This is a genomic window from Variovorax sp. F042 (genome assembly GCF_057814215.1).
This window is the reverse complement of the sequence record NZ_JBVASX010000007.1, coordinates 108,185-218,495: the sequence shown is the minus strand read 5'-3', so window position 1 is coordinate 218,495 and position 110,311 is coordinate 108,185. Positions and strand designations below refer to the sequence as shown.

Below are 110,311 nucleotides of genomic sequence, written 5' to 3'. Positions count from 1 at the left end.
CAATACCCGAGCCCGCGCCGGTCACGATGACGGTGTTCATGCCACGGCCGGCGCTTCAGGCCGAGAACGCGATGCGTTGCTTCTCGACGATCTTCCAGTCGATGTCGACACCGATGCCCGGGCCGCTCGGCACATGCACGTGCCCCGCTTCCGCTGGCGTCATGCGGACCAGGATGTCTTCCTGGAAAACATACTTCGGCATGTAGAACTCGCAGCCCAGAGAGACGTTGGCACTTGCCGCAATGAAGTGCGACGCCGCTGCCAGTGCAACGCCTCCCTCCCACAGCGTACCGCCATAGCAGGGGAGACCCGCCGCCTCGGCGATTGCGTTCACCTTCATGGCCTTGCCGATGCCGCCGGCCTTCATGAGCTTGATGCTGATGATGTCGGCGGCGCGCTCCTGCACCGTGCGCAAGGCCTCGGCCGGGGAGAACACGCTTTCGTCGGCCATGATGGGTGTGTCGAGTGCCGCTGCAATCTGCGCCATGGCCGCGATGGCATCGCGCGGCACCGGTTGTTCGATGAAGGTGGGCTTGAACTGCTCGACGTCACGCAACTGCTGCAGCGCGTTGTAGGGCTGCAGGCCCTGGTTGTAGTCGATGCGCAAATCGAACTCGAAGCCCAGGTGCTCCCTCAGCAGCGAGAGCCGGCGCATGTCTTCCGCATGCGAGGCAAAGCCCGTCTTCACCTTGAAGATGCGATGCCCGGCGCCGAGCATCTGCTTGGCGAGCTCGATGTCGGCGTCGATGTCGGGATTGGCGATGGAGAAAGAAAAGGGAATCCTGTCGCGCACCTTGCCGCCGATCAGCGAATACAGCGGCAGGTTGGCCGCCTTGCCGCACAGGTCGAACAGGGCCATCTCCACCGCGGCCTTGGCTTCGGGGCTGCCGACCAGCGCCCGGTCGCAATCGGCCATGCGCTGCGGAATGTCGCGCGGGTCTGTGCCCAGGAGCACGGGGCGCAGGTATTGCGCAATGCCATGGAACAGGTTCTCGTTGGTGCCCGAGAACACCTCCCAAGCCTGCCCCTCGCCGATGCCATCGATGCCCTGGTCGGTTCGCACGCGGACCACCACGCGCTTGATGGAGGCCTGGATGCTCCCCACGCCCTGCGACCGCTTCATCTTGATGGGCGATTCGAGCAGATGAACTTCGATGTTCTGGATCTTCATGATGATGGTGCCCGGGAGTGATCGTCAGACCTTGATTTGCGGCGGGATCTTGTCTTCGCTGACGCCCCCGACGGACTTGAGGTTCGAGATGAAGGTCTTGCGGATGTTTCCGCTTGCGCGTTCGCTGGCGAGCCATCCGTTGACGTGCTTGAGCCAGCGCGTGTCGGCTTCCTTGCGAACGCCGCCATTGGAGGTTGCGACTTCTTCGGGCGTCAGGATGACCACCTGGCCCACCGCGGGATTCTTGCTGGCCAGGCTCAGGGCCAGCGGCAGGACGAGGATCTGCGCGTCGGCGCGCCCGACCTGCAGCGCAAGCGTTGCATCGACGGCGCTGTCCAGCCGGGTGATCTCCGCGTTCTTGAGCAGGCGCGTGGCGAGCGTGTCGTGCGAAGAGCCCTTGTCGACCACGACGCGGATCGTGGGCTGGTCGAGCTCTGCCCAGGTCTTGGGCGCATAGCCCTTCTTGCAGACCGCGGCAAAGGCGATGTTCAAAACCGGGTCAGTGAAGTCGATCACCTGCAGGCGCGCGGGCGTCGGGTTCAGGCCGAAGAAGATGTCGATCTTTTGCGATTGCAACTCGAGCACGGAATTGCCCCAGCTGGTGGGCGTGATGTCGAGCTTTGCGTCCAGGCTCTTGGCCAGGCCGCGATAGAAATCGGCCATGCAGCCGAGCCACTCCCCGCTCACCATGTCCTTCTTGTAATAGGGCAGTCCGCCATCGACCGCGCCGACGCGCATGACCTTGGTGCGCGTTACGCGCTCCCATGTCGATTCGCTCGCCTGCGCCAACGCGGTCGCCCACGGAGCGGCACCCGCCGCCAACATTGAACCAGCAACAAAATCGCGACGCTTCATGATGAATACTCCGTTTTCAGGGCTCGGGGGGAAGGAAAAAACAAGGCATCGGCTTCGACTTGAAGCGATGACAGTCTTCGGTGGATGTGATCGTAGGTACGACAGGAGACCGAAGGTAGAGACCAGATCGTCGAAAGAACACTCGATCTCGTCGTTTCGACGACGGCGGATGCCGATATGCGATCCCTGGGGATGAGCAAGTCACAGGGGCGTCGAGCAAGAAGCTTGCCATTGCAACGATGGATTACTGGCTGGCTGGCAGTCAGGAAGCGCCGCCCCCGGGCCCTTACATTCACACGAACCACTGAAAGCTCCCCATGCCCCGCCCCGTTCTCGAAGAAGCCCGCATCCACCCCGCCATCCGCGCAAGGCTGGCCGACAGCCGCCAGACTTTCGTGCGCGAAGTCATGGCGGCAGTTGCCGAGCACGACGTGGTCGTGGTCGGCATGGGCATCAATCCGTTCCCGAAGAAAGCGCGCCAGGCCCTCGACCGGATCGGGCAGCCGTACAAGTACCTCGGGTACGGCAGCTACCTGAGCCGATGGCGCGACCGCAACGCGCTCAAGATGTGGACCGGGTGGCCGACCTTTCCGATGGTGTTCGTCAAGGGCATGCTGGTCGGCGGCGCCACGGATCTGCAGAAGCTCATCGACAGCGGCGAGCTCAAGACTCTTCTCGCCAGCCGATAGCCACCGGCTAGCCCGGTACTTCCCACGCAAAGCCGACGCCGTACACCGACCGTATCCAGTCGTGCTCGGGCGTGACCGAGCCGAGCTTGCGGCGCAGGTTCTTCACGTGGCTGTCGATGGCGCGTTCGGTCACGTCCACCGTGTCGTCGTAGGCCAGTTCGAGCAGGCGGGAGCGCGAGAAGATGCGCCCCGGGTGCCGCGACAGCACCTGCAGCAGCCCGAACTCGCGCCGTGTGAGGTTCAGCGGCGTGCCTTCGAGCGAGGCGCGCCAGTGCACGTCGTCGAGCACCAGCCCCGGCGCGTCGCTCTGCGAGGCCGAGCCCTGCGCCAGCCCCGGTGCGGTGCGACGCAGCACGGCGCGCACGCGCGCCACCAGCTCGCGCGGCGAGAAAGGCTTGCACACGTAGTCGTCGGCGCCCAGCTCCAGGCCCAGCAGCCGGTCGACTTCCTCGATGCGCGCGGTCAGCATGATGATCGGGTGCGCCGTGTGCTCGCGCGCGCGGCGCAGCACCTCGATGCCATCGAGCCGCGGCAGCATGATGTCGAGCAGTGTGAGGTCGGGTGGTGCGGCGACGATGCTTTCCAGCGCGCTTTGCCCGTCGGTGAAGTGCTCGGTTTCGTAGCCCGCGTGGCGCAGGTAGTCCTGCACCACCGAGGCGATGTCGGTTTCGTCTTCGACGATGACGATGCGTGTCATGAGGATGTCCCCAGTGGAAGGGTGATGGTCACGCGCAGCCCGCCCAGGGGCGAGGCTGACGCATCGATGGTGCCGCCGTGCGTCTCGATGGTCGCGCGGCAGATCGAAAGGCCGAGCCCGGAGCCACCGTGTTCGCGGCTGCGCGAGGCTTCGCCGCGGAACAGGCGGTCGAACAGGCGCGGCAGCTCGGCCTCGGGCACGCCCGGCGCGCTGTCGTCGAACAGCAGGGTGAGGCAGTTGCCGGTCCATGCGCCCTCGACCGTGACGTCGATGCGCAGTTGGCCACCCTGGTCGGTGTAGGCCAGCGTGTTCTCCAGCAGGTTCATGAAGACCTGGTGCAGCCGGTGCGCGTCGCCGTCGATGGTCGGCTGCGCGGCGGCGCCGATGAGGTCGATGGCGCGCCGGTCCACCGTGATGCCACGCGCGGCGAAGCGGTCGCGCGTGTGGTCGAGCGCTTCTTTCAGCAGCGACAGCGGAAACACCGTGGCCGTGAGCAGGTCGCTCTGCGGCTCGCGCATGCTGCTGCGCAGGTCGTCGACCAGCTGGCCGAGCCGTATCACCTGCCGGTGCAGCCGCAGCGCGGTGCGTTCGTCGAAAGTGCGTACGCCGTCCTGCAGCGCCTCGATTTCTGCGCGCATGGCGGCCAGTGGCGTGCGCAGCTCGTGCGCCGCATCGGCCAGCCAGGCGCGGCGCGAGGCCTCGACCGTGTCCAGGCGCTGTGCCATGTCGTTGAAGGTGCGCCCGAGCAGCGCAAGCTCGTCCGAGCCCTGCACCGCGACGCGGGTGGAGAGCCGGCCGCGCGCCAGGTCTTGCGCGGCCTGCGTGAGTTCGTCGATGGGCTTGAACCAGCGGCGTGCCAGCAGCCACGACAGCACCAGTGCGAAGCCTAGGCCGCACAGGCCCGTGAGCACGATCACGCCCGACTGCCGCGCCACGAAGGCGCGGTCGGCCTCGCTTTCGAGGCCCTGCAGCGGCGTGAGCGCCAGATAGCCGACGACCGTGCGGTCGCGCCGGATCGGCGTGCGCGCGGCGTTCGCCAGGTCGACGTCGGCGCCCACCACGCGCGCGCCGTGCGCGTCGAGCACGGCCAGCCGCTGGAAGATGGAGTCGGGCGATTCCCGTGGATCGCGAAAGAACCACGGCGGCGGCATGGTCGGCAGCCGGCGCGGCATCAGGTCGAGCTGTGGCGACGACAGCGTCGTCTCCGACGGCGGCGGGCTGCCGTCGGCACCGTTGTCGTGCTGTGGAGGGGCGGAAGGATTGCCGCCGCGCATGGCGCGGTAGTCGTACCAGGGCGGCAGCCGCCGCTCGTCGCCGGCGTTGCTGCCGTTGCTGGTGCTGTCGAGCAGGGCAGCCATCCGGCCCATCTGCAGGCGGCGCCAGGCGTCGTCGTTGTCGCGCAGGCTCTTCCAGTCGCCGTTGGCGACGTAGTGCTTCAGCAGAAGATCGGTGAGCCAGTCCATGCGCCGGATCTCGATCTCGGCCACGTAGGAGCCCAGGCCGCGTTGCAGCGCGATGATCGACAGGCCCGCGAAGCTGATCAACAGCACGATCAACAGGGCGGCCAGCGCCAGGAAGATCTTCCTGGAAAGTGTCAGGTGAGGCATGGACTGGGGGGAGGCATGGCCGCATTCTGCGGCATGCATGGCGGGCAGGCGAAGGGGTACTTCATGGGCAAGCGGCCGATCATTGCGGCCGAATGTGGAGGAAATTGGGAGGAAATTTCTCCACCATTTCTCCTGAATCGGCCCGCACGATGCAGGCCATGAACCCTCCTCACATGGGCCTGCCGCTGCAGCTGGCGATCACGGTTTTTTTCTGGCTGATCGCCCAGGCGTGGACGCTGTTCGTCTTCTGGGCGGAGGGATGCGCCACGCGGCCCGCCGCGTCCGGCACCGGACCGATCGACAAGGAAAAGACGCCATGACACCCCCCGATTCGCTGCTCCCCGGGCGCCGCGGACTGCTGGCCGCCTTCGGCGCTGCGGGCCTGTCGGCATCGGCACGCCTGGCACTGGCCGCGCCGCGCCGCCTGCCGCTGACTGCGCAGGCCACCGAAGGGCCGTACTACCTCGACCTCGCACTGGAGCGCCGCGACATCACCGAAGGGCTCGACGGCGTGCCGCTGGACGTGCGCTTCACTGTGTGCGACGCGGCCGGCCGGCCGGTGCCCAGGCTGCGCGTGGACCTGTGGCACTGCGACGCGCAGGGGCGCTACTCGGGCTTCGGCGAGCAGGGCGACGACCGCGCCCAGTCGTTCGAAGGCAAGACCTTCCTGCGCGGCCGCCAGCACACCGACAGCGAGGGCGCCGTGTCCTTCGGCACCTTGTACCCGGGCTGGTATGCGGGGCGCACCACGCACATCCATTTCAAGGTGATCAAGGGCGCGCACGCCGTGCTCACCTCGCAGTTCTTCCTGCCCGATGCGCTGAGCGAGTTTCTCTACACGCAGATGCCGCTCTATCAGCGCGCGCGGCTGCGCGACACGCTCAACAGCGTGGACGGCATCGCATTGAAGGCCGGCGCAACGGTGCTCGGCGCGGTGCGCGAGGAGCGGCAGCGCTACGTTGCCACGCTCGCGCTGGTGGTGGACCCGGCGGCGAACCCGGTGACTGACCGGCCGCCGCGGCCGGGTGCTGGCTTTGGGGGTGCTGGTGGCCCGCCGCCCGGCGGGATGCCGCCCCCCGGTGGCGGTGGCATGCGGCCGGTGCGGCCCCGCGCGCTGGAAGGCACGGCGCGCGCCCGCGCGTTGGTGCCGCCGCGCGCCGAAGGCTGACTCTCGCAAGCCACGCTTGCAGCGGGCGTGCGGGCTCAGGTCGGCCGCTCCGCGAAGCTGAAGCCCACACCGTAGACCGAGCGGATCCAGTCGTGCGAAGGCACGGCGGCCGCGAGCTTCTTGCGCAGGTTCTTGATGTGCCCGTCGACCGCGCGCTCGTTGACGTCGAACGCCTCCGGAAACGCGGCTTCGAGCAGCTTGGAGCGTGTGAACACCCGGCCGGGGTCGCGCGACAGCGCCCGCAACAACAGCAGCTCGCGGCGCGTCAGCCTCAGTGCGCGCCCCTCCAGGCAGGCATTGCCTCGCGGATCGTCGAAGCGCACCGCTGTCGAGGGCCGGGCGGCCGTATCGCGCCACTGCGCATGCCGGCGCAGCACCGTGTGGATGCGCGCCACCACCTCGCGCGGCGAAAAGGGCTTGCAGACATAGTCGTCGGCGCCCAGGTCGAGCGCCAGCAGCCGGTCGGCTTCCTGCGCGCGCGCCGTCAGCATGATGATCGGGTGGTTGCCGTACGAGCGCACCGTCTCCAGCACCTGGATGCCGTCGATGCGCGGCAGCACGATGTCGAGCAGGGTGAGCGCTGGCGGCATGCTCAGGATGCGCTCCAGCGCTGCCGAGCCGTCTTCGACCTGCTCGACCTCGTGGCCTGCGCCTTGCAGGTGGCCGAGCAGCAGCGGGGCGCTGCTGTCGCGTCCGTCTTCCACCAGCAGGATGCGAGCCATGGCCAGGGTACTCCGCTCAGAAGGAGGTTCCGATCTGGAACTGGAAGCGCTGCGTGCGGTCGGCCGAGATGCCGTTGGCCGTGTCTTCCTTCTGGTAGATCAGCGGCACCGCGTAGGCCAGCCGCAGCGGGCCGAGCGGCGAGATCCAGCTGATGCCGATGCCGGCAGATGCGCGAATGCGGTTCTGCGCCTTCCATTGCGCGTCCGTCATGCTGGCGGTGCGGTCGGCGAACACGTTGCCCGCGTCAAAGAAGGTGTACAGGCGCAGCGTCTTGTCGTTGCCTGCGCCGGGGAAGGGCGTGCTGAACTCCATGTTGAAGATCGCCTTGCGCGTGCCGCCGAGCGCACCGGCCGTGACCGAGTCGAGCGGGCCGAGCGAGTTCTGCTCGAAGCCGCGGATCGAGCCCAGGCCGCCGGCGTAGAAGTTCTTGAAGATCGGGTAGGTGCTGTCTCCCAGCGCCCGCGCATAGCCGAGCTGGCCGTTGATGGCCAGCGTGTACTGCTTGGACAGCGGGAAGTACTGCTGGTACTGGTAGTTGGTCTTCAGGTAGCGCAGTTCGCTGCCCACGCCGATTTCGAGGTTGGCGCTCTGCAGCCGGCCGCGCGTGGGCACCAGTGCGCTGTCGCGGTCGTCGCGCGACCAGCCCAGCGTGGCCGGGATGCCCACCACGCTCGACTTGGCGCAGGTCACGCTCGGCGCGGTGCCCGTGCACTTGAAATAGTCGAGGTAGGCCTGCGGCGTGGCTGTGTACACGTACGAGCCGTCGACCAGCGTGTAGGTGCCGTTGGTGCCGGGCGTGAACGACCAGCGCTCCAGGCCGATGCCGAGAAACACCGTGTCCTGCTCGCCCACCGGAAAGCCGAAGCGGATGGAGCCGCCTTCGCTCGCGAGCTTGTAGTTGCCGTCGGCCTCGTAGTACGGCCGCGTGGTGGTGTGAAACACGTTGATCGTGCGCGAGATGCCGTCCTTGGTGAAGTACGGGTCGGTCGCCGTGACCGAGATGGTGCGGTTGTACGAACTCGTGTTCACGTTCAGCCCCAGGTAGTTGCCGCTGCCGAACACGTTCTCCTGCGTGATGCCGAAGCTCAGCGAGACCTTGTCGGTGGACGAGTAGCCCGCGCCCAGCTGCAGCGAGCCGGTCGGCTTCTCGGCCACGTTCACCACCAGGTCGACCTGGTCGGGCGAGCCGGGCACGTCGACGGTGTCGACGTTCACTTCGGTGAAGAAGCCCAGGCGGTCGACCCGGTCGCGCGAGGCGCGAATCTTGTTGCCGTCGTACCAGGCGCCTTCGTACTGGCGGAACTCGCGGCGGATCACCTCGTCGCGCGTACGCGCATTGCCGCCGATGTTGATGCGCCGCACGTACGCACGGCGCGAGGACTCGGCCTTCAGCACCAGCGTGACGCGATTGTTCTCGCGGTCGATCTCGGGCTCGGCCTTCACGCGTGCGAAGGCATAGCCGAAGGTGCCGAAGTAGTCGGTGAAGGCCTTGGTGGTGGCGGCCACGTCTTCGCCGTTGTAGGGCGCGCCGGGGCGGATGGTCACCAGCGTCTTGAACTCGTCCTCGTGGCCCACGTAGTCGCCCGCGAGCTTCACGCCGGCCACCACGAACTTCTGGCCTTCGATGATGTTGATGGTGAGGGTCAGCGCCTGCCGGTCCGGCGAGATGGCGACCTGCGTCGACTCGATGCGGAACTCCAGGTAGCCGCGCGTGATGTAGTAGGAGCGCAGCGTCTCCAGGTCGCCGTTGAACTTGGTGCGCGAGTACTGGTTGGACTTGGTGTACCAGTCGAGCCAGCCGCCGGTGTCCTGGTCGAACAGGTCGAGCAGTGTGCTTTCGCTGAAGGCCTTGTTGCCGACCACGTGCACTTCCTTGATGCGCGCGGACTCGCCTTCGGTCACGGTGAAGGTCAGGTTCACGCGGTTGTTCTCCAGCGGCGTGACGGTGGTGATGACCTGCGCGTTGTAAAGACTGCGGCTGATGTACTGCCGCTTGAGCTCCTGCTCGGCTCGGTCGGCCAGTGCCTTGTCGTAGGCCTGCCCTTCTGCGATGCCCACCTCGCGCAGCGCCTTCTGCAGCGCGGCCTTGTCGAACTCCTTGGTGCCCACGAAGTCGACGTCGGCGATGGAGGGGCGCTCTTCCACCACCACCACCAGCACGTTGCCGTTCACGTCGATGCGCACGTCCTTGAAGAGGCCGAGCTTGAACAGCTCGCGGATGGCGGCGCTGCCGCGCTCGTCGCTGTAGGTGTCGCCGGCGCGAAGGCCCATGGTGGCGAAGACGGTGCCGGGCTCGACGCGCTGGAGGCCCTCCAGCTTGATGTCCCTGACGGTGAACGGTTCGACGGCCCAGGCGGGAAGAGCGACGAGAGGGGCGACGAGAGAGGCAAGCAGCGCGCTGGCCGCTGCGAGGGACTTGGGAAAGTGCATCGACGGATGGTCTTTGCCAATGTCGGAGAAATTTAGGACTTTTCTCCGGCTGCCCCGGGCCGCTCGGGGTCTTTACCTTGGTCTTTACATTACTGCAACCCCATGGCGTTTGAGACCGGCCATGCTGGCGCCGCCTGTTCGCCCGCGACGAACCCGGCTCTTTCGCGGCAGTTCTGCAGATGCTCTTCGAGCGACAGGGACCCCTGTATCTGCAGCAGGCGCTCCACCGTGCGGTCGACGGCCTCTTCGTCGAGCAGCCGGTAGGTGCGCGCGGTACGGCCGTTGTTGCGCACCAGGCGCGCGATGTAGGGCAGGTCCTGCTGGGTGATGACGGCCGCCGGCATCACGCCTTCGAGCTCGATGCCTTCGCACGGCAGCAGCACGAAGTACTGCAGCCGCAGGTCGTCGGGCAGCAGGCTGCGCAGCTGGGTGGTCTTGCGTCCGCCCTGCCATGCCGGGTCTTTCACCTCGCGCGCGCTCTTGCCGCCGTTCAGGCGCAGGAACCAACGCGGCGGGGACTGGTCCGACTTCTTGCGATAGACAAAGGCGTTGCGCCAGGCCTTGATCTCGAACAGGTAGAGGCCGGTTTCGCACACCACCACGGCGTCGATGCGCGCGGTGCGCACCGCATGCCCCTCGGGCATCGGAATGATGAGGTTGCGAAGAATGCGCAGGTAGGAAAAGGCGGGGCTGAATGCGCTGGTCAGCTGCTGCACACCCAGCGAGGTGGCGACGGTGCTTGGCATGGCAATGGTCATGGATGACTCCTTCGGTCGCCGAGCATTGCGCTGCTTTTGGGAGACTTCTTGTGTGAGGTGTTTCCTCCGGTTGTGCGGGGCTTCTCCCGGCGCAGTGCACGCAAACAACAGTTCACGCAAAGCAGAGGCATTCACAAGATTCCTCCGAATTTGAACGAGACGATGCGTGCCTGCTGCTCGATGGAGAGCCGCTGCAACTGGAGAACCCTGAATGAAGAAAACCCTCACGGCATTCGCTGCCCTGGCCGTCTGCGGCCTGGCTTCTGCCCAATCGTCCGTCACGTTGTTCGGCGTCGTGGACGCTGGCCTGACCTACCAGTCGAGCACCTCGCGCGACACGACCACCGGCGCGTCGGTCAAGCAAAGCAAGACGAGCCTGGGCAACTCGGCCTACAACTCCAGCCGCATCGGCTTCCGCGGCACCGAAGACCTCGGCGGCGGGCTGGCAGCGAGCTTCTGGCTCGAAGCGCCCATCACCAACGACGACGGCGCCACCGGCATCTCCACCTTCGCGCGCCGCTCCACCGTGAGCCTGTCGGGTGGCTTCGGCGAGCTGCGCCTGGGCCGCGACTACACCGCCACCTTCTGGAACGACACCGTGTTCGACCCGTTCGGCACCAACGGCTCGGGCACCAACGTCATCAGCACCGTCAGCGGCAACACCACCATCAACAATGCCAACTACGTGCGTGCCAGCAACTCGATCGGCTACTTCCTGCCGCCGAACCTGGGCGGCTTCTACGGCCAGGTGCAGTACAGCCTGCACGAGAACGCCAGCACCGACGCCACCAGCACCACGGCAGCTTCCAGCAGCACGGCTGGGCGCTACGTCGGTGGCCGCTTCGGCTATGCCAACGGTCCCCTGGACGTGGCACTGGCCGTGGGCCAGAGCACCGTCGTGGACACCACCGCGCTGGAGCGCAGGGTGCAGACCATCAACCTGGGCGCTTCGTACGACTTCGGTCCTGTGAAGCTGTTCGGCGAGCTGTCGAACGTGAAGAACAAGTTCGACTACGCGGCAGCGGCTGACACGCACGACACCTACAACGGCTACCTGATCGGCGCGACCGTGCCGGTGGGCGCAGGCCTGATCCGCGTGGCGTACTCGCAAGTGCGCTACAACGAAGGCACGGCCGGCATCACGGGCGAAGACCCGATGGCACGCAAGTTCGCAGTTGGCTACGTGCACAACCTGTCCAAGCGCACGGCGCTGTATGCGACGGTGGCGCGCGTGAACAACCGCAACGACGTGAACTACACGGGCAGCCTGGTGTCGGCCAGCACCACGGGCTACGGCAGCACGGGCACCAGCTACACGGGCCTGCCGCGCTCTTCCACCGGCTACGACTTCGGTATCCGCCACGCGTTCTGATGCAGGACGCGCGCCGCGCGGGAGAAAGGGGCCTCAGTGCTCTTTTTCTCCCGCGCGGCTTTTTCGTTTCTACCCAGCAGTGAGCTTCTTCCAATGAACCGAATTGCACTCCTCGCGGGCGTGCTGGCTGCCACCGGCCTGACCGGCTGCATCATGCTGCCCCCGCCGCCCATGCCCTACCGTCCGCCCCCGCCAGGCTTTCGCGGTGAAGGGCCGCCGCCGATGTTCTATGGCGCCCGCAGGCCGCCCCCTCCAGGATGGGACGCCTGCGATGGCGTACGGGACGGCTGCGCGCGCGGCATGCCGGGCGAACCCGGGATGCAACAAGCCCCGGGAGCACGCTGATGAGCGGGGGACAACTGCATTCCGGCAACCTGGGCGCCATCATCGCCGGCGTGATCCTTCTCGGCCTTGGTGGCGTGGTCTGCTTGATGGCCTCGCTGTTCATCGCCAACATGCGGAACGGCGCAAAGGCGCGCGAGCTCGCGGCACAGGCCCGCAGCGAGGCGCGGCAAAGAATGAGCGCGAGCCGCGTGCAAGACCTGCGACCGCTGCTCGATGCCGCCCCGGACTGCCAGGGCATCCGTCTCGACATCCAGCTGCCGGCTGAAGCCGTGCCCGTGCTGGCGATCGAGGCCGAGCTGCGCGAGCTGCTCGCCAAGGTGACGGACTACGCGGCCAGCGTGATGCGCGCGGGCGCCACGCTGCAGGTTCGCGCGCATGCGGAAGGCACGCAGGCCGTGATTCACTGGCGCGACCTCGATGCCGTCGACGTGCGCCCGCCGCTCGCGCGGTTTTTCGACACCGCGCAGGCCGCGATTGCGGGGGCCAGTGCCAAGGCCTGCGAACGCATTGCCGGCCATCATGGTGGACGCATCTATTCAGCCCCGGATGCCGGCGGCGTGCTGGGACTGACACTGCGCCTGCCATTGCTGGCCGACGAGCGCGCTCACTGATCGACGCAAGGCCGGCAGGGACGGGCCTCGTGGAACTCCGCGTCATACTCGCGGTCCCACGGTGCCGCCGCTTTTCCCCGATGCCAGACGTGCGATCTCTTGCCTCCCTGACGACTTTTCTCCGTGCGCTCGCTGCGAGCGCGACCCTTCTCGCCGCCGGTGCGTTGCATGCGCAGGCCCTGCCGCCGGGCGTGCGGCTGGGCATGACAGCCGAAGAGCTGCAGGCCGCATTGCCCGCAGCCGAACGCGTGCAGCGGCCGCAGCGCCTCGGCGGTGGCCTCGTCGGCAACTGGCGCGCGGCGCCCGTCGAGATCGCAGGACTGCTGTTCGAGCCGACCTTCTTCTTCGCCGCCTCGGAGCTGCGGCGCGTCGAATACGTCGCGGCGGCGCAGGCCACGCCCGACAACGGCGCCGCGGCCTTCGCGGCGCTGGTGCAATGGGGCCGCGGGGCGTTCGGCAACGAACTCGCATCGCGCGACCCGGGCAGCGCATACGCCGCCTGGGTGAGCAACGACACCGACGTCTACGTGCAGCAGGTCAGCGACCCGCGTCGTGCGAGCGTGCGGCTGGTCTACAAGGCGCGGCAGCTGCGGGACGGCAGCGAGCTCTGAACGGGGTGCCTCAGGCGGCGCCGCGCTGATCGAGCTTTTGCAGCGCCACCGCCAGTTCCTCTACATCGACCGGCTTCAGCAGGTGATGGTCGAAGCCGGCCTGCGCAATGCGCAGCCGGTCGTCGGGCTGGCCCCAGCCCGTGAGCGCGATCAGCCCGATGCCATGCAGCCGCGGATGCGTCCGCAGGCGGCGCGCCAGTTCGCAGCCGTCCATGCCGGGCATGCCGATGTCCAGGATGGCGACCGAAGGCTGGAAGTGCTCGGCCTTCGCCAGTGCATCCAGGCCGCTGAAAGCCACGGTCGCCTGCGCGCCGAGCAGGCCCAGCAGCGCCCCGAGTGACTCGGCCGCGTCGCGGTTGTCGTCCACCACCAGAATGCGGTGCTGCACCGCCATCGTGGCCTCCGAGGCTCCGGCCTTCGCGCCGGCCCGCAACCCGTGGTCGAGCAGCGGCAGGGACACGGTGAACTCGCTGCCCTGGTTCGCGCCGTCGCTCCTGGCGCTGACCGTGCCGCCGTGCAGCTCCACCATGCTCTTCACCAGCGTGAGGCCGATGCCCAGGCCGCCCTGCGCGGCGCGCGCGGTGCCGCTCACTTGCACGAACATGTCGAAGATCGCGCCCAGCATGGCGGATGGAATGCCCACGCCGCTGTCTTTCACGCGCACCACCGCATGGCCGTGGCCGTCGTGCTCGACGAACACGTCGATGCGTCCGCCCTCGGGCGTGTACTTGGCAGCGTTGTTCAGCAGGTTCGCGAACACCTGCGTGAGGCGCACGCCGTCGCCCTTCAAGGCCAGCGAGGCATCGGCGACGTGCACCCCGAGCGTGTGGCGGCCGGCGTCCATCAGCGGGCGGCTGAGCTCCACCGCGCCGCGGATCACCTGGTCGAGCGCGAGCTCGTCCAGTTGCAGCTCGATCTTGCCGCGCGTGATGCGCGAGACCTCCATCAGGTCGCTCACCAGCCGCACCATGTGGTCGAGCTGGCGGCCCATGAGGTCGTAGTAGGGCCGGGCGGCTTCCGACGTGAGCGGCTTGCGCTTGAGGATGGCCAGCGCGGTGCTCAGCGGCGCCATCGGGTTGCGCAGCTCGTGCGCCAGGGTGGCCAGGAATTCGGTCTTGCGCCGGTCGGCCTCGTTGAGGTCTTCCAGGATGCGGCGCAGCTCGTACTGCCGCCGCCGTGCGCGCAGCGCGCTGCGCAGTGCGCTCACCAGCGAGGCCACGCGGATCGGGCGCTCCAGCACGGTGACGTTGGCCATGCCTTCCATGGCGGTGGTGATGGCGCGCGAATCGGCGCCTTGCCGCGCGAGTATCAGCACCGGCAGGTCGGACCAGGGGGACTGGGTCGCCACGGCCGCGGCGAGTTCGGTGGCGCCGCTGCCCGTGAGCATTTCTTCGGACACCAGCAGCGCGCCGGCACCGCGTTCGGTTTCGCGCAGCAGTTCGGGGAGGTCGGCGCACACCTGTGTCTCGATGCCGGCGTGCAGGAGCACGGCGGAGGCCATCACGGCGTCCTTCGCGGTGGCCGTTCTCATCAGCACGCGCAGCTGCGGGTCTCGCAGCTGCGGCAACTGGATCGTGGGGCCGTCGGTCACTGCGGGGGCGTGGCAATGCCGTCGATCGGCACGGGCACGCCAGTCAGGATGCCTCTGAAATGGCGCAGCGGCTCTCCTACGTTCAGGCCCCGCCGGTCCATCGAGAACGCACGGATGGAGCGCTCGTGCGCGCCGCCGCGCTTCTTGAGCACCGAGATGGCCTGGCGCACTTCGCCTTCGGCTTCGTAGTAGCGCAGCAGCACCACGGCGTCGGCAAGGTAGCTGGCGTCCACAGGTGTCTGCATCTGCATGCCGATGAGCCCGTGCTGCGCGCCGACCAGCAGCGTGGCCACACCGGACTGCCCGAGGTAGGTGAGCAGCTCGTGCAGCTGCACGATGAGAAAGCGCTCGTCGGGCATCGCGTTGAGATAGCCGTTCAGGCTGTCGATGACGATCACCTTCGCGCCGTGCTGCGTCACGGCCTGGCGGATCTCGTGCACCAGCTCGCCGGGGGAGAGTTCCGCCGGGTCGACCTGCTTGATGCGGATGCGGCCCGATTGCAGGTGGGGATCCAGCGCCATGCCCAGGCCGGCGCTGCGCGTGCGCAGGGTGTTGACGCTCTCGTCGAAGACGAAGAGCGCGGCCGTCTCGCCGCGCTCGGCCGCCGCAATGGCGAATCGCACCGCCACGGACGACTTGCCCGTGCCCGGCGCGCCGACGAACAGGGTGCTGGTGCCCTTCTCGAGGCCGCCGCCCAGCAGCGCGTCGAGCGCCTCGATGCCGCTGGGCAGCTTGCTCAGCGCGGTGTCGTTGACGTGTTCGGCCGCCACCAGGCGCGGAAACACCTGCAGGCCGCCGCGGTGAATCTTGTAGTCGTGGTAGCCGCCCCGGAACGACTGGCCCCGGTATTTCACGACCAGCAGCCGGCGGCGCGCGGAGCCGTAGTCGGAGTTCGACTGCTCCAGCCTCACCACCGCGTGCGCGATGCTCTGCACCTGCAGGTCGTGCTCGGTGGCGGTCATGTCGTCCAGCAGCAGCACCGTGCACTGGCGCCCCGCGAAGAACTGCTTGAGCGCCAGGATCTGCCGGCGGTAGCGCAGCGAGGTGCCCGAGAGCAGCCGCAACTCGGAGAGCGAATCGAACACGATGCGCGAGGGCTTGATGGCCTCCACGTCGCTCAGGATGCGCAGCGTGGTTTCGCTCAGCTCCACCTCGGAGGGGTGGAACATGGTGTATTGCTCCTCGGGCTGCAGGCTGTCCTGCGTGGGCAGCATCTCGCGCACGTGGACGCCGGAGATGTCCCAGCCGTGCGAGACGGCCACGCCGCGCAGCTCGTGCTCGGTTTCGGACAGCGTCACGTACAGAACCGACTCGCCGCGCGCCGCGCCTTCGAGCAGGAACTGCATCGCGATGGTCGTTTTGCCGGCGCCCGGCGTGCCTTCGAGCAGGTAGAGCCGGTTGGGCTCGAGGCCGCCGCCGAGCACGTCGTTCAGGCCCGGTACGCCCACGCTCAGCAGTCGCTGGTGATCAGGCTCCATGGTGGCTTCTCCATTCCATGAGTGAATGAGGTCAATGCCAAATTCAAACATCGAAGCCGTGGGGCCGCGTGCAGGACGGCGCCGCATGGCGCGCCACGGGGAGCGACTATGGGAAATGTCCTGCACGGGGCAGCGGAATCGTCCGGCTGGCCGGGTAGGGCGGATGGAGAAACTGCCTTACCGGCTCCCGCCGCCACTTCCTTCTTAATTTGGCTCTTCAGGAGAAGACGATGCGCGAAGACACAGAGATCCGCATTCCCCAGGACGATGAACGGATCGACGTCACGGACCTCAAGGAGGTCGACTACTGGACTCAGTGGTTCGGCGTGAGCGAAGAGCGCCTGCGCATCGCAGTGGCCTCGGCGGGCACAGGCAAGGACGACCTGCGGGTCTACTTCGGCCTGCCTTGATTCTTTCCGGAGGCCTCAGCCCGCGGCGAGCATGCCGCGCTCTTCGATGAACGCGACCACCTCGGCCACGCCCGTGAGCGTCTTGAGGTTGGTCATCACGTAGGGGCGCTGGCGGCGCATGCGCTGCGTGTCCTGCTCCATCACGTCAAGGTTGGCGCCAACGTAGGGTGCAAGGTCGGTCTTGTTGATCACGAAGAGGTCGCTCTTGGTGATGCCGGGCCCGCCCTTTCTCGGAATCTTCTCGCCGGCGGCCACGTCGATCACGTAGATCGTGAGGTCCGACAGCTCGGGGCTGAAGGTGGCCGCGAGGTTGTCGCCGCCAGACTCGACGAACACGATGTCGGCATCCGGAAAGTCTTCGAGCATGCGGTCGATGGCTTCGAGGTTGATCGAGGCGTCTTCTCGGATCGCGGTGTGCGGGCAGCCGCCCGTCTCGACGCCCATGATGCGTTCGGCCGGCAGCGCGCCGGCCACGGTCAGCAGGCGCTGGTCTTCCTTGGTGTAGATGTCGTTGGTGATGGCGATCAGGTCGTACTTGTCGCGCATCGCCTTGCAGAGCATTTCGAGCAGCGTGGTCTTGCCCGAGCCGACCGGGCCGCCGATGCCAACGCGCAGCGGGGGCAATTTCTTGGTGCGATGGGGGATGTGGTGCAGGGCGGAGGTCATGGAGGAGGTGTCCGGTTCAGCTTCGGAAGAGGCGGGAATATTGTGTTTCATGGCGGGCCGACAACACAGCCAGCAGGGGCGCGAAGGCCTGGCGTTCGTCGTCGCCGAGGGCCATGGCGCGTGTCACGGCCTCGGGAATTTCCTGCGCCAGCCGCCCGAGGATGCGCTGGCCCGCGCTCTGGCCCAGCGGCACGGCCTTGACGGCTGCGGCGACCATGTTCTCGGCCCAGCCGAAGGCGAAGGCCAGGCAGCAGTCGTGCACGCTGGCGTCGGTGCGGCTGGCCGCGAAGGCGAAGGCGATGGGGTAGCTGGCGGGCAGGTCGGCGAACACTTGAGCCGTGTCGGCGTGGTGCAGCTTGAGCCATTCGACGAAGGAGCGGCCCATCTGCTCGGTCTGCAGGAAGAACTCCGCCGATTCACGGGTGGTCATCACCCACTCGTTGAGCTGGCGGATTCGTTGCGTGTCGTTGGCGCGCCAGGCCATGACGGCTTGCGCGAAGGCTGCGAGGTCGCCGCGCGCGAAGCTCAGGTGCAACTGATCGGCGAGCCATTCGGCGGCGCGCGGTTCGGAGTCGATGCCGGCCCATTCGACTGCGGCCTCGACGCCTTCGGAGTACGAGAAGCCGCCTACGGGCAGGGCTGGTGAAGCCAGCCAGATTAGCTGGAGGAGGCTTTGAGCGGCTGGATCTGGCATGTCAGCTTTTCAGCGCGCGCTGTATCTGCGTGTCCGGGGTGCGTGCGAATGACACCGGGTGCTCCCCTCCGCGAATGTCCCCCGCCTTCGGCTCCTCCTTTATTTCGCTGCGGGGAGCACCCGGCGCCATTCGCACATGAGCGCAGTCGTTGTGCCGCGGGATCAACCGCTGCGCTGAATGACGGACAACGCATCGACGCAATTTCATCTCAGTGCGAGTGACCGTGATGGCTGTGGTCGTGACCGTGCGAATGGTCATGGTCGTCGAGCAACTCCGGCGCGAGCACGAGCGGCTTCGGGCCATTGCTGTGGGAATGTCCGTGCTCATGACTGTGACCACCGCCATGCGAATGCTCGTGCGACCCATATGCACCGCCCTCGGGCTCGAAAGCCTCATCGACCGCCACGACGATCAGGTGCATCGAACGCAGCATGTCGGCCAGCACATGGTCGGGCTCGATCTTGAGGTGGTCGGGCTTCAGCTCGATCGGCACGTGCCGGTTGCCCAGGTGATAGGCCGCGCGCGTCAGGTCGAAGGGCGTGCCGTGGGCCGTGCAATGCGTGATGCGCAGCACCGGCTGCGGCGCAGCGATCACGCGGACCAGCGAACCGTCTTCCGCCACGAGAACGTCGCCGCCCCGCACGGCGGTGCCGCGCGGCAGGAACACGCCGATCTGGCGGCCCTGCGAGTCGGTGGCGTCGAAACGGCTTTTCTGGCGGATGTCCCAGTCGAGCTCGATGGTGGCAGCGCGCTTGAGCAGCACGGGCGCAAGGCCGCGGCCCTGGGGCATGAGTTTGTTGGCGGTGAGCATGGTGCGAAGGGAGCGCCCCGGGGCGCTCGTTGGCTGAATGAATACCTTCGAGGATACGCAGCCTGTCAAGCAGGCGCATACCCCGGCTTCAAAACAGGAAATACCGCTGCGCCATTGGCAGCAGCTTCGCCGGCTCGCAGGTCAGCAGATGCCCGTCGGCGCGCACCGCGTAGGTCTGCGCGTCGATCTCCATCTTTGGCGCATAGCCGTTGTGGATCAGGTCCTTCTTGCGCACGTGGCGGATGTTCTTCACCGCGCTCAGGTGCTTGCTCAGGCCGTAGCGCTCCTTGATGCCCGATGCCAGCCCGGCCTGCGAGACGAAGGTCAGTGAGCTCTTCGCCAGCGAGCCGCCGTACGCGCCGAACATCGGGCGGAAGTGCACCGGCTGCGGCGTGGGAATGGATGCGTTCGGGTCGCCCATTGCGGCCATTGCGATGGTGCCGCCCTTCAGGATGGTGAAGGGCTTCACGCCGAAGAAGGCCGGCTTCCAGATCACGATGTCGGCCCATTTGCCGACTTCGAGCGAACCCACTTCGTGCGCGATGCCGTGCGCAATGGCAGGGTTGATCGTGTACTTGGCGACGAAGCGCTTGGCGCGGAAGTTGTCGTTGCGCTCGTTGTCTTCGGGCAGCTTGCCGCGCTGCAGCTTCATCTTGTGCGCGGTCTGCCAGGTGCGGATGATGACTTCGCCGACGCGGCCCATGGCCTGGCTGTCGGAGCTGAACATGCTGATGGCGCCCAGGTCGTGCAGCACGTCTTCGGCGGCAATGGTTTCCTTGCGGATGCGCGACTCGGCGAAGGCCAGGTCTTCTGCGATGCCGGCGTCCAGGTGGTGGCACACCATGAGCATGTCGACGTGTTCGTCGAGCGTGTTCACGGTGTAGGGCATCGTGGGGTTGGTGGAGGAGGGCAGAAAGTTGGCCTCGCCCACCACGCGCAGGATGTCGGGCGCATGGCCGCCGCCCGCGCCTTCGGTATGAAAGGCGCAGATGGCGCGGCCGCCCACGGCGGCAATCGTGTTCTCGACGAAGCCCGATTCATTGAGCGTGTCGCTGTGGATGGCCACCTGCGTGTCGGTGGCGTCGGCCACGTCCAGGCAGTTGCTGATGGCCGCGGGCGTGGTACCCCAGTCTTCGTGCAGCTTCAGGCCGATGACGCCGGCTTCGATCTGCTCGTGCAGCGCGTGCGGCAGGCTGGCGTTGCCCTTGCCGAGAAAGCCCAGGTTCATCGGAAACGCATCGGCCGCCTGCAGCATGCGCTCGATGTGCCAGGGGCCGGGCGTTGCGGTGGTGGCGAAGGTGCCGGTGGCGGGGCCGGTGCCGCCGCCGAGCATGGTGGTCACGCCGGAAGAGAGAGCCTCTTCGATCTGCTGCGGGCAGATGAAGTGGATGTGGCTGTCGATGCCGCCTGCGGTGACGATGTTGCCCTCGCAGCTGATGATCTCGGTGCCCGGGCCGATGACGATGTCCACGCCTGGCTGCACGTCGGGATTGCCGGCCTTGCCGATGGCGGCGATGCGGCCGTCCTTCAGGCCGATGTCGGCCTTGACGATGCCCCAGTGGTCGAGGATGAGTGCGTTGGTCAATACCGTGTCGACGGCGCCTTGCGCGCGGGTGCGCTGCGATTGCGCCATGCCGTCGCGGATGGTCTTGCCGCCGCCGAACTTCACCTCTTCGCCGTAGCCGCCGGCTCGCAGGGTGTAGTCGGCTTCAACCTCGATCAGCAGTTCGGTGTCCGCAAGACGGACGCGGTCACCCACGGTGGGGCCGAAGATTTCTGCATAGGCGCGTCGCCCGATGGTGGCCATGTTTCAGAGCTTCCCTTGAACGAGGCCGCGAAAGCCGTAGACGATGCGATCGCCGGAAAAATCGACCAGCTCGACCGTGCGCTGCTGGCCCGGCTCGAAGCGCACTGCTGCGCCCGAGGCAATGTTCAGCCGCATGCCGCGCGCGGCCTCGCGGTCGAAGCCGAGCGCGCCGTTGGTCTCTGCGAAGTGATAGTGCGAGCCGACCTGGATCGGCCGGTCGGCGGTGTTCTGCACCACCAGCGTGAGGGTGCGGCGGCCGGGGTTGAGCGCGTGCTCGCCGTCGTCGGTGAAGAGTTCGCCGGGAATCATGGCCGGCCTCAGATGGCTTGGGCCAGCAGCGTCGCGCCCAGGCCGAGCACCGCGGCGCCAGCCACGCGCGGCAGCCATGCGTTGGCGCGGCGCAGCGCCCAGCCCATTGCGATGCCGGCGGCGTGCAGCAGCACCGTGGCGCAGACCATGCCGGCCAGCGTGAGGGCCGCGCCTTGTTCGCTGGCCAGTTCGTAGCCGTGGGCCACGCCGTGGAATACCGCGAACACGCCGACCACCGCCATGGCCACCACCGCCGGCAGATGCACGCGGGTGACGACCAGCAGGCCCAGCACCAGCAGCGAGGCCGCGATCATCGGCTCGACCGCCGGCAGCTGCACGCCGGCCAGGCCCATCAGCGCGCCCACCAGCAGCATGCCGGCGAAGGCGAGGGGCGCCCAGAGCAGATCGGGCCAGGCACGGCGCGCGGCCAGTGCGCTCCAGAAGCCGACCGCAACCATCGCGGCCAAGTGGTCGGCGCCGGTCAGCGGATGCAGGAAGCCGGTGGTGAAGCCGTGGTGCAGGCCGCCGTCGACGCCGGTGTGGGCGCTGGCTGCGAGTGGCAGCAGGAGGGCGAGCAGGGCGAGGGTTCTGGAGGCGTTGTGGCGCATGGAAAGTCCTTTTGTTCTTTGAATTTCAGACGATGGGCTGGTGCACGGTGACCAGCTTGGTGCCGTCAGGGAAGGTGGCTTCGATCTGGATGTCCGGAATCATCTCGGCGATGCCGTCCATCACGTCGGCGCGGGTCAGCACGCTGCGCCCGTCGCTCATGAGCTCGGCGACGCTCTTGCCGTCGCGGGCGCCTTCCATCACGGCGGCCGAAATCAGGGCGATGGCTTCGGGGTAGTTGAGCTTCAGGCCGCGGGCCTTGCGGCGTTCGGCGAGCAGCGCCGCGGTGAAGATCAGCAGCTTGTCTTTTTCGCGCGGAGTCAGTTCCATGGGATCGGCATCGGGTGGCAGAGAGTGGCGGCCATTATGGGCAAGCCGGCTTCTTTGCAACAGTCGTGCCCTGTTCGCCAAAAGCCGTACGGGTGGCATGAAAGATGCACCGAAACGGTGTGAACCCCACTGACACGCCGATCACCCCCGACGACGCGCCGCAGCGCATCGTCAAGGTGCGGCGCGACTACAACAGCTGGGTGGCCAGCGAGACGCTGGAAGACTACGCGCTGCGCTACACGCCTCAGCGCTTTCGCAAGTGGTCCGAATGGCGGGTGGCCAACACGGCCTTCGGGGCGGCGTCGTTCCTGATCCTGGAGGCGGTGGGCGCCACGCTGCTGGTGCAGTACGGCTTTGCCAACGCCTTCTGGGCGATCCTGGCGACGGGGCTCATCATCTTCCTGGCGGGCGTGCCGATCAGCGTGTACGCGGCGCGCTACGGCGTCGACATGGACCTGCTCACGCGCGGCGCGGGCTTCGGCTACATCGGCTCCACGCTCACCTCGCTGATCTACGCGAGCTTCACTTTCATCTTCTTCGCGCTCGAGGCGGCTGTGATGGCCTACGCGCTGGAGCTGGCGCTGGGCATCCCGCCGGTCTGGGGCTACCTGGTGTGTGCGCTGGTGGTGATTCCGCTGGTCACGCACGGGGTGTCGGCCATCAGCCGGCTGCAGTTGTGGACGCAGCCGCTGTGGCTGCTGATGCTGGTGGTGCCTTTTGCCTACATGCTGGTGCGCGATCCTGGTGCGTTTGCGGGCATCGTGCACTACAACGGGGTTCGATCCGGCACCAAGGGCTTCGACTTGCACCTGTTTGGCGCTGCCCTCACGGTCGGCATCGCGCTCATTACGCAGATGGGCGAGCAGGCCGACTACCTGCGCTTCATGCCCGCGCGAACCGCGACCACGGCGCGCCGCTGGTGGGCCGGGGTGCTGGCCGGCGGCCCGGGCTGGGTGGTGCTGGGGGTGCTCAAGATGCTGGGCGGGGCGCTGCTGGCCTACCTGGCGATCACGCACATGGTGCCGGCCGACCGTGCGGTCGATCCGAACCAGATGTACCTCGCGGCCTACGAGTACGTATTTCCGAACTACGGCTGGGCGGTGGCGGCCACGGCGCTGTTCGTGGTGATCTCGCAGCTCAAGATCAACGTGACGAACGCCTATGCGGGCTCGCTGGCCTGGAGCAATTTCTTCTCGCGCGTGGCACACAGCCACCCGGGGCGCGTGGTGTGGGTGGTGTTCAACGCGCTCATCGCCTTCATGCTGATGGAGATGAACGTGTTCGAGGCGCTGGGCGACGTGCTCGGCCTGTTCGCCAACATCGCCATCGCCTGGATGATGGCCGTGGTGGCAGACCTCGTCATCAACAAGCCGCTGGGGCTGTCGCCGCCGGGCATCGAGTTCAAGCGCGCGCACCTGTGGGACATCAACCCGGTGGGCGTGGGCGCGATGGCGCTTGCGTCGGTGCTGTCGATCACCGCGCACCTGGGCGTGTTCGGGCCGCTGGCGCAGGCCTTCTCGGCGCTGATCGCGCTCGGCACGGCGCTGGTGGCATCGCCGCTGCTGGCCTGGGCGACGGGCGGCAAGTACTACCTGGCGCGCGGCACCGACGAGGCGCATGGCGCGGTGGCCTTCGCTCCTGCCGAGGGCCCGCGTGCGGTGCGCTGGGCGAAGGTCGAAACGGGCAGCTACCAGCGCCTGAAGGTGCAGCACTGCGTGATCTGCGAGCGCGAGTACGAGGGGCCGGACATGGCGCATTGCCCGGCGTACCAGGGCGCGATCTGCTCGCTGTGCTGCACGCTCGACGCGCGCTGCGGCGATTTGTGCAAGCCGCATGCGAGCCTGTCTTCGCAATGGTCGACGGTGCTGCGCTGGCTGCTGCCGCGCCGCAGCTGGCGCTACCTCGACACGGGGCTGGGGCACTTCCTGCTGCTGATGCTCGTCATCGTGCCGCTGCTGGCCGTGGTGTTCGGCGTGCTCTACCAGCAGGAGCTGCGTGCCTTCGGCGAAGGCGCACTGGAGCTGGCGTCGGAAGCCGACGTGGCCGCGGCGCTGGCCGGCGTGCAGAAGCTGTCACTGCGCTCGGGCTTCCTCAAGGCGTACATGGCGCTGCTGGTCATCGCGGGCATCGTCGCGTGGTGGCTGGTGCTGGCGCACCAGAGCCGCAAGGTGGCGCAGGAAGAATCGAACCGCCAGACTCATCTGCTGGTGCGCGAAATAGAGCTGCACCGCGAGACCGACCGCGCCCTGCAGGCCGCCAAGCAGGCGGCCGACGAAGCCCGCGAGATCGCGGAGCAGGCCAAGCTCGCGGCCGAGCTGGCCAAGCAGGCCGCCGACCAGGCCAACCAGGCCAAGAGCCGCTACATCAGCGCCATCAGCCACGAGCTGCGCACGCCGCTCAACAGCATCCTGGGGTATGCACAGCTGATGGGCGAAGACCATTCGGTGCCGCCGCACCGCCAGCAGGCGGTGGCGGTCATCAAGCGCGGTGGGGAGCATCTGCTGTCGCTCATCGAAGGCACGCTGGCCATCGCGCACATCGAGGCCGGCAAGCTCACGCTGCATGCGCGGCCCATGCGCTTTGCCGACACGCTGCGCGAGCTGGCCGACATGTTCGAGCTGCAGGCCGCGGAGAAGGGGCTGCAGTTCCGCTTCGAGGCGGCGGGGCCGCTGCCCGAGGTGGTGCGTGCGGATGAAAAGCGCGTGCTGCAGATCCTCATCAACCTGCTGGGCAATGCGATCAAGTTCACGGCGGCGGGGCAGGTCACGCTGCGGCTGGCCTATGCGCGGGAGTTCGCATCCATCGAGATCGAGGACACCGGCCCCGGCATGCCGGCCGAGGACATCGAGCGCATCTTCGAGCCCTTTGCGCGCGGCAATGCGGCAGGCATGTCGGCCGCACCGGGCGCGGGGTTGGGGCTCACCATTGCCAAGATGCTCACCGACCTGATGGGCGGCGAGATGAAGGTGCAGAGCACGCCGGGCGAGGGCTCGCTCTTCTGTGTGCGCCTGTTCCTGCCGCGCGTGCATGACACGGTGGCCGGCACCGGCCGCCCGATGCCGGTGCAGCGCGCGCGGCGCGGCTACGAAGGCCCGCGACGCCGCCTGCTGGTGGTCGACAACGAGGAGGCCGACCGCGACCTGCTGGGCCATGTGCTCGCGCCGCTGGGCTTCGAGCTGCGCAGCGCGGCCAGCGGGCACGATGCGCTCGATCTCATCGCAGCCGGCTATAGGCCCGACGCGATGTTCGTCGACCTCGCGATGCCCGGCATCGACGGCTGGGAGACCATCCGCCGCGCGCGCAAGCTGGGGCTGACCGAGGCATCGGTGGCCATCGTCTCGGCCAACGCTTTCGACAAGGGGCTGGACAACGACGTGGGCATTGCGCCGGAAGATTTCTTCGTCAAGCCCGTGCGCCACACCGAGCTGCTCGACTGGCTCGAACGCCGGCTCGGGCTGCAATGGACCGATGCCGCCGCGAAGCCGGTCGCCGCCGTGGCGCCGCGCGTGATGCAGGCGCCTTCGCTGGCCCGCCTGCGTGCGCTCGACGAGGCCGTGAGCCTAGGCTACTTTCGCGGCATCATGAACCAGCTCGACGACATCGACGCCGCGCAGCCCGAGTGCGCGTCGTGGACCGAAGCCCAGCGCGTGCTGGCCCGCCAGTTCCAGTTCGAGGCCATGAGCCGTGCACTGGCCGAAGCCGTCGAAAGCGCCGCATGACTTCGACGACGCCACCTCCCGCCATGGAAACATCACCGCTCGCCAAGACCCTGCGCGAGCAGCAGGGCGCCAACAGCGACCTCGTGCTGATCGTCGACGACGTGCCCGACAACCTCGCTGTGCTGCACGACGCGCTCGACGAATCGGGCTACACCGTGCTCATTGCCACCAACGGCGAGCAGGCGCTGCAGCGCGCCGCGCAGGCCCGGCCCGACATCGTGCTGCTCGACGCGATGATGCCGGGCATCGACGGCTTCGAGGTGGCGCGGCGGCTCAAGGCCGATGCGGCGACGGCGCACATTCCCATCGTGTTCATGACGGGGCTCACCGAGACCGAGCACCTGGTGGCCGCGCTCGAAGCCGGCGGGGTCGACTACGTCACCAAGCCCATCAAGCCGAAGGAAGTGCTGGCGCGCATGAACGTGCACCTGCAGGGCGCGCGCCGCGCGCGGCAGGACGCGCGGCAGGCCGGCCAGGCGCGCAATGCGCTCGATGCCTTCGGCTACGCCAGCATCACCGTGCGCCTGCCCGAAGGCCGGCTGATCTGGCAGACCGCGCTGGCGCGCGACCTGCTGCAGCGCTACTGCGATACGCGCGCGCCCGAGACGCCGCCCGCCGTGCTCGAATGGCTGCGCAGCCACACGCCCGATGCGCGCCAGCGCGGCATCGAGCCGCCGGCGCTGTCCATCGTGCAGGGCGCGAGCAGCCTCACGCTGCGGCTGCACCAGCAGACCAGCAGCGACGACGACGGCGACGAGTGGATGATCATCATGCGCGAGGTGTCCGACACCGCCGTCATCGAAGCCATGAGCCTGAGCCTGAAGCTCACGGCGCGCGAGGCCGAAGTGCTCTACTGGGTGGTCAAGGGCAAGACCAACAAGGACATCGGCGAGATCCTGGGCAGCAGCCCGGCCACCGCCAAGAAGCACCTGGAGCGGGTGTACGTGAAGCTCGGCGTGGAGACGCGCACGGCCGCGGCCGGCGTGGCCATCAAGCGCATTCGCGAGCTGCAGCCCCAGTTCGAAATCTGAAGAAGGCCGGCTGATTGCTGCCGGTGCCGCCTGCGTCATGGCGACTACTTTCGGCGTCCCTAGAATGGTTCGAGGGCTCCGGGACGCGCACGATGAAGAACAACAGGCACGACAGAACGACAACCCGACCGCCAAGCAGCGGCTGGATGCTTGCTGCTTCCTGCCTGTTCGCGAACCTGGCCGCGAGCCCGGGCGCACACGCCGCAGGGCATTTCGACGTGGACGACGCGAGCACGCTCGACCCGGGCCAATGCCAGTACGAGACCTGGTGGGGCCGCACGGGTGTGGAGCCTGTCACTGGGTTTCACTTCGGGCCCGCCTGCCGCGTCGGGCCGGTCGAGCTGGGCCTGAACTTCGACCGCACCTCGGTGAGCGGCGTTCATTCGGTCACCGGCGGACCGCAGCTCAAGTGGAATTTCTACGGACAGGCGGCCGACGCGCCGTTCAGTGCCGCCGTGTCGATGGGCGCGGTGTTCGACCTGAAGCGCGGTGGCCGAGCGGGCGGGCAGTTCGTGGTGCCCCTGACGTGGCGGCCACTCGAGAGCCTGCAGATCCACGCCAACGCAGGCGCCGACTGGGCCAACGGAACCGGTGCGCGCACGCCGCGCGGCGGCATTGGCGTCGAATGGGCGCTGAACGACACCGTATCGCTTATCGCGGAGCGCAACCGGGCGGCGGGCCTGTGGACCTCGCGCATCGGCGGGCGCTTCAGCATCACGCCGCTGATCAGCGTGGACGTGAGCACATCGCGCACCGGGCCGCAGGGCGTGCGCGGGTTCGTGATCGGGCTGAACCACGAGTTCACCTGGAAGTGAACCGTGGGGGATCAGCGCAGGTAGCGCTGTATCCGCTTCTCGTCCTCGGCCAGTTGCTGGCGCATCAGCGAAATGAAGTCCCTCGCCGTGGCCGAGAGCACCTTTCCTGCCGGCAGCGCCAGCAGGCAGGTGAAGTACACGTCGACCGAGAACTTGCGCACCACCAGCCCGCGCTCCGCGTAGTCGAGCGCGGTGATCGGGTTGACCAGCCCCACGCCCAGGCCGCGCAGCGCCATCTCGCACACGCTGGCCGCATAGGGCGTCTGCACCAGCACCCGCAGCGCCACGCCGTGCGGGGCCAATGCGGCTTCGAGCCGCTGGTGCGAAGGGTCTTCGGGGTTGAGCGAGAGAAAGGGCGCCTCGGCCAGTTGCTCGGGCTTGATGGTCTTGAAGCGGGCCAGCGCGTGGCCTGCCGGCATCACCACCACGCCGGGAAAGCGCGAGAAGGTGGAGTGGTCGATGCCTTCGAGCGAGAGCTCGTCGGCCATCAGCCCGAAGTCGGAGATGCCCATGGCCACGCGGTCGCGCACGTCCTTGGAGCTCAGCACCTGCAGCGACACCTGCGGCCAGGGGCTCGCGCCGCGGTGCGCCTTCAGCCGTGCCAATGCGCGCGGCATGAAGCCCAGGCCGTAGGCGGGAAAGCTGCTCAGCTCCAGCTGGCTGACGCCGAAGTCGCGCAGGCTGCGCACGCGGTGCTCGATGGCGTCCATGCCGATGAACACCCGCTCCACCTCGACCCACAGCGCGCGTGCCTCGGGCGTGGGCACCAGCCGCCCGCCGGTGCGCTGGAACAGCAGCATCCCCGCTTGCGTCTCGAGGCGCTTGAGCGATTGGCTGATGGCGGGCTGCGTCACATGCAGCAATGCAGCGGCCTTGCGGGTGGAGCTGCCGCGCATGAGAGCCCGGAAGGTTTCGATCTCGCCGAATCGCATCGATAAGTCTTGTTATCGGTTGAGTATCTGAGGCTGCATAATTTTATTTCCGATTGCATAAGATTTGGTCACAACTTCTGACGCATGACCCGTGACGACATTGCCCGTTCTGGACTTCAAGTTCGCCGCTCCTCCCCCGGATCCCCTGGCTCATCCTCCGGGTAATCCCTTGGGGTTGGTGCGTGACCAGGCACCCAAGCCCGTGCGCAACCCGAACCTGCGCGGCCTGCAATGCCTGCGGTGCGATGCGCTCTACCCGGTCACCCTGTCGCACGACGGCTGCCCCGCATGCAAGCGCACGGGCTTCCACGTGGCGCTGCGTGCCAGCTACCTGCCCGACAGCGCCGAGGCGATGCCCATGCCCTACACCTCCGGCTTCGCGCTGGGGGAGGGGCAGACGCCGCTGGAGGACATGCCGGAGCTGGCGCAGCAGTTCGACGTGGCGCGCCTGGCCCTCAAGGACGAATCGCGCAACCCCACCGGCTCGCACAAGGACCGCATGACAGCGGTGGGCGTGGCGCAGGCTCTCGACTTCGACGCCCACACGCTGGTGCTTGCCTCCTCGGGCAACGCGGCCGTGTCGGCGGCGCACTACGCATGGGCCGCGGGCCTGGGCTGCGAGGTCGCAACCTACGAAGGCATGCCGGCCACCTACACGCGACAGCTCGATGCACTTGGCGCGCGGCGCTATGTGTTCGCCGACAACGCGGGCCGCTGGGCCTTCGTGCGCGAGCGTTCGCAGCACCCAGGCTACTTCGCACTGACCAACTACCGCCTGCCCGCGCTGGGCAGCGCGCCGCTGGCCATCGAGGGCTACAAGCCGATCGCACTCGAATGCGTGGCCGATGGCGGCCTGCCGGACCACATCGTGATTCCCACCGCGCGCGGTGATCTGGCCTGGGGCATCTACGCGGGCTTTCGCGACCTCATGGCCGCGGGGCGCATCGGGCGCCTGCCCAGGCTCTGGCTGGTGGAACCGTTCCCGCGCCTGGCGCGCGTGCTCGCGGGCGGCGCCATCAACGGCAGCTACCCGGGCCACACCGCGCAGTTTTCCACCGCGGGGGCCACCGTCACCTACCTGCAGTGGCAGGCCGCAACCGCCACGGGCGGTGGCGCGGTGGTCGTGGGCGACGACGAAGCGCGCGCCGCGCGGCGGCTGCTCAGCTCGCTCGGCGTCAGCGCCGAGCTCTGCGCTGCCGGCGGCCTGGCCGCATTGCGCCAGCTGCGCGAGAGCAATGCCATTGCGGCCGATGCGCACGTGGTGCTGATGCTGACCGCCAATGCGGCCGGCGATCCGAGCTGGCCCGACCGCCCGATCTAACTTCCTTCAGGAATTCACCATGCCGACGATGCAACGCCGGGCCTTTCTGGCCGCCGGCTCTACGGCCCTGCTCGCTTCGTTTCGACCGGCGTGGGCGGCCTACCCCGACAAGCCCGTGAAGCTCGTCGTGCCGTGGGCGGCCGGCGGCAGCACCGACGCGATTGCTCGCGCCATGGCGCAGCGCATGAGCCAGACCATCGGCAGCCCGGTGATCGTGGACAACCGGCCCGGCGCCGCCGGCATGATCGGCACCGACGCGGCGGCCAAGGCCGCGCCTGACGGCTACACCATCGCCATCGTCGAACTGCCGCACGCGATTGCGCCGGCCGTGACGGCGAAGCTGCCTTATGACCTGCTGCGCGACTTCACGCCCGTGACCATGATCGGCACCTCGCCGCTGGTGTTCTTCGCGGGAATGGACGACGACAGCAAGGACTTCAAGACCTTCCTGAAGACCGCGGCTGCAAAGAGTGCTCCGCCAGCCATCGCGCACAGCGGCGCGGGCACGGTGAGCCACCTTGCCGCCGAACTGCTGGCGAGCCGCACGAAGATCAGGTTCAACATGGTCCCGTACCGCGGCTCGGCACCCGCGCTCACCGACGTGGCGGCGGGCACGGTGGCGGGGCACTTCGCGACGCTGGCCAGCGGCTCCAGCCTGCTGGGCGCCAACCGCATCCGCCCGCTGCTGGTGACGAGCACGCAGCGCGTGACGAACATTCCCGGCCTGCAGAACGTGCCCGCGCTCGCGGAGAACGGGCTCAAGGGCCTGGAGATCGACCAGTGGTGGGCCATGGTCGCGCCGGCCACCACGCCGCTCGACGTGATCGAGAAGCTGCGCCGCGAGGCCATCGCCGCGCTCGACCATCCGTCGGTGAAGGAGCGCCTGTCGGTGCTGGGCGTGCAGATGAAGGGTTCGACGCCGGCGGAGTTGCGCGCCTTCCTGCGCTCGGAGGCCGAGCGCTGGCAGAAGGCCGCGCACGAGATCGGCCTGCAGCCGCAGTAAGCGGGCAGAACAGGTTGGGCCTTACTTCGCGTCGCTGTAGACCGTGGCGCGCGACACGCCCATGTGCGCGGCGGCAATCTCGGCGCCGCGGCGAACCTCCAGCAGGCCCGCTTTCTTCAGTTCCTGCACCAGTTGCTTGCGGTCGGCCGGCTTCAGCGAGCGCGAGGTGGTCGCGCGCGCGGCCGCGAAATCGTCGATGCGCGCGTGGATGCGGTCCGAGTGGTTGCCGCCGGCCTCGATGTGCTCGTGCACTTCCTTGTCGTCAATCTTGGTGAACTGCGAGATCGCGGCCTGGAAGCTCTGGAACAGCGTCAGGTCGACGTTCAGGCACAGCGCGGCCACGTACTCGCCGCTGTCGTCCTTGACGCCGATGGATGTGCTCTTGACCTTGCGCCCGTCGGGAAAGGTGTTGGCGTAGTTCGCGATCACCGCCGGAAACTCCGGGTCTTGGATGCGCGCGAGACCCAGCTCCGTGACTGACTGGCCGACCTCCCGGCCACTGAGGCTGTTCTCGATGGCGTAGATCGCGTTCCTCGGATTGCTCAGGTCGTGCACCACGACTTCGCAGAAGGGCGCAAAGGTCTGGCCCAGGCCTTCGGCCATGTTGCGCAGCATCTCCAGGACCTGCTTGTTCGACTTTTTCTTCATGCCGGGGAATGTATCCAGCTCTGGACGAACAATCTAATTTGTACAAAAAGTACAATGTTAGATGTATTATCCAATTTTGACCAGGAGCCTCGAATGACCGCGAGAGAACGCGCACGCTATGTCGACCCACGCACCGGCAGGCACTACGACCTGTCCGAACGCCGATGGCGCTCGGACGACGGCCATCCGATGATGGTCACGCCGCTGCCCGGCATCTCGCGCGACGACATCGATTCGCGCACCCGCTCGCTCTGGCGCTACCGCGCGGCGCTGCCCGTGGCAATCGACAAGCCCGCGAGCATGGGCGAAGGCTGCACGCCGCTGGTGCAGAAGCGCTGGGGCAGCCTCGAGCCGTACTTCAAGCTCGAGTGGTTCAACCCGACCTGCAGCTTCAAGGACCGCGGCGCGGCGGTGATGATGTCCTTCCTGCGCCAGATCGGCGTCGACGCGGTGCTGGAAGACAGCTCGGGTAACGGCGGCGCAGCCATTGCCGCGGCAGGCGCGGCGGCTGGCATGCGCGTGAAGGTGCTCGCGCCGAGCTACACGCCCGCGCCGAAGGTGGCGCAGATCCGAGCCTTCGGCGCAGAGGTGCAGTTGGTGCCGGGGCCGCGCGAAGAGTCGGAGTACGAGGCGGTGCGCCAGTCGGAGTCGATCTTCTATGCGAGCCACAACTGGCATCCGTTCTTCCTGCAGGGCACGAAGACGCTGGCGTATGAGCTGTGGGAAGACCTGGGCTTTGTCGCGCCCGACAACGTCGTCATTCCGACTGGAGCGGGCAGCAACGTGCTCGGGTGCTGGATCGGCTTCAAGGAGCTGCTGGCGGCGGGGCAGATCAGCAAGCTGCCGCGCATTTTTGTCGCGCAGCCGCTGAACTGCTCGCCGATCGATGCGAGCTTCACCGCCGGAGTCGACACGCTGGTGGACCGTGTCGTGCAGCCGACCATTGCCGAAGGCACTGCGATCAAGCGGCCCGTGCGGCTCCAGGAAATCCTGCAGGCGCTGCGCGAGACGAAGGGCAAGACCGTTGCGCTGACCGAGGAGCAGATCGCGGCTGCGGTGCGCCGGCTGGCAGCAAGCGGGCTCTATGCGGAGCCGACCTCCGCTTCGGCCGCGGCGGCCATCGAGGTGCTGGCGCAGCGCGGCGACATCAAGGCCAGCGAGGTGACTGTGGCCTTGTTGACCGGCACCGGTCTGAAGTCGACGCAGTTCATGACCGGGCTGTTTGGCGGCGCTGCCGCCGTCGCCTAGCGAACTGCTGTTCATCGACGCCAGGCACCGGCACCGCAGGCCGACTCAGTGGCTTGTTACTTCCACTTCCAGCCGACGCCGGCGTTGACGCCCCACTCCTTGCCCGTGGTCGACAGGCCCGCACCCCAGGACATCTTGCCGTCGTCGGACAGTGCCTTGAAGGTCAGCGCCACCGCGCTGTAGCCCTTGTAGTTGCCAAGGCCCACGCCCACCGTTTTCTCGCCGGGAGACAGCGTTGGCAAGTAAGCGCCGGACATCGCGAAGGCCATCGCCGTGCCCGAGTAGGCGATGCGGGCCACGTCGCCGACCTGGCTCTGCACCTGATTCAGCTGCTGCACGTTGACCGCGTCGCCCGGCAGGATGCCCGGCGCCACGTTGCCGATGCGCGTGCCGCCAGTTGCCTGGCCGTTGCCCAGCGTGATCTGGTTGTAGTTGACCGAGCCGTCCGGGTTGGTCGCGTACTGCACGCTGCTGGCCTTCACGGTGGCTGCAGATGCCTTGAGCTGTGCGACGTTGGCCGCATCGCTGTCGGCCGTACCGGCGGCCACGGCCGTGATCTGGCGGTACTGGCCGTTGGCCACGTCGCCCACCGACGCTGCGGCCTGCGTGCTGGTGGTCGCCTGAACGGCCACCCGGTGCTGCGCCGCTGCGCCACTTGGCACATAACCGGCCACGCCCGCCGCGGTGGAAGCCACCGAGCCCGAGCCCAGTGCGACGCCGCCGCTTTGCTGCGCGATGGCGCCGAAGCCGATGACCGTGCCCTTGGAGATGTTCGGCGCCTGGCTCAGCGGCGTGCCGCCGGCGTCCGCGTTGTCACCCAGCGCCACGCCACCACCACCCGCTCGGGCATTGGCGCCGATGGCCTGCGAGCCCGTGGCCAGCGCCCCGGTGCCGATTGCGATCGCGTTCAGACCCGTGGCCTGTGCACCGCTGCCGGCCGCGAAGGAGTTGGTGCCGCTGGCCACGGACAGCGGGCCGATCGCCACCGCTTTCTGGCCGCTGGCCACCGAATCGCCAGCCGTCGAATTGGTGTGGAAGTACTTGGTGCCCTTGTCGTTGATCGTGTTGACCGTCGTGCTCAGGCTGCCGAGGTTGCCATTGGTTGTGTTCAGGCTCGTCGAGAGATTGCCCAAACCGGTCGAGAGGCTGCCGATGCTGCTGGTTGTGGTGCTCAGTCTTGTCGAAGTAGATGTAGACAAGCTGTCGATGCTGCTCGTGACCGTGTTGAGGCCCGTCGACAGACTGCCAATATTGCTCGTCGCGGTATTCAGGCTGGTCAGGACGGACGTGGACAAGCTATCGACGCGGCTGGCAACGATGCCCAGCCCTGTGGAAGTCGATGTCGACAGGCTCGCAACGGAGTCGTTCGTTGCGGTCAAACTGGTGGACAGGCTGGCCACGTTGCTGTTCGTCGTGTTCAGGCTGGTGGACAACGAAGCAGTCGCCGTCGACAGCTGGCTGACATTGACGGCATCCGTCGGAGCGCCGCCTGCGGCGACGTTGGTGAGCCTGCGTTCGCTGCCGCTGGCCCCGACAGACACTTCACCAGCCGGCGTCGCAGCGGAGATCGCAGCACCCGGGGAAGGTGTGTAGCCGGCTACGCCTTGCAATGCGGCGAGCGAATCCGCCGTCTTGCTGGCCGCTCCGATGGCCACGCTGTTGTCGTATTTCGCGTCAGCCCCATTGCCAAGAGCCATGCTGCCTTGGCCGGCAGCGATAGCCGCCCCGCCAATCGCGATGCTGTCCGTGGCGGTTGCCTGAGCCCCTCTGATCGAGTTGCTGCCGATGGCAATGGCCCCGGCGCCTGAAGCGGTCGTTGAATTGGCGGCCGATAGAGCCGTGCTTCCGTCGCCACCGGCTCCGCCGATTGCGACCGAGTTCAGGCTTTGAGCTTGTGCGCCAAAGCCAAGCGCGGTGCTTCCGGTGCCGGAAGCATTTGCCGAGAGGCCAAGCGCGCTGGCCCACTGGCCGGCTGTGCTGGAGAACCCGAAAACGGCCGCTCCATTTCCAACCCCTTGGGAGTAGGTTCCGAACACCGATACGGCATCCAGACCGTTGCCACTCGTATTGCAGCCAAGGATGTTGGACCATGGCCCGGTTCCATCGACCGGTTGAGCGTTTGTTCCGATAACAGCCACCTGCCCGATGGTCGCCGTGGTTGTGGAGTTGCAGTTGGCCGGTGCGTAGGTGGATGCGCTGGCATCCGATGCCGTCATCTGCAGGCCGGCAGCCAGAATTGCGGCAACTACTGCCGACAGTCTGAAGCTGCCTTTGCCATGAGTCTTGGTGATTTCGGTGGCTGCTAGCCATGCGCCGGGCGATTCGCTCCAGATACCGCGATACAAATTATTCATAACAATTGATGAGGGAAAGGAAATCTAAAAACATGAGATCAAAGACGGATTTGCGTGCGCGCGAAATTGCGATTCGATTTGCGGCATGAATTCCGGAGAGCCCGCGCCTCGTGCTTCCAGGCGCAAGGCGTGTTGCCGTACTCCGCCAGGACCTCTCAGGCCGCGGAATGTATCGACTGACGATCGAGTTGGACAATGACGTTTGCTGTCAATTAATGACCGCCGTCAATGGATTCAACGGCCCGCTGAGGGGCGAGTTTTTATTTCGGACTGGGAAGAATTTCGCGCTTTCCAAACGGCATTCGCGTAAGGCCGTTGTGCGCGGTCTTGTTCGTTGCCTATTAATGACAAAAATTGGCAAAGAATGTCATTCGGCGGCGCTGAAAACGTTTTCTTCTTTGAATCGAAAAGTTCACGCTTTCAGCGCAGGAGCCCCGATGCCGTGGTGCTTCGGGAACTGCGGTGGCTCCGAACAAGCCACCTCGGCACGTTCACGGAGTTCGTGCCGGTTTCTTGCTACCAGGGCCAGGCGATGCGTGTGCCCGTTCCCGCTTCAGCCGCACGCGCATGCAGCAGGCGCGCGACAGTCAGGTCCTGAAGCGCGAGGCCTGTCATGTCGAAGACGGTGATGTCGTCGGCGGCTCGTTCGACAGCCGTCTTGCCGCTCAGCAGGTCGCCCAGTTCGACGCATGGCGTGTCGGGCGACCACTGCGTTTCGCCGATCTGCTGCGCCTGCGTGCGATCGTCGACGAACAGCCGCACGCGTGGCAACAGGCCTTCGGGAAGCTCGCGCTTGCCGCGGGTGTCGGCGCCTACGCAGTTCAGGTGTGTGCCGGGCCGCACTGCTTCGAGGGCGAAGAGGGCGCCGCCGCCCGGCGTGGCGGTGATCACGATGTCGCTTTGGGCAACAGCGGTGTTGCGGTCGCTGGCCGGCGCGATGTCGCAGCGGCCGGTGAAGTGGGCCTCGAACGCCGCATTGCGCTGGCCGTTCGTACTTATATAAAGAACCTCGCGCAGCGATGGCACCAGGCGCAGCGCGAAGTCGAGCTGGATGCGCGCCTGCACGCCGGTGCCGAAGACGCACAGCCGCGTGCTGTCGGGCCGTGCAAGCTGCTGGAGGCCGAGCCCGCCTGCCGCGCCCGTGCGCACTGTCGTCACCGTGTTGCCGTCGATGACGCACAGCGGCCGGCCCGTCGCTGGGTCGATCAGCAGGATCGTCGCTTGATGGGGCTCGCCGCCGCGTTGCCGGTTGGCCGGCCAGAAGCCCGCGGCCTTGAAGCCGAGCAGGCCCTGGGCCTGCACGTCACCAGACTTGATGCCGAACACCCCGCCCGTGCGCAGCGGCTCTCGTACGACCGGGAAGACGCGGCCCTCGCGTTCGCTGTGCAGCACGAAGGCTTCTCGCACGGCCTGAAGAACGTCGTCGGGGGAGAGGAGGGTGTCGACCTGGTGCTTGTCGAGCAGCAGGAGTTGGGCGTCCGAAGGCGCGGGGGATGTTGTCATCTGGAAATATTATCTACTTCCAGACGAAAAATCAAAGGCAATGCAGACTGGCTGCTCAGCGGCCGGTATGCACCTTGATCCGGATCGTCGCCACGTCCCATCCCCGGTTCTTGAGCCGCGTCACCAGCATCGGCGACAGCTGGCGCAGCTTGGCGGCCGCGGCGCTGCCCTTGACCAGCAGGCACCACACGTCGCCTTCGGCCGGCCCGGCCTGCACGGCACCGCGCATGGCCGGCGGAATCAGCCCTTCCACGGCCTTGAGCCGCTCCGCGGTGTCGCGCGCGCGCGCCATCAGGCTGCCCAGGGTGGGCGCGCCTTCTGCAGCTTGCTGCAGTGAAACGGCGGGGGGAAGTCGGCGATACATGCGTAATCCAGGGGTTAGAAACAAGACAGCTAAAATGCCCGGTTTGCCGGCGTTCGCGCCGGAAAAAGGCTGCTTGCTTTCATTGAAAGCGCGCCCAACTGCTTTCACCATATCTTAGGGAATCCGGTCGAAGTGCCTGCCGTATCAGGTGCCCGCCCATCTCCACCCATGGCAACCAACTTCCTGACCCAGATTTTCGGCAGTCGCAACGACCGGCTCCTCAAGCAGTATCGCAAGACGGTGGAACGCATCAATGCGCTCGAACCCGAGTTCGAGAAGCTCAGCGACGATGCGCTGCGTGCCAAGACGCAGGAATTCAAAGAACGCGTCACCAAGGGAGAATCGCTCGACGACCTGCTGCCGGAAGCCTTCGCCACGGTGCGCGAAGGCTCCAAGCGCGTCATGAAGATGCGCCACTTCGACGTCCAGCTGCTCGGCGGCATGGCGCTGCACAACGGCAAGATCTCCGAAATGCGCACCGGCGAAGGCAAGACGCTGACCGCCACGCTGCCGGTGTACCTGAATGCGCTGTCCGGCCAGGGCGTGCACGTGGTCACGGTGAACGACTACCTGGCCAATCGCGACGCGACCTGGATGGGGCGCCTCTACAACTTCCTCGGTCTCTCGGTGGGCATCAACCTGCCGCAGATGCCGCGCGAGGAAAAGCAGGCCGCCTACCGCAGCGACATCACGTACGGCACGAACAACGAGTACGGCTTCGACTACCTGCGCGACAACATGGTCTACGAGCCCGGCGACCGGGTCCAGCGCGGCCTGAACTACGCCATCGTCGACGAAGTGGACTCGATCCTGATCGACGAGGCCCGCACCCCGCTGATCATCAGCGGCCAGGCCGAAGACCACACCGACCTCTACCTTGCCATCAACAAGGTGGTGCCGCTGCTCAAGAAGCAGGAGGGCGAAGCCGACCCGCGCACGGGCGAGGGCGTCACGGTGCCCGGCGACTTCACGGTCGACGAGAAGACGCACCAGGTGTTCCTGACAGAAGACGGCCACGAGAACGCCGAACGCATCCTGGGCGAGTTCAAGCTGCTGCCCGAGGGCGCCTCGCTCTACGACCCGGCCAACATCACGCTGATGCATCACCTGAATGCGGCGCTGCGTGCACGTCACCTGTATCACCGCGACCAGCACTACGTGGTGCAGCAGGGCGAAGTGGTGATCGTCGACGAATTCACCGGCCGCCTGATGACGGGCCGCCGCTGGAGCGACGGCCTGCACCAGGCCGTGGAAGCCAAGGAAGGCGTGGAGATCCAGGCCGAGAACCAGACGCTGGCTTCCATCACCTTCCAGAACTACTTCCGCCTGTACGGCAAGCTGGCCGGCATGACCGGCACGGCCGACACCGAGGCCTACGAGTTCCAGGAAATCTACGGTCTCGAGACTACGATCATTCCGCCCAACCGCATCAGCAAGCGCGAAGACCAGCTCGACCGCGTCTACAAGACGACGCGCGAGAAGTACGAGGCGGCCATCCAGGACATCCGCGAGTGCTACGAGCGCGGCCAGCCGGTGCTGGTGGGCACCTCGTCCATCGAGAACTCCGAAATCATCGACGGCCTGCTGACGCAGGCGGGCCTGCCGCACCAGGTGCTGAATGCCAAGCAGCACGCACGCGAAGCCGACATCGTGGCGCAGGCCGGCCGCACGAAGATGATCACCATTGCGACCAACATGGCCGGCCGCGGTACCGACATCGTGCTGGGCGGCAACATCGAGAAGATGATCGAGGCCATCGAGAACGACGAAGGTCGTGACGAAGCCACCAAGAAGGCCGACATCGAGCACGTGCGCGCCGAATGGGCCAAGGACCACGAGTTCGTGAAGTCGCTCGGCGGCCTGCGCATCATCGCGACTGAACGCCATGAGTCGCGCCGCATCGACAACCAGCTGCGCGGCCGTTCGGGCCGCCAGGGCGACCCGGGCTCCTCGCGCTTCTACCTGAGCCTGGACGATCCGCTGATGCGCATCTTCGCGGGCGACCGCGTGAAGGCGATCATGGACCGCCTGAAGATGCCCGACGGCGAAGCCATCGAAGCCGGCATCGTCACGCGCAGCATCGAGAGCGCGCAGCGCAAGGTCGAGGCGCGCAACTTCGACATTCGCAAGCAGCTGCTCGAATACGACGACGTGTCGAACGACCAGCGCAAGGTGATCTACCAGCAGCGCAACGACATCCTCGATGCGGGCGACCTCACGGCGCAGATCGCTGCGCTGCGCGAAGGCTGCTTCACCGACCTCGTGCGCCAGTACATCCCGAGCGAATCGGTCGAAGAGCAATGGGACCTCGACGGCCTCGAGAAGAGCCTCTTCAACGAGTGGGGCATCGACATGCCGCTCAAGAAGGAAGTCGAGGCCTCGGACGCTATCGCCGACGAAGACATCGTCGAGAAGGTGCTCAAGAACGCCAACGAGACCTTTGACGCCAAGGTCGCGCTGATCGGCCAGGAAAACTTCACCCAGTTCGAGCGCATGGTGCTGCTGCAGAGCATCGACACCCACTGGCGCGAACACCTGGCCTCGCTCGACTACCTGCGCCAGGGCATCCACCTGCGCGGCTATGCGCAGAAGCAGCCCAAGCAGGAATACAAGCGCGAAGCCTTCGAACTCTTCGGCCAGTTGCTCGACTCAGTCAAGAACGAAGTCACGCGCCAGCTGATGACGGTGCGCGTGCAGTCGGGCGAGCAGCTCGAAGAGGCCGCCGAAGCGCTCGAAAGCCGTGGCGAGAACGTCGCCAACATCACCTACAGCGCGCCGACCGAAACCGGTGAAGTCGAGGTGCGTGTCGACGAGGAAAGCCAGCGCCGCCTGGCGGCCGCCGGTCTGGGCACGCTGAGCGCCGAAGCCCTGGCCTTTGCCCGCGTCGGCCGCAACGATCCGTGCCCTTGCGGCAGTGGCAAGAAGTACAAGCAGTGCCACGGCAAGCTCAGCTGAAGTCCGCAACACATTCACCGAGAGAAACCCCATGCCCGTGAACCTGTCTGCCCCTGATCCTGCCGCCTTGTTCGCGGTGCCCGGCGTTCGCATCGGCGTGGCCGAAGCGGGCGTGCGCAAGGCCAATCGCAAGGACCTGACCGTCGTGCTGATAGACGAAGGCTCGGCGGTCGGCGGGGTGTTCACCCAGAACCGTTTCTGCGCCGCACCGGTTCAGGTCTGCCGCGACCATCTGGCCGCGAACTACGGCATCCGGGCGATGGTCATCAACACCGGCAACGCCAATGCCGGCACGGGCGAAGACGGGCTGATGCGCACGCGCTCCACCTGCATCGCGCTCGCGCGCAAGCTGGAGATCGCGCCCGAGCAGATCCTGCCGTTCTCGACCGGCGTGATCATGGAGCCGCTGCCCGTGGACCGCATCGAAGCGGGCCTGCCGGCCGCGCTGGCCGATGCCGACGCGAACCACTGGGCGCGCGCGGCCGAAGGCATCATGACCACCGACACGATTCCCAAGGCCTTCAGCCAGCAGGTTCAGATCGGCGGCGTCACCGTCACCATCACCGGCATCAGCAAGGGCGCCGGCATGATCCGCCCGAACATGGCGACCATGCTGGGCTTCATGGCCACCGACGCGAAGATCGATCCGTCGCTGATCCAGCCGCTGGCCAAGCTGCTGGCCGACGCCTCGTTCAACCGCGTGACCATCGACGGCGACACCTCGACCAACGACTCGTTCGTGGTCATCGCCACGCAGAAGGCGTCGCACGCGACCATCACTTCGCTCGATTCGGCCGACGGCAAGGCGCTTGTGGCCGCGATGCAGAACGTGGCCCGCCAACTGGCGCAGGCCATCGTGCGCGACGGCGAAGGCGCAACCAAGTTCATCACCATCCAGGTCGAAGGCGGCCGCGATGCCGCCGAGTGCAAGCAGGTGGCGTATGCCGTGGCGCATTCGCCGCTGGTCAAGACGGCCTTCTACGCCAGCGACCCGAATCTGGGCCGCATCCTGGCGGCCGTCGGCTATGCGGGCATTGCCGACCTCGACCAGACCGGCATCGACCTGTTCCTCGACGACGTGCACGTGGCCGTCAAGGGCGGACGCAACCCGTCGTACCGCGAAGAAGACGGCCAGCGCGTGATGAAGCAGAGCGAGATCACGGTGCGCATTGGCCTCGGCCGCGGCACGGCCAGCGAGACGGTGTGGACCTGCGACTTCAGCCACGAGTACGTGACGATCAACGCCGACTACAGATCGTGATGACCCCCACGCTCCGCACTTCGTGTCGTCGCTGCCCCCCGAGGGGGAGCTCAACGCCCTTCGGGCGGCCGGGCGGGCGTCGATGAACGAGCAGTTCCAGAAGCTGATCGAGCGCGCCGAGCAGCTCATTTCCCGCATCGAATCGATCCTTCCGCAGCCGCTGGCCGCGCCCGCCGACTGGAACGCATCTATCGCCTGGCGCTACCGCCGCCGCAACTCGGGTCACGGTGTGCTCGAGCCAGTGAAGCACGTGGCCGCGATGGCGCTCGATTCGCTGAAGGAAATCGACGTCCAGAAGGAAAAGATCGCGCGCAACACGCAGCAGTTCGTCGAAGGCAAGCCGGCCAACAATGTGCTGCTGACGGGCGCGCGTGGCACGGGCAAGTCGTCGTTGATCCGTGCCTGCCTGCAGGCTTATGCGCCGCAGGGCCTGCGCCTGATCGAAGTGGACAAGGCCGAACTCGTCGACCTGCCTGACATCGTCGAAGTTGTGTCGCAGCGTCCCGAGAAATTCATCGTGTTCAGCGACGACCTGAGCTTTGACGAAGGCGAGCCGGGCTACAAGGCGCTGAAGTCGATTCTCGACGGATCGATTGCGGCCTCGACGCCCAACGTGCTGATCTACGCGACCAGCAACCGGCGCCACCTGCTGCCCGAGTACATGAAGGAAAACCTCACGTACACCCACACCGACGATGGCGAAGTCCATCCCGGCGAGGTGATCGAGGAAAAGATCTCGCTGTCGGAGCGCTTCGGCCTCTGGGTGAGCTTTTATCCCTTCAGCCAGAACGAATACCTGACGATCGTGGGGCAGTGGCTCTCGTCGTTCGGCGTGGACGACGCAGCCATCGCGGCGGCGCGGCCCGAGGCGCTCGTGTGGGCGCTGGAGCGCGGTTCGCGCAGCGGCCGCGTGGCCTACCAGTTCGCGCGCGACTACGCGGGCCGGAGCGCCGCGTGAGCGAGCCTCGCAAGCACACGGAAGTCGCGGTCGGCGTGCTGATTCGCCTGTCCGACGACGCGCTGCTGCTCTCGAGCCGGCCCGAAGGCAAGGCCTACGCGGGCTTCTGGGAGTTTCCCGGCGGCAAGATCGAGGCGGGAGAGACGGTCGAAGAGGCACTGCGGCGCGAGCTGCAGGAAGAACTCGGCATCACCATCGACGGCGCCGAGGTCTGGAAGATCACGGAGCATGACTACCCGCATGCGCTGGTGCGCCTGCACTGGTGCAAGGTGACGGCCTGGAGCGGCGAGTTCGAGATGCGCGAAGGCCAGCAGATGGCCTGGCAACAGCTGCCGCTGGACGTGACGCCGGTGCTCCCGGGCGCGTTTCCGGTGCTGCAATGGCTGTCGGAAGAGCGCGGCCTGCCGTTCGTGCCGCCTCCGGTCGTCGCGCCTGTTGCGCCGGCCAACTGACTGATTGATGCATCCCAAGTACCGTCCGGACATCGATGGGCTGCGCGCGATCGCGGTCGGGTCCGTGCTGGTGTATCACGCCTTCCCGACGGCACTGATGGGCGGCTTCGTCGGGGTCGACATCTTCTTCGTGATCTCGGGCTTCCTGATCACGACCATCATTCTCCAGAGCCTCGCGGCGGGTGACTTCAGCTACCGCGACTTCTATGCGCGGCGCATCCGGCGGATCTTTCCGGCGCTGATCGTGGTGCTGCTGGCGACGCTGTGCGCCGGCTGGTATCTGCTGCTGTCCGATGAGTTCGCCGAGCTCGGCAAGCAGACCGTGGGTGGTGCGGCGTTCGTCGCCAACCTGGTGTTCTGGGGCGAGTCGGGGTACTTCGACACCGCAGCCGAAACCAAGCCACTGCTGCACTTGTGGTCGCTGGGCATCGAGGAGCAGTTCTACATTTTCTGGCCGCTGCTGCTGGGGCTCGCATGGCGCAAGCGCTGGCCGATCGTGCGCGTGGTGCTGGTGGTCGCGGTGGTCTCGTTCCTGGTGAACGTGACGACGGTGCATCCGTTGCCGGCGGCGTCGTTCTACTCGCCGGCCTCCCGTTTCTGGGAGTTGATGGTGGGCGGCATCCTGGCCTGCATGCGGCTGAAGCCGCCGGCGCCGAGCGCGTGGCGCAGCCACTTGCAGTCGGTGCTGGGCGTCGGGTTGATCGTGCTCGGGCTGGTGATGATCCGCAGCAACAAGGCGTTCCCTGGCTGGTGGGCGCTGCTGCCCACGCTGGGCGCGGTGAGCTGCATCGCCGCAGGGCCGAACGGCGTGCTGAACAAGTACCTGCTATCGAACCGGGTGATGGTGTGGCTCGGGCTCATCAGCTATCCGCTGTACCTGTGGCACTGGCCGCTGCTTGCGTTCGTGCGCATCGTGGAGGCCGACCCGCTGCATCCGTCGCCGGTCTACCGCGCCGGCGCGATGGTGGCCAGCGTGCTGCTCGCGTGGGCCACGTACCGCTTTGTCGAGCGCTATGCGAGAAATCGCCCCGGCGCGGGCACGCTCAAGGCACTGGGCGCGGGGATGGTGCTGCTGGCCGCCGCAGGCACGGCGATCTTCTTCGGCGTGCCCGAGCCGCGCAACAACAGCGCCCAACTGCAGATCGTCGCCAACGCCGGACTGGATGCCGACTACTACCAGGGCTTCAAGCTCGACATGATCGGCGACCAGCTGGTCTACAAGGTTGGCGGTGGGCCCAAGCGGGTGCTGTTCCTGGGCGACAGCCACGTGCAGCAGTACGCGCCGCGCGTGATGGAACTGGCCCGCACGCTGTCGATGGAAGACAAGTCGGCCTGGTTCGTGACCCAGGGCGCGTGTCCGGCGGTGCCGGGGGTCTTCGCGGACAAGAACATCGGATGCGCCGAGCGGCGCACTGCATTGCTGGCCTATGCACTGAGCCCCGCGGTCGATTCAGTCGTCATCGGCGGCTGCTGGAACTGCTACTTCGTCGGCCACGGCGCCCTGGAGTACTACTACCGCGGCGCGGACAACGTGGTCCATCCGTTCCAGGGCGGCGACGGCATCGAACGCTCGCTGGCTTCGCTGGAGGTCACGCTGCGCGAGCTGGCACGCCACAAGAAGGTCTACTTGCTGCTCGACAACCCCGGTGGTCCCGAGTTCACGCCGAAGCGCCTGATTGAGGGTAGCCGCCTGACGCACATGGAGGCTTCGGTCTCGACGCCGACGACGCCGCTGCCGGCCGACCAGAAGCAGCTCAATGACCGGTTGCGCGCGATCGCGCAGGCAAGCGGAGCCGAGGCCATCGATGCGATGGCGGTGCTGTGCAAGGACGACCAGTGCATCCGCACGATGCCCGACGGTTCGCCCGCCTACAAGGACGCCGACCACCTGCGCCCGCGCTACACCCGGGAAGAGGCGAGCTACTTCGACCGCACGGTGCGCGCCGTGCAACAGCTGTCGCGCTGAGCGAGGCTGAGCGAACGATGCATCCCAAGTACCGCCCTGACATCGACGGCCTGCGCGCCATTGCGGTGGGCTCGGTGCTGGCGTATCACGCCTTTCCGAGCCTGCTGCCGGGCGGCTTCATCGGGGTCGACATCTTCTTCGTGATCTCGGGCTTCCTGATCACGACCATTCTTCTGCAGAGCCTGGCGGCGGGCGATTTCAGCTACCGCGACTTTTATGCGCGGCGCATCCGGCGCATCTTTCCGGCGCTGGTGCTCGTGCTGCTCGCTACGCTGGCCTTCGGCTGGTACGTGCTGCTGCCGGGCGAGTTCTCGCAGCTCGGCAAGCAGACCACGGGCGGGGCCGCCTTCTTTGCCAACCTCGTCTTCCTGGGCGAAGCCGGGTACTTCGACGCCACGGCCGAGACCAAGCCGCTGCTGCACCTGTGGTCGCTGGGGATCGAGGAGCAGTTCTACATCTTCTGGCCGCTGATGCTCGGGCTGGCCTGGCGCAAGCGCTGGCCCATCTTGCGTGTGACGCTGGCTGTGGCCGCGATCTCGTTCCTGGTCAATGTGCTGACGGTGCAGCCGCACCGCGCGGCGGCGTTCTATTCGCCGCTGTCTCGCGCCTGGGAACTGATGGCCGGCGGGTTGCTGGCGGCGATGCGGCTGCAGGCTGCCAGCGGTTCGACCCAGCCGCGTGCGTGGACGAAGCATGTGCAGTCCGTCGTCGGCGTGGGCCTGCTCGTGCTCGGCCTCTTCATGACGCGCAGCACGAAGGCGTTTCCGGGCTGGTGGGCGCTGCTGCCGGTGCTGGGGGCGGTGAGCTGCATCGCGGCCGGGCCGAACGGCGTGCTCAACCGGTATCTGCTGTCGAACCGCGTCATGGTGTGGATCGGCTTGATCAGTTATCCGCTGTACCTCTGGCACTGGCCGCTGCTTTCGTATGCGCGCATCGTGGTGGGCGGGGAGCCGCCGCTGCAGGTGCGCATCGCACTGGTGGTGGCGTCGGTCGTGCTGGCCTGGGCCACGTATCGTTTCCTGGAGCGCTTCGTCAAGCTTCATCTCTCGCAGACGATGCTGCGCGGGCTGGCGGGCAGCGGCGCTGCGCTGGCGCTGGCCGGCGTGCTGGTTTTCCTGGGCACGCCGCCGCCGCGCAACGACAGCCAGGCCCTGCAGGCGGTGGCGGATGCGACGCGCGAAGACAACTACTACAACGGCTTCGAAGAGGCTGCGCTGGGCGGGCAGTTTGTCTACCGCACCGGCAGCGGCAAGCACAACGTGCTGCTGATCGGCGACAGCCACGTCGAGCAATACGCGCCTCGCGCACTCGAGCTGGTGCGCACGCAGCCCGGCAAGGCCCGCACGGTGTACTTCGCGACCAAGGGCTCATGTCCGCCTGTGCCGGGCCTGTTCAGCGGCGCCGATACGGCGTGCGAAGAGCGGCGTGCAGCGGTGCTCGACCTGGCGCTGAAGCCGGAGATCGATTCGGTGGTGCTCGGGGCATGCTGGAGCTGCTACTTCACGGGGGCCGGTCCCACGGTGAACTACTTTGTCGACGACAAGAAGGCTGTGCACCCATTCCTCGGCGGGGACGGCGTCGACTTGTCGCTGAAGTCGCTGGGCGAGACGCTGAAGCGCCTGTCGGCGCACAAGACGGTCTACCTGGTGCTCGGCAATCCGGTCGGCATGGATTTCGATCCGCTCAAGCAGATCCAGGGTAGCCGGCTGGGCGGCATGACGGCGGCCACCGGGCAGCTCAAGGCGCCGATGCCGCAAGACCAGGCGCAGTTCAATGCGCGGCTGAAGCAGGTGGCCGAGGCCAATGGCGCGAAGGTCATCGAGCCGTTTGCCAGCCTGTGTGCCGATGGCCAGTGCATTCGCAGCATGCCGGACGACGGTTCGCCGGCCTACAAGGACATCGGGCACTTGCGGCCCCGGTATGCGCGCAGCTTCGCGACCTACATCGACCCTGCCTTGCTCGACGAAGACGCGGGCGGCAAGTAGCCAGCCCCGCGGCTGCCCGGCTGCTTACTGGATCTTGGGGTCGCCGAAAGGCTCGTCGTCAGGCGGCGCTTCGGCCGGCATGCGGAATTCTTCGCTGGCCCAGGCACCCAGGTCGACACCCTTGCAGCGCGCGCTGCAGAAGGGCCTGTAGGCGTTGCTCGGTGCGTAGATGCTGTCGCCGCCGCACGTGGGGCAGCGGACGATCCGTTCGCCCTTGCTGTTCAACCGTGTCGTCATGCGCAGAGGGTCAGCTCGAAAGGCGCGTCGTCCGAGCTTTGGTGGAGGCGGTCGTCCGCGTCATGGCGCATCAGGCGCACCGAGACCATGAGGCGGTTGCCGCTAATTTCAGGAATCAAGCCAAGCTTGGGGTCGATGCGCAGGCGCAGCAGCTGGAAGCTGCGGCCCTGCGGCAGGTTCTGCTGGAACTGGCCGTTGGTGGCGATCACCTTGTAGGGCACGTCGGCATCGCGCAGCAGCTTGAGCAGCAGGTAGATCGACGAGGCCAGCGGCGAGAGGGTGTTCGACCAGCGTTCGAGGTCAGCGCGGCGGCTGGCGGCGGGGCGGTGCTGCCAGGCGTAGTAGGCGGGCAGGTCGAACTCGCAGGTGCCGCCCGGAATGCCGGCGCGGCTGCGGATGCTCATGAGCCACTCGTTCTCCGTCAGCGCCTGCCCGGCCTTGCCGGCCACGCTGTTGAGGGTGGCGAAGTTGCCTTCGAGCTGGCCAACGACCTGGTCGAGCACGGCCTCGGCAATGGCCGGATTGCCCCGGTAGCTGTTGAAGACGTTCTTGTGCTTGTCCAGGTCGCGCAGCACGTCGGCCTTGAGGTCGGCGCGTGCGGCGACGTCCATGATCTCGAAGATCGTGACCAGGGCGTAGTGGTGGGACAGAGGCGATTCGGCGGGCACCAGTTCACCGAGGCGGCGAAACAGGTGCTCCAACCGCAGGTACGTGCGGATGCGCTCGTTGAAGGGGTACTCGTAGAGGATCACGCGTATCGTTTTTTCACGTCGGGTTCGAGCTCATTGTGATTTGGCAACCGGGGTGGGCATCACCTGGCGCACAGCCTCCAGCATACGCTGCCCGAAAAGAATGTAACCCCGGGTCGAGACGTGGGTCTCGTTGGCGGGGAAAAGATCCATCATCTTGAAGCGGTTCTCTTCTGCCAGCGCGAACAGGTCCGGTCCGATATTTTGCGGGTTGAATTCGGCCCGGAACGCATCGGCATGGTTTTGTTGCAAATACACGGTGCTCTTGTTGGGGACCACCATCCACACCACCTTGTAAGGCGCAGCGGTGCTTTCGAAGCGCTTCATGAACTGCGCGGACTCGGCCGTCAGCGCCGCGTTGACGCGGTCTTCGGCGGTCATGAGCAGCTTGTCGCAGGCGCGGTGGCTGAACTGCTTGCAGCCGTCGGGCACTGCGCGAGCGTCGATCAGCGGGCCCCAGCGATCGGGCGTGTTGGTCCAGCTGTCGGAGGCCATGATGGCCTTCGTGTTTTGGTATGTGAACCAGCCGCTGAGCAACTGGGCATCCCAGTTGAGCTGGAAGCCGGGGGCGGGCTTGGCCGGGTTCTCGAAGGGCGGCGGCGTGGGCTTGAAGGCGTGCTTCATCGTCTTGCAGCTCTCGGACTTCTCGATACGGTCCTGCAGCAGGCGCTCGATGCTCTCGACGATGACCACCTTGCCCTTGAAGCCGGATTTATCGAGCCAACCAGAGAAGTCGTCGCACAGGGTGCCGCCGAGGTTGTCCCAGTGCGTCGTGGTGACCTTGTAGCCGGCGCCCACGAGCGCTGATTGCCACGCGTAGCGCACCGAGAAGCTGTCGCCGATCACCAGGATGTCGGACTCCTGGATCGGCCACGTCTTGATGTCCGCATCGGGGATAGGTGGTGGCGGCACGTGCCAGCCGAACTCGCGTTCCGAGATGCGTCCGATGCGGGTCAGGTCGCCGTAGGGAATGGGGGTGAAGAGGCTGGCGACCAGCAGCGCGCAGCACACCAGATAGCCCGCTACAAAGATGCGTAGCCAGGTCCTGGCCGATTTCGTGTCTTCCATGTCAGAACTGGAAATAGAGGAACGGGCTGTAGTTGCCGAACTTCGACACGCACAGGCCAAAAAGATAGATGCAGCCCAGGCCCGTGACCCAGGTGGCCAGGCGCTGGAGGCGGGGGCGGCCGGCCAGCCCCGCGACGTTCGGGATCCAGCGATCGAGCGTGATGGTGGGCGGCAGCGCCAGGCAGATCACCAGGCCGACGAGGATGGTCTGGAAGAACTCGGGCTTGCGGAACGGCACGCGGAACTCGCTGAAGGCCGACACGGGAGCGCCGTGCATGCCCAGCATGCCCTTGTAGATCTCGACGGCGGCCGTCATGCTGTCGGCCCGGAACACCACCCAGGCAATCATCACGCACAGGAAGGTGATGAACCAGCCGATCACGCGGCCGTACCACGTGGTCCTGGTGCTGCCGCGGCGCACCTTGGCGTTCCAGAAGTGGTTGACCATCAGGTAGGCGCCGTGCAGTGCGCCCCAGATGACGAAAGTCCAGGCGGCGCCGTGCCACAGGCCGCCCAGCAGCATCGTCAGGAAAAGGTTGATGTAGCGCCGGGCCGGCCCCTTGCGGTTGCCTCCGAGCGGCACGTAGAGGTAGTCGCGCAGGAAAGTCGACAGCGAAATGTGCCAGCGGCGCCAGAACTCGATCATGTTGGTCGACTTGTAAGGCGACCTGAAATTGAGCGGCAGCTGCACGCCCACGCACAGAGACAGGCCGACCGCCATGTCCGAGTAGCCGGAGAAGTCGAAGTAGATCTGCAGCGTGTAAGCCAGCACCCCGAACCAGGCCGTGTAAAGCGAGGGCAGCACGCCTTCGTGCACGCCCTTGAACATCATGTCGGCGTACTGCCCCAGCGGGTCGGCGATCAGCATCTTCTTGGCCAGGCCGAATACGAAGATGCCCAGTCCGAGCGCCATGTTGTTGGCGTTGAATCGGTACGTGGCCGGGTTGTTGAACTGCGGCATCATCTGCGCGTGATGCAGCACCGGGCCCGCGATCAGGTGCGGGAAGTAGGTGACGAACAGCGCGTAGTGCACGAAGCTGCGCTCCCGCACCTTGCCCTGCCAGCAGTCGACAAGGAAGGCGATCTGCGTGAAGGTGTAGAACGAGATGCCGATCGGCAGCACGATGTGCACCAGATCGATCTGCGCGAAGCCCGCGGCGGCCAGGCCGGCATCGATGTTTTCCAGGAAGAAATTGGCGTACTTGAAGACGGCCAGCACCCCGAGGTTGACCACCAGCGCGATGATCAGCAGGGCCTTGCGGTGCTTGTCTTCCCGGCCGGGCGAGGGCGTGAGCCGCAATCCGAACCAGTAGTTGATGCAGATCGACCCCAGCAGCAAGGGCAGTGCCTTGACGCTCCACCACCCGTAGAAGAAGAGCGAGGCCAGTGCCAGGAAACCCGCCGCCGACCGGGGGCTGCGCGCACCGATCAGGAAGAAGCCGATCAGGACCAGCGGGAAGAAAACAAAGATGAAAGGGTACGAATTGAAAAGCATCGTGAGGGGCGCTGAGGCGTGCGCCGTTTGACGTGATCGTCGTGTAGCCGTCGCGGCGTCAACCCCAAATTATCGCGTGCCCGGCCGAACCCACCGTTCCCAGAGACCCCGTACCTGCTGAGCGAGTTCCTCCAGCGTCAAAGACTCGTTGAAAACGACCGCGTCGGCGGCGGCCCGGCGCGCCCGGCGCGTGGCCTGCTGGGCGATCACCGCCTTGACCGCTTCCGGCGCCCAACCAGAGCGTGCGACGACGCGCTTGAGCTGCGTTTCCTCGGTGGCGTCGACCACCAGCACCCGGTCGACGATGGCGCGCCAGCGGCCGGATTCGACGAGCAGGGGAACATCGAACACGACGACCGCATCCTCGCCCGCTGCTGCGGCCTGGCGCTGGGTTTCGGCGCCGATCAAGGGGTGGAGGATGGATTCGAGGCGCACCTTGGCTCCCGCATCCGCGAACACGATCTGTCGCATGGCGGCCCTGTCCAGGCCGCCGTCCGGGGCGATGACCCTGGGGCCGAAGGCTGCCTCGAGGGCCGGCATGGCGATGCCGCCTGGGAGTGCGATGGCGCGCGCGATGGCGTCGGTGTCCACCAGTACCGCCCCCTGGGCCACCAGCAGCCCGGCGACGGTGCTCTTGCCGCTGCCGATGCCGCCCGTCAGACCGATGCGCCGCACCATGCGGTGTGTCAATGGATCAGTGCGCCAAGGGGGAAGGCGAACGGAATCCATTGCCTCACGACTTCCGGGCCCGCCACCAGGCAGACGAGGCCCGCTCCGGCCAGGAAGGGGCCGAAGGCGATGGGAATGTCCTTGTGCGCCAGCTTGCCGGCGATGCGCAGCGTCACGCCGATCACCGCGCCCACCAGCGAGGAGACGAGGATGATCGCGATGAGGTAGTCGGCGCCGAGCCAGGCGCCCAGCGCGGCGAGCAGTTTGAAGTCTCCATAGCCCATGCCTTCCTTGCCCGTGACCAGGCGAAAGCCATGGTACACAAGCCAGAGGCTCAGGTAGCCGAACACCGCGCCCCAGACCGCCGAGCTCAGCGGCACGCCGGTCCAGCCCATGGCCGCGCCGATCAGGCCGAGCCAGAGCAGGGGGTAGTTGAGCGAGTCAGGCAGGAACTGGGTGTCGAAATCGATCAGGAACTGGCAGATCAGCAGGGCGCCGAACGCGGCCCACAGCGCCCCGCCCGGCGTGATGCCGAAGCGCCAGGCACATAGCGCGAATAGGGCGCCCGTGACCAGCTCGACCAAGGGGTAGCGCAGGTTGATCGAGGTCTTGCACGACGAACAGCGCCCGCGCAGAGCGGCGTAGCTCAGCACGGGGATGTTCTCGTACCAGCGGATCTTGTGCCCGCACGTTCCGCAGCGCGATGCGGGGCGGGTCAGGTCGAAAGGAGGTTGTGCCTCGATGACGGCGGCCGCCTTGTCGGCTGCCGCTTCCAGCTCCGCAGGGGGCGCGACCTTCGGACCGAAGGCCAGCGACCACAGCGAGGGCGCGTCCTTCGACGGCATGAGATTGGCGACCGCGTCGGCGAGCCAGTCGCGGTACATCATCACCGGCGTGCGGTAGATGACGACATTCATGAAGCTGCCGATCAATAGCCCCAGCACACCGGCGAAAACGGTGTCGAACTCCCGCGAAACGAGCATCAAACGACCTGGCCGAGCTTGAAGATGGGCAGGTACATCGACACCACGATGCCGCCGATGATGGTGCCCAGAAACACGATGATGATGGGTTCCATCAGGCTGGAGAGGCCCGCAACCATGTCGTCCACTTCGGATTCGTAGAAGTCGGCGGCCTTGCCCAGCATGTGGTCGATGGAGCCGGATTCCTCGCCGATGGCGGTCATCTGGATCACCATGGACGGGAACAGGTTGGCGTTGGTCATGGCCGTGGTGAGGCTGGTGCCTGTGGAGACCTCCTGCTGGATCTTCGTCGTGGCGTCGCCGTAGACGGTATTGCCAGAGGCCCCGCCCACCGAGTCGAGGGCTTCGACCAGCGGCACGCCAGCGGCGAACATGGTTGCCAGCGTACGGGTCCAGCGAGCCACGCAGGATTTTTCGATCAGCGTGCCGAAAATCGGCACCTTCAGCAGTGCCCGGTCCATGACTCTTTGAAAGCGCTCATTGCGCTTCCAGGCCTGCATGAAGAAATAAAGCCCGCCGCCGATGCCGCCGAAGATCAGCCACCAGTACGAGACGAAGAACTCGCTCATCGCCATCACGAACAGCGTTGGTGCAGGCAGATCGGCCCCGAACGAAGTAAACACCTGCTTGAATGCCGGAATCACGAAGATCATGATGATGGCCACCACCACGAACGCCACGACGACCACGGAAGTGGGGTACATCAGGGCCGACTTGATCTTGGACTTGATCGCCTCGGTCTTTTCCATGTAGGTGGCCAACCGGTCCAGCAGTTCTTCGAGAATACCGGCTGCTTCGCCGGCCTCCACCAGGTTGCAGTAGAGGTTGTCGAAGTACTTCGGGAACTTGCGGAAGGCGGCCGACAGCGAGGTACCGGTTTCCACATCGCTGCGGATGTCGTTGAGCAGCTTGGCCACGCTCGCGTTCGCATTGCCGCGCCCGACGATGTCGAAGGACTGCATCAAGGGCACGCCGGCCTTCATCATGGTCGCCAGCTGGCGCGTGAAGATGGCAATGTCCTTGGGCTTGATCGCCTTGCCGGAGCGCATGCGGCGCTTCTTGATCTTGGACGCGAGCACGCCCTGGCGACGCAGGGCAGCCTGCACCTGGTTTTCGCCGGCGGCACGAAGTTCGCCGCGCACCATCTTGCCGTTGCGATCTTTGCCTTCCCATTCGAAGACAAACTCCTTGAGCCCATCACGTGAGCGGGTGGATGCCACTGTTGCCATTCGATCTCCGGTTTTCAGTGTGTTCGTTATTCGTTGGTGCAGGCCACGACTTCTTCCAGAGAAGTGAGACCTTGCATCACTTTGCGCAGACCCGACTGACGCAGCGAGCGTACGCCCTCTGCCTCGGACTGCTGTGCGATGTCGAGCGCGCTGCCGTCCCGCAGGATGATTTCCTGGATGGCCTCGGTGATCGGCATCACCTGGTAGATGCCCACGCGGCCCTTGTAGCCGCCGCTGCAAGCGGAGCAGCCGACGGGGCGGTAGGGCTTCCAGGTGCCGTCCAGGTCTTCTTCCCTGAACCCCGCGTCGAGTAGCGCTTCGCGCGGGACGTCGGCCGGCACGCGGCAGACGGTGCACAGCCGCCGTGCAAGGCGCTGCGCCGTGATCAGGATCACGCTGGACGCGATGTTGAACGGCGCGATGCCCATGTTGCGCATCCGCGTGAGCGTGGTCGGCGCGTCATTGGTGTGCAGCGTGGAGAGCACCAGGTGGCCCGTTTGCGCGGCCTTGATCGAGATGTCGGCGGTTTCGAGGTCGCGGATTTCGCCGACCATGATGATGTCGGGATCCTGGCGCAGGAAGGCGCGCAACGCGGTCGCGAAGGTCAGGCCGGCCCGTTCGTTGACGTTGACCTGGTTGACGCCGGGCAGGTTGATTTCCGACGGGTCTTCCGCCGTGGCGATATTGACGCCCGGCTGGTTCAGCAGGTTCAGGCAGGTGTAGAGCGACACCGTCTTGCCCGAGCCCGTGGGGCCGGTGACGAGCACCATCCCGTACGGGCGGCCGATGGCGTGCAGGAGCCGCGCCTTTTCATCCGCGTCGTAGCCCAGGGCATCGATGCCCAGACGCGCGCTGCTCGGGTCGAGAATACGAACGACGATCTTCTCGCCAAACAGCGTGGGCAGTGTGCTCACGCGAAAGTCGATCACGCGGTCGGGCCCGATCTTGAGCTTCATGCGGCCGTCCTGCGGCACGCGTTTCTCGGAGATGTCGAGCCGGGAAATGACCTTGATGCGCGATGCCAGCTTGTCCTTGATGACTGTGGGCGGGCTGGCGATCTCGCGCAGTTCGCCGTCGACCCGAAAGCGCACGCGGTAGTGGTGCTCGTAGGGCTCGAAGTGAATGTCCGAGGCCCGCATGCCGACGGCGTCGAGCAGCATCTTGTGAAGGAAGCGCACGACCGGTGCGTCTTCGACTTCCGCGACCGCCTGCTCGTTGCTGTCGCCCGAAGTGTCGGCTGAGACATCGTCGAACTCGAACTCGCTGCCGACGATGTTGTTGATGCTCTCCGCTGCCGTCACTGCGGCGGCTTCGATCATTCGCGACAGCTTGTCGTATTCCGCGATGACCCAGTCGACACCCATCTGGGATGCGAACTTGATCTTCTCCGCCGCCTGCTGGTCCGAGGGGTCGGCTGTTGCAACAATCAGACGGTTGTTGCGTTTGCTCAGGACAACGATGCGGTACGCGTGGCACAGCTTAGCGTCGAGCAGATCCTTTGGCAGGCGCTGGGGATCGATGGCATCGAGATCGAGCAGCGGCGCGCCGAAGGCGGTGGAAAGGGTGTGGGCGAGATCGGCGGCCGAGACGGCGCCGGAGCCGGTCAGCTCCGCGATGAAGCTGGTGCGGCCGCTCAGGGACTTCTGGTAGATGTCTTCGGCGGCCCTGGCAGGAAGCTTGCCGGCCGACACCAGGGCGCGCGCGAGCCCGGGGAGGGCAATCTGCGAGGGTTCTTTAACTGGAAGTTCGGCAGCGGCCATTCAGCGAATGAAAAAGATGTGAAAAAGTGCTTCACGATCATCGCTGAACAGCCCAGTGCTGTAAATCGCTACACAGCAACAGGCATGGCCATTTATTTATGCCAGCCAAAGGCTGGTCGGGGTGAGAGGATTCGAACCTCCGGCCTCTACGTCCCGAACGTAGCGCTCTACCAGGCTAAGCTACACCCCGATGGTTGCAAGAAAAAAGAAATCGTCCTAGATGCCAACTCAGGAGAGGTGTTCAGGCACGTCGCTCAAGCAACTGAGCCGCCAATTGTAGCAAACCTGAAGCGTGCGAATTGGAAGGGAAGCCGTTCAGCGCATGAATTGCGCGTTGTGCTTCGGCGGCGGCGGCCGCGCGGGAGGCATCCAGGGCTCCAGTTTCGCGAACGATCTCGACGACCTTGCCCAACTGGGCGGTGTCGCCCGCCTCGATGGCGGCGCGCACCAGGTCGCTCTGAGCCGAGGTGCCTCGCTGCATTGCGAAGATGAGCGGGAGCGTGGTCTTGCCTTCGCGCAGGTCGTCGCCGACATTCTTTCCTGTCTCATTGGCGTCGCCCGCGTAGTCCAGCACGTCGTCAATCACCTGGAAGGCGGTGCCGAGTGCCTGTCCGTAGGTTGCGCAGGCTTCTTCCACTTCGGGTGTGGCGCCTGCCAGCACCGCCGCGAGGCGGGTGCTGGCCTCGAAGAGCTTCGCGGTCTTCGAGCGGATCACGCGCAGATATGCCGCCTCGTCCAGCGATGCGTCGTGCATGTTCATCAGCTGGAGTACCTCGCCTTCGGCGATCACGTTGGTGGCTTCGGCCAGGATCTGCATGACGCGCATGTTGTTGGCATCCAACATCATCTGGAATGCGCGCGAGTAGAGAAAGTCGCCGACCAGCACGCTGGCCGGGTTGCCGAACGATTCGTTGGCGGTCGCCCGACCGCGCCGCAGGGTCGATTCGTCGACCACGTCGTCGTGCAGCAGGGTGGCCGTATGGATGAATTCCACAACGGCCGCCAGATTGAAGCGCTGCTCGCCGGTGTAACCCAGCGCGCCCGACATCAGCAGCAGGAGTGCCGGCCGCAGGCGTTTGCCGCCAGCGGAAATGATGTACCTGGAAACCTGGCTGACCAGCGGCACGCCCGTGTCGAGGCGGCGGGCTATCACACGGTCGACTTCGACCATGTCGCCGGCAATCAGGTCCAGCACGGTGGCGGTGGGGGAGGTGTCGGCGGCGGGAACTGGCAAAGCGGAGGCGCGGAGCGCTGCTGAGGATGATGGCGACCCAGGCAGAGGAAGGGCCGGAAGGCGCAAATTATAGGGAGCCGCGGCGGTTTGCCGGGATTGCGCTAGGCCGAAAGTGGTTAGCAACCACAAACCGCGCTATAATCTTGGGCTCTGCGGAATTCGCTGCGGAGACTCATTTCTAAGAGGTTTACATGTACGCGGTCATAAAAACCGGTGGCAAGCAGTATCGCGTTGCTTCCGGCGAGAAAATTAAAGTAGAACAGATTGCTGCGGACGTAGGCCAGGAAATCGTGATCGACCAGGTTCTGGCCGTCGGAAACGGCGCTGAAATCAAGGTTGGCACGCCCCTGGTGTCCGGCGCAACGGTGACAGTCACGGTACTGTCGCACGGCAAGCACGACAAGGTCCACATCTTCAAGATGCGCCGTCGCAAGCACTATCAGAAACGTCAAGGCCATCGCCAGCAGTTCACCGAACTGCAAATCGGCGCGATCGCCGGCTAAGGAGCAGATTCCATGGCACAGAAAAAAGGCGGCGGCTCAACGCGAAACGGGCGCGATTCCAAGCCCAAGATGCTCGGCGTGAAGGCTTTCGGCGGCGAGCTGATCAGCGCAGGCTCGATCATCGTGCGCCAGCGCGGCACCCAGTTCCACCCCGGCGTGAATGTCGGCGTGGGCAAGGACCACACGCTGTTTGCCCTGGTCGACGGCCACGTGTCGTTCGGTACCAAGGGTGCACTCAACAAGCACACGGTCAACGTGACCCCCGCGGCGTAAGCCTCGAGTCACTTCGACCTGCCCGAGGCCCCGCATTGCCGGGGCTTCTTCATTTGTAAACTGGACATCCCATGAAGTTCGTCGACGAAGCCTTCATCGACATCGCCGCCGGCGATGGCGGCAACGGCTGCGTGTCGTTCCGTCATGAGAAGTACAAGGAATTCGGCGGCCCCAACGGCGGCGACGGCGGCCGTGGCGGCCACGTGTTCGCGGTTGCCGACTCGAACCTCAATACGCTGGTCGATTTCCGCTACTCCCGCCGCCACGAGGCAAAGCGCGGTGAGCACGGCATGGGCTCCGACATGTTCGGCGCCGCAGGCGACGACATCACGCTCAAGATGCCGGTCGGCACGATCATCTCCGACGCCGAAACCGGCGAGGTGCTGTTCGAGCTGTTGAAAGAGGGCGAAGTCATCACCATTGCCAAGGGGGGCGACGGCGGCTTCGGCAACATGCGCTTCAAGAGCGCCATCAACCGCGCGCCGCGTCAGAAGACGCCCGGCTGGCCCGGGGAAAAGCGCAGCGTCAAGCTGGAGCTGAAGGTGCTGGCCGACGTCGGCCTGCTCGGCATGCCGAATGCCGGCAAGTCGACGCTGATCAGCGCCATTTCGAATGCCCGCCCGCGCATCGCCGACTACCCCTTCACTACGTTGCACCCGAACCTCGGCGTGGTGCGCGTCGGCCCGGAGCAGAGCTTCGTGGTGGCCGACCTTCCCGGTCTGATCGAAGGCGCATCCGAAGGTGCGGGCCTCGGCCATCTCTTCCTGCGTCACCTGCAACGCACGCGCCTGCTGCTGCACGTGATCGACATGGCACCGTTCGACGACAACATCGACCCCGTCGCTCAGGCCAAGGCCATCGTCGGTGAGCTCAAGAAGTACGACGCCGCGCTCTACGAAAAGCCGCGCTGGCTCGTGCTCAACAAGCTCGACATGGTGCCGACCGAAGAACGCGCGGCGCGCGTCAAGGACGTCGTGAAGCGCCTGCGTTTCAAGGGCCCCGTGTTCGAAATCTCGGCACTCACCCGCGAAGGCTGCGAACACCTGGTGCAGGCTGTTTATCAGCAGGTCAAGGCACAGCAGGTGGCCGAGCACGCGCCGGTCGTCGTCGATCCGCGCTTCACGCCGTTGCCTTCCGAGGGCGCCTGAGCGGCGTTGCCGCATCCCCCGCGGCCCTGCCAACAGATGGATAGACAGACAGCAACCCACGCAGCATTCAAGACCGTTACAACCCGAAAATGACCTCGAACTCCGGATCCACTGCCTTGCGGGATGCCCGCCGTATCGTCGTCAAGGTGGGTTCCAGCCTCGTGACCAACGAGGGGCGCGGTCTCGATGAGGCCGCCATCGGCGAGTGGTGCCGGCAACTGGCTGCGCTGGTGCGCGAAGGGCGCGAGGTCGTGATGGTGTCGAGCGGGGCCATCGCCGAAGGCATGAAGCGCCTCGGCTGGCGCACCCGACCGCACGAAATCAACGAGCTTCAGGCCGCTGCGGCCGTCGGACAGATGGGCCTGGCCCAGATGTACGAAACCAAGCTGCGCGAAAACGAAATCGGCAGCGCGCAGGTGCTGCTGACCCACGCCGACCTGGCCGATCGCGAGCGCTACCTCAATGCCCGCTCGACACTGGTCACGCTGCTCAAGCTGGGTGTGGTGCCGGTCATCAACGAGAACGACACGGTCGTCAACGACGAGATCAAGTTCGGCGACAACGACACGCTCGGCGCGCTCGTGGCCAACCTCGTCGAGGCCGACGCGCTGGTCATCCTCACGGACCAGAAGGGCCTGTACACGGCCGACCCGCGCAAGGACCCGGAAGCCAAGTTCGTGCACGAAGCCGCCGCGGGCGATCCGGCGCTCGAAGCGATGGCGGGTGGGGCGGGGTCGAGCATCGGCAAGGGCGGCATGATCACCAAGATCCTCGCGGCCAAGCGCGCCGCGGGCTCGGGCGCTTCTACCGTCATCGCCTGGGGTCGCGAGGCCGATGCCCTGCTGCGCCTGGCGCGGGGCGAGTCCATCGGCACGCTGCTGGTGGCGCAGACTGCCAAGCACCAGGCCCGCAAGCGCTGGATGGCCGACCACCTGCAATTGCGCGGCGCCGTCGTCGTCGATGCAGGCGCGGCCGCGAAGGTGCGAGCCGAGGGCAAGAGCCTGCTGCCGATCGGCATGACCAGCGTTTCAGGCGAGTTCTCGCGCGGCGACGTGATCGCGGTGCGCGACGTCGATGGCGTCGAGCTGGCCCGGGGCCTTGCCAACTATTCGAGCGTGGAGGCGCGCCTGCTGTGCCGCAAGCCCTCGAGCGAATTCGAGCGCCTGCTGGGCTATGTTGCGGAACCCGAGATGGTCCACCGCGACAACATGGTGCTGATGCCCAGCTGATGATCCAGACAACAACGGGGCGCAAGGCCCCGTTGTTGTTTGGATTACTGCACTTCCCGCACCGGGTTGCGCATGTTCTGCACCATTTCCCCGATCGAGGCGCGCGGCGCATTGCCGCGACACAGGGCCTGGGTCGACAGCGCCCGGGTGTAGCTGGAGTTCAGGTCGTTCAGGCGTTTCCACTCCGGCTTTGCGACGTCCTGCCAGGCGCCGTTGTTGTAGCGCGCATAGCTCTTCATTTCCGCCGTAGAGCAGCGCACGCCCTCGTAGAAGGCGTTGACGGCACCGCCGTTGCGGTTGTGTGCCACCACCACGTAACGCACGATCCCGTCGCCAGTGATTGCGATCGTGTTCGGGTCGACGCCGAACTTCAGGCTCATGTAAGGCGGCATCTCGATCGGCAGCAGACGGCTTTCGCTGAAGGCCGGCGGCGGCGGCGTTACCGTTTCTTCCCATTCCTTGTCCGTTTCGGACCGCTTCGGCGGCGGCGGGCTGCCGGCCTGCGCCCAGTCGGGGTTGTCGGTGTCGTGCTGGCCCGAGGCGCAGCCCGCGAGGACGCCGAAGCAGATCAGAAGAAGGGCGCGCTCAGCGTTGCGTCGGAAGGAACGGCGCTTTGTTGTTGTGGACAGGAGGTTCATCGCTCGCAGAAGGAATGTCGGGATGCGGATCGAAACTGCCGCCGGGCGGCAGGTCCAGTCCGGGAGGCGCCCCGGCGTCTGGCGAATGGCGCTCGAATTCTCGGGCGCGCACGTTGCTGCGCAGGAAGCGGTTGCGGAAATCCTGCCTTGGCAGGTAGCGAGCAAGCTCGGTGAGCGCCATCTCGTAGACGCCGCGCTTGAACTCGACGACCACGTCGAGCGGCACCCAGTAGTCGTGCCAGCGCCAAGCATCGAATTCGGGATGGTCGGTGGCACGAAGGTTGAGATCCCAGTCGTGGCCGACGAGTTGCAGCAAATACCAGATTTGTTTCTGGCCCTTGTAGTGGCCCCGTGCGTCACGGCGGATGAACCGATCCGGCACCTCGTAGCGCAACCAGTCGCGGGTACGGGCCACGATGCGCACGTGCTCCGGGTGGAGCCCCACTTCCTCGTGCAGTTCCCGGAACATGGCTTGCTCGGGACTTTCGCCGCGGTCGATGCCGCCTTGCGGAAACTGCCAGGAATGCGTGCGTATGCGTTTGCCCCAGAAAACCTGGTTTCTCTGGTTGAGCAGGATGATGCCGACGTTGGGCCTGAAGCCGTCCCGGTCGAGCATAATCAAACCCCAATTTTTGAACTGAGTCGATTATGCATGCCGGGTTGCCCTCGGCAAGCTGCCGATGCCAGGCTCTCAGGGTCTCTCCGGGGGAGCAGTCCCCCACTTCCCATTTTCGAATCCAGCGAATCCATCACACCGATCCCGATGAAAGCTTCCCGATTTTTTGTCTCCACTCTCAAGGAAGCGCCCGCTGACGCAGAGGTCGCGAGCCACCGGCTCATGATGCGGGCCGGCATGATCAAGAAGCTCGGCACGGGCATCTACACCTACATGCCCATGGGGCTGCGCGTGATCCGCAAGGTCGAGGCCATCGTGCGCGAGGAGATGAACCGCGCTGGCGCCGTCGAGATGACGATGCCGGTGGTGCAGCCGGCCGAGTTCTGGCAGGAGACCGGCCGCTTCGAGAAGATGGGCCCTGAGCTGCTGCGCATCAAGGACCGGCATGACCGCGACTACGTGATCCAGCCGACCAGCGAAGAGGTCGTGACCGACATCGCGCGCCAGGAGATCCGCAGCTACAAGCAGCTGCCGAAGAATTTCTACCAGATCCAGACCAAGTTCCGCGACGAGCGCCGTCCGCGCTTCGGCCTGATGCGCGGGCGCGAATTCATCATGAAGGACGCCTACAGCTTCGACCGCGACCTCGACGCGGCCAAGGCCAGCTACCAGACCATGGCGCAGGCATACCGCAACATCTTCGACCGCTTCGGCTTGCGCTATCGCGCCGTGGCGGCCGACAGCGGCGCCATCGGCGGCGACCTGAGCGAAGAGTTCCAGGTGATCGCCGCGACCGGCGAGGACGCCATCGTCTACTGCCCCGACAGCGAATACGCCGCCAACATGGAAAAGGCCGAGGCGCTGGCCCCGGCCGGCCCGCGCCCCGCGGCCGCCAAGGCGCTCCAGAAGACTCCGACCCCCGGCAAGAGCACCTGCGCCGACGTGGCCGAGCTGCTCGGCGTGCCGCTGTCGACCACCATCAAGTCGCTGGTGCTGGCCACCGATATCGTCGATGAGGCCGGCAATCCGAAGGGCTCGCAGGTCTGGCTGCTGCTGCTGCGCGGCGACCATGACATGAACGAGATCAAGGTCAGCAAGCTGCCCGGCCTGAACCAGGGCTTCCGCTTTGCGACCCTCGCCGAGATCGAGGACCACTTCGGCTGCAAGCCCGGCTACCTCGGTCCGCTGAACCTCAAGAAGCCCGTCAAGCTGGTGGCCGATCGCGAAGCTGCCGTCATGGCCGACTGGATCACCGGCGCCAACGAAGTCGACTTCCACATGACCGGCGTCAACTGGGGCCGCGACCTGCCCGAGCCCGACCTGATCGCCGACATCCGCAACGTGGTCGCGGGCGACGCCTCGCCCGACGGCAAGGGCGTGCTGGCCATCGAGCGCGGCATCGAAGTCGGCCACGTGTTCGTGCTGGGCACCAAGTACAGCAAGGACATGAACGCAACCTACCTCGACGAAGGCGGCAAGCCGCAGTTCCTCGAAATGGGCTGCTACGGCATCGGCATCACCCGCCTGCCGGCCGCCGCCATCGAACAGAACCACGACGAGCGCGGCATCATCTGGCCCGACGCGCTGGCTCCGTTCACGGTGGTGGTCTGCCCCATCGGCATGGACCGCAGCCCCGAGGTCAAGGTGGCGGCCGAAGCGCTCTACGAAGAGCTGCTTGCCAAGGGCGTCGATGTGCTGCTCGACGATCGCGGCGAGCGCCCCGGCGCGATGTTCGCCGACTGGGAGCTGATCGGCGTGCCGCACCGCGTGGTCATCTCGGATCGCGGTCTCAAGGAAGGCCAGCTCGAATACCAGGGCCGGCGCGACACCGCGGCCACCAAGGTGCCTGCGGCCGGCATCGCCGACTTCATCACCGGCAAGCTCGCCAAATGAGCCTCGAGGGCGGCCTCTCGCGACGCCAGTGCCTGGGCGGCGCCGTGACGGCGGGCGCCCTCGCAATGCTGTCGCTGCCGCAGACCGCCCTGGCCGGTGCGCAGATCGAGGAGCCGCTGATCGACTCGGTGCGCACCGCACTGAGTTCCGCCATCCACAACAAGGCGCCGCCGGTGCCCCAGTTCGCGAACACCGAGGCCCGCCTGGCCTACCTGCGCTGGCTCGGCGAGATGAGCGAACGCCTCAAGAAGAAGATCGCCGACGCGCCCTCGCGCATCGAATTCCTGCAGACCGCCTGGTACGAAGCCAAGCGCTCGGGGCTCGAGGTGAGCCTGGTGCTCGGGCTGGTGCAGGTCGAGAGCAATTTCCGCAAGTTCGCGGTGTCGAGCGCCGGCGCGCGCGGCTACATGCAGGTCATGCCGTTCTGGACGCGCGTGATCGGCGACAGCGATTCGGCCAAGCTCTTCCACATGCAGACCAACCTGCGCTTCGGCTGCGTGATCCTGCGCCACTACCTCGACCGCGAGAACGGCGACCTGTACATGACGCTGGGTCGCTACAACGGCAGCCGCGGCAAGTCGCCATACCCGAACGCGGTGTTCGCCAACCAGCGGCTCTGGGTGTTCAACGACAAGGAACGCGAGAAGGAAAAGGACAAGGACCGGTCGGCGGCCTGAGTCTGCAAGCCAGCCAGTCCAGTCAGTTCGCCGGCGCCTTGGCGGTGCCCGAGCCCTTCGTGACCATCACCTGGTCGATGCGGTAGCTGTCCACGTCCATCACCTCGAAGGTGTAGCCGCCCCAGGTCACGTTGTCGGTGCGCTTGGGCACGCGACGCAGCATCACCATCAGGAAGCCCGCGAGCGTTTCGTATTCCTCGGCGTGCGGCAGCTCGTCGATGTGCAGCGCGCGCTGCACGTCCTGAATGGGCGTGATGCCGTCTATGAGCCACGAGTTCTCGTCGCGCTGCACGATCTGCTCTTCGTCGGGCATCGACACCAGGTCGCCCATCACCGTGCTCATCACGTCGTTGAGGGTGATCACGCCCACCACCAGGCTGTATTCGTTGACGATGATCGCGAAGTCTTCATGCGCCTGCTGGAACTGCTCGAGCACCTCGGTCAGCGACAGCCGGTCCGGAATGACCAGCGCCTTGTGCAGCGGCAGGCCCTGGTCGAAGGCCAGCGGCTGGCCGCTGAGCACACGCTGGAACATGTCCTTGGCGTCCACATAGCCCAGCACGTGGTCAATGTCGCCGTCGCACACCGGATACGCCGAGAAGGGCTCGGCCACGATGCGCGCGCGCAGCACCGACTCGGGGTCGTCGTGCAGGAACCAGGCGATGCTGTCGCGTGCGGTCATCACGCTGCTCACAAGGCGTGTTTCCAGCTCGAACACGTTGGCAATCACCTGCTGCTCGCGCACAGCGAGCACGCCGGCCCGGGCGCCGGCCTCGGTCATCGCGAGGATGTCGGCCGAGGTGATCTTGTCGTCGCGCACCATCGGCATGCCGAGCAGCTTGAACAGCAGGTCGGTGCAGCGCGTGAAGAACCACACCAGCGGCTTGAAGGTGGTGATCAGCAGCTGCATCGGCCCGACCATGCGTACCGCCAACTGCTCTGGGTTGCTCATGCCCAGCCGCTTGGGGAACAGGTCGGCGAACACCAGGAACACCGCGATGATGATGATGAACGAGCACAGGAAGGCCGCGCTGGCCGAAGCCTCGACGCTCAGCCACTTCTCGAAGAAGACTGCGAAGTAAGGGCTGAGCGAGCCTTCGCCCACGACGCCGCCGAGGATCGCCACCGCGTTGAGCCCGATCTGCACCACGGTGAAGTAATGGCCGGGCTGCTCCTGCACGCGCAGCACCTTCTCCGCCCGAGGGTCGCCTTCGTCGGCCATCTGGCGCAAACGCAGGCGGCGCGAGGCGGCCAAGGTGATTTCGGCAAGGGAGAAGAAGGCGCTCAGCGCGATCAGTAACGCGATGATGAGCAGGCTTTGGGTCAGGGTCATGGTGGCACGTCGAAGACGGCCACCATGGTGCCATGACTCGGCACCGGAAAAACGCTCAGACCCCGCCGTGGGGGTGAGTCGGGTCGACCCAGAGCACCGATTCGGGTTTTTCCACGGGCTCGATGTCGAGGTTCACCGCCACGGCCTCGCCGTCGCTGCGGCACAGCACGCATTCGAGCGTCTCGGTCGCGCTGGCATTGATTTCCTGGTGCGGCACGAAGGGCGGCACGTAGATGAAGTCGCCCGGCCCGGCCTCGGCAGTGAACTCCAGCTTCTCGCCCCAACGCATGCGGGCCCGGCCGCGCACGACGTAGATCACCGATTCGAGGTGCCCGTGGTGATGGGCGCCGGTCTTGGCATCGGCATGGATGGTCACGGTGCCGGCCCAGAGCTTCTGTGCGCCCACGCGGGCGAAGTTGATGGCGGCCGCCCGGTTCATGCCGGGCGTCTGAGCGGTGTTGACGTCGAGCTGGTTGGCTCCGATCACCCGCACGCCGTCGTGCTTCCAGGCCGGGGCGCCTTCGCCGTCATCGCCGTCATGCGAATGGCCGTGATCCGCGTCGTGATCGTGGCTCATGACCGGCTTCGTTGGTTCAGGCGGCAGCGCCGTTCACCACTTGCTGCAGCTCGCCCGATTCGTACATCTCCATCATGATGTCCGAACCGCCGATGAACTCGCCCTTCACATAGAGCTGAGGGATCGTGGGCCAGTTGCTGTATTCCTTGATGCCCTGGCGGATGCCGTCGTCTTCGAGCACGTTGACGGTCTTGAGCGTCTTCGTGTCGACGCCGACCGCCTTCAGGATCTGGATCGCGCGGCCAGAGAAGCCGCACATCGGAAAGCTTGCATTGCCCTTCATGAAGAGCACGAGGTCGTTGGTCTTGACGAGGTCGTCGATGCGTTGCTGGGCGTCGGACATGGGGACTCCTGAAAAAATAGGCTGGGGGGATTATTTCACCGTGCGCCAGATTCCGCCGGAGCAGCGCTGGATGCCGGCGAGGTCGTCGCGGCTTTGCACTTCGGCGAAACCGCGCGCGGCGAGCAGTTGGCGCACGGCAGCGGCCTGGTCATGGCCGTGTTCGAGCAGCAGCCAGCCGCCCTCTGCGAGGTGGGTGGGGGCGTTCTGCACGATCTGGCGGATGTCGTCGAGCCCGTCGGCGCCCGCGACCAGCGCGGAAGAAGGCTCATGGCGCAGCGCCGGCAGATGCGGGTCGCCAGCGGCGATGTACGGCGGGTTGCTGGCGATGACCGTGTAGCCGTTGCCGGCGCCGTCGAGCCAATTCGCCTGGGTGAAGCGTACGGGCAGGCCGAGGCGCCGGGCGTTGGCCTGGGCGACCGTGAGCGCATCGGCGCTTGCATCGACCGCGTCGACCTGTGCATCGGGGCGGGCGTGCTGCAGGGCCAGCGCGATCGCGCCGCTGCCCGTGCCGAGGTCGAGCGCGCGCGGGGCGGCATGGCCTTCGAGGCACTGCAGGGTCCATTCGACCAGCGTTTCCGTGTCGGGGCGCGGCACCAGCACACGGGCATCGACCTGCAGGTTGAGGCCGTGGAATTCCTTCTCGCCCAGCAGGTAGGCCACCGGTTCGCCAGCGCGGCGCCGCGACAACTGCGCGGCCAGCGCGGACCATGCCGAATCAGGCATCGCATCGGTGTCGTGTGCCAGCAGCCAGGCCCGGTCGTGCGGCGCGCGGCCCAGCGCGTGCAGCAGCAGCAGTTGGGCGTCGAGCCGGTCGATGCCCAGGGCGACAGCCGCGGTCAGCGCCTGCGCCACGGTCGACGGCAATGGGTTCTCGGTGGTGGTCATCACGCCGGCAGGCTCGATTCGAGCTCGGCCAGCTGCTCGGCCTCGCGTGCGGCGCGCAATGCGTCGAGCACGTCGCCGAGGTCGCCTTCCATGATGGCGAGCAGCTTGTAGAGCGTGAGGTTGATGCGGTGGTCGGTCAGCCGCCCCTGCGGAAAGTTGTAGGTGCGGATGCGGTCCGAGCGGTCGCCGCTGCCGATCAGCCCCTTGCGCATCGCCGCGTCCTTGGCGGCGCGTTCGCTGCGCTCCTTTTCCTGGATGCGCGCCGACAGCACCTGCAGCGCCTTGGCCTTGTTGCGGTGCTGGCTGCGGTCGTCCTGGCATTCGGCCACGATGCCGGTCGGGATGTGCGTGATGCGCACGGCCGAGTCGGTCTTGTTGATGTGCTGCCCGCCGGCGCCGCTCGCGCGGTAGGTGTCGATGCGCAGGTCGGCGGGGTTGATCTGCACGGCCACGGTTTCGTCGGGCTCGGCCAGCACGGCAACCGTGCAGGCGCTGGTGTGGATGCGGCCCTGCGTCTCGGTGGCCGGCACCCGCTGCACGCGATGGCCGCCCGATTCGAAGCGCAGGTGGCCGAACACGTCGTCGCCGACGATGCGGATCACCACTTCCTTGTAGCCGCCGAGTTCGCTCTCGCTTTCGCTCACCACCTCGCAGCGCCAGCCGGCACGCTCGCAATAGCGCGTGTACATGCGCAGCAGGTCGCCCGCGAACAGCGCCGATTCGTCGCCGCCCGTGCCCGCGCGGATTTCGAGGAAGGCATTGCGCGCGTCGTCGGGGTCCTTGGGCAGCAGCAGGCGCTGCAGTTCTTCTTCGAGCTGCACCAGCTCGGCTTCGGCGCCCACGATTTCCTCCTTCGCCATCTCGGCCATGTCGGGGTCGTCGAGCATCTCCTTGGCGCCTGCAATGTCGGCCTCGCGCTGGCGGTAGCGCTCGTAGCGGCCGGCGATCTGCGTGACTTCGGCGTGCTCGCGCGAGATGGTGCGGTACTGCGCCATGTCGCTCATGATGTCTTCGCGCGAGAGCAGGAAGTCGAGCTCGCCCAGGCGCTGGGCGTAGCGTTCGAGTTGATGGCGCAGAAAGGATTTCACGGGGGAAAGAGGCTCGAAAAAATGGGAGGGTGCTGCCGAGCGAGGGCAGGGCGCATGAAGAAGATCGCGGCCGGTCGGGCCAGGCGATGACGAGCGTCGCTAACGCTCTTTGCGCAGGAACAGGCGCGAGATCGTCTGCGCCGTCTGCTCGCGCGAGGCGGCATCGCCAGCGTGCAGCTCGGCCATGGCGCCGTGCATCATCTTCTGCGTGAGCCCGCGCGACATGGCCTCGAGCACCGCATCGACCGATTCGCCCTTGGCCAGCAGCTTGCGCGCACGGGCCATTTCGGCGGCGCGCCACTCGTCGGCCTGCGCGTTGAGCTGCTGGATCAGCGGCACGGTGCCGCGCTGGCCCAGCCAGTGCATGAAGCTCTGCACGCCGGCGTCGATGATCACTTCGGCCTGTGCCACCGCGGCCTGGCGGTTGGCCTGGCCCTGTTGCACGACCTGGGCGAGGTCGTCGACGGTGTAGAGATAAATATCCTCGAGCGCCTTCACTTCGGGCTCGATGTCGCGCGGCACGGCCAGGTCGACCATGAACATCGGGCGGTGCTTGCGTGCCTTGAGCGCACGCTCGACGGCGCCCAGGCCGATGATCGGCAGCGTGCTCGCGGTGCAGCTCACCACGATGTCGAACTCGGCGAGCCGCGAGGGAAGGTCGGCCAGCCGCATCGCCTCGCCGCCGAAGCGCGAGGCCAGCTTTTCGCCGCGTTCGAGCGTGCGGTTGGCAATGGCGATCGACTTGGGCTCCTTGGCCGCGAAATGCGTGGCCGCAAGGTCGATCATTTCGCCCGCGCCGACGAACAGCACGCGCGTTTGATGCAAATCTTCGAAGAGCTGCCCGGCCAGCCGGACCGCCGCGGCGGCCATGCTGATGGAGTGCGCGCCGATCTCTGTGGCGGTGCGGACCTCCTTAGCGACGGCAAAGGAGCGCTGGAACAGCTGGTTCAGCGTACTGCCGAGCGCGCCGGCCGTCTCGGCTGCGCGCACCGCGTCCTTCATCTGGCCGAGGATCTGCGCTTCGCCGAGCACCATCGAATCGAGCCCGCTGGCCACGCGGAAGGCATGGCGCGCGGCTTCGTCGTCGTGCAGGGTGTAGGCGTGCGAGCGCAGCAGGGCAGGGGCCACGCCGCCGCTGGCTGCCAGCCAGCCGAAGGTGTGGTCGAGCGCGATGTGTTCCGAGGCGCAATAGATCTCGGTGCGATTGCAGGTGGAGATGATCGCGGCCTCGACCTGGGGGTGGCGGCCGGAGGCAAAGGAACTGCGCAGGCTCTGCAGCGTGGGGGCTATCTGGTCGAGCGCGAACGCGAAACGACCGCGCAGATCGAGCGGCGCGGTCGTGTGGTTCAAGCCGAGAGCCCAGACTGACATGGCCGTGATTATAAAATCAGCAGCCGCACGAGGCTTGCGGAAGGACAAATGGCTTTCCCTATGACAGCCATAACCTTCCGCGCATGTTCCGGCACGTGCGCAACCCCTCCCGATGGACCTGCTGGCCCTCTTGAATCACCTGCTTAATTTTGTAGCACCCGCGGCCTTCCTGGCCCTGGTGCTGGCCTTTGCCGGGCGGTTCCTGGGCGGCAACCGCGCCGGCGTCCCGCGCTGGTGGGTGCAGTGGGCGCTGACCTTTGCGGCCGGCGTGGGGGTATCGGTTGCCGGCCTCGCGGTGTTCGGGCGTGACGGAGCGATGGTGACCTACGCCGCGCTCGTGGTGGTTTGCGGCACTGTCCAGTGGCTGGCGATGCGCGGCTGGCGCCGCTGACAACCAGTCAGCCGAGCCGGCGGATCATGTAGACCGACTCGCCGGGGTAGGTGGCGAGCCGGGCCTGCTGCCCGGTGCCGGCGGGCTGCGTGGCCGCATAGCCCTGGCGCAGCCAGAAACCCACCGAGGATTGCACCGACACCAGCGTCGAATGCCGCCAGCCGGCCCGTGCCGCGTGAGCCCAGGCATGGCGTACCAGCAAGGGCCCCAACCCCAGGCCCGAGGCGTCCGGGTGCACAGCCAAGTCGTGCAGGTACAGCGAATCGGCCTGTTCGGCCACTTCGAACTCCCCGTGCAGCGGAGTGAGCTTGCCGACTACCGATGGATACCCGGCCAGATAGGCCCGCACACCGCCTTCATGCTCGGCCACCCAGCCCGTATGCGGCGCGGCAGCGAGCCGCCGGGCGATCAGCGCGCCGTCCTCCACGAACCCCGCGCCATAGCAGGCGAGCTGGATCGCGAGCACGGCGTCGAGGTCGTCGGCGCGCATGCCGCGCACGAAGGGGGCGTCCGACACCATCAGGCCAGCAGCAGCTTGTCGTCGTCCAGTTTTTCGCCGCGTGTCTGCTCGAACATGCGCAGCAGGTCGGGCACGTCGAGCCCCGAGCGCTCCGGCCCGGCCACGTCGAGGATCACCTGGCCCTCATGCAGCATCACCGTGCGCGAACCGTAGTCCAGCGCCTGGCGCATGCTGTGCGTCACCATCATCGCGGTGAGCTGGCTGCCTTCGACAATCCTGGCGGTCAGTTCCAGCACGAAGGCGGCAGTCTTCGGGTCCAGCGCGGCAGTGTGCTCGTCCAGCAGCAGGATGCGCGAGGGCTTGAGCGAGGCCATCAGCAGGCTCACCGCCTGCCGCTGCCCGCCCGAGAGCAGGCCGATGCGGTCGGCCAGCCGGTTCTCCAGCCCCAGCTTCAGGATCGACAGTTTCTCGCGGAACAGCTCGCGCAGGTTGCGGTTGAGCGCAAAGCCGAAGGCCCGGCGCTCGCCGCGTTTCCAGGCGAGCGCCATGTTTTCCTCGATGGTCAGCGCCTCGCAGGTGCCGGCCATCGGGTCCTGGAACACGCGGGCCACCATGCCCGAGCGCTGCCAGGCGTTCAGGCGGGTCACGTCCTTGCCGTCGATCTCGATGCTGCCTTTGTCGACGATCAGGTCGCCGCTCACCGCATTCAGAAAGGTCGACTTGCCCGCGCCGTTCGAGCCGATCACGGTGACGAACTGGCCGGTCGGAATTTCCAGGCTGAGCCCGCGCAGCACGCGGTTCTCGATCGGCGTGCCCGGGTTGAAGGTCATCTCGAGTTGTTGGGCGCGCAGCATCAGTTCTTCCCCTTGAAAAGCCCGCCCAGCTTGCGCTTGTAGGCTGGCACCAGAAGCGCGAACGCCACCAGCACGGCAGTCACCAGGTTCAGGTCTTGCGCCTGCAGGCCCATGAAGTCGGTGTTCAGCGCCATCGCGATGAAAAAGCGATACAGCAGCGCACCCAGCACGCAGGCCAGGGTGGTGATGACCATGCTTCGCGCGGGCAGCAGCGTCTCGCCGATGATCACCGCGGCCAGGCCGATCACGATCGTGCCCACGCCCATCGAGATGTCGGCCGTGCCCTGGCTCTGGGCGAACAGCGCGCCGGCCAGCGCCACCAGCGCGTTCGACAGCGCCAGGCCTGCCATGGTGTGGAAGTCGGTCGAGATGCCCTGGGCCCGCGCCATGCGCGCGTTGCCGCCGGTGGCGCGCATCGCCAGGCCGGCTTCAGAAGCGAAGAACATGTCGACCAGGATCTTCGCGAAGATCACGATCAGCAGCAGCAACAGCGGCTTGGCCCACTGCTCGGGCATGCCGCCGAAGTCGATCATGCTGAACACAGTCGGCTCGGTGATGAGCGCCACGTTGGGCTTGCCCATCACGCGCAGGTTGATGGAGTACAGCGCGATCATCACCAGGATGCTCGCGAGCAACTGCATGATCTTCAGCTTGACGTTGAGCCAGGCCGTGACCCAGCCCGAGACGGCGCCGGCCACGCAGGCCACGGCGGTGGCGGCCACCGGGTTCCAGCCCGCGACGATCAGCGTCGCGGCCACGGCGGCGCCCAGCGGAAAGCTGCCGTCCACCGTGAGGTCGGGAAAATTGATGATGCGAAACGACATGAAGACGCCCAGCGCGACCAGTCCGAATATGAGACCGATCTCGATGGCGCCCAGCGAAGCGATGAGCGACATGAGAGAAAAAGACTCGGGTGCTTACTTCGTGCTCACGACCTTGGCGGTCTTCAGCAGCGATTCGGACAGCGTCACGCCCTGCAGCTTGGCTGCGCCGAGGTTCACCACCAGCTCGAAGTTGGTGCTGGTCTGCGAGGCGATGGTGCCGGGCTTCTCGCCCTTGAGGATGCGCACCACGATCTTGCCGGTCTGGCGGCCGATGTCGCTGTAGTTCAGGCCCAGGGCAGCAACGGCGCCGCGCTCGACGGTGGCCGTGTCGGCTGCCACCACCGGCAGCTTGGCCTGCTGCGCCACCTTCACGATGCCTTCGAAGGCCGAGACCACGTTGTTGTCGGTGGGCGTGTAGATCACGTCGGCCTTGCCGACCAGGCTCTGGGCCGCGGTAGGCACGTCCACGGTGCGGGCGGCGGCGGCTTCGACCACGGTCATGCCGGCGTCGGCGGCGGCCTTCTTCAAAGAGGCGACGATGGCCACCGAATTGGCTTCGCCGGGGCTGTAGATCACGCCGATGCGCTTGGCGTTCGGCACCACCTGCTTGATGAGGCCGACGTGCTTTTCGAGCGGCGACAGGTCCGACACGCCCGTCACGTTGGTGCCCGAGGGCTCCCAGTTCTTCACCAGCTTGGCGGCCACCGGGTCGGTGATTGCCGAATACACCACCGGAATCGTCTTGGTGGCGGCCACCACGGCCTGCGCCGACGGCGTGGCGATGGCGACGATCGCATCGGGCGCATCGCCCACGTATTTGCGGGCGATCTGGGCTGCGGTGCCCACGTTGCCCTGCGCGCTCTGGTAAGTGAACTTGAGGTTTTTGCCTTCTTCGTAGCCGGCCGCCTTCAGCTCGGCCTTCACGCCGTCGCGCACGGCGTCCAGCGCCGGGTGCTCGACGATGGCGGTCACGGCCACCGACTTGGTGTCGGCCGCGAACGAAGGCGCGGCGGCCAGCATGCCGAGGGCCAGGGCCACTGCGCTGAAGGGTGTGCGAAGCAAAGCGTTTTTCACGGGAAAGGGTCTCCGGGTGGGGGGTGTGGATGCATCTGAAGCCGCCGGCGGGCGCCGGTGGCGGGGAATTCAGCGGCCCTGGATCGCGGCGTGCGTCCCGGGCGCCTCGGAGTCTAGATCGTACTTTGCACAATTAAGGTGCATGAACGGCTCGGGCTTACCCCGCTTTGCGCCATAAAATTGCATGAATTTGGTGCATTGGGAGAAGAAATTGCATGAGATCGAACTCGACCGGATCGACCGGAGGATTCTTGAGCACCTGCAGGTGCATGGCCGTGCATCCAACCTCGAACTGGCCGAGGTGGCCAATCTCTCGCCGGCGCAGTGCCTGCGGCGCCACCGGCGGCTGGAAGAACTGGGGCTCATCAACGGCTACGCGGCGCGGCTGAACGCGCGCCACATCGGGCTGGGCGTGATCGCCTTCATCCACGTGACCATGGCGCGCGGCCATGTCGACGAACTGCCCAAGTTCCAGGACCTGATCGCCGACCTGAAGCAGATCCTGGAGTGCTACTCGGTGACGGGCGACTTCGACTACGTGCTCAAGGTCGTCGCGCAAGACCTGGAGGCGCTCTCGCAGTTCCTGATGCACACGCTGATGCACATGCCCGGCGTGTCGGCGGTGCGTTCGAGCGTGTGCCTCAACGAAGTCAAATTCACCACGGCGCTGCCGCTGGAATGACTGCTGGAATGACTGCTGGAGTGATCAGCTCGGCATGCCGGGAATCGGCGAGGCGGGCGACGAGGGCACGGAGGGCGTCGCGAGCGCTTCCGGCGCGGTAGCCGTCATCACCATCGTCGGCACGGCCAGCGGCAGCGAGGCCTTCTTCAGTTCGTCGAGGATCACGAACAGCAGGTCGCTGCGCACGCCGCCCGCGAGCCGGGGGCTCGCCACATAGGCGATCGCCTGGAAGATCAGCAGCCCGTTCTCGATGCCCTCGAGCGTGAGCGACGGCGCCGGGGTTTCCAGCACGCCTTCGTGCGCCTTGCAGGCCGCGAGGATCAGGTCGCGCACGCGCTGCGCGTCGGTGGTCAACGGCATCGGCAGGCGGATCAGCACGCGTCCCTCGGCGTTGGCCAGCGTCATGTTGCGCACGGTCTTGGTGATGAACTCCGAGTTCGGCACGATCAGCGTCGAGCGGTCGCCCAGCTGGATCTCGGTGGCGCGCACGTTGATGCGCCGCACGTCGCCCTCGGCCGTACCCAGCACCACCCAGTCGCCCACCTTCACCGGCTGCTCGGCCAGCAGGATCAGCCCCGAGATGAAGTTCTGCACGATCGCCTGCAGGCCGAAGCCGATACCCACCGACAGCGCGCTCGCCACCCACGCGATGCGCTCGATGCCGATGCCCAGTGCGGAAAGCGCAAACGCCACCACCAGGATGCCGCCCACATAGCCCAGCAGCGTGGTGATGGAGCTCTGCATGCCCGGCTCGAACTTCGTGTTCGGCAGGTAGGCTCTTTCGAGCCAGCGCTTGAAGATCCGAAGCACGACAAAGCCCACCACCGCCACCGCGATCGCGCTCAGGATCGCTCCCGGTACCAGCTGGAACTCGCCCACCTTCACGCCGGTGCCGAACTTGCCGCTGCGCTGGAACACCTCGCCCGGCCCCGTGCCCAGCGGCGCGGCCAGCGCTATCAACATGTAGAAGAACAGCGCCACCCGGCTCAGCGCCGACAGCACCGTGGCGACCTGGTCCAGCGTCTGCGGCGCGAGGTTGAAGCTCTTCTGCAGCCGCTGGCCGAAGGCGGCGCGCGACGACACCGTGGCCATGAACACGTCATCAGCGAACTTGAACAGCACGTAGAAGGCGGCAGCCACGATGCCGCTCCAGGTGAGCTGCGAGGCCAAAAAGCTCGCCAGCGCCACGTAGCCGACGGCCACCAGCACCCAGATCGCGATCATCAGCGCGCCGATCAGCGCCACCAGCAGGCCGACCCACATCGGCCGTTCGGGCAGGCCGGCCTCGGCCGCATCGGCGCGCAGCGGCTTCACGACATAGAGCACCGTGGCGACCAGCGCCGTCAGCACCAGCGCCGTGAGCACGTGCGTGGCCACCACGGCCGCGAAGCTCGCGTCGATCAGCGCGTTGACCTCCGCCGGGGTCCACGCCAGCGCGGCCACCAGCGCCACCAGCCAGGGCAGGGCGGCGAGCCGCGTGGCCATGGCGTCGGGAATCGGCGGCAGGCGCCACGAGGGTCGGCGCGTGGCCAGCAGCCCGCGGCCCAGCCCGATCACGAAGGCCATGAACACCAGCGCCTGGGCCGTCGAATTGAGTACCTTGCGCGCCTGCGGCTCCCAGGTGGCGAACTCTTTCAGCACCTCGACGAAGCCGTGCGCGGCCACGGCCACGAGCAGCACATGGCTCGCGACGATGCCGATCACCAGCACCGAACGCCGCAGCCGCCCCGCCGGCAGGACGCGCGCGGCCAGCCGGGCGAGCAGGACTTCGGCCGCCCAGTTGCCGAACACCGCGAGCAGCAGCGCCCCGATCAGGGCCGCGATCACCTGCAGGCGCGTTTCGGGTTGGGTCGCGGCCACCAGGCCGTCGTTCACCGAGGACACCATCGCCTTCAGCCGTGCCTGGTCGTCGGGCCAGGCCTCGCGCAGGTCGTTCCAGAACTCGGCGGTCAGCGGCGAGGCCGCGCGCTCGGTGAGCTGCGCCTCGAACAGCGCCCGGCGCTGCGTGACCAGCTCGGTGCCGCGCTGCCGTACGTCGACCGACAGCAGGCGCGCAAGGCGGATGTCGGCGTCGAGTGCGTTGCGCTCCTTGGTCAGGCGCGCGCGCTGGCGGGTGATGTCGGGGTCTTCGGTGGCGCCAGCGGCGGGCGGGTTGCCGAGTTCGCCGAGCCGGGCGTTCAGATCGGCAAGCTCGCCGGTGCGCGCGGTGACGAACTTGTCGGCCTGGGTGCCGATGTCGTTGATCTGCGCGAGCAGCTTGCGCGCGTCCTCGTCGGTCTCGGCGGCGGTGCTGAGCTTGGTGAACTGCTCGCGCAGTTCGGCCACTGTGGGGGCGGGGGCTGCTGCGGCCGCGGCAGCACTGTTGGCGTTGCCGCCGAGGTCTGGCTGCGCCGAGGCGACGCCGCACATGCACAGGGCTGCGAAGCAGAAGCTCGCGAAGCGTAGGGTCCAACTCATGGCCGCATCATAGAAGCCGCCATTTCGTAAGGGCCGGTAAGAAGTAAGTGCGTAGGTGCAGCCTCAGCCGCGCAGCTTCAGCCGGCGGGGCTGAACAAGTCCACCCTGTCGGTGATGATGCCGTCGGTGCCCAGGTCGATCAGCCGCTGCGCAGCCCACTCGTCGTTCACCGTGTAGCTCAGTGCGCGCAGGCCTGCGCCGTGCACTTGTGCCACCACCGCCGCGTCCCACAGCGCGTGGTTGCAGACGATGGCCACGCAGTCCAGCTGCTGCGCGGCCTCGAGCCAGCCGTTCCACAGCTTGTCGAGCAGCAGGCCGCGCGGCAGCTCGGGCTGCACCGCCTGCGCGCCTTTGAGCGATTCGACCTGGAAGGACGTGAGCAGCGGCGGCACGGCCGCGCCCTGCCACAGGCGGGCGGCCTCGCGCGCCACCACTTCACCGGTTTCGCGCTCGACGCCGGGCGTCGGCTTGATCTCGATGTTGAGCAGGTGCCCGTTGGCCAGGCAGAAGCGCGCGATGTTCTCCAGCGTGGGCAGCGGCTCGCCCGCGTAGGCGCGCGAGTGCCAGCCGCCCGCGTCGAGCTGCGCCAGCGCGCTCCAGGGCTGCGCGCCGCCGATGCCGTGGCCGCTGGTGGTGCGGCCGAGTGTGGCGTCGTGCATGAGGAAGACCACGCCGTCGGCGCTGAGCTTGGCGTCGCACTCGAACATGCGGTAGCCGTGCGAGGCGCCGAGCTTGAAGGCCGCAAGCGTGTTTTCGGGTGCCAGCTTGCCGGCGCCGCGATGCGCGACCCAGCGGGGATACGGCCAGGGTGTCGACAAGGCCATCGTTCAGTCTGCGCGCTTGCCCGAACCGGCGTCGAACCAGTGCAGCTTGTCTTCGCGCGCCGCGATCTTCACCGTGTCGCCCGCGACCGGTGGATGGTCGCTTTCGTCGGTGCGCATGATGATCTGCTCGTCGCCGATGCGGCCGTACACCAGGCGCTCGGCGCCCAGCAGTTCGACCTGCTCGACCTGCACCGTCCAGCCGCTTTCGTCGAGCTTCAGGTGCTCGGGGCGAATGCCCAGGATCTGGCCCGGGCGCACGCCCGGCGCGTGCCGCAGCAGGTTCATCGGCGGTGAGCCGATGAAGCTGGCTACGAAGGTGGTGGCGGGGCGGTTGTACACCTCTTCGGGCGTGGCGAACTGGTCCATCACGCCGCCGTTCATCACGATGATGCGTTGCGCCAGCGTCATGGCCTCGACCTGGTCGTGCGTGACGAACAGCGAAGTGATGCCGAGCTCGCGGTGCAGCTTCTGGATTTCAAGGCGCGTCTGCGCGCGCAGCTTGGCGTCGAGGTTCGACAGCGGCTCGTCGAACAGGAACACCTGTGGCTGGCGCACGATGGCGCGGCCCATGGCCACGCGCTGGCGCTGGCCGCCGGAGAGTTCGCGCGGCTTGCGTTCCAGCAGGTGGCCGAGCTCGAGGATCTTCGCGGCCTTGTCGACGCGCACCTTGATCTCGTCGACCGGCACCTTGGCGATCTTCAGGCCATAGGCCATGTTTGCGAACACGCTCATGTGCGGGTACAGCGCGTAGTTCTGGAACACCATGGCGATGTCGCGCTCGGAGGGTTCGAGCTGGTTCACCACCTTGTTGCCGATGGCGATCTCGCCGGCCGAGACTTCCTCCAGGCCCGCCACCATGCGCAGCAGCGTGGACTTGCCGCAGCCCGAGGGGCCGACGATGACGATGAATTCATGGTCGGCGATCTCGGCGCTCACGCCGTGGATGACCTGGTTGGCTTTCGGCCCGTGGCCGTAGCGCTTGATGACGTTGCGTAGGGAGAGAGCAGCCATAACTTATTTTTCAGTGTCCACGAGGCCCTTGACGAACCACTTTTGCATCAGCACCACCACCAGCGCGGGCGGCAGCATGGCCAGGATGGCGGTGGCCATCACGACGTTCCATTCGTTCTGGCCATCGCCGCCGGCAATCAGCCGCTTGATGCCGACGACGATGGGGTACATGTCTTCGTTGGTGACCGCCAGGAGCGGCCAGAGGTACTGGTTCCAGCCGTAGATGAACTGGATCACGAACAGCGCGGCGATCGAAGTCTTCGACAGCGGCAGCAGCACATCGAAGAAGAAGCGCATCGGACCGGCGCCATCCATGCGCGAGGCCTCGGTGAGCTCCTCGGGCACCGTCAGGAAGAACTGGCGGAACAGGAAGGTGGCCGTGGCCGACGCGATCAGCGGCACCGTGAGGCCCGCGTACGAGTTCAGCAGGCTCAGGTCCGACAGCACCTTGTAGGTGGGCAGGATGCGCACTTCCACCGGCAGCATCAGCGTCACGAAGATGGCCCAGAAGCAGATCTTCTTGAACGGAAAGCGGAAGTAGACGATGGCGAAGGCCGACAGCAGCGAGATCGAGATCTTGCCGATGGCAATGACCATGGCCGTCACCAGGCTCACCCACATCATGTGCGCAACAGGCGCGTTCGATCCGGCGCTGGTGGCGCGGCCGAAGAGCGCGGCCTTGTAGCTGTCCAGCATGTGGCTGCCGGGCAGCAGCGGCATGGGCCGCTGCACGATCTCCTGCGCGGTGTGGGTGGACGCCACGAACGCAAGGTAGATGGGGAAGGCGACGATGATGACCCCGAGGATCATCACCACGTGGGCCAGGATGCCCTGGGTGCTTCGTTTTTCAACCATGTCAGTACTGCACCTTCTTTTCGACGTAGCGGAACTGCACGATGGTCAGCGCGATGACGATCACCATCAGCACCACCGACTGTGCGGCCGAGCCGCCAAGGTCCAGTGCCTTGAAGCCGTCGTGATAGACCTTGTAGACGAGAATTTCGGTGTCCTTGCCGGGGCCGCCCTCGGTGGCAGCGTGGACGATGGCGAAGGTGTCGAAGAAGGCGTAGACCACGTTCATCACCAGCAGGAAGAACGTGGTGGGCGACAGCAGCGGGAACTGCACGGTCCAGAACCGGCGCCACGGGCGCGCGCCATCGATGGCTGCGGCCTCGATCAGCGATTTCGGAATGGACTGCAGGCCGGCCAGGAAGAACAGGAAGTTGTAGGAAATCTGCTTCCACACAGCCGCCATGACGATCAGCGTCATGGCATGCCGCGAATTGAGCAGATGGTTCCAGTCGATGCCGATCTTGCCGAGTGCATAGGCCACCACGCCCAGCGACGGCGAGAACATGAAGACCCACAGCACGGCCGCCACGGCGGGAGCCACCGCGTACGGCAGGATCAGCATGGTCTTGTAGAACATGCCGCCGCGAACGATGCGGTCGGCGAACACGGCGAGCGCCAGCGACAGGCTGATGCCGATGCCGGCCACCAGCACCGAGAAAACGGCGGTGGTCTTGAACGACTCGGCGTAGGCCGGGTCGTGGAACAGCTCCTTGAAGTTCTGCAGCCCGACGAATTCGACCGATGTGCCGAACGCATCCTGCTGCTGCAGCGATTGCAGGATGGCCTGCCCCGCCGGCCAGAAGAAAAACACGAGGATCACCGCCATCTGGGGTGCCAGCAGCAGCCAGGGCAGCCAGCCCGAGCGAAAGAAGACGCGTTTTTCCATGAACCCTCTACGTAAAAAATCCCGCCGCGCCCACTCTTGTAGAAGAGTGAGCGGGGGCGGGCGATATTAGCCGGACACGAGGGGCCCGGTCGTCAATCGTCAGCTCTTGTTTGCCTTCTGGAAGCGTTCCAGCTGCTCGTTGCCGCGGGTCACGATGGCGTCAAGGGCTTCCTTGGCCGTCTTCTTGCCGTTCCAGACCTGTTCGAGCTCTTCGTCCTCGATGGCGCGGATCTGCACGTAGTTGCCCAGGCGGATGCCGCGGCTCTTGTCGGTGACCTTGCGGATCATCTGCGTCACGGCCACGTCGGTGCCGGGGTTCTGCTTGTAGAAGCCCGACTCTTCGGTGAGCTTGTACGAAGCGGTGGTCACGGGCAGGTAGCCCGTGCGCTTGTGGCTGGCGGACTGCACTTCAGGCGTCGAGATGAAGCTGAAGAACTTGGCCACGCCCTTGTATTCGGCCGGCTTCTTGCCCGACATGACCCACAGGCTGGCGCCGCCGATCACGGTGTTCTGCGGTGCGCCCGGCACGTCCGGGTAGTAGGGCAGGGGCGCCAGGCCGTAGGCGAACTTGGCGTTCTTGGCCACGTTGCCGTAGAAGCCCGAAGAGGTGTTGATCATGGCGCACTCGCCCGACACGAACGAGGCCTCGGGCACGTTGCCGCGGCCCTTGTAGATGAACAGGCCCTGCTTGGCCATGCTGGCCAGGTTCTCGATGTGGCGCTGGTGCAGCGGCGAGTTCACCTTCAGGCGCGCGTCCAGGCCCTGCAGGCCGTTGGCCTTGCTGGCGAATTCCACGTTGTGCCAGGCCGAGAAGCTCTCCACCTGCGTCCAGTTCTGCCAGGCCGTGGTGAACGGGCACTTGTGGCCGCTGGCCTTGAGCTTGGCGGCGGCGGCAACCACCTCGGGCCAGGTCGACGGCGCCTTGTCGGTGGGCAGGCCGGCAGCCTTGAAGGCGTCCTTGTTGAAATAGAAGATGGTGGTCGAGCTGTTGAACGGGAAGCTCAGCATCTGGCCATTGGGGGCGGTGTAGTAGCCGGCCACGGCAGGGATGTAGGCGGCCGGGTCGAACTTCTCGCCCGCGTCCTTCATGACCTGGCCGACCGGCACGATGGCGCCCTTGCTGGCCATCATGGTGGCGGTGCCCACTTCGAACACCTGCAGGATGTGCGGTGCGTTGCCGGCGCGGAAGGCCGCGATGGAAGCCGTCATCGATTCGTCGTACGTGCCCTTGAAGGTCGGGATGACCTTGTATTCCTTCTGGCTCTCGTTGAACTGCTTGGCCAGATCGTTGACCCACTCGTTGTTGACGGCGGTCATGGAATGCCACCACTGGATCTCGGTCTGGGCCTGTGCCACGTTGAACAGCGTGGCGGCCAACGCCGATGCCAGCGCAAGCGTCTTGAATCGCATGAAGACTCCTGAAGGGAAAAATGGAAAGCGCGGATGCTAGGGCATGTGCATGACACAGCCGCGTCACATTGGCGCATGGAGCGCGGGGTGCTTCCAATCGGGGAAACCCCTTTGGCCCTGTTTGCATCAGGCCCGGCGCGGGCTGCGGCCCTGCTTGCTGCGCCGCACCATGCTAGCATCGCCCTCCCTTTTTTGGCCTAGCCTGTCGCCACGGCCGGGACTTCTGCGAGAGCGCCATGAGCAGCAAAACCTCCCTCGACAAAAGCAGGATCAAGTTCCTCTTGCTCGAAGGCATTCACCCCTCGGCCGTGGAGGTGCTGCGCGCCGCCGGCTACACCAACATCGAGTCGCTGCCGGGCGCGCTACCCGACGCCGAGCTCAAGGCGAAGATCGCCGACGTGCATTTCCTGGGTATCCGCTCGCGCACCCAACTGACGGCCGAGGTGTTCGCCGCCGCCCACAAGCTGGTGGCCGCCGGGTGCTTTTGCATCGGCACCAACCAGGTCGACCTCGAAGCTGCCCGCGAGCACGGCGTGGCGGTGTTCAATGCCCCGTATTCCAACACCCGCTCGGTGGCCGAACTGGTGCTGGCCGAAGCCATCCTGCTGCTGCGCGGCGTGCCCGAGAAGAGTGCGGTGGCGCACCGCGGCGGCTGGCTCAAGTCGGCCGACAACGCGTTTGAAATCCGCGGCAAGACGCTGGGCATCGTGGGCTACGGCTCCATCGGCGCGCAGCTGTCGGTGCTGGCCGAGGCGCTGGGCATGCACGTGGCCTTCTTCGACGTGGTCACCAAGCTGCCGCTGGGCAATGCGCGCCAGGTGCGCGAGCTGCACCAGTTGCTGGCCCAGAGCGACATCGTGACGCTGCACGTGCCCGAGACGCAGGCCACGCAATGGATGATCGGCGCGGCCGAGATCGCGGCAATGAAGCCCGGCGCCATCCTGATCAACGCCTCGCGCGGCACGGTGGTCGAGATCGACTCGCTGGCCGAGGCCCTGAAGGCGAAAAAGCTGCTGGGCGCCGCCATCGACGTGTTCCCGGTGGAGCCGCGCAGCAACAAGGACGAGTTCCAGTCGCCGCTGCGGGGCCTCGACAACGTGATCCTGACGCCGCACATCGGCGGCTCGACCATGGAGGCGCAGGCCAACATCGGGCTGGAAGTGGCGGAAAAGCTGGTCAAGTACAGCGACAACGGCACTTCGACGTCTTCCGTCAACTTCCCTGAAGTGGCGCTGCCTGCGCACCCTGGCAAGCACCGGCTGCTGCACGTCCACCGGAACGTGCCTGGGGTGCTGTCCGAGATCAACAAGATCTTTTCGGACAACCAGATCAACATCTCCTCGCAGTTCCTGCAGACGAACGAGAGGATCGGCTATGTGGTGATGGACATCGACGCGGCATCCTCGGACCTGGCGCTGGAGAAACTGGCGAAGGTGGGCGGGACGATTCGCAGCCGCGTGTTGTTCTGAGTTTCCTTGGGAAGGGGCGGGGAGCCCTCCGGGAGCCATGCTTAGCACAAGGCCGTAGCAACCGTCACGAGGCAAGTCCCCAGGCGCTGCCCTAAAATCCCCAGCCCGGCTATGGGCGCGCAGCGCCCGGCCGAGGCGCCCCACCCGATGAATGCTCCGACTGCGTTGAACACGCTGTTGGCACAGGCCGCAGAGCCTGTCCGACTGCGCGAGATCCCGTACAACTACACCAGCTTCTCCGATCGCGAGATCGTGATTCGCCTGCTGGGCGAACGCGGCTGGGAACTGCTCCAGACCTTGCGCGCCGAGCGCCGCACCGGCCGATCGGCCCGCATGCTCTATGAAGTGCTCGGCGACATCTGGGTGGTGCAGCGCAATCCGTACCTCGTCGACGACCTGCTCGACAATCCGCGCCGCCGCGGCCAGCTGGTCGATGCCCTCAGGCACCGCCTGACCGAGGTGCAAAAGCGCCGCACCCCCGACAGCGACCTGCCGCGCGACCAGCTCGTGGGCGAACTCACCGGCCTCGTGGGCGAGGCGGTGGCCGCCTTCGACACCAAGTTCCGCGACGTCGCCGCCCTGCGCCGCAAGGCCACGCGCGTGCTGGGCCGGCTCACGGCCAAGGACAACATCAAGTTCGACGGGCTGTCGCGCGTGTCGCACGTCACCGACGCCACCGACTGGCGCGTGGAATACCCCTTCGTCGTGCTGTGCCCCGACACCGAGGTCGAGATGGCGCTGCTGGTGAAAGGCTGCATCGAGCTGGGCCTGACCATCATTCCGCGCGGAGGCGGCACCGGCTACACCGGCGGCGCCATCCCACTGACCTGGAACAGCGTCGTCATCAACACCGAGAAGCTCGAGGCGATGACCGAGGTCGAGCACGTCTCGCTGCCCGGCCTGGCCGACCCCGTGCCCACCATCTGGACCGAAGCTGGCGTGGTCACGCAGCGCGTGGCCGATGCGGCCGAGCGCGCGGGCTTCGTCTTCGCGGTCGATCCGACGTCGGCCGAGGCCTCGTGCGTCGGCGGCAACGTCGCCATGAACGCCGGCGGCAAGAAGGCCGTGCTATGGGGCACGGCGCTCGACAACCTCGCCTCGTGGCGCATGGTCACGCCGCAGGCCGAATGGCTCGAAGTCACGCGCATCGGCCACAACCTCGGCAAGATCCACGACGCCGAGAGCGCCGTGTTCGAGCTGCAGTACTACGCTGCCGACGGCAAGACCAAGCTGCGCACCGAGCGCCTCGACATCCCTGGCCGCACCTTCCGCAAGGAAGGCCTGGGCAAGGACGTGACCGACAAGTTCCTCTCGGGCCTGCCGGGCATCCAGAAGGAAGGCTGCGATGGCCTCATCACCAGCTGCCGCTGGGTGGTGCACAAGATGCCCTCGCACACGCGCACCGTGTGCCTCGAATTCTTCGGCAACGCCAAGGACGCGGTGCCCAGCATCGTCGAGATCAAGGACTTCATGTTCGCCGAGCAGAAACGCTCGGGCGTGCTGCTGGCCGGCCTCGAGCACCTGGACGACCGCTACCTCAAGGCGGTGGGCTACGCCACCAAGTCGAAGAAGCACGGCGGCCTGCCGAAGATGGTGCTGTTCGGCGACATCGCCGGCGACGATGCCGATGCGGTGGCCCGCGTCACCTCCGAGGTGGTGCGCATCGCCAACTCGCGCAGCGGCGAAGGCTTCATCGCCATCAGCCCCGAGGCGCGCAAGAAGTTCTGGCTCGACCGCAAGCGCACGGCCGCCATCAGCAAGCACACCAACGCCTTCAAGATCAACGAAGACGTGGTGATTCCGCTGCCGCGCATGGCCGAGTACAGCGACGGCATCGAGCGCATCAACATCGAGCTGTCGCTGCAGAACAAGCTCGCGCTCACCGACGAGCTCGAAGCCTTTCTCATGCGCGGTAACCTGCCACTGGGCAAGACCGACGATGCGCACGAGATTCCGGCGGCCGAGCTGCTCGAAGACCGCGTGGCACAGGCCGTGGCGCTGGTGCAGGAAGTGCGCACGCTCTGGGCCGGCTGGCTGCAGAACGTCGATGCGCTGTTCCCGCAACTGCAGGACCACAGCCTGCGTGCGAGCTGGAAGACGCAACTGCGCCAGCCGCTGCAGGAGATTTTCTCGGGCGCCGAGTTCGCGCCGATCCTGGCGGAGTGCGCCGCCATCCACAAGCGCGTGCTCAAGGGCCGCGTGTGGGTCGCGCTGCACATGCACGCGGGCGACGGCAACGTCCACACCAACATCCCCGTCAACAGCGACAACTACGACATGCTGCAGACCGCGCATGCCGCAGTGGTGCGCATCATGGCGCTGGCGCGCAGCCTCGACGGCGTGATCTCGGGCGAGCACGGCATCGGCATCACCAAGCTCGAATTCCTGAGCGACGAAGAACTGCGCCCGTTCACCGAATACAAGGCCAGGGTCGACCCCGAAGGCCGCTTCAACAAGGGCAAGCTGCTGCGCGCGCCTGCCGGCGAGGCGCAGACGCTGCACGCCGACCTGACCAACGCCTACACGCCGAGCTTCGGCCTCATGGGCCATGAGTCGCTGATCATGCAGCAGAGCGACATCGGCGCCATTGCCGACAGCGTGAAGGACTGCCTGCGCTGCGGCAAGTGCAAGCCTGTGTGCGCCACGCACGTGCCGCGTGCCAACCTGCTGTACAGCCCGCGCAACAAGATCCTCGCGACCTCGCTGCTGGTGGAGGCCTTCCTCTACGAAGAGCAGACCCGGCGCGGCATCAGCATCAAGCACTGGGAAGAGTTCGAGGACGTGGCCGACCACTGCACCGTGTGCCACAAGTGCCTCACGCCGTGCCCCGTGAAGATCGACTTCGGCGACGTGTCGATGAACATGCGCAACCTGCTGCGCAAGATGGGCCAGAAAAGCTTCCGTCCTGGCAACGCTGCTGCGATGTTCTTCCTCAACGCGACCAATCCGCAGACCATCAAGGCGGTGCGCGCAGGCATGGTGGGCATCGGCTTCAAGGCGCAGCGCATGGCCAACGACCTGCTGCGCGGCCTCGCGAAGAAGCAGACGGCGGCACCGCCAGCCACGCTGGGTCCGGCGCCGGTCAAGGAGCAGGTGATCCACTTCATCAACAAGAAGATGCCGGGCAACCTGCCGAAGAAAACGGCGCGCGCGTTGCTCGACATCGAGGATGCCGACTACGTGCCGATCATCCGCAACCCGAAGGCGACCACCTCCGAGACAGAGGCCGTCTTCTACTTTCCGGGCTGCGGTTCGGAGCGGCTGTTCTCGCAGGTCGGCCTCGCCACGCAGGCGATGCTCTGGCACGCGGGCGTGCAAACCGTGCTGCCGCCGGGCTACCTGTGCTGTGGCTATCCGCAGCGCGGCAGCGGCCAGTTCGACAAAGCCGAGAAGATGATCACGGACAACCGCGTGCTCTTCCACCGCGTGGCTAACACGCTCAACTACCTCGACATCAAGACGGTGGTGGTGAGCTGCGGTACCTGCTACGACCAGCTGCAGGGATACCAGTTCGACAAGATCTTCCCGGGCTGCCGGATCATCGACATCCACGAGTACCTGCTCGAAAAGGGCATCACGCTTGCCGATGCGGGCGGTGGCGGCTACCTGTACCACGATCCCTGCCATTCGCCGATGAAGCTGCAGGACCCGATGAAGACCGTGAAGGCGCTGGTCGGCGACAACGTGCTCAAGAATGACCGCTGCTGCGGCGAATCGGGCACGCTGGGCGTGTCGCGGCCCGACATCTCGACGCAGATCCGCTTCCGCAAGGAAGAAGAGCTGAAGAAGGGTGAAGCCGCGCTGCGCGACTCCGGCAAGGTCGGCTCACAGGACAACGTGAAGATCCTCACCAGTTGCCCGAGCTGCCTGCAAGGCCTCTCGCGCTACGGCAACGACCTGAACAACGGCCTGCTCGAAGCCGACTACATCGTGGTCGAGATGGCCAACAAGATCCTCGGTGCCGACTGGATGCCGACCTATGTGGCCGCAGCCAATCAGGGCGGGATCGAGCGGGTGCTGGTGTGACGAAGGCACAGGGCTGCGTGCTGTGCGAGGGGCCGGGTGGCCGCCTCATGTTCGAGGGCGCGAAGCTGCGCGTCATCCATGCGGAAGAGGCGGGCTTTCCGGCTTTCTATCGCGTGGTGTGGCGTGACCATGCGGCGGAGTTTTCCGACCTCGATGCCGCAAATCGCACGCTGTGCATGGAAGCAGTGGCGGTCGTCGAGCAGTGCCTGCGCGAGCACCTGAAGCCAACGAAAATCAATCTCGCCGCGCTCGGCAACATGGTGGCGCATCTGCACTGGCACGTGATCGCGCGCTTCGCCGACGACAGCCATTTCCCGGGCTCGGTGTGGGCGCCGGTGCAGCGCGAACGCAATGCGGCGCAGGAAGCGGATATCGCCGAGCGCCTGCCAGCCCTCGAGGCTGCGATGATCGAACGCTTGGGCAACAGGAGTTTCTGATGGCAGGCTTGAAACCGGGCGCACCGACGCCGCAATCGATCACCGTGCACGGCCAGTCGCGCGTGCTCGAAGTGGGCTTCTCCGATGGCGCGACCTTTCGAATCCCTTTCGAGCTGATGCGCATCTACTCGCCGTCGGCCGAAGTGCAGGGCCACGGCCCGGGCCAGGAAATCCTTCAGACGGGCAAGCGCGAGGTCGAACTCGTCGACCTCGAAGCGGTCGGCAACTACGCCGTGCAGCCGACCTTCAGCGACGGCCACAACACGGGCATCTACTCGTGGGACCTGCTCTACGAACTGGGCGAGAAGCAGGCCGAGCTGTGGGCCACCTACGAGCGCCGCCTGCTCGAGGCTGGCGTCGACCGCGACACGCCGATGATCGACAAGAGCGGCCACGCCTGCGGCAGCCACTGAGCGCGCGAATTCGCCTGAAAATCCGCGCCGCGCTATTGAAAAGATAGCCCTACCCCCAGGAAGGGCGGGACGAAAAAAGCAACAAATGCCCGCCGTGCGCGCGGGGTCGTCGGCTTGATGTGAAGGCTTCCGGCCTAACATCGGTTGCATGAGTACCACACACTTCGGCTTCGAAACAGTCGACGAAAGCGAGAAGGCCCGCCGCGTTCGCGGTGTCTTCGATTCAGTTGCCTCGCGCTACGACGTCATGAACGACCTGATGTCGGCCGGCCTGCACCGCGCCTGGAAGGCGTACACCGTGATGGTCGCGAACGTGGGCGAAGGCTCGCGCGTGCTCGACATCGCGGGCGGCACCGGCGACCTCGCGCTGGCCTTCGCAAAGAAGGTCGGCGCCAGCGGGCAAGTGGTTCACACCGACATCAACGAGGCCATGCTGCGCACTGGTCGAGACCGCCTGCTCGATGCCGGCGTGGTGCTGCCCACCATGGTCTGCGACGCCGAGAAGCTGCCTTTTCCGGACAACCACTTCGACGTTGTCACGGTGGCCTTCGGCCTGCGCAACATGACGCACAAGGACATCGCGCTCAAGGAAATGAACCGCGTGATCAAGCCGCGCGGCAAGTTGCTGGTGCTCGAATTCTCGAAGGTCGCGAAGCCGCTCGCAAAGGCCTATGACTGGTACTCCTTCAACGTGCTGCCTCGCCTGGGCAAGCTCGTGGCCGGCGACGACGCGAGCTATCGCTATCTCGCCGAATCGATCCGGATGCACCCCTCGCAAGAGGAGCTCAAGACCCTCATGAAAGAGGGCGGTTTCGGACATGTGGACTATCACAACATGACGGGTGGCATCGCCGCCCTCCATGTTGGAATCAAATGTTGATGAAGCGAATCTTTCGCTCAAGAGGAGACGACATGAAGAGTTTGGGTTCTTTGTTTTTGGCAGCTGCATTGGTGCTGGGCAGTGTCCAGGCCGAGGCTGCTCGCATGGGCGGTGGCAAGTCGGTGGGGCGCCAGTCGTCCAACGTGACGCAGCGCGAGTCCGCATCGCCCAGCGCGCCTTCTCAGCAGAGTGCGACCAACGCGGCGGCGGCGAAGCCCGCAACGCCCGCACCCGCCGCCGCTGCACCGAAACGTCCGTGGGGCGCGATGCTCGGCGGTCTGGCCGCTGGCCTTGGCCTCGCATGGCTCGCAAGCTCGCTCGGCCTCGGTGCCGGCTTCGGCAACATCCTGCTGATCGGCCTGCTCGTGCTGGCCGGCGTGGTGGTGTGGCGCATGATCAAGTCGCGCTCGCAACCTGCCGGCAATCGCCAGGGCGGCTTCGCGTTCCAGGGCGCAGGCGGCAGCCCCGCCAATGCCAGCGCGCCGGTGCAGTACAGCCCGGCCAACGTGGGCAATGACGCCTCGGCGCGTCCGTGGGAGCGCAATGCAGCGGCCTTCGACGCCACGCCTGCAAACGAAGCCCCTCACGGCAGCAGCCTCTCGGCAGCGGGCGCCGCGGCCGGTGGCAGCATGATCGGCTCGGCACTCGCCGGTTCGCAGTCCTGGGGCATTCCCGCGGGCTTCGACATCGACGGCTTCCTCGGCGCAGCCAAGCGCAACTTCGTGACGCTGCAGGACGCATGGGACCGCGCCGACGTGTCGATGCTGCGTTCGATGATGACCGACGGCATGGTCGACGAGATCCGTGCCCAGCTGGCCGACCGGGCCAGCCACACCGGCGGTGCCTCGAACAAGACCGAAGTCGTGATGCTCGACGCCAAGCTGCTGGGCATCGAAGAGCTGCCCGACGCCTACATGGCCAGCGTGGAGTTCTCCGGCATGATTCGCGAAGACGCCTCGGCCGGCCCGGGTCCGTTCCGCGAAGTGTGGAACATGACCAAGCCGACCAGCGGCAACAGCGGCTGGCTGGTGGCTGGCGTGCAAGCACTGCAGTAAATAAAGGCTCGCTCCCAGGCTTCGCGCACTTCGTGTCGCTTCTCCTGCCCCCTGCCGGGGGCAACACCAGCAGCCCGGCAAAGCCGGTTCTGCGGTGTTTCTGGAAAAGGGCATGCGGTCCATGAGTCGCGGGGCGCTACAGTGACGGGATAATGGGGACATGGCCACACCATCGTCCCCATTTTCTTTTCTCGGCGACCTCTTCAACCGCATCGGCGAGCGCCTGCAGCCGCCGGACTGGGCCGTTCACGAGATCCAGCACCGCGCGGTCCTGTTCCTGAACCATGTGCTGCAGCAGGAGCCCGAGGCCCAGCAGCGGCTGCTGCGCCAGCAGGGGCGGGTGGTGCGCTTCCAGTGGCGCTTCGTGACCATGGAACTGGTGGCCACGCCGGCCGGCCTGCTCGACCTGGCCCCTGCCGGTTCGGTGCCCGAGCTTACGCTCACCGTCACCGACGATTCCCCCTTCGACATCGCCCGCGCCACGCTGCGCGGCGACAAGCCGGCCGTGCAGATCATCGGCGACGTACAGCTGGCAGCCGAGGTCAACTGGCTGGTCGACCATGTGCGCTGGGACGTCGAGGACGACCTTGCCCGCGTGATCGGCGACGTGCCTGCGCACACTCTGGGCAACGGCGTGCGGCGTGTCGTAGGCGCGCTGCGCCAGTTCGTCGGCGACCGCACGGCCAAGGCTGGCGGCTCGACGGCCGGCTCGGCGAGCACGGCCGAATGAGGCGCTTCTACCGCGGACTGTTCATCGTCTGGGTCGCGCTGCGCTACGGCCTCGACGAGCTCGTGCTCACGAGCTTCCGGAAGCCCTGGCTGCTCGTTGTGGCGCGTGTCGTTTCGATCGGGCGCAACCTCGATGCGCCGCGCGGCCAGCGGCTGCGCGAGGCGCTCGAGCGCCTCGGCCCCATCTTCGTGAAGTTCGGCCAGGTGCTGTCGACCCGGCGCGACCTGCTGCCGCCCGACATCGCCGACGAGCTGGCCTTTTTGCAGGACCGCGTGCCGCCGTTCCCGTCAGCGGTGGCCATTGCCACCATCGAACGCGCATTCCGCCGCCCGGTGGGCGACGTGTTCGTGCAGTTCGACGAAACGCCCATTGCCAGCGCGTCGATCGCGCAGGTGCATTTCGCGACCATCCGCACCAACCAGGGCGATGTGCGCGAAGTGGCGGTCAAGGTGCTGCGCCCCAACATGCGCGGCGTGATCGAGAAAGACCTGGCGCTGATGGCCATGATGGCTGGCTGGCTCGAGAACCTCTCGGCCGACGGCAAGCGCTTGAAGCCGCGCGAGGTGGTCGGCGAGTTCGACAAGTACCTGCACGACGAGCTCGACCTGGTGCGCGAGGCCGCCAACGCCGCCCAGCTGCGCCGCAACATGGCCGAACTCGACCTGGTGCTGATCCCCGAGATGTTCTGGGACTTCTGCCATCCCGAGGTCATCGTGATGGAACGCATGAAGGGTGTGCCCATCGCGCAGATGGACCGCCTGCGCGCGGCCGGCGTCGACATTCCCAAGCTGGCGCGCGACGGCGTCACGATCTTCTTCACGCAGGTGTTCCGCGATGGCTTTTTCCACGCCGACATGCACCCCGGCAACATCCAGGTGAGCCTGGAGCCCGAGACCTTCGGGCGCTACATCTCGCTGGATTTCGGGATCATCGGCACGCTGACCGAGTCGGACAAGGAATACCTCGCGCAGAACTTCGTGGCCTTCTTCCGGCGCGACTACAAGCGCGTGGCCGAACTGCACCTCGAAAGCGGCTGGGTGCCGGTGGGCACCCGCATCGACGAGCTGGAGGGCGCCATCCGCACCGTCTGCGAGCCGTACTTCGACCGGCCGCTGAAAGAGATTTCGCTGGGCATGGTGCTGATGCGCCTGTTCCAGACCTCGCGCCGCTTCCACGTCGAGATCCAGCCGCAGCTGGTGCTGCTGCAGAAGACGCTGCTCAACATCGAGGGCCTGGGCCGCAACATCGACCCAGAACTCGACCTCTGGGCCACAGCCAAGCCTTTCCTCGAGAAGTGGATGGTCGACCAGATCGGCCCCAAGAAGCTGCTGCAGCAGCTCAAGGCCGAGGCACCGCGATACGCCAAGCTGCTGCCCCAGCTTCCTCGATTGCTGCACGATTTCCTGGAAAATCGCCCCTCCGACAACCGCCGCGAGCTGCTCGAACTGCTGGCCGAGCAGAAGCGCACCAACCGGTTGCTCCAGACCATCGTCTACGGTGGCATAGGTTTTGTATTGGGGTTGCTCGCCATGCAACTGCTGGTGCGCGTGCGCTTGTTCTAGAGGAGTTTCCGCCGTGTTGTTGACGCTGGTCATCGTCTATCTGCTGGTCACCATCGCAATCGGCCTCTATGCCGCCAAGCGGGTGAAAAACACCACCGACTTCGCCATTGCCGGGCGGCACCTGCCGCTCTTCATGATCGTCACGACCACCTTCGCGACGTGGTTCGGCTCCGAAACGGTGCTCGGCATCCCGGCCAAGTTCATCGAGGGCGGGCTCAACGGCGTGGTCGAGGACCCATTCGGCGCGGGCACCTGCCTGATCCTGGTGGGCCTGTTCTTCGCGGGCAAGCTCTACCGCATGACGCTGCTGACCATCAGCGACTACTACCGCGAGCGCTACGGCCGCACGGTGGAGGTGGCCTGCTCGCTGATCATCATGCTGAGCTACCTGGGCTGGGTGTCGGCGCAGGTCACGGCGCTGGGGCTGGTGTTCAACCTGCTGTCGGGCGACGCCATCAGCATTCCGGTGGGCATGGTGATCGGGGTGGTCTCGATCCTGGCCTACACGCTGTTCGGCGGCATGTGGTCGGTGGCGGTGACCGACTTCATGCAGATGATCATCCTGGTGGCTGGCCTGGCCGTCATCGCGGTGTTCGCGGGCAACATGGCCGGCGGCGCCGACAAGGTGGTGGCCTTTGCCGTGAGCAAGGACCTCTTCAAGTTCTGGCCCGAGCCGAGCTGGCATGACATGGTGTTCTTCTTCGCGGCTGCCATCACCATGATGCTTGGCTCGATTCCGCAGCAGGACGTGTTCCAGCGCGTGATGTCGGCCAACAGCGTCAAGGCGGCCCAGCGCGGCCCGGTGATCGGCGGCGTGGCGTACATCCTGTTTGCCTTCGTGCCGATGTTCCTGGTGGCCAGTGCGTTGCTGATCATGCCGGAGCAGACCGCCACGCTGCTGAAGGAAGATCCGCAGAAGGTGCTGCCCACGCTGGTGCTCCAGAAGATGCCGTTCGTAATGCAGGTGCTGTTTTTTGGTGCGCTGCTGTCGGCCATCAAGTCGACCGCCTCGGCCACCTTGCTGGCGCCCAGCGTCACTTTCACCGAGAACATCTGGCGCCAGTTCCGCCCGGCCGGCACCGACCGCCAGAACCTCATGACGATGCGCATCACGGTGCTGCTGTTCAGCGCCGCCGTGCTGGCCTACGCCATTCGCATGCAGGGCACCCCGATCTACGAACTGGTGTCGGGTGCCTACCAGGTGCCGCTGGTGGGGGCCTTCGTGCCGCTGGTGTGCGGCCTGTACTGGCGCCGCGCCAGCACCCAAGGGGCAGTCGCCTCGATCGTCCTGGGCATCGGCGTGTGGCTGCTGTTCCTGTGGATGCCCTGGGGCAGCGCGTTCCCGGCCCAGCTGGCGGGCGTGCTGTGCTCGTTCGTGGGCATGGTGGCCGGCTCGCTGCTGCCGCAATGGTTGGCGAACACTCACACGCCGCACCGCCCGCTGGCCACCGAGCCAGCCTGAAGCCCGGGCTCGGCGGTCGGGCTGGGCGCCCTTTGGCAGGGGCGCCCCTATAATCGAGGGCTTTGCGAGCGGCAGCTGCGCCGCTTTTTGACCTCATTTCCCATGCCCATCTACGCCTACAAGTGCAGCGCCTGCGGCTTTGCCAAAGACGCCCTGCAAAAGATGTCCGACGCGCCCCTGACGGTGTGTCCGGCGTGCGGTGCGAGCGCATTCGAAAAGCAGGTCACGGCCGCCGGCTTCCAGCTCAAGGGCTCGGGCTGGTACGTGACCGATTTCCGTGAGGGCGGCGGCAAGAAGGCCGAGCCTGCCACGGCGCCCGTGTCGAGTGACGGTGCCAAGTCCACCGAATCTTCCTCTTCCGCCGCCACGCCGAGCCCCGCTCCGGCGCCCGCGGCACCGGCCCCCGCGCCGGCTGCTGCCGCCAAGAGCGGCGACTGATCGATCACCATGCTCGCCCTGCGCAAATGGTTGCTGTCCGGCCTGCTGGTCATCGTGCCGCTGGTCATCACGCTCGGCGTGCTGAACTGGATCATCGGCACGCTCGACCAGACGCTGTGGCTGCTGCCTGAGCAATGGCAGGTCTGGCTCAGCGACCACAAGGTGCGCGGCCTGGGCGTGCTGCTCACGCTGGCGATCCTGCTGGTGGTGGGCGCCACCGCCAGCAACTTCGTCGGCAAGCGCCTGCTCGGCTGGGGCGACGCCGTGGTGCGCCGCATTCCAGTGGTGCGCTCGATCTATTCCAGCGTCAAGCAGGTGTCGGACACGCTGTTCTCCGAGAACGGCAATGCCTTTCGCACTGCGGTGCTGGTGCAATGGCCACGCGAAGGCGTGTGGACCATCGCTTTCGTCACCGGCGCGCCCGGCAATGAAGTCGCTGAACACCTCGGCGAAGAGGAATTCCTCAGCGTCTACGTGCCGACCACGCCCAACCCCACGGGCGGCTACTTCGTGATGCTCAAGCGCAGCGACTGCATCGAACTGAAGATGAGCGTGGACGAAGCGCTCAAGTACATCGTCTCGATGGGGGTGGTCGTTCCAGGCGGCCCCACCACGGTGGCGGTGAAATCTTCCAACTCATAAAAAACGAACGCGCCGACAAGGCGCCGGAATGGATTCCTATGGCCATGCGTACTCACTATTGCGGTCTCGTGACCGAAGCCCTGCTGGGCCAAACCGTCACCCTGTGCGGCTGGGTCAACCGTCGTCGCGACCACGGCGGCGTGATCTTCATCGACGTGCGTGACCGCGAAGGCTACGTGCAGGTGGTGTGCGACCCCGATCGCGCCTCCACCTTCGCCGTGGCCGAGAACCTGCGCAACGAGTTCTGCGTGCAGATCACGGGCCTGGTGCGCGCACGTCCCGAAGGCACGACCAACGACCAGCTCAAGAGCGGCAAGATCGAAGTGCTGTGCCACGAACTGAAGGTGCTGAACCCCTCGGTCACGCCCCCGTTCCTGCTGGACGACGACAACCTGTCGGAAACCACCCGCCTCACGCACCGCGTGCTCGACCTGCGCCGCCCGGCCATGCAGCGCAACATGATGCTGCGCTACAAGGTGACGATGGAAACGCGCAAGTTCCTCGATGCCAACGGCTTCATCGACATCGAGACGCCGATGCTCGGCAAGTCCACGCCCGAAGGCGCGCGCGACTACCTCGTGCCCAGCCGCGTGCACGACGGCAGCTTCTTCGCGCTGCCGCAGTCGCCCCAGCTGTTCAAGCAGCTGTTGATGGTGGCCGGCTACGACCGCTACTACCAGATCGTGAAGTGCTTCCGCGACGAAGACCTGCGCGCCGACCGCCAGCCCGAATTCACGCAGATCGACATCGAGACCTCGTTCCTCGCCGAAGAGGAAATCCGCGAGATGTTCGAAGGCATGATCCGCAACGTGTTCCGCAACGCCGCGGGCATCGACCTGCCGGTGTTCCCGACCATGACGTATGCCGACGCAATGTTCAAGTACGGCTCGGACAAGCCCGACCTGCGCGTGAAGCTCGAATTCACCGAGCTGACCGAGCTGATGAAGCGCGTCGAGTTCAAGGTGTTCTCGAATGCCGCCACCATGACCGGTGGCCGCGTGGTGGCGCTGCGCGTGCCCGGCGGCGGCGCCGAGGGCGGCCTGTCGCGCGGCGAAATCGATGCGTACCAGGAGTTCGTCAAGATCTACGGTGCCAAGGGCCTGGCCTACATCAAGGTCAATGACGCACAAGCCGGCCGCGAAGGCCTGCAGAGCCCGATCGTGAAGAACCTCGACGACAGCACGCTGGCCGAGATCATCGCCCGCACGGGTGCCCGCAACGGCGACATCCTGTTCTTCGGCGCCGACAAGGAAAAGGTCGTCAACGACGCCATCGGCGCGTTGCGCGTCAAGATCGGCCACAGCGCCTTCGGCAAGAAGGCGGGCCTGTTCGAGGACCGTTGGGCGCCGCTGTGGGTGGTGGACTTCCCGATGTTCGAGTTCGACGAGGAAGGCCAGCGCTGGAGCGCCGTGCACCATCCGTTCACCGCGCCGAAGGACGGCCATGAAGACCTCATGGACACCGCTCCCGAGAAGTGCATTGCCAAGGCCTATGACATGGTGCTCAACGGCATCGAAATGGGCGGCGGCTCGGTGCGTATCCACCGCGAGGAAGTGCAGAGCAAGGTGTTCCGCGCGCTGAAGATCAGCGCCGAAGACGCGCAGCTCAAGTTCGGCTTCCTGCTGGACGCGCTGCAGTACGGCGCGCCGCCGCACGGCGGCATCGCCATCGGCCTGGACCGCCTCGTCATGCTCATGACCGGCGCCGAGTCGATCCGCGACGTGATCGCCTTCCCCAAGACCCAGCGCGCGCAAGACCTGCTGACGCAGGCGCCGAGCCCGGTCGACGAGAAGCAACTGCGCGAGTTGCACATCAAGCTGCGCAACACGCCTCAAGCTGCCTGATGCTCTGAGGTTCCCATGACGACCAGCCCTCGACCCTGGAAGATCCCGGAGTCGGTGCTGGTCGTGATCCACACGCCGGCGCTCGATGTGCTGCTTATCCGGCGTGCGGATGCCGAGACCGACTTCTGGCAATCGGTCACGGGCAGCAAGGATGCGGCCGATGAGCCGCTCGCGCTGACCGCGGCGCGCGAGGTGGCCGAGGAAACCGGCATCCAGTGCGGCGAAGGCACGGCGCTGGCCTCGCAACTGGTCGACTGGAAGCTGCGCAACGTCTACGAGATCTACCCCCGCTGGCGCGCCCGCTACGCGCCCGGTATCACCCACAACACCGAGCACCTGTTCGGCCTGTGCGTGCCCGAACGCATCACGCCCACGCTAGACCCGCGCGAGCACACCGACTGGCGCTGGCTGCCGTACCACGAAGCGGCAGATGCCTGCTTTTCCCCATCGAATGCCGAAGCCATTCTGTTGCTGCCAGAATTTGCGCGATGAACCAGCCGGCAGCAGCAACGCAGAACCTCCGGGTCGCGACCTACAACATCCACAAGGGTGTTCAAGGCATCGGACCCGCACGGCGGCTTGAAATCCACAACCTCGGCCACGCCATCGAGCAACTCGACGCCGACATCGTCTGCCTGCAGGAAGTGCGCAAGATGAACCGGCAGGCGGCCGCCCGTTTCGCGCGCTGGCCCGAGCTGCCGCAGGCCGACTTCCTCGCACCCGAGGGCTACACAGCCGTCTACGAAACCAATGCCGTCACGCGCCACGGCGAGCACGGCAATGCGCTGCTCACGCGCTGGCCGGTGCTGCGAATCAACCATCAGGACATTTCCGACCACCGTTTCGAACAGCGCGGGCTGCTGCATGTGGTGATCGACGTGGAGGGTCGGCGGGTGCACACCATCGTGGTGCACCTGGGGCTCATCAAGGGCAGCCGGGTTCGGCAGATTGCGCGCCTGCGCGAGTTCATCGACCGCGAGGTGCCGCCCGACGAGGCCGTTGTGGTGGCCGGCGATTTCAACGACTGGGGCGCGCGCATGCGCTACGCCATGAATGCCATGGGCCTGCGTGACACCAGCGACCTGCGCGGTCCGCGCACGCTCACTTACCCCTCGCGCCTGCCGGTGGCGCAGCTCGACTTCGTCTACGGACGCAGGCTGGAGCCGCTGGCCTGCACGGTGCCGCGCGGCCCGATCTGGGCTCGCATGTCCGACCACCTGCCGCTGGTGGCCGATTTCACGCTCCTCAATTGATAGCATTGCTCCAAGAAGGGACGGGCGTTGCGGGCCCGAATGTCTGGAGCCATTCACTGGTACGATCCCCGCCATGCTGAGGAAAACCGACGTCGACCCGCGCCCCGATCGAAACGACGATGACGAGGGTACGCCCGTCTCCGTGAAGATCCGTGAGCGCCTCACCGCGGCGCGCAAGCGCTTCAACGCCAACGACAACATCGCCGAGTTCATCGAGCCCGGCGAACTGGAGGCCTTGCTCGACGAGGTCGAGGTCAAGATGAAGGGCGTGCTCCAGAGCCTGGTCATCGACGTCGAGAACGACCACAACACCGACAACACAGCACGGCGCGTCGCCAAGATGTACCTGAACGAGGTGTTCCGCGGCCGCTATGTGGCGCCGCCCTCGCTCACCGAGTTTCCCAACGCCGAGCATCTGAACGAGCTGATGATCGTCGGCCCGATCACCGTGCGCAGCGCCTGCTCGCATCACTTCTGCCCGATCATCGGCAAGCTCTGGATCGGCGTGATGCCCAACGAGCACACCAACGTGATCGGCCTGTCGAAGTACGCGCGCCTGGCCGAGTGGGTCATGGGCCGTCCCCAGATCCAGGAAGAAGCCGTGGTGCAGCTGGCCGACCTGATCCAGGAAAAGACGCAGCCCGACGGCCTCGCGCTGGTCATGGAAGCCGAGCATTTCTGCATGGCCTGGCGCGGCGTGAAGGAAATGGACAGCAAGATGATCAACTCCGTGATGCGCGGCGTGTTCCTCAAAGACCCGAGCCTGCGCCGCGAATTCCTCTCCCTCCTGCCAAGAAAGAGCTGAGCCATGCTGGTCCGACTTCTCTACGCCAGCCGCGCCGTCGACACCAGCCCCGAGGCCATCGAGGCGATCCTTGCGCAATCGCGCACGCACAACACGACCTGCGGCATCACCGGCATCCTCTGCTACGGTGCCGGCACCTTCCTGCAAGCCATCGAGGGTGGCCGCATGGCCATCAGCGAGCTCTACGGCCACATCCAGCGCGATGCGCGCCACAAGGACGTGGTGCTGCTGCACTACGAAGAGATTTCCGAGCGCCGCTTCGGCGGCTGGACGATGGGACAGGTCAACCTGTCGAAGCTCAACGCATCGACGCTGCTGAAGTACTCCGAAAAGCCCGAGCTCAACCCGTACGCGGTGTCGGGCAAGGTTTCGCTGGCGCTGCTCGAAGAGCTGATGGCCACCGCCGCCATCGTCGGCCGTCACTAGTCCGGCAGGGGTGCCGCTCTCCGCATTCGCGCTGATCCTGCTCGCCGGGATCGTTCACGCAGGCTGGAACATCGCCGCCAAGAAGGCGAACGGTGATGCGCGATTCAGCTTCCAGACCAGCGTGTTCAACATGCTCATCTGGGCGCCCGTGGGCATCACGCTGGGCTGGAACGTGGTGCCCGGCTGGGGCGTGACGGAGTGGGGCTTCGTCGTGCTCAGCGGCGTGCTGCACATCTTCTATTTCATCGTGCTGCTGCGCGGCTATCGCAAGTCGGACCTCACGGTGGTCTACCCGCTCGCGCGCGGTTCGGGGCCGCTGCTGTCGTCGCTGGTGGCGGTGCTTTTCCTGGGCGAGAAGATCAGCCTGGTTGGCGTGGCAGGCATCGCTGGCGTGGTGGGCGGCGTGTTCCTCGTTGCCGGCGGGCCCAAGCTGTGGCGCAAGGCGCATGACCCGGCGCAGCGCGAGCGCGTGCACAAGGGCATCCGCTACGGCGTGCTGACCGGCGGCTTCATCGCGGCGTACACCGTGACCGACAGCTACGCGGTCAAGTTCCTCGCGATGTCACCGATCCTGCTCGACTACTTCGGCAATCTCGTGCGCATGGTGCTGCTGGCGCCTGTCGCGCTGAAGGACCGTGCGACCACCGCGCGCATGTGGCGCGAGCAGTGGGAGTACGCGCTGCTGGTGGCGGCGGTCAGCCCGGTGTCGTATGTGCTGGTGCTGTACGCGGTGCAGCAGGCGCCGATCTCGCACGTCGCGCCGGCGCGCGAGGTGTCGATGCTGTTCGCCGCGTTGATCGGCGGCCACTTGCTGCGCGAAGGCGACCGGCTGCTGCGGCTGCTCGGCGCGCTGTTCATCGCCGCCGGGGTGGTGGCGCTCGCGATGGGCTGAGGCGATGGTGCTGTTCGGCTGCGACTTCTCCAGCGCGCCGACGGCACGCAAGCCGATCGTGATTGCGGTTGGTGAACTGGCCGGTGCCGACCGCGTCAGGCCGACCAGCCTGCAGCGCTTCGCGACGCTCCAGGCGTGGGGCGAATGGCTGTGCGCCACGCCGTCCTGGACCGGTGGTTTCGACTTTCCGTTCAGCCTGCCGCGCGAACTCGTCGAGCATCTGCGATGGCCCCTGCAGTGGAAGCCGCTGATGGCCCACTACGCCAGCCTGAGCCGTGCCGAAATCCGCGAGACCTTCGCTGCGTTCTGCGCGGCGCGCCCGGTCGGCGGCAAGTTCGCGCACCGTGCGACGGACGGGCCTGCGGGCTCCAGCCCCTCGATGAAGTGGGTCAACCCGCCAGTGGCCTACATGCTTCATGCGGGCGTGCCGCGCCTGCTGGCGGCCGGTGCGCGCATTCCAGGCCTGCACGCAGGCAGCGGTGCCGACCGCATTGCGCTGGAGGCCTATCCCGGCCTGCTGGCGCGCGAACTGATCGGGCGCCGCAGCTACAAGAGCGACGACCTGCAGAAGCAGACGCCCGAGCGGCACGCCGCACGCGCCGACCTGCTGGCCGCGCTCGAAGCGGGCACGACTCGCCTCGGCCTGCGGCTCTCCATCACCAGGCCGCAGCGTGCCGAACTGCTGGCCGATGCCCGCGGCGACGATATCGACGCAGTGCTGTGCCTCCTGCAGGCGGCCTGGGGCCTGCAGCGTGCCGGCAGCCCCGGTCCGGGCCACGGCCTGCCGGAAAGCGTCGACCCGCTTGAAGGATGGATCGTCAGCGCCTGAGCCTTGTTGTCCTACACCGCTTCGGGCTTCCGTCGGCATTCGCCGTCACCGGCCGGGGCCTAGATTGAAATCAGTGGGTCATTCCGGCCCACGGATTTCACTACCCCGAACAGGAAGGAAGCGACATGAACAAGGACCAAGTGGCAGGCCGCGTCGAGGAAGCCAAGGGCAAGCTGAAGGAAGTCACCGGCAAGGTCGTGGGCAACGAAAAGCTCGAGGGCGAGGGCATTGCCGACCAGGCCGCCGGCAAGGTGCAGAAGACCTATGGCGACGTCAAGGAAAAGGCCAAGGACGCGATCAAGTCGGGCGCCGACAAGTTGTGACCGAACAGGGCGGCGGGCACACCCCGCAGCCCTTTTCCATCTCCGTGAGTGACTGGAGGATTCCCATGAACAAATCGAATCAATACATCGCCATGCCGCATTCGCGTGCGTGGCTTGCCGTGCTCGTGGCCGGCGCAGCGCTGACGCTGGCCGCCTGCGACAAATCCGACAACCGCACCGCGGGCGAGAAGCTCGACAGCGCGGTGGCAAAAACCGAGCAGGCCGCCGATACCGCGGCCGCCAAGACCGGCCAGGCTGTAAAGGACGCCACGGCCAAGGTCGAGTCGTCCAGCACCACTGCTGAGGTGAAGGAAGGCATGGCCAATGCCAAGGAAGCGGCCAAGGAAGCGGCCAAGGATGCCGGCGCGGCGATGAGCGCGACGGTGAACGATGCCGCCATCACGGCTTCTGTATCCGCGGGCCTGGCCAAGGATCCGGACCTGAGCGCGATCAAGATCAACGTCGACACCAAGGGCGGCGCGGTGAGCCTGAAGGGCCCGGCGCCCACGGCGGCAGCCAAGGCGCGTGCCGAAGAGATCGCCAAGGGCGTGCAGGGCGTGACGTCGGTGAGCAACCAGCTCGAAGTGAAGGGCTGATTGATTGCCCCGGCGAGCTTTACTCGTTCACCCATGAAAAAGCCCGGTTCTACCGGGCTTTTTCATGGGCGGGGCACGCAGCCCCGGGAGTCAGTGACCGAGCCAGTCCTTCAACTCGTCGGCATGCTCTTCCTCGTCCGAGAGGATGTCTTCGAGCATGCGGCGCGTGGTCGGGTCCTTGTCGCCGATCAGCGCGATCATCTGGCGGTACGACTCCACTGCGATGCGCTCCGCGATCAGGTTGGCGCGCACCATCGATTGCAGGTCGGTCGACTCGTCGTATGCCGCATGGCTGCGCTCCAGCAGGTGCGAGGGCGCGAAGTCGGGCTCGCCGCCGAGCTGCACGATGCGCTCGGCAATGCGGTCGGCATGGCCCGACTCTTCGTTGGCATGCACCAGGAACTCGTCGGCGATGGCGGGCGATTCGACGCCGTTGGCGGTGAAGTAGTGGCGCTTGTAGCGCAGCACGCAGACCAGCTCGGTGGCCAGCGCATCGTTCAGCAACTGGACGACGTCGTCGCGCCAGGGGCCGTAGCTGGGGGTGACGGCGCCGTCGTCGAGGCTCTTGCGCGCGGCATCGAGGCCGCCCTGGTCGAGCACCAGGTGCTTGTGTCCGTTGGTCTTGGAGGAAACATCGGCTTTCATGGAGGGTCCTTTCGTGGGGGGCTTGGGGTCTTCTGCATCAACGTGTTGACCAGGTCAGCCACGTCGGATGTCTTCAGTACCGCCGCCAGCACGGCCGTGGCCGACAGCAGTCGCCATGGCCTGACGAGCACCAGCACCGCGCCGGTGGCCGCGGCGGCCGCCATCAGCTTGGCCGGCTCCTTGCGCGCGTAGTGCTCGAGCAGCGGACGCGCCAGCTGGCCGACCGCATGCGCGGGGTGCCGGCGCCACCAGCGTTCCACCACGCTGCGGCCCACACCGAGCCACACGTTGTTTCTCGTTCCTCCTCCTTCTCTTCTTCCTCTTTCTCCTCGCGGGTTGCGCGGGTGCTGGTCATGCGGCGGCGCAGCAGCCGAGGCTTCGTGCTGCGCGTATTCCAGATCGTCGTTGTCGGGTGCGTCAGCGCCGTCGTTCAGCTGCCGCACAAGCGCGCGGCGCGAGAGGGCCAGGCGCTGCTGCGGGGTGAGGAGATGACGTTCAGCGCTGACCATGGCGGGCTCCGGTGTCGCGCAAGGCCTGCAGGTCGGCGTCGAGCTGCGAGCGCAGGTCGTCGAAACCGTGGCCCGGCACGGGCCGTGTCGCATACCACGCACAGATGGCCGCGATCACCACGGCCACGGCCGGCACGGCCACCAGCACCCAGTGAAAGCTGCCGTGCATCACGCCGAGCAGCACGGCCACGCCTATGAGCCCGAGGGCCAGCGTGGCGCTGGCCACCGCCAGCAAGGCCGCGACGAGCCGGGCGACGAGGCCGCGCCCCGCCTGCGCGGATTCCTGGCGGACGAGGGCGGCGTAGTTGGCGAGATGTTCAGCAACGAGATCCGGATGCCCGAGCACCGTGGAAAAAATCGGATGAAGCATGGTGCCGGGAACCGGTGCAGCGACGGAAATTCAGCGGCGAATCAATAGTCGTCCCGGCTGCGGCGGCTGGCCAGCACGATGAGTGCCGTGATGGCTGCGCCGGCGGCTGCAGCCAGCAGTACGGAGCGCACTGGCTGGTCGGAGATGTAGCGGCCGGTGACGTCGGCAGCCTGTTCGATGCGGCGCTGCGCACGTGCGCTGGTGGTGGACGCGGCGTCCAGGCCGCGCTGAACGGCTTGCTGCACGCGGGCTGCGAGCTGCTCGACACCCGGTTCGGCATCGCGTTGCAGGTCGCGGACCTTTTCACCCGCCGCATTCACCGCGTTCTGTGCGTAGGCGCGGGTGGTTTCGACCGCTTCACGCGCGGTCTGGCGCACGTCGTCGGCGAGTTGCGAGGGAGTCTTGGTCGTCGTGTTCATGTGAGGTCCTTTCCGGAAAAATGAAATGCGCAAGCCTGTTGATCGTAACGACGCTACTTGCGTCGAAGCAAGCCGGCAAGGAAGCTCGCAATCGCGAGGATCGCGAAGATCACGAAAAGGATCTTGGCAATGCCCACCGCGCTGGCGGCGATGCCGCCGAACCCGAACAGGGCCGCGATCAGGGCGATGACCAGAAACACCACGGCGTAATGCAGCATGTGGAACTCCTTCGAGGCTTGCCTCGTCGTTATGAAAACCCATCGCATCCGCAACCTCGCGCAGAGGCTTCGGATGGCATGGGTGCAACCTTAAGTGGGGGCATGCCCCCGACCTGTCAGCGGCCAGGGGCGGGGTGCGTAGGAGATGGCCGAGTCGCTCTGCGCCCGCGCGTGCAGAAGTGCCGCTCCTGCAGGCAGCTCAGGCCGGCTTGACGACGGGGAGCATGGCGCTCAGGCGGGTGCCCTTGCCCGGCGTCGAGGAGACCGTGAGCTTGCCGCGCGCTGCCTCCACCCGGTGCCGCATGCCCGCGAGGCCATGCGTCGACGGGCGCATGCGCTGCGTGTCGAAGCCCTTGCCGTTGTCGGCCACTTCCACGATGACGTGGTTGTCGTAGTTCTTCAGCACGATGGTGGCTTCGCTGGCCTCGGCGTACTTGCTGATGTTGGTGAGGCTTTCCTGGACCATGCGATAGATGGTGAGCTGGCGCGACTCGTCCATGGTTACCGGCTCCAGCGCCATCTCGATCTGCAGGCCCGAGCGTTCCCCGAACTCGCGCCCCAGGATCTCCAGCGAGGCGACCAGCCCCAGGTTGGAGAGCGACGACGGCCGCAGGTCTTCGATGATGCGGCGCTTGAGCGCGATGCCGCTGTTGAGCAGGTCGGTCAGGTGCTGCAGCCGCTGGATCGCGTCGGGCGAGTCCGCCAGCCGCGACTTCAGACGCGCCACGTCCAGCTTGGCGGCGGTGAGCAGAGAGCCCAGTTCGTCGTGCAGCTCGCGCGCGAGATAGCCGCGCTCGGTTTCGCGCACGTCCTGCAGGTGGGTGGCCAGTTCGGCCAGCGAGGCGGTGCGCTCGCGCACTTCGTCTTCCAGCGCATTGCGCTCGCGTTGCAGGGCCTCCTGCTGGCGCTCGCCGATGGAGTGCAGCGCATGCGTCTGGCGCAGGTACAGGAAGAAGGCGAACAGCGCGGCCAGCGCCACGATGGCGGTGCCGATGCGCGCCAGCTGCAGCGAGCGCAGCACCTGCTCCTGGCTCTGGTGCAGGGTGACGTTGCTGATCTTCACCAGCTCGCCCGCCGTCGCGCGGATGGAGTCCATCTCCTCGCGGCCCACGTCGGTCGTGATGACGAACTTCCAGGCGTCTTCCTTGCCGTCCTGGCGCAGCCGCACGCTCATGTCCATCTCGGCCACCTTGCGCAGCACGTGCTTCGACAGCTCGGCCAGCTGGGTGAGTTCGGCCGGACGGCCGGCGTACAGCCGGCGAAGGGTCGCGAGCTGGCCGTCGACCTGCTTGACCGCGTCGTCATAGGGTTTTCGGTAGTTCGCCTCGCCGGTCAGCAGGTAGCCTCTCTGGCCGGTCTCGGCATCCAGCATGTTCTGCAGGATCTGGTTGAGCGCGCCCCGCATCTGCTGCGCCTCGTCGATGTCGGCGAGGGCGCGGCTCGACTGCCGGTAGCCGGCCTCGTTGATGCCGACGAGGGCCAGCGCAGCCAGCGCCGCGAGCAGCAGGCTCACGGCCATTCTTGGAGGAGCTAACCAGTGCATGAAACTTTCGAGGCTGCGTACTACGCAAGTTCGTGAATAATTGATAACAATCAGGGACCCGGTATGTTGCGACCCGCATGTCCGCAACACAACGAAGAAAGTAACAGATGATCAAAATCGGAATTGTGGACGACCACGCCATCGTGCGATCGGGCCTCCGGCAGTTCTTCTCCGAGCACGTGGACCTGCGCGTGGCGGGTGAAGCAGCCAGCGGCCGAGAGGCAATCGAGCTGGTGCGCACCACGGAGCTGGACGTTCTGGTCATGGACCTTTCGATGCCCGGTCAAAGCGGTATCGATGCGCTCGCCATGATCCGCGCCAAGGCGCCGGACGTGGGCATCCTCATATTGAGCGGATACCCCGAAGAGCACTACGCGATGAACCTGATCCGCCAGGGCGCGAGCGGCTACCTCAACAAGGAGTGCGATCCCATCGAGATCGTCAACGCCATCCGCACCATCTCGCTGGGCCGTCGCTACATCACGCCCGCCGTGGCTGAACTGCTGGCCCGCCAGCTCGACCGCAAGGACGACGCCGCGCCGCACGAGCAGCTCTCGGAGCGCGAGTTCCAGGTGTTCCTGAAGCTCGCCAAGGGCGAGACCGCCGGCGACATCGCCAAGACGCTGTCGTTGTCGGTGAAGACCGTGAGCACCTACCGCACGCGCCTGATGGAGAAGATGAACCTCTCCTCCAACAGCGATCTCACCTACTACGCGCTGAAGAACAAGCTGATCGACTGAGATCGGCCAGGGAGCGGAAAGAGTGGGGAGGGGGCCCAACGCGGCTTCTTCCTCAACCCGCCTCGGGAGCCCCGGGCGCGGGGTGCAAGGCCTTGGCCTGCACGATGCAGAAGTCGACCAGCGCGTCGATTTCGTTCGACTTGTCGAACACCGCGTCGACCCCGAACTCGGCGCAGCGCCGCCGGATGTCGGGCGTCGCATAGTTGCTGAGCACCACCACCTTCTGCAGCGGCTTGCGCGACTGGCAGGCCTGGAGCACGCCCAGACCGCTGCCCTGCTTGAGAAAGAGATCGACGATGACGAGGTCCCACTCGCCATCGTGGCCGAGCAGCCATGCGCGTGCGCCGCTTTCGGTTTCGGCAAAGCCGACGACCGTGGTGGAGGTGAGTTCTTCCAGCGTGCCAATGAGGTTTTCACGGATCGTGAGGTTGTCTTCGACGACGTAGGTCTGCAATCTGGAATCCATGCCGAACCGCGCTTCCTCTGAGGTTGGCAGACGCATTTGCAGCGCCTCTCTGGTGCAAATGCCTGCCAGCGTGGACTTTGAGGCGTTGCGGCGGCAGATCATGCAAGCTTCGGCGCGTGGCTCTTGTAGGCGAGGTCCGACGCGTGCATCCGTCGAAGCCTGCAAGGTGCATTCGTAGGCAATGCCTCACGGTTTCTGCGGCCCATCGCCGACCCGGGCGGCGCGATCATTCGAGTTACAAGGACCCATGGCAACGAACGCAACGAACATCCTGCGCAACCGACCGCTCTGGCAGAAGCTGGTGGCCGGCGTCGTGCTGCTGTTCGCGGCGCTGGTCGTCGGGCTTGCCTTCTTTCCCTGGGACATGCTGCGCGAGCCGGTCAACCGCTATGTCAGCGAGAAGACCGGGCGCAAGTTCGAGATCACGCGCCGGCTCGACGTGGGCCTTGGCTGGCAGCAGGCCACGGTCAAGTTCGACGGCATCGAGTTCGCCAACCCCTCGTGGGCGCGCGACCCTTACCTGGTCAAGGCGGATCGCGCCGAGTTCGACATCCGCATCTGGCCGCTGATCGCCAGCAAGATCGTCATTCCGCGGCTCGCGCTCTTCTCGCCCACGCTGGGCCTGCAGGTGGAGGCGGACGGGCGCCGCACCTGGGCGCTCGGCAAGGACACCTCCGATGGCGGCACCGTGCCCAGCATCGGCCTGATGCAGGTCGACACGGGCGCGGTCGACTTCCTGGCCAAGCACCTTGGGGTCGACCTGCACGCCGACCTGAGCTACGACAGCAGCCGCGGCGAGATGCCGCTCAGCTACCGCATCAAGGGCCGCTACAAGGGGCAGCCGCTGACCGCCAGCGGACGCACCGGCAACGTGCTGCAGATCAACGCCGCGGGTGCGCCGCCGTTTCCGATGGAGATCAACGCGGCCGCCGGGCAGACCCAGCTGAAGGCGGCCGGCACGGTGGCCGAACTGTCGGGGCTCGACGGCATCGACGCCAAGTTCGAAATCAAGGGCCAGACGCTTGGCGCCCTGTTCCCGCTGCTGGGCATCGCGCTGCCGCAGACCTCGCCCTACGCCCTGAGCGGCAGCCTGGGCAAGCGCGGCAAGCTGTGGCAAGCCACCGGCCTCAAGGGCAGGCTGGGCCTGTCCGACATCGCCGGCGACATGCGCTTCGACCAGGCCGGCCAGCTGCCACATCTGGCGGGCGACCTGCGCTCACGCGTGATGGACATGGACGACCTCGGCCCGCTGATCGGCCTGCCGCCCACGGCGCGCACTGCCGCCGCCGTGGAAGGCGTGGCTCCGCCGCCGACCATCACGCAGGTCAAGCGGCCGGGCGGCAAGGTGCTGCCCACGGCGCCGCTCGACTTCGAGCGCCTGCGCGCCATGAACGCCGACGTGAAATACACGGCAGACCGCATCCGGAACGTGCGCGACGTTCCGCTGGACAGCGGCAGCGTGCAGGTCAAGCTGGCCAACGGCGTGCTCACGCTCGACCCACTCGACCTGGGTGTGGCCGGCGGCAAACTGAGCGGTGCGATCCGCATCGACGCCTCGAAGAACCCGGCGGACATCCGCGCCTCGCTCGACGTGCGGGCGATGCAGCTGGCCCGCCTGTTCCCCAAGCTCGAGACCACGGGCAACAGCGTGGGCCGGCTGGACGGGCGCATCAACCTGTCGGGCTCGGGCAGCACCGTGGCCAACTGGCTGGGGGGCGTGTCGGGCGACGTGGCGGTCATTTCGGGACGCGGCCAGTTCGGCAACCTTTTGCCGGTGTTCGCGACGCTGGTGGGCGGCGACATCATCAAGTTCATGCTGCGCGGCGATCGCAACGTCGAGCTGCGCTGCGCGGCCCTGGCTTTCGACGTGAACAAGGGGCTGATGACCGGGCGCACGCTTGTGGTAGACACGACCAACGCCGTGTTCATTGCCACCGGCCAGGCCAACCTGGCGACCGAGGGGCTCGATTTCGTGGTCCGGCCGGAGCCCAAGAGCAAGAGCATCCTGTCGATTCGTACGCCGTTGGTGGTGAGCGGCACCTTTGGCGATCCGAAGGGCGGTGTGGAGGTCGTTCCCCTGGCGGGGCGCGGGCTGGCTGCGCTGGCGCTGGGCGCCATCAATCCGCTGCTGGCGCTGGCCGCGACCATCGAGCCCGGCCCGGGCGTGGATTCCGATTGCAAGGGTGTGCTGGCGCAGGCCAACAAGCCCACGGCCGGGGCCGCCGCCAACGGCGCTGCCCGCGCTAAAGGGGCAAAGCAGCCTTAGAGGGGAAGGGCGGGGCGCTGCGCGCAGACGCTGCAGTGCGGGTCGCGCGCCACGCGCAGTGTGTCGAAAGAGGTGCTGCGCCCGTCGAACATCAACAGCTTGCCCGCCAGCGACGGGCCGATGCCGGCCAGCAGCTTCAACGCCTCGCTGGCCTGCAGCGTACCGATGGTTCCGACCACGGGGCCGAACACTCCAAGCACTGCACAGCGCGTTTCCTCGAAATCCGCATCGGGCGGGAACAGGCAGGCATAGCAGGGCGAGGCGGCGTCGCGGGTGTCGTACACGCTCAGCTGGCCATCGAAACGGATCGCCGCGCCCGCCACCAGCGGCTTGGCGTGAGCCACGCAGGCGCGGTTGACGGCCTGTCGGGTGGCGAAGTTGTCGCAGCAGTCGACCACCACGTCGGCCTGCGCGACCAGGCGTGACAGCAGCGCCTCGTCGGCGCGCAGGGCGTGGGTTTCGATGGCGATGTCGGGGTTGATGTCGCGCATGGCCTGCGCGGCGGATTCGACCTTGGCGAGGCCCACACGCGCGTGGGTGTGGGCGACCTGGCGCTGGAGATTGGTGAGATCGACCTCGTCGTCGTCGACCAGCACGATGTGGCCGACCCCCGCTGCCGCAAGGTAGAGGGCCACCGGCGAACCCAGCCCGCCGGCGCCTATGACGAGAACCCGTCCCGCACTGACGCGCTCCTGCCCGTCGATGCCGAACTCCTCGAGAAGGATGTGGCGCGAATAGCGCAGCAGCTGGCTATCTTCCATGCGCCACCGGCTCTCAGTTCTCTTTCTTCTCTTCCTTGTTGTCGACGATGATCTGCGTCTTGCTGACCAGCACCGGCTGGCCCTTCAGGCGGTTGAGCGCCTGCACCAGCGGGAAGTCCTTGTCGGTGCCGAACTCGGGTACCTTGCGGTCCTGCGGCGGCTTCTTGGCTTCTTCCTCGAGGCGCTTGCGGGCTTCGTCGCGGGCCTTTTCGCGTTCCGGGTCCTTGACTTCGGGGCCCTGGCCGCTGGCCAGGTGCTTCTCGAGGTCGGCCTCGCGCATGCGCAGGGCGGCAAACGGGCTGCCTTCGGCGCTTTCGTCGATCAGCACGTTGGGTACGATGCCCTTGGCCTGGATCGAGGTGCCGCTCGGCGTGTAGTAGCGCGCCGTGGTGATCTTCAGGCCGGTGTCGGGGCCGAGCGGGCGCACCGTCTGCACCGAGCCCTTGCCGAATGTCTGGCTGCCCATGATGGTCGCGCGCTTGTGGTCTTGCAGAGCACCGGCCACGATTTCGCTGGCCGAGGCCGAGCCTTCGTTCACCAGCACCACCAGCGGCACGCTCTTGAGCGCGGCCGGCAGGCTGCGCAGCGGGTCGCTGCCCGAACGGCGCTGGTAGAACTCCGGCGCCGCCTTGTAGACCGACTTGCTTTCGGCCAGCTGGCCGTCGGTGGTGACCACCGTGACGTTCTCGGGCAGGAAGGCCGACGACACCGCCACCGCCGCGTCGAGCAGGCCGCCCGGGTCGTTGCGCAGGTCGAGCACCAGGCCCTTGAGGTTCGGGTCTTCCTTGTACAGGTCGTCGATTTTCTTGACGAAGTCGTCGACGGTGCGCTCCTGGAACTGCGACAGGCGGATCCAGCCATAGCCGGGTTCCATCATCTTGCCGCGGACCGACTGCGTGCGGATTTCTTCGCGCGTGATCGTCACCGGGAAGGTGCGGCTCTCGTCCTTGCGGAAGATGGTCAGCAGCACCTTGGTGTTGGCCTCACCACGCATGCGCTTGACCGCCTCGTTCAGCGACAGGCCGCGCACGGCGGTGTCGTCGATCTTGGTGATCAGGTCATTGGGCTTCAGGCCGGCGCGGAAAGCAGGGGAGCCTTCGATGGGCGAGACGACCTTGATGAGGCCGTCTTCCTGCGAAATCTCGATGCCCACGCCGACGAAGCGGCCGGTGGTGCCTTCCCTGAATTCCTTGAAGGACTTCTTGTCGAAGTACTGGGAATGCGGATCGAGGCCGGCAACCATACCCGAAATGGCGTCGGAGATGAGCTTTTTCTCGTCGACCGGCTCGACGTAGTCGCTCTTGACCATGCCGAAGACGGCAGCGAGCTGCTGCAATTCCTCGAGCGGCAGTGGCGCAAGCGAACCGCGTGCGACTGTCTGCAACGAGACGGTGGTCAGGACGCCTGCTACGGCGCCGGCGGCGACCCAGCCGGTGATCTTCAGTTTCTGGCCCATCATGAGTGGTTGTCCTTGTCGGCGGCTGTCGAATCAATATACACAGCTTGGAAGCAATTTGTTTGCCGGGGTTCCACGGATGGAGCGCCGGGCAGGGGCTTTCAGGGCGGTCTTTACCGGTCTTTTCAGCCCTTGCCTTGCGATGCCACCGCTGCGGCTGCCTTTTCGGCGGCTGCGGCATCGCCGAGATAGTAGTGGCGCAGGGGCTTGAGGTCGTCGTCGAGCTCGTAGACCAGCGGAATGCCGTTCGGGATGTTCAGGCCGACGATGGCGTCGTCGGAGATGCCGTCGAGGTACTTCACCAGCGCCCGGATCGAGTTGCCGTGGGCCGCCACGACCAGGCGGCGCCCGGTGCGGATGGCCGGCGCCATCGACTCGTTCCAGAAGGGCAGCACGCGCGCCACCGTGTCTTTCAGGCACTCGGTCAGCGGAATCTGTTCGGGCGCCAGCTTGGCGTAGCGCACGTCGCCGCGCTCGCTGCGCGGGTCGTCGGCTTCCAGGGGCGGGGGCGGGGTGCCATAGCTGCGGCGCCAGACCAGCACCTGCTCGTCGCCGTACTTCTTGGCGGTTTCGGCCTTGTTCAGGCCTTGCAGGCCGCCGTAGTGGCGCTCGTTCAGGCGCCAGGAATGGACCACGGGCAGCCAGGTGCGATCGAGTTCGTCGAGCGTGTGCCACAGGGTGCGGGTGGCGCGCTTGAGCACGCTCGTGTAGGCGACGTCGAAGTCGTAACCTTCGGCCTTGAGCAGCCGGCCGGCCTGCTTGGCCTGCTCCACGCCGGTCTCGGTCAGGTCCACGTCGGTCCATCCGGTGAAGCGGTTTTCGAGATTCCAGGTGGATTCGCCGTGACGGATCAATACC

General features: G+C 66.4%; 109 protein-coding genes and 1 tRNA gene (2 of these 110 cut by a window edge). 50 read left to right on the top strand and 60 right to left on the bottom strand.

The features are described from left to right. The 3 genes in view from ACZYSP_RS22395 to ACZYSP_RS22385 are tightly spaced (at most 24 nt apart) and all read right to left on the bottom strand, a layout consistent with a single transcriptional unit that may run on beyond the window. Positions 1-40, bottom strand: the 5' end (the start) of a protein-coding gene (locus tag ACZYSP_RS22395; protein WP_489016604.1) for an SDR family NAD(P)-dependent oxidoreductase. It extends 698 nt beyond the left edge of the window; the window shows 40 of its 738 coding nt (coding positions 1-40); the start codon lies at positions 38-40; its stop codon lies off the left edge, out of view. Between the two features lie 15 nt (positions 41-55). Beyond that, on the bottom strand, positions 56-1,171 hold the full coding sequence (locus ACZYSP_RS22390) for an enolase C-terminal domain-like protein (RefSeq protein WP_489016602.1): 1,116 nt from the start codon (positions 1,169-1,171) through the stop codon (positions 56-58). A 24-nt stretch (positions 1,172-1,195) separates the two neighbouring features. Next, on the bottom strand, positions 1,196-2,026 hold the full coding sequence (locus ACZYSP_RS22385) for a transporter substrate-binding domain-containing protein (protein ID WP_218149754.1): 831 nt from the start codon (positions 2,024-2,026) through the stop codon (positions 1,196-1,198). A gap of 317 nt (positions 2,027-2,343) precedes the next feature. Between ACZYSP_RS22385 and ACZYSP_RS22380 the strand changes: the two genes are divergently transcribed. Further along, positions 2,344-2,715: a glutaredoxin domain-containing protein gene (locus ACZYSP_RS22380; protein WP_426390136.1), complete on the top strand. Its 372-nt coding sequence runs from the start codon at positions 2,344-2,346 to the stop codon at positions 2,713-2,715. 7 nt (positions 2,716-2,722) lie between these two features. Here ACZYSP_RS22380 and ACZYSP_RS22375 read toward each other — a convergent pair whose 3' ends face one another. Then, complete coding sequence (locus ACZYSP_RS22375; protein ID WP_093057410.1) at positions 2,723-3,412, bottom strand: response regulator; 690 nt, start codon at positions 3,410-3,412, stop codon at positions 2,723-2,725. Beyond that, positions 3,409-5,019 (bottom strand): ATP-binding protein, encoded by a 1,611-nt coding sequence (locus ACZYSP_RS22370; protein ID WP_489016598.1) that lies wholly within the window; start codon positions 5,017-5,019, stop codon positions 3,409-3,411. Before ACZYSP_RS22370 ends, ACZYSP_RS22375 begins: the two co-directional genes overlap by 4 nt. Before the next feature lie 158 nt (positions 5,020-5,177). On the opposite strand from ACZYSP_RS22370, the gene ACZYSP_RS22365 reads away from it, so the two are divergent. Both ACZYSP_RS22365 and ACZYSP_RS22360 read left to right on the top strand, forming a co-directional pair. Continuing rightward, complete coding sequence (locus ACZYSP_RS22365) at positions 5,178-5,339, top strand: hypothetical protein (RefSeq protein ID WP_256216802.1); 162 nt, start codon at positions 5,178-5,180, stop codon at positions 5,337-5,339. Further along, entirely contained in the window at positions 5,336-6,187 is an 852-nt protein-coding gene (locus ACZYSP_RS22360; RefSeq protein WP_489016596.1) for an intradiol ring-cleavage dioxygenase, read from the top strand. The genes ACZYSP_RS22365 and ACZYSP_RS22360 overlap by 4 nt, the downstream gene beginning before the upstream one ends. 35 nt (positions 6,188-6,222) lie before the next feature. On the opposite strand, the gene ACZYSP_RS22355 is transcribed toward ACZYSP_RS22360, so the two are convergent. The 3 genes from ACZYSP_RS22355 to ACZYSP_RS22345 all read right to left on the bottom strand — a co-directional run bounded on the left by ACZYSP_RS22355 (position 6,223) and on the right by ACZYSP_RS22345 (position 10,098). Then, positions 6,223-6,909 (bottom strand): response regulator, encoded by a 687-nt coding sequence (locus tag ACZYSP_RS22355; RefSeq protein ID WP_440532476.1) that lies wholly within the window; start codon positions 6,907-6,909, stop codon positions 6,223-6,225. A gap of 16 nt (positions 6,910-6,925) precedes the next feature. After that, a complete protein-coding gene (gene bamA, locus ACZYSP_RS22350; protein WP_489016593.1) occupies positions 6,926-9,340 on the bottom strand; it encodes an outer membrane protein assembly factor BamA in 2,415 nt (804 codons plus the stop codon). A gap of 89 nt (positions 9,341-9,429) precedes the next feature. Further along, positions 9,430-10,098: a nuclease-related domain-containing protein gene (locus tag ACZYSP_RS22345; RefSeq protein ID WP_354339465.1), complete on the bottom strand. Its 669-nt coding sequence runs from the start codon at positions 10,096-10,098 to the stop codon at positions 9,430-9,432. Between the two features lie 211 nt (positions 10,099-10,309). Here ACZYSP_RS22345 and ACZYSP_RS22340 point away from each other — a divergent pair, with 211 nt between their 5' ends. The 4 genes from ACZYSP_RS22340 (at position 10,310) to ACZYSP_RS22325 (ending at position 13,037) form a co-directional block, all read left to right on the top strand. Continuing rightward, positions 10,310-11,470: a porin gene (locus tag ACZYSP_RS22340; protein ID WP_093057368.1), complete on the top strand. Its 1,161-nt coding sequence runs from the start codon at positions 10,310-10,312 to the stop codon at positions 11,468-11,470. Between the two features lie 93 nt (positions 11,471-11,563). Further along, complete coding sequence (locus tag ACZYSP_RS22335) at positions 11,564-11,815, top strand: hypothetical protein (protein WP_101952286.1); 252 nt, start codon at positions 11,564-11,566, stop codon at positions 11,813-11,815. Beyond that, positions 11,815-12,426: an ATP-binding protein gene (locus ACZYSP_RS22330; protein WP_177142459.1), complete on the top strand. Its 612-nt coding sequence runs from the start codon at positions 11,815-11,817 to the stop codon at positions 12,424-12,426. Before ACZYSP_RS22335 ends, ACZYSP_RS22330 begins: the two co-directional genes overlap by 1 nt. Positions 12,427-12,506: 80 nt before the next feature. Then, the gene (locus ACZYSP_RS22325) at positions 12,507-13,037 is read left to right on the top strand and encodes a hypothetical protein (protein WP_093077511.1); all 531 of its coding nucleotides are present in this window, start codon (positions 12,507-12,509) and stop codon (positions 13,035-13,037) included. Between the two features lie 10 nt (positions 13,038-13,047). Here the strand turns inward: ACZYSP_RS22325 and ACZYSP_RS22320 are convergent, their stop codons facing one another. Further along, positions 13,048-14,628 (bottom strand): hybrid sensor histidine kinase/response regulator, encoded by a 1,581-nt coding sequence (locus tag ACZYSP_RS22320; protein ID WP_489016589.1) that lies wholly within the window; start codon positions 14,626-14,628, stop codon positions 13,048-13,050. Next, entirely contained in the window at positions 14,625-16,106 is a 1,482-nt protein-coding gene (locus ACZYSP_RS22315) for an ATPase domain-containing protein (RefSeq protein WP_093077509.1), read from the bottom strand. The genes ACZYSP_RS22320 and ACZYSP_RS22315 overlap by 4 nt, the downstream gene beginning before the upstream one ends. A gap of 230 nt (positions 16,107-16,336) precedes the next feature. Between ACZYSP_RS22315 and ACZYSP_RS22310 the strand changes: the two genes are divergently transcribed. After that, positions 16,337-16,516: a DUF3606 domain-containing protein gene (locus ACZYSP_RS22310; RefSeq protein WP_093057417.1), complete on the top strand. Its 180-nt coding sequence runs from the start codon at positions 16,337-16,339 to the stop codon at positions 16,514-16,516. A gap of 15 nt (positions 16,517-16,531) precedes the next feature. On the opposite strand, the gene ureG is transcribed toward ACZYSP_RS22310, so the two are convergent. From ureG to ACZYSP_RS22275, 7 genes are all read right to left on the bottom strand, one after another. Continuing rightward, positions 16,532-17,182, bottom strand: a complete 651-nt coding sequence (gene ureG, locus ACZYSP_RS22305; RefSeq protein ID WP_093057418.1) for an urease accessory protein UreG — start codon at positions 17,180-17,182, stop codon at positions 16,532-16,534. A 16-nt stretch (positions 17,183-17,198) separates the two neighbouring features. Next, entirely contained in the window at positions 17,199-17,876 is a 678-nt protein-coding gene (locus tag ACZYSP_RS22300) for an urease accessory protein UreF (RefSeq protein WP_489016585.1), read from the bottom strand. Between the two features lie 209 nt (positions 17,877-18,085). Beyond that, positions 18,086-18,688 carry an urease accessory protein UreE gene (ureE, locus tag ACZYSP_RS22295; protein ID WP_354337656.1) on the bottom strand — a complete coding sequence of 201 codons (603 nt, stop codon included), beginning with the start codon at positions 18,686-18,688 and terminating at the stop codon, positions 18,086-18,088. A gap of 88 nt (positions 18,689-18,776) precedes the next feature. Beyond that, positions 18,777-20,495, bottom strand: a complete 1,719-nt coding sequence (gene ureC, locus ACZYSP_RS22290; RefSeq protein ID WP_093057421.1) for an urease subunit alpha — start codon at positions 20,493-20,495, stop codon at positions 18,777-18,779. 3 nt (positions 20,496-20,498) lie between these two features. Continuing rightward, positions 20,499-20,804, bottom strand: coding sequence for an urease subunit beta (locus ACZYSP_RS22285; RefSeq protein WP_093057422.1), 306 nt, complete (start codon positions 20,802-20,804; stop codon positions 20,499-20,501). 8 nt (positions 20,805-20,812) lie between these two features. After that, the gene (locus tag ACZYSP_RS22280; RefSeq protein ID WP_489016582.1) at positions 20,813-21,412 is read right to left on the bottom strand and encodes a HupE/UreJ family protein; all 600 of its coding nucleotides are present in this window, start codon (positions 21,410-21,412) and stop codon (positions 20,813-20,815) included. 25 nt (positions 21,413-21,437) lie between these two features. Further along, positions 21,438-21,740, bottom strand: coding sequence for an urease subunit gamma (locus ACZYSP_RS22275; RefSeq protein ID WP_056512745.1), 303 nt, complete (start codon positions 21,738-21,740; stop codon positions 21,438-21,440). Positions 21,741-21,844: 104 nt separating this feature from the next. Here ACZYSP_RS22275 and ACZYSP_RS22270 point away from each other — a divergent pair, with 104 nt between their 5' ends. The 3 genes from ACZYSP_RS22270 (at position 21,845) to ACZYSP_RS22260 (ending at position 27,305) form a co-directional block, all read left to right on the top strand. Next, positions 21,845-25,459: a hybrid sensor histidine kinase/response regulator gene (locus ACZYSP_RS22270; RefSeq protein ID WP_489016580.1), complete on the top strand. Its 3,615-nt coding sequence runs from the start codon at positions 21,845-21,847 to the stop codon at positions 25,457-25,459. A 23-nt stretch (positions 25,460-25,482) separates the two neighbouring features. Beyond that, a complete protein-coding gene (locus ACZYSP_RS22265) occupies positions 25,483-26,490 on the top strand; it encodes a response regulator transcription factor (protein ID WP_093057426.1) in 1,008 nt (335 codons plus the stop codon). A gap of 146 nt (positions 26,491-26,636) precedes the next feature. Further along, positions 26,637-27,305: a hypothetical protein gene (locus tag ACZYSP_RS22260; RefSeq protein WP_256331006.1), complete on the top strand. Its 669-nt coding sequence runs from the start codon at positions 26,637-26,639 to the stop codon at positions 27,303-27,305. 11 nt (positions 27,306-27,316) lie between these two features. Here the strand turns inward: ACZYSP_RS22260 and ACZYSP_RS22255 are convergent, their stop codons facing one another. Then, positions 27,317-28,237 (bottom strand): LysR substrate-binding domain-containing protein, encoded by a 921-nt coding sequence (locus ACZYSP_RS22255; RefSeq protein ID WP_093057427.1) that lies wholly within the window; start codon positions 28,235-28,237, stop codon positions 27,317-27,319. A gap of 91 nt (positions 28,238-28,328) precedes the next feature. Here ACZYSP_RS22255 and ACZYSP_RS22250 point away from each other — a divergent pair, with 91 nt between their 5' ends. Beyond that, complete coding sequence (locus tag ACZYSP_RS22250; RefSeq protein ID WP_489016576.1) at positions 28,329-29,558, top strand: threonine synthase; 1,230 nt, start codon at positions 28,329-28,331, stop codon at positions 29,556-29,558. A gap of 19 nt (positions 29,559-29,577) precedes the next feature. Continuing rightward, on the top strand, positions 29,578-30,561 hold the full coding sequence (locus ACZYSP_RS22245) for a Bug family tripartite tricarboxylate transporter substrate binding protein (RefSeq protein WP_489016574.1): 984 nt from the start codon (positions 29,578-29,580) through the stop codon (positions 30,559-30,561). Positions 30,562-30,582: 21 nt separating this feature from the next. On the opposite strand, the gene ACZYSP_RS22240 is transcribed toward ACZYSP_RS22245, so the two are convergent. Continuing rightward, on the bottom strand, positions 30,583-31,209 hold the full coding sequence (locus tag ACZYSP_RS22240; RefSeq protein ID WP_489016572.1) for a helix-turn-helix transcriptional regulator: 627 nt from the start codon (positions 31,207-31,209) through the stop codon (positions 30,583-30,585). Positions 31,210-31,302: 93 nt separating this feature from the next. Between ACZYSP_RS22240 and ACZYSP_RS22235 the strand changes: the two genes are divergently transcribed. Continuing rightward, complete coding sequence (locus ACZYSP_RS22235; protein ID WP_489016570.1) at positions 31,303-32,457, top strand: threonine synthase; 1,155 nt, start codon at positions 31,303-31,305, stop codon at positions 32,455-32,457. Positions 32,458-32,513: 56 nt separating this feature from the next. Here ACZYSP_RS22235 and ACZYSP_RS22230 read toward each other — a convergent pair whose 3' ends face one another. The 3 genes from ACZYSP_RS22230 to ACZYSP_RS22220 form a co-directional block, all read right to left on the bottom strand. After that, a complete protein-coding gene (locus ACZYSP_RS22230) occupies positions 32,514-34,811 on the bottom strand; it encodes a YadA-like family protein (protein ID WP_489016568.1) in 2,298 nt (765 codons plus the stop codon). 516 nt (positions 34,812-35,327) lie between these two features. After that, complete coding sequence (locus tag ACZYSP_RS22225; RefSeq protein ID WP_489016566.1) at positions 35,328-36,314, bottom strand: ornithine cyclodeaminase family protein; 987 nt, start codon at positions 36,312-36,314, stop codon at positions 35,328-35,330. A 55-nt stretch (positions 36,315-36,369) separates the two neighbouring features. Continuing rightward, positions 36,370-36,678 (bottom strand): hypothetical protein, encoded by a 309-nt coding sequence (locus ACZYSP_RS22220; protein ID WP_093057434.1) that lies wholly within the window; start codon positions 36,676-36,678, stop codon positions 36,370-36,372. Positions 36,679-36,846: 168 nt separating this feature from the next. Here ACZYSP_RS22220 and secA point away from each other — a divergent pair, with 168 nt between their 5' ends. The 6 genes from secA (at position 36,847) to ACZYSP_RS22190 (ending at position 46,255) form a co-directional block, all read left to right on the top strand. Next, a complete protein-coding gene (gene secA / locus ACZYSP_RS22215) occupies positions 36,847-39,633 on the top strand; it encodes a preprotein translocase subunit SecA (RefSeq protein ID WP_093077491.1) in 2,787 nt (928 codons plus the stop codon). A gap of 31 nt (positions 39,634-39,664) precedes the next feature. Beyond that, positions 39,665-40,894, top strand: a complete 1,230-nt coding sequence (gene argJ, locus ACZYSP_RS22210) for a bifunctional glutamate N-acetyltransferase/amino-acid acetyltransferase ArgJ (RefSeq protein WP_097198193.1) — start codon at positions 39,665-39,667, stop codon at positions 40,892-40,894. Positions 40,895-40,976: 82 nt separating this feature from the next. Further along, positions 40,977-41,852, top strand: coding sequence for an ATP-binding protein (locus tag ACZYSP_RS22205; protein ID WP_093057437.1), 876 nt, complete (start codon positions 40,977-40,979; stop codon positions 41,850-41,852). Further along, positions 41,849-42,304, top strand: coding sequence for an NUDIX domain-containing protein (locus ACZYSP_RS22200; protein WP_093179193.1), 456 nt, complete (start codon positions 41,849-41,851; stop codon positions 42,302-42,304). The genes ACZYSP_RS22205 and ACZYSP_RS22200 overlap by 4 nt, the downstream gene beginning before the upstream one ends. Positions 42,305-42,311: 7 nt before the next feature. Then, the gene (locus ACZYSP_RS22195; protein ID WP_489016563.1) at positions 42,312-44,270 is read left to right on the top strand and encodes an acyltransferase family protein; all 1,959 of its coding nucleotides are present in this window, start codon (positions 42,312-42,314) and stop codon (positions 44,268-44,270) included. Between the two features lie 17 nt (positions 44,271-44,287). Continuing rightward, positions 44,288-46,255 carry an acyltransferase family protein gene (locus tag ACZYSP_RS22190; RefSeq protein WP_489016561.1) on the top strand — a complete coding sequence of 656 codons (1,968 nt, stop codon included), beginning with the start codon at positions 44,288-44,290 and terminating at the stop codon, positions 46,253-46,255. A 24-nt stretch (positions 46,256-46,279) separates the two neighbouring features. On the opposite strand, the gene ACZYSP_RS22185 is transcribed toward ACZYSP_RS22190, so the two are convergent. The 10 genes from ACZYSP_RS22185 to ACZYSP_RS22140 form a co-directional block, all read right to left on the bottom strand. Then, complete coding sequence (locus tag ACZYSP_RS22185; protein ID WP_007833230.1) at positions 46,280-46,492, bottom strand: DNA gyrase inhibitor YacG; 213 nt, start codon at positions 46,490-46,492, stop codon at positions 46,280-46,282. Further along, positions 46,489-47,244 (bottom strand): cell division protein ZapD, encoded by a 756-nt coding sequence (gene zapD / locus ACZYSP_RS22180; protein WP_093057441.1) that lies wholly within the window; start codon positions 47,242-47,244, stop codon positions 46,489-46,491. The genes ACZYSP_RS22185 and zapD overlap by 4 nt, the downstream gene beginning before the upstream one ends. 30 nt (positions 47,245-47,274) lie before the next feature. Further along, entirely contained in the window at positions 47,275-48,309 is a 1,035-nt protein-coding gene (locus ACZYSP_RS22175) for an alginate O-acetyltransferase AlgX-related protein (protein WP_093077481.1), read from the bottom strand. 1 nt (position 48,310) lies between these two features. After that, positions 48,311-49,804: an MBOAT family O-acyltransferase gene (locus ACZYSP_RS22170; RefSeq protein ID WP_489016558.1), complete on the bottom strand. Its 1,494-nt coding sequence runs from the start codon at positions 49,802-49,804 to the stop codon at positions 48,311-48,313. Between the two features lie 69 nt (positions 49,805-49,873). Continuing rightward, the gene (gene coaE / locus ACZYSP_RS22165) at positions 49,874-50,482 is read right to left on the bottom strand and encodes a dephospho-CoA kinase (protein ID WP_489016556.1); all 609 of its coding nucleotides are present in this window, start codon (positions 50,480-50,482) and stop codon (positions 49,874-49,876) included. A gap of 8 nt (positions 50,483-50,490) precedes the next feature. Then, positions 50,491-51,456, bottom strand: coding sequence for a prepilin peptidase (locus tag ACZYSP_RS22160; protein ID WP_489016554.1), 966 nt, complete (start codon positions 51,454-51,456; stop codon positions 50,491-50,493). Beyond that, positions 51,456-52,685, bottom strand: a complete 1,230-nt coding sequence (locus ACZYSP_RS22155; protein WP_093179184.1) for a type II secretion system F family protein — start codon at positions 52,683-52,685, stop codon at positions 51,456-51,458. Before ACZYSP_RS22155 ends, ACZYSP_RS22160 begins: the two co-directional genes overlap by 1 nt. 26 nt (positions 52,686-52,711) lie before the next feature. Then, positions 52,712-54,445, bottom strand: coding sequence for a type IV-A pilus assembly ATPase PilB (gene pilB / locus ACZYSP_RS22150; RefSeq protein WP_489016552.1), 1,734 nt, complete (start codon positions 54,443-54,445; stop codon positions 52,712-52,714). A gap of 113 nt (positions 54,446-54,558) precedes the next feature. After that, positions 54,559-54,635, bottom strand: a tRNA-Pro gene (locus ACZYSP_RS22145). A 51-nt stretch (positions 54,636-54,686) separates the two neighbouring features. Then, a complete protein-coding gene (locus ACZYSP_RS22140) occupies positions 54,687-55,679 on the bottom strand; it encodes a polyprenyl synthetase family protein (protein ID WP_093057447.1) in 993 nt (330 codons plus the stop codon). 191 nt (positions 55,680-55,870) lie between these two features. Here ACZYSP_RS22140 and rplU point away from each other — a divergent pair, with 191 nt between their 5' ends. The 4 genes from rplU (at position 55,871) to proB (ending at position 58,832) form a co-directional block, all read left to right on the top strand. After that, complete coding sequence (rplU, locus tag ACZYSP_RS22135) at positions 55,871-56,182, top strand: 50S ribosomal protein L21 (protein WP_007833243.1); 312 nt, start codon at positions 55,871-55,873, stop codon at positions 56,180-56,182. Between the two features lie 12 nt (positions 56,183-56,194). Beyond that, the gene (gene rpmA, locus ACZYSP_RS22130) at positions 56,195-56,455 is read left to right on the top strand and encodes a 50S ribosomal protein L27 (protein WP_093057448.1); all 261 of its coding nucleotides are present in this window, start codon (positions 56,195-56,197) and stop codon (positions 56,453-56,455) included. Positions 56,456-56,526: 71 nt separating this feature from the next. Next, the gene (gene cgtA / locus ACZYSP_RS22125) at positions 56,527-57,603 is read left to right on the top strand and encodes an Obg family GTPase CgtA (protein WP_093057449.1); all 1,077 of its coding nucleotides are present in this window, start codon (positions 56,527-56,529) and stop codon (positions 57,601-57,603) included. Positions 57,604-57,692: 89 nt separating this feature from the next. Next, complete coding sequence (gene proB / locus ACZYSP_RS22120) at positions 57,693-58,832, top strand: glutamate 5-kinase (protein WP_093057450.1); 1,140 nt, start codon at positions 57,693-57,695, stop codon at positions 58,830-58,832. A gap of 44 nt (positions 58,833-58,876) precedes the next feature. Here proB and ACZYSP_RS22115 read toward each other — a convergent pair whose 3' ends face one another. After that, positions 58,877-59,470, bottom strand: a complete 594-nt coding sequence (locus ACZYSP_RS22115; protein WP_177142457.1) for a CNP1-like family protein — start codon at positions 59,468-59,470, stop codon at positions 58,877-58,879. Further along, positions 59,418-60,086, bottom strand: coding sequence for an RNA pyrophosphohydrolase (locus ACZYSP_RS22110; RefSeq protein ID WP_093057451.1), 669 nt, complete (start codon positions 60,084-60,086; stop codon positions 59,418-59,420). The genes ACZYSP_RS22115 and ACZYSP_RS22110 overlap by 53 nt, the downstream gene beginning before the upstream one ends. 147 nt (positions 60,087-60,233) lie before the next feature. Here ACZYSP_RS22110 and ACZYSP_RS22105 point away from each other — a divergent pair, with 147 nt between their 5' ends. Further along, on the top strand, positions 60,234-61,979 hold the full coding sequence (locus ACZYSP_RS22105) for a proline--tRNA ligase (protein ID WP_489016547.1): 1,746 nt from the start codon (positions 60,234-60,236) through the stop codon (positions 61,977-61,979). Then, positions 61,976-62,656, top strand: coding sequence for a lytic transglycosylase domain-containing protein (locus ACZYSP_RS22100; RefSeq protein WP_093057453.1), 681 nt, complete (start codon positions 61,976-61,978; stop codon positions 62,654-62,656). The genes ACZYSP_RS22105 and ACZYSP_RS22100 overlap by 4 nt, the downstream gene beginning before the upstream one ends. 22 nt (positions 62,657-62,678) lie before the next feature. On the opposite strand, the gene paeA is transcribed toward ACZYSP_RS22100, so the two are convergent. The 6 genes from paeA to hemA form a co-directional block, all read right to left on the bottom strand. Then, positions 62,679-63,989, bottom strand: a complete 1,311-nt coding sequence (gene paeA, locus ACZYSP_RS22095; protein WP_093057454.1) for a polyamine export protein PaeA — start codon at positions 63,987-63,989, stop codon at positions 62,679-62,681. A gap of 55 nt (positions 63,990-64,044) precedes the next feature. After that, positions 64,045-64,566, bottom strand: coding sequence for a cupin domain-containing protein (locus ACZYSP_RS22090; protein WP_093077471.1), 522 nt, complete (start codon positions 64,564-64,566; stop codon positions 64,045-64,047). Between the two features lie 16 nt (positions 64,567-64,582). Further along, on the bottom strand, positions 64,583-64,909 hold the full coding sequence (gene grxD / locus ACZYSP_RS22085; RefSeq protein WP_093057456.1) for a Grx4 family monothiol glutaredoxin: 327 nt from the start codon (positions 64,907-64,909) through the stop codon (positions 64,583-64,585). 30 nt (positions 64,910-64,939) lie between these two features. Then, entirely contained in the window at positions 64,940-65,794 is an 855-nt protein-coding gene (gene prmC, locus ACZYSP_RS22080) for a peptide chain release factor N(5)-glutamine methyltransferase (RefSeq protein ID WP_489016544.1), read from the bottom strand. Next, complete coding sequence (prfA, locus tag ACZYSP_RS22075) at positions 65,794-66,882, bottom strand: peptide chain release factor 1 (protein WP_307616274.1); 1,089 nt, start codon at positions 66,880-66,882, stop codon at positions 65,794-65,796. Before prfA ends, prmC begins: the two co-directional genes overlap by 1 nt. Before the next feature lie 99 nt (positions 66,883-66,981). Then, positions 66,982-68,253, bottom strand: coding sequence for a glutamyl-tRNA reductase (gene hemA / locus ACZYSP_RS22070; RefSeq protein WP_093057459.1), 1,272 nt, complete (start codon positions 68,251-68,253; stop codon positions 66,982-66,984). A 112-nt stretch (positions 68,254-68,365) separates the two neighbouring features. Here hemA and ACZYSP_RS22065 point away from each other — a divergent pair, with 112 nt between their 5' ends. Further along, complete coding sequence (locus tag ACZYSP_RS22065; protein ID WP_093077466.1) at positions 68,366-68,644, top strand: hypothetical protein; 279 nt, start codon at positions 68,366-68,368, stop codon at positions 68,642-68,644. Positions 68,645-68,651: 7 nt separating this feature from the next. Here the strand turns inward: ACZYSP_RS22065 and ACZYSP_RS22060 are convergent, their stop codons facing one another. Genes ACZYSP_RS22060 through ACZYSP_RS22045 form a run of 4 tightly spaced genes read right to left on the bottom strand, consistent with a single transcriptional unit; the run spans position 68,652 to position 71,802 of the window. Beyond that, on the bottom strand, positions 68,652-69,164 hold the full coding sequence (locus ACZYSP_RS22060) for a GNAT family N-acetyltransferase (protein ID WP_489016541.1): 513 nt from the start codon (positions 69,162-69,164) through the stop codon (positions 68,652-68,654). Beyond that, a complete protein-coding gene (locus ACZYSP_RS22055; protein ID WP_093057462.1) occupies positions 69,164-69,958 on the bottom strand; it encodes an ABC transporter ATP-binding protein in 795 nt (264 codons plus the stop codon). Before ACZYSP_RS22055 ends, ACZYSP_RS22060 begins: the two co-directional genes overlap by 1 nt. Then, entirely contained in the window at positions 69,958-70,854 is an 897-nt protein-coding gene (locus tag ACZYSP_RS22050; protein ID WP_489016538.1) for an ABC transporter permease, read from the bottom strand. The genes ACZYSP_RS22055 and ACZYSP_RS22050 overlap by 1 nt, the downstream gene beginning before the upstream one ends. 21 nt (positions 70,855-70,875) lie before the next feature. Next, the gene (locus ACZYSP_RS22045) at positions 70,876-71,802 is read right to left on the bottom strand and encodes an ABC transporter substrate-binding protein (RefSeq protein ID WP_489016701.1); all 927 of its coding nucleotides are present in this window, start codon (positions 71,800-71,802) and stop codon (positions 70,876-70,878) included. A 265-nt stretch (positions 71,803-72,067) separates the two neighbouring features. Here ACZYSP_RS22045 and ACZYSP_RS22040 point away from each other — a divergent pair, with 265 nt between their 5' ends. Next, positions 72,068-72,538: an Lrp/AsnC family transcriptional regulator gene (locus tag ACZYSP_RS22040; RefSeq protein WP_093057502.1), complete on the top strand. Its 471-nt coding sequence runs from the start codon at positions 72,068-72,070 to the stop codon at positions 72,536-72,538. A gap of 24 nt (positions 72,539-72,562) precedes the next feature. Here the strand turns inward: ACZYSP_RS22040 and ACZYSP_RS22035 are convergent, their stop codons facing one another. From ACZYSP_RS22035 to ugpB, 6 genes are all read right to left on the bottom strand, one after another. Continuing rightward, positions 72,563-74,995: a DUF3772 domain-containing protein gene (locus ACZYSP_RS22035; RefSeq protein WP_093077460.1), complete on the bottom strand. Its 2,433-nt coding sequence runs from the start codon at positions 74,993-74,995 to the stop codon at positions 72,563-72,565. A 77-nt stretch (positions 74,996-75,072) separates the two neighbouring features. Beyond that, the gene (ugpQ, locus tag ACZYSP_RS22030) at positions 75,073-75,819 is read right to left on the bottom strand and encodes a glycerophosphodiester phosphodiesterase (RefSeq protein WP_489016536.1); all 747 of its coding nucleotides are present in this window, start codon (positions 75,817-75,819) and stop codon (positions 75,073-75,075) included. Positions 75,820-75,822: 3 nt separating this feature from the next. Then, the gene (gene ugpC, locus ACZYSP_RS22025; protein WP_093077457.1) at positions 75,823-76,830 is read right to left on the bottom strand and encodes a sn-glycerol-3-phosphate ABC transporter ATP-binding protein UgpC; all 1,008 of its coding nucleotides are present in this window, start codon (positions 76,828-76,830) and stop codon (positions 75,823-75,825) included. A gap of 3 nt (positions 76,831-76,833) precedes the next feature. Then, the gene (gene ugpE / locus ACZYSP_RS22020; protein WP_093057467.1) at positions 76,834-77,685 is read right to left on the bottom strand and encodes a sn-glycerol-3-phosphate ABC transporter permease UgpE; all 852 of its coding nucleotides are present in this window, start codon (positions 77,683-77,685) and stop codon (positions 76,834-76,836) included. 1 nt (position 77,686) lies between these two features. Further along, entirely contained in the window at positions 77,687-78,568 is an 882-nt protein-coding gene (gene ugpA / locus ACZYSP_RS22015; RefSeq protein WP_093057468.1) for a sn-glycerol-3-phosphate ABC transporter permease UgpA, read from the bottom strand. A 99-nt stretch (positions 78,569-78,667) separates the two neighbouring features. Next, entirely contained in the window at positions 78,668-79,978 is a 1,311-nt protein-coding gene (gene ugpB, locus ACZYSP_RS22010) for a sn-glycerol-3-phosphate ABC transporter substrate-binding protein UgpB (protein ID WP_093057469.1), read from the bottom strand. A 236-nt stretch (positions 79,979-80,214) separates the two neighbouring features. Between ugpB and serA the strand changes: the two genes are divergently transcribed. The 20 genes from serA (at position 80,215) to ACZYSP_RS21910 (ending at position 100,060) form a co-directional block, all read left to right on the top strand. After that, complete coding sequence (gene serA / locus ACZYSP_RS22005) at positions 80,215-81,447, top strand: phosphoglycerate dehydrogenase (protein WP_093178732.1); 1,233 nt, start codon at positions 80,215-80,217, stop codon at positions 81,445-81,447. Between the two features lie 147 nt (positions 81,448-81,594). Further along, complete coding sequence (locus ACZYSP_RS22000) at positions 81,595-85,473, top strand: DUF3683 domain-containing protein (RefSeq protein ID WP_489016532.1); 3,879 nt, start codon at positions 81,595-81,597, stop codon at positions 85,471-85,473. A 47-nt stretch (positions 85,474-85,520) separates the two neighbouring features. After that, positions 85,521-85,910, top strand: a complete 390-nt coding sequence (locus tag ACZYSP_RS21995; protein ID WP_489016698.1) for an HIT family protein — start codon at positions 85,521-85,523, stop codon at positions 85,908-85,910. Beyond that, positions 85,910-86,323, top strand: coding sequence for a gamma-butyrobetaine hydroxylase family protein (locus ACZYSP_RS21990; protein ID WP_093057472.1), 414 nt, complete (start codon positions 85,910-85,912; stop codon positions 86,321-86,323). The genes ACZYSP_RS21995 and ACZYSP_RS21990 overlap by 1 nt, the downstream gene beginning before the upstream one ends. Before the next feature lie 148 nt (positions 86,324-86,471). Next, positions 86,472-87,203, top strand: a complete 732-nt coding sequence (gene ubiE, locus ACZYSP_RS21985; protein ID WP_093057473.1) for a bifunctional demethylmenaquinone methyltransferase/2-methoxy-6-polyprenyl-1,4-benzoquinol methylase UbiE — start codon at positions 86,472-86,474, stop codon at positions 87,201-87,203. 32 nt (positions 87,204-87,235) lie between these two features. Next, positions 87,236-88,258: a Tim44 domain-containing protein gene (locus ACZYSP_RS21980; protein WP_489016530.1), complete on the top strand. Its 1,023-nt coding sequence runs from the start codon at positions 87,236-87,238 to the stop codon at positions 88,256-88,258. Between the two features lie 160 nt (positions 88,259-88,418). Next, entirely contained in the window at positions 88,419-88,988 is a 570-nt protein-coding gene (locus tag ACZYSP_RS21975; RefSeq protein ID WP_093057475.1) for a ubiquinone biosynthesis accessory factor UbiJ, read from the top strand. Beyond that, on the top strand, positions 88,985-90,550 hold the full coding sequence (gene ubiB, locus ACZYSP_RS21970; protein WP_093077450.1) for a ubiquinone biosynthesis regulatory protein kinase UbiB: 1,566 nt from the start codon (positions 88,985-88,987) through the stop codon (positions 90,548-90,550). The genes ACZYSP_RS21975 and ubiB overlap by 4 nt, the downstream gene beginning before the upstream one ends. A 13-nt stretch (positions 90,551-90,563) precedes the next feature. Next, positions 90,564-92,012 (top strand): high affinity choline transporter 1, encoded by a 1,449-nt coding sequence (locus ACZYSP_RS21965; protein WP_093077449.1) that lies wholly within the window; start codon positions 90,564-90,566, stop codon positions 92,010-92,012. Positions 92,013-92,114: 102 nt separating this feature from the next. Beyond that, on the top strand, positions 92,115-92,450 hold the full coding sequence (locus ACZYSP_RS21960; protein WP_093077447.1) for an FmdB family zinc ribbon protein: 336 nt from the start codon (positions 92,115-92,117) through the stop codon (positions 92,448-92,450). Positions 92,451-92,459: 9 nt separating this feature from the next. Beyond that, complete coding sequence (locus ACZYSP_RS21955) at positions 92,460-93,092, top strand: DUF502 domain-containing protein (protein ID WP_093057479.1); 633 nt, start codon at positions 92,460-92,462, stop codon at positions 93,090-93,092. 38 nt (positions 93,093-93,130) lie between these two features. Beyond that, entirely contained in the window at positions 93,131-94,936 is a 1,806-nt protein-coding gene (aspS, locus tag ACZYSP_RS21950; RefSeq protein WP_093178728.1) for an aspartate--tRNA ligase, read from the top strand. Positions 94,937-94,951: 15 nt separating this feature from the next. Then, positions 94,952-95,428, top strand: coding sequence for a dihydroneopterin triphosphate diphosphatase (gene nudB / locus ACZYSP_RS21945; RefSeq protein ID WP_093077445.1), 477 nt, complete (start codon positions 94,952-94,954; stop codon positions 95,426-95,428). Further along, positions 95,425-96,189, top strand: a complete 765-nt coding sequence (locus ACZYSP_RS21940; RefSeq protein WP_093077444.1) for an endonuclease/exonuclease/phosphatase family protein — start codon at positions 95,425-95,427, stop codon at positions 96,187-96,189. The genes nudB and ACZYSP_RS21940 overlap by 4 nt, the downstream gene beginning before the upstream one ends. A 73-nt stretch (positions 96,190-96,262) precedes the next feature. After that, positions 96,263-96,994: a GTP cyclohydrolase I gene (folE, locus tag ACZYSP_RS21935; RefSeq protein WP_093057483.1), complete on the top strand. Its 732-nt coding sequence runs from the start codon at positions 96,263-96,265 to the stop codon at positions 96,992-96,994. A 3-nt stretch (positions 96,995-96,997) separates the two neighbouring features. After that, positions 96,998-97,420 (top strand): BLUF domain-containing protein, encoded by a 423-nt coding sequence (locus ACZYSP_RS21930; protein WP_093057484.1) that lies wholly within the window; start codon positions 96,998-97,000, stop codon positions 97,418-97,420. A gap of 10 nt (positions 97,421-97,430) precedes the next feature. After that, the gene (locus ACZYSP_RS21925) at positions 97,431-98,312 is read left to right on the top strand and encodes an EamA family transporter (protein WP_489016524.1); all 882 of its coding nucleotides are present in this window, start codon (positions 97,431-97,433) and stop codon (positions 98,310-98,312) included. A 4-nt stretch (positions 98,313-98,316) separates the two neighbouring features. Next, positions 98,317-99,141: a DUF429 domain-containing protein gene (locus ACZYSP_RS21920; RefSeq protein WP_489016522.1), complete on the top strand. Its 825-nt coding sequence runs from the start codon at positions 98,317-98,319 to the stop codon at positions 99,139-99,141. A 125-nt stretch (positions 99,142-99,266) separates the two neighbouring features. Continuing rightward, a complete protein-coding gene (locus ACZYSP_RS21915) occupies positions 99,267-99,464 on the top strand; it encodes a CsbD family protein (protein ID WP_093057487.1) in 198 nt (65 codons plus the stop codon). 65 nt (positions 99,465-99,529) lie between these two features. Then, the gene (locus tag ACZYSP_RS21910; RefSeq protein WP_489016520.1) at positions 99,530-100,060 is read left to right on the top strand and encodes a BON domain-containing protein; all 531 of its coding nucleotides are present in this window, start codon (positions 99,530-99,532) and stop codon (positions 100,058-100,060) included. A gap of 90 nt (positions 100,061-100,150) precedes the next feature. On the opposite strand, the gene ACZYSP_RS21905 is transcribed toward ACZYSP_RS21910, so the two are convergent. From ACZYSP_RS21905 to ACZYSP_RS21880, 6 genes are all read right to left on the bottom strand, one after another. Further along, entirely contained in the window at positions 100,151-100,705 is a 555-nt protein-coding gene (locus ACZYSP_RS21905; protein ID WP_093058056.1) for a ferritin-like domain-containing protein, read from the bottom strand. Further along, positions 100,702-101,214: a hypothetical protein gene (locus ACZYSP_RS21900; RefSeq protein ID WP_489016518.1), complete on the bottom strand. Its 513-nt coding sequence runs from the start codon at positions 101,212-101,214 to the stop codon at positions 100,702-100,704. Before ACZYSP_RS21900 ends, ACZYSP_RS21905 begins: the two co-directional genes overlap by 4 nt. Next, a complete protein-coding gene (locus ACZYSP_RS21895) occupies positions 101,201-101,584 on the bottom strand; it encodes a phage holin family protein (RefSeq protein ID WP_093058054.1) in 384 nt (127 codons plus the stop codon). Before ACZYSP_RS21895 ends, ACZYSP_RS21900 begins: the two co-directional genes overlap by 14 nt. Positions 101,585-101,625: 41 nt before the next feature. Beyond that, a complete protein-coding gene (locus ACZYSP_RS21890) occupies positions 101,626-102,003 on the bottom strand; it encodes a hypothetical protein (protein WP_093058053.1) in 378 nt (125 codons plus the stop codon). 53 nt (positions 102,004-102,056) lie between these two features. Further along, positions 102,057-102,221, bottom strand: a complete 165-nt coding sequence (locus ACZYSP_RS21885) for a DUF1328 domain-containing protein (RefSeq protein WP_007837165.1) — start codon at positions 102,219-102,221, stop codon at positions 102,057-102,059. 199 nt (positions 102,222-102,420) lie between these two features. Next, positions 102,421-103,740, bottom strand: a complete 1,320-nt coding sequence (locus ACZYSP_RS21880; RefSeq protein WP_093178720.1) for a CHASE3 domain-containing protein — start codon at positions 103,738-103,740, stop codon at positions 102,421-102,423. Positions 103,741-103,871: 131 nt separating this feature from the next. On the opposite strand from ACZYSP_RS21880, the gene ACZYSP_RS21875 reads away from it, so the two are divergent. Continuing rightward, a complete protein-coding gene (locus ACZYSP_RS21875) occupies positions 103,872-104,504 on the top strand; it encodes a response regulator (RefSeq protein ID WP_007837167.1) in 633 nt (210 codons plus the stop codon). A 52-nt stretch (positions 104,505-104,556) separates the two neighbouring features. Here ACZYSP_RS21875 and ACZYSP_RS21870 read toward each other — a convergent pair whose 3' ends face one another. Continuing rightward, a complete protein-coding gene (locus ACZYSP_RS21870) occupies positions 104,557-104,970 on the bottom strand; it encodes a response regulator (protein ID WP_093077435.1) in 414 nt (137 codons plus the stop codon). Positions 104,971-105,217: 247 nt separating this feature from the next. Between ACZYSP_RS21870 and ACZYSP_RS21865 the strand changes: the two genes are divergently transcribed. Continuing rightward, on the top strand, positions 105,218-107,236 hold the full coding sequence (locus ACZYSP_RS21865; RefSeq protein ID WP_489016512.1) for an AsmA family protein: 2,019 nt from the start codon (positions 105,218-105,220) through the stop codon (positions 107,234-107,236). On the opposite strand, the gene ACZYSP_RS21860 is transcribed toward ACZYSP_RS21865, so the two are convergent. The 3 genes from ACZYSP_RS21860 to gpmA all read right to left on the bottom strand — a co-directional run. Beyond that, on the bottom strand, positions 107,233-107,997 hold the full coding sequence (locus ACZYSP_RS21860; protein WP_093077432.1) for a HesA/MoeB/ThiF family protein: 765 nt from the start codon (positions 107,995-107,997) through the stop codon (positions 107,233-107,235). The genes ACZYSP_RS21865 and ACZYSP_RS21860 overlap by 4 nt on opposite strands. A 13-nt stretch (positions 107,998-108,010) precedes the next feature. Then, a complete protein-coding gene (locus ACZYSP_RS21855) occupies positions 108,011-109,453 on the bottom strand; it encodes a S41 family peptidase (protein ID WP_093058069.1) in 1,443 nt (480 codons plus the stop codon). A 125-nt stretch (positions 109,454-109,578) separates the two neighbouring features. After that, positions 109,579-110,311, bottom strand: the 3' portion of a protein-coding gene (gpmA, locus tag ACZYSP_RS21850) for a 2,3-diphosphoglycerate-dependent phosphoglycerate mutase (protein WP_093178714.1). It continues 11 nt past the right edge of the window; only the last 733 of its 744 coding nucleotides appear in the window; its start codon lies beyond the right edge, outside the window; the stop codon is at positions 109,579-109,581.

Excerpts from the sequence above, each read along its gene's own strand:
- ACZYSP_RS22260 (WP_256331006.1), top strand. The coding sequence starts at position 26,637 with ATGCTTGCTGCTTCCTGCCTGTTCGCGAACCTGGCCGCGAGCCCGGGC.
- ACZYSP_RS22390 (WP_489016602.1), bottom strand. The coding sequence starts at position 1,171 with ATGAAGATCCAGAACATCGAAGTTCATCTGCTCGAATCGCCCATCAAG.
- ACZYSP_RS21895 (WP_093058054.1), bottom strand. The coding sequence starts at position 101,584 with ATGCTTCATCCGATTTTTTCCACGGTGCTCGGGCATCCGGATCTCGTT.
- ACZYSP_RS22100 (WP_093057453.1), top strand. The coding sequence starts at position 61,976 with ATGAGCCTCGAGGGCGGCCTCTCGCGACGCCAGTGCCTGGGCGGCGCC.
- rplU (WP_007833243.1), top strand. The coding sequence starts at position 55,871 with ATGTACGCGGTCATAAAAACCGGTGGCAAGCAGTATCGCGTTGCTTCC.
- bamA (WP_489016593.1), bottom strand. The coding sequence starts at position 9,340 with ATGCACTTTCCCAAGTCCCTCGCAGCGGCCAGCGCGCTGCTTGCCTCT.
- ACZYSP_RS22340 (WP_093057368.1), top strand. The coding sequence starts at position 10,310 with ATGAAGAAAACCCTCACGGCATTCGCTGCCCTGGCCGTCTGCGGCCTG.
- ACZYSP_RS22315 (WP_093077509.1), bottom strand. The coding sequence starts at position 16,106 with ATGGAGCCTGATCACCAGCGACTGCTGAGCGTGGGCGTACCGGGCCTG.
- ACZYSP_RS21975 (WP_093057475.1), top strand. The coding sequence starts at position 88,419 with ATGGCCACACCATCGTCCCCATTTTCTTTTCTCGGCGACCTCTTCAAC.
- ACZYSP_RS22035 (WP_093077460.1), bottom strand. The coding sequence starts at position 74,995 with ATGAGTTGGACCCTACGCTTCGCGAGCTTCTGCTTCGCAGCCCTGTGC.
- ACZYSP_RS22205 (WP_093057437.1), top strand. The coding sequence starts at position 40,977 with ATGAACGAGCAGTTCCAGAAGCTGATCGAGCGCGCCGAGCAGCTCATT.
- ACZYSP_RS22300 (WP_489016585.1), bottom strand. The coding sequence starts at position 17,876 with ATGCCAGATCCAGCCGCTCAAAGCCTCCTCCAGCTAATCTGGCTGGCT.
- ACZYSP_RS22380 (WP_426390136.1), top strand. The coding sequence starts at position 2,344 with ATGCCCCGCCCCGTTCTCGAAGAAGCCCGCATCCACCCCGCCATCCGC.
- ACZYSP_RS21905 (WP_093058056.1), bottom strand. The coding sequence starts at position 100,705 with ATGAAAGCCGATGTTTCCTCCAAGACCAACGGACACAAGCACCTGGTG.
- ACZYSP_RS22045 (WP_489016701.1), bottom strand. The coding sequence starts at position 71,802 with ATGCTGGCCGCCGCGCCTTCGTTCGCGGCCGACACCAAGTCGGTGGCC.
- ACZYSP_RS22265 (WP_093057426.1), top strand. The coding sequence starts at position 25,483 with ATGGAAACATCACCGCTCGCCAAGACCCTGCGCGAGCAGCAGGGCGCC.
- ACZYSP_RS22155 (WP_093179184.1), bottom strand. The coding sequence starts at position 52,685 with ATGGCAACAGTGGCATCCACCCGCTCACGTGATGGGCTCAAGGAGTTT.
- ACZYSP_RS22060 (WP_489016541.1), bottom strand. The coding sequence starts at position 69,164 with ATGGTGTCGGACGCCCCCTTCGTGCGCGGCATGCGCGCCGACGACCTC.
- aspS (WP_093178728.1), top strand. The coding sequence starts at position 93,131 with ATGGCCATGCGTACTCACTATTGCGGTCTCGTGACCGAAGCCCTGCTG.
- ACZYSP_RS22115 (WP_177142457.1), bottom strand. The coding sequence starts at position 59,470 with ATGAACCTCCTGTCCACAACAACAAAGCGCCGTTCCTTCCGACGCAAC.
- nudB (WP_093077445.1), top strand. The coding sequence starts at position 94,952 with ATGACGACCAGCCCTCGACCCTGGAAGATCCCGGAGTCGGTGCTGGTC.
- secA (WP_093077491.1), top strand. The coding sequence starts at position 36,847 with ATGGCAACCAACTTCCTGACCCAGATTTTCGGCAGTCGCAACGACCGG.
- ACZYSP_RS21880 (WP_093178720.1), bottom strand. The coding sequence starts at position 103,740 with ATGGCCGTGAGCCTGCTGCTCGCGGCGCTGGCTGCGCTGGCCCTCGTC.
- ubiE (WP_093057473.1), top strand. The coding sequence starts at position 86,472 with ATGAGTACCACACACTTCGGCTTCGAAACAGTCGACGAAAGCGAGAAG.
- ACZYSP_RS21995 (WP_489016698.1), top strand. The coding sequence starts at position 85,521 with ATGTTCGAGGGCGCGAAGCTGCGCGTCATCCATGCGGAAGAGGCGGGC.
- ACZYSP_RS21900 (WP_489016518.1), bottom strand. The coding sequence starts at position 101,214 with ATGGTCAGCGCTGAACGTCATCTCCTCACCCCGCAGCAGCGCCTGGCC.
- ACZYSP_RS22065 (WP_093077466.1), top strand. The coding sequence starts at position 68,366 with ATGGACCTGCTGGCCCTCTTGAATCACCTGCTTAATTTTGTAGCACCC.
- ACZYSP_RS22335 (WP_101952286.1), top strand. The coding sequence starts at position 11,564 with ATGAACCGAATTGCACTCCTCGCGGGCGTGCTGGCTGCCACCGGCCTG.
- ACZYSP_RS22310 (WP_093057417.1), top strand. The coding sequence starts at position 16,337 with ATGCGCGAAGACACAGAGATCCGCATTCCCCAGGACGATGAACGGATC.
- prmC (WP_489016544.1), bottom strand. The coding sequence starts at position 65,794 with ATGACCACCACCGAGAACCCATTGCCGTCGACCGTGGCGCAGGCGCTG.
- ACZYSP_RS22105 (WP_489016547.1), top strand. The coding sequence starts at position 60,234 with ATGAAAGCTTCCCGATTTTTTGTCTCCACTCTCAAGGAAGCGCCCGCT.
- ACZYSP_RS22325 (WP_093077511.1), top strand. The coding sequence starts at position 12,507 with ATGCCAGACGTGCGATCTCTTGCCTCCCTGACGACTTTTCTCCGTGCG.
- ACZYSP_RS22175 (WP_093077481.1), bottom strand. The coding sequence starts at position 48,309 with ATGGAAGACACGAAATCGGCCAGGACCTGGCTACGCATCTTTGTAGCG.
- ACZYSP_RS22000 (WP_489016532.1), top strand. The coding sequence starts at position 81,595 with ATGAATGCTCCGACTGCGTTGAACACGCTGTTGGCACAGGCCGCAGAG.
- ACZYSP_RS21890 (WP_093058053.1), bottom strand. The coding sequence starts at position 102,003 with ATGAACACGACGACCAAGACTCCCTCGCAACTCGCCGACGACGTGCGC.
- ureG (WP_093057418.1), bottom strand. The coding sequence starts at position 17,182 with ATGACCTCCGCCCTGCACCACATCCCCCATCGCACCAAGAAATTGCCC.
- ACZYSP_RS22220 (WP_093057434.1), bottom strand. The coding sequence starts at position 36,678 with ATGTATCGCCGACTTCCCCCCGCCGTTTCACTGCAGCAAGCTGCAGAA.
- ACZYSP_RS21960 (WP_093077447.1), top strand. The coding sequence starts at position 92,115 with ATGCCCATCTACGCCTACAAGTGCAGCGCCTGCGGCTTTGCCAAAGAC.
- ACZYSP_RS21920 (WP_489016522.1), top strand. The coding sequence starts at position 98,317 with ATGGTGCTGTTCGGCTGCGACTTCTCCAGCGCGCCGACGGCACGCAAG.
- ugpB (WP_093057469.1), bottom strand. The coding sequence starts at position 79,978 with ATGCGATTCAAGACGCTTGCGCTGGCATCGGCGTTGGCCGCCACGCTG.
- ACZYSP_RS21915 (WP_093057487.1), top strand. The coding sequence starts at position 99,267 with ATGAACAAGGACCAAGTGGCAGGCCGCGTCGAGGAAGCCAAGGGCAAG.
- ACZYSP_RS22370 (WP_489016598.1), bottom strand. The coding sequence starts at position 5,019 with ATGCCTCACCTGACACTTTCCAGGAAGATCTTCCTGGCGCTGGCCGCC.
- ACZYSP_RS21930 (WP_093057484.1), top strand. The coding sequence starts at position 96,998 with ATGCTGGTCCGACTTCTCTACGCCAGCCGCGCCGTCGACACCAGCCCC.
- ACZYSP_RS21940 (WP_093077444.1), top strand. The coding sequence starts at position 95,425 with ATGAACCAGCCGGCAGCAGCAACGCAGAACCTCCGGGTCGCGACCTAC.
- ACZYSP_RS22285 (WP_093057422.1), bottom strand. The coding sequence starts at position 20,804 with ATGATTCCCGGCGAACTCTTCACCGACGACGGCGAGCACGCGCTCAAC.
- ACZYSP_RS21855 (WP_093058069.1), bottom strand. The coding sequence starts at position 109,453 with ATGGGCCAGAAACTGAAGATCACCGGCTGGGTCGCCGCCGGCGCCGTA.
- ugpA (WP_093057468.1), bottom strand. The coding sequence starts at position 78,568 with ATGGAAAAACGCGTCTTCTTTCGCTCGGGCTGGCTGCCCTGGCTGCTG.
- cgtA (WP_093057449.1), top strand. The coding sequence starts at position 56,527 with ATGAAGTTCGTCGACGAAGCCTTCATCGACATCGCCGCCGGCGATGGC.
- ACZYSP_RS22375 (WP_093057410.1), bottom strand. The coding sequence starts at position 3,412 with ATGACACGCATCGTCATCGTCGAAGACGAAACCGACATCGCCTCGGTG.
- pilB (WP_489016552.1), bottom strand. The coding sequence starts at position 54,445 with ATGGCCGCTGCCGAACTTCCAGTTAAAGAACCCTCGCAGATTGCCCTC.
- paeA (WP_093057454.1), bottom strand. The coding sequence starts at position 63,989 with ATGACCCTGACCCAAAGCCTGCTCATCATCGCGTTACTGATCGCGCTG.
- ACZYSP_RS22050 (WP_489016538.1), bottom strand. The coding sequence starts at position 70,854 with ATGTCGCTCATCGCTTCGCTGGGCGCCATCGAGATCGGTCTCATATTC.
- coaE (WP_489016556.1), bottom strand. The coding sequence starts at position 50,482 with ATGGTGCGGCGCATCGGTCTGACGGGCGGCATCGGCAGCGGCAAGAGC.
- rpmA (WP_093057448.1), top strand. The coding sequence starts at position 56,195 with ATGGCACAGAAAAAAGGCGGCGGCTCAACGCGAAACGGGCGCGATTCC.
- ACZYSP_RS22280 (WP_489016582.1), bottom strand. The coding sequence starts at position 21,412 with ATGCGCCACAACGCCTCCAGAACCCTCGCCCTGCTCGCCCTCCTGCTG.
- ACZYSP_RS22160 (WP_489016554.1), bottom strand. The coding sequence starts at position 51,456 with ATGCTCGTTTCGCGGGAGTTCGACACCGTTTTCGCCGGTGTGCTGGGG.
- ACZYSP_RS22360 (WP_489016596.1), top strand. The coding sequence starts at position 5,336 with ATGACACCCCCCGATTCGCTGCTCCCCGGGCGCCGCGGACTGCTGGCC.
- ACZYSP_RS21860 (WP_093077432.1), bottom strand. The coding sequence starts at position 107,997 with ATGGAAGATAGCCAGCTGCTGCGCTATTCGCGCCACATCCTTCTCGAG.
- ACZYSP_RS22170 (WP_489016558.1), bottom strand. The coding sequence starts at position 49,804 with ATGCTTTTCAATTCGTACCCTTTCATCTTTGTTTTCTTCCCGCTGGTC.
- folE (WP_093057483.1), top strand. The coding sequence starts at position 96,263 with ATGCTGAGGAAAACCGACGTCGACCCGCGCCCCGATCGAAACGACGAT.
- hemA (WP_093057459.1), bottom strand. The coding sequence starts at position 68,253 with ATGTCAGTCTGGGCTCTCGGCTTGAACCACACGACCGCGCCGCTCGAT.
- ACZYSP_RS22255 (WP_093057427.1), bottom strand. The coding sequence starts at position 28,237 with ATGCGATTCGGCGAGATCGAAACCTTCCGGGCTCTCATGCGCGGCAGC.
- argJ (WP_097198193.1), top strand. The coding sequence starts at position 39,665 with ATGCCCGTGAACCTGTCTGCCCCTGATCCTGCCGCCTTGTTCGCGGTG.
- grxD (WP_093057456.1), bottom strand. The coding sequence starts at position 64,909 with ATGTCCGACGCCCAGCAACGCATCGACGACCTCGTCAAGACCAACGAC.
- ACZYSP_RS22225 (WP_489016566.1), bottom strand. The coding sequence starts at position 36,314 with ATGACAACATCCCCCGCGCCTTCGGACGCCCAACTCCTGCTGCTCGAC.
- ACZYSP_RS21980 (WP_489016530.1), top strand. The coding sequence starts at position 87,236 with ATGAAGAGTTTGGGTTCTTTGTTTTTGGCAGCTGCATTGGTGCTGGGC.
- serA (WP_093178732.1), top strand. The coding sequence starts at position 80,215 with ATGAGCAGCAAAACCTCCCTCGACAAAAGCAGGATCAAGTTCCTCTTG.
- ACZYSP_RS22235 (WP_489016570.1), top strand. The coding sequence starts at position 31,303 with ATGACCGCGAGAGAACGCGCACGCTATGTCGACCCACGCACCGGCAGG.
- ACZYSP_RS22190 (WP_489016561.1), top strand. The coding sequence starts at position 44,288 with ATGCATCCCAAGTACCGCCCTGACATCGACGGCCTGCGCGCCATTGCG.
- ACZYSP_RS22365 (WP_256216802.1), top strand. The coding sequence starts at position 5,178 with ATGAACCCTCCTCACATGGGCCTGCCGCTGCAGCTGGCGATCACGGTT.
- ureC (WP_093057421.1), bottom strand. The coding sequence starts at position 20,495 with ATGGCCACCATCGGGCGACGCGCCTATGCAGAAATCTTCGGCCCCACC.
- ACZYSP_RS22385 (WP_218149754.1), bottom strand. The coding sequence starts at position 2,026 with ATGAAGCGTCGCGATTTTGTTGCTGGTTCAATGTTGGCGGCGGGTGCC.
- ACZYSP_RS22195 (WP_489016563.1), top strand. The coding sequence starts at position 42,312 with ATGCATCCCAAGTACCGTCCGGACATCGATGGGCTGCGCGCGATCGCG.
- ACZYSP_RS22355 (WP_440532476.1), bottom strand. The coding sequence starts at position 6,909 with ATGGCTCGCATCCTGCTGGTGGAAGACGGACGCGACAGCAGCGCCCCG.
- ACZYSP_RS22110 (WP_093057451.1), bottom strand. The coding sequence starts at position 60,086 with ATGCTCGACCGGGACGGCTTCAGGCCCAACGTCGGCATCATCCTGCTC.
- ugpC (WP_093077457.1), bottom strand. The coding sequence starts at position 76,830 with ATGGCTGCTCTCTCCCTACGCAACGTCATCAAGCGCTACGGCCACGGG.
- ACZYSP_RS22185 (WP_007833230.1), bottom strand. The coding sequence starts at position 46,492 with ATGACGACACGGTTGAACAGCAAGGGCGAACGGATCGTCCGCTGCCCC.
- ACZYSP_RS21870 (WP_093077435.1), bottom strand. The coding sequence starts at position 104,970 with ATGGATTCCAGATTGCAGACCTACGTCGTCGAAGACAACCTCACGATC.
- ACZYSP_RS21910 (WP_489016520.1), top strand. The coding sequence starts at position 99,530 with ATGAACAAATCGAATCAATACATCGCCATGCCGCATTCGCGTGCGTGG.
- ugpQ (WP_489016536.1), bottom strand. The coding sequence starts at position 75,819 with ATGGCCTTGTCGACACCCTGGCCGTATCCCCGCTGGGTCGCGCATCGC.
- ACZYSP_RS22245 (WP_489016574.1), top strand. The coding sequence starts at position 29,578 with ATGCCGACGATGCAACGCCGGGCCTTTCTGGCCGCCGGCTCTACGGCC.
- ACZYSP_RS22055 (WP_093057462.1), bottom strand. The coding sequence starts at position 69,958 with ATGCTGCGCGCCCAACAACTCGAGATGACCTTCAACCCGGGCACGCCG.
- ACZYSP_RS22345 (WP_354339465.1), bottom strand. The coding sequence starts at position 10,098 with ATGACCATTGCCATGCCAAGCACCGTCGCCACCTCGCTGGGTGTGCAG.
- ACZYSP_RS21865 (WP_489016512.1), top strand. The coding sequence starts at position 105,218 with ATGGCAACGAACGCAACGAACATCCTGCGCAACCGACCGCTCTGGCAG.
- ACZYSP_RS21875 (WP_007837167.1), top strand. The coding sequence starts at position 103,872 with ATGATCAAAATCGGAATTGTGGACGACCACGCCATCGTGCGATCGGGC.
- ACZYSP_RS22270 (WP_489016580.1), top strand. The coding sequence starts at position 21,845 with ATGCACCGAAACGGTGTGAACCCCACTGACACGCCGATCACCCCCGAC.
- ubiB (WP_093077450.1), top strand. The coding sequence starts at position 88,985 with ATGAGGCGCTTCTACCGCGGACTGTTCATCGTCTGGGTCGCGCTGCGC.
- ACZYSP_RS22240 (WP_489016572.1), bottom strand. The coding sequence starts at position 31,209 with ATGAAGAAAAAGTCGAACAAGCAGGTCCTGGAGATGCTGCGCAACATG.
- ACZYSP_RS21990 (WP_093057472.1), top strand. The coding sequence starts at position 85,910 with ATGGCAGGCTTGAAACCGGGCGCACCGACGCCGCAATCGATCACCGTG.
- ACZYSP_RS22090 (WP_093077471.1), bottom strand. The coding sequence starts at position 64,566 with ATGAGCCACGATCACGACGCGGATCACGGCCATTCGCATGACGGCGAT.
- ACZYSP_RS21955 (WP_093057479.1), top strand. The coding sequence starts at position 92,460 with ATGCTCGCCCTGCGCAAATGGTTGCTGTCCGGCCTGCTGGTCATCGTG.
- ACZYSP_RS22230 (WP_489016568.1), bottom strand. The coding sequence starts at position 34,811 with ATGAATAATTTGTATCGCGGTATCTGGAGCGAATCGCCCGGCGCATGG.
- ACZYSP_RS21885 (WP_007837165.1), bottom strand. The coding sequence starts at position 102,221 with ATGCTGCATTACGCCGTGGTGTTTCTGGTCATCGCCCTGATCGCGGCC.
- ugpE (WP_093057467.1), bottom strand. The coding sequence starts at position 77,685 with ATGGTTGAAAAACGAAGCACCCAGGGCATCCTGGCCCACGTGGTGATG.
- proB (WP_093057450.1), top strand. The coding sequence starts at position 57,693 with ATGACCTCGAACTCCGGATCCACTGCCTTGCGGGATGCCCGCCGTATC.
- ACZYSP_RS22330 (WP_177142459.1), top strand. The coding sequence starts at position 11,815 with ATGAGCGGGGGACAACTGCATTCCGGCAACCTGGGCGCCATCATCGCC.
- ACZYSP_RS22275 (WP_056512745.1), bottom strand. The coding sequence starts at position 21,740 with ATGGAACTGACTCCGCGCGAAAAAGACAAGCTGCTGATCTTCACCGCG.
- ureE (WP_354337656.1), bottom strand. The coding sequence starts at position 18,688 with ATGCTCACCGCCAACAAACTCATGCCCCAGGGCCGCGGCCTTGCGCCC.